This is a genomic window from Bradyrhizobium sp. S3.7.6, from assembly GCF_054061875.1.
In genome coordinates this window covers 230,686-333,517 of record NZ_JBSSEQ010000003.1, presented here as the reverse complement: position 1 = coordinate 333,517, position 102,832 = coordinate 230,686, and the positions used below count along the sequence as shown (strand labels likewise).

Below are 102,832 nucleotides of genomic sequence, written 5' to 3'. Positions count from 1 at the left end.
GATTGAAAGTGTCGGTGTCGCTGGCCCAGGTCTCGAACAGGGCATTGTTGCCGCCGGCGAGGGTGTTCACCTGAATGAAGAATTGCCAGGCAAGCTGATCCGGAGAATTCATCGCCGGGTTGGGCGTCGATTGGGCCGTTGCCGGAACAACAGGAAGCAGACACAAGCCGCAGCCGAGTGCGGCGTTGACCAGCCGTCTCATCATCGTCCTCCTCGAAAATCCCCGATGCGGGCTTGGGCTGCCAATGGCGGATTGGCCCGAACAAATTTTCGGCAAGACGTCGTCAATGTCCATCGGATCACCGATAAAGGCAATGTGGCCGTCGCGGTCGACGACGAACGATCTCGGAATCCCAAGAGAAGAGCTGGCATTCATCCAAAGCTTGTCCATTGCGCCGGTACTGTCGAACCCGATTCGATAGTTCAGATTTGAGAACTTTTCAGTCAACCATGCGTCCAACTTGGCGCGAGCCTCATCCGCCGTTGGTGCTTTTTCATTAGCTGCGACTCCGACGATCTCAAGCCCTTCGTCTTTGTATTTTGCTTGCAGCTCTATCAGATGGGGCATCGCCTCCTCACATGGGTCGCACCAACTTGCCCGAAATTCGACGATGTACAATTTCCTTAGCTTGCCACGCAGCCAGTTCTCGACTTTGAGCGAAGGAGCCAGGGACGCCGTGCCTAGCATCATGTGTTATTCTCTCCAAAGTTACTTGTTGCGCGACCTTGTCGGTTCACCTTAGTTAGCAATCACCGTGCCAGGCTGTCCGCGCGCACTAAGCACATGACAAAGCTTTGAAAAACATCCACACGCCCAGTAGGGTCCCCTGTATGTAACCTGACATGCTTTGCGTCGGCGTCGGATTTTGGACACGCATCGCGCCCTTCGTGCCGCCAGAAGATCGTCATGCGAATGACGCATCCGTGAGCCGCGCTGCGCCAGCCGCTACGGCCGCGCGAGCGAGAACGGTGAGGAAGCGCAGGCCATTCCGTTCCTCAAGCGCTTCACGGTCTTCAACAGCGATCAATGCGACGACTTGCCTCCAGAGATCGCAACAACGGCGCCGCCTCCGCCGCCAGGCCTGATCGAGCCGCAGGTCGAATATCTGATCAAGGCGACCGGCATCGACTTCCGCATCGGCGGCAACCGCGCCTTCTACCTGCCGACGGAAGATTATGTGCAGGTGCCGCCACCGCAAGCCTATTTTGAACCGATCAACTGGCATCGTACGGCCCTCCACGAGCTAGCACATGCCAGCGGCCATCTGGCGCGTCTCAACCGTGACCTTTCAGGCGGCTACGGGACCAAGAAGTATGCCTTCGAGGAGCTCATCGCGGAGATATCGTCTGCGTTCAGTTGCGCCTCGCTCGGTATCGTGCCGACAGTGCGGCACGCCGACTATATCGTCTCCTGGCTGGTGGTGCTGCGAGAGGATAATCGCGCGATCGTGCGAGCTGCTTCGCAGGCCAGCAAGGTCGCGGATTATCTCCTTGGCTTCCTGCCGGAAGTAACCTTCGACATGACGACCGAGAGAGTGGAGCAGGAGGCGGCGTGAGTTTCTCCCCGTTGCCACGAATAAGAGAGTGAGAGGTGAGCGGCGGTTTTCGCGACGGGTTGGAGGCCGAGAGAGAGACTCTCGGCTGCCCGTCGTGGAGAATCGATATGACGAAGGCTGTCCAAACGATCACGTTGTCGCCCTCGCGTGATATTCCGTTCAACAAGCTGGCCCTCAGCCAGTCCAACGTCCGGCGTGTGAAGGCGGGCATTTCCATCGAGCAGCTCGCCGAAAGCATCGCCCAGCGTACGCTCCTGCAAAGCCTCAACGTGCGGGCGGTTGTGGACGCCGAAGGCAATGAGACCGGCATCTTCGAGGTGCCGGCCGGCGGCCGGCGCTATCGCGCGCTGGAGCTTCTCGTAAAGCAGAAGCGCATGGCGAAGACGCAGGCGGTCCCTTGTGTCGTAATGACAATCCGCATCGGATTCTCATGAGCTTGCATCGCATGCCCCGTGTGGCGAGGCAGCGGCGCCGGCGACGCGCGGCAATGCTGCACTGGGCGCGCGCCGGGGGAAGGCCAGCGTGCGCCCACCTGAACGCGCGGGACGCGGCCGCGTGCCCGCGCTGCCGTTGCCCGCCAAGCGGCTTCAACCGGTGTGCCTCGTCACGTGCAAAGCGACCGATCGGCGTCTCGCCGGTCGTGCCGTGGATACGCAAGTTCGCCACCTCTCGCTCCCACTCGGCGCGATGCGCCTCGAATGCCACCCAATTCGCGAAGGAATGCCCCGCGATCGCGTTCTTATTGACGTAGTCGACGCCATTCTCCGTCTTGCTCTTCGTGCGTGCCCGAGACGGCGCGTAACGCGACGCAGTGGACGCGGCGGCGCCGCGTGTCATTGCTGCCGAGCAGCCGCAACGCGAGGTCGGTTAGCGTCAATATTGATGCTGGAGTGCGGGTAATCCTTAGGGCAGAGACATTGTTTAGAAGGAATGCCAAGCACCTACCTGGGTTGGCAGGTTCCAAATTGTCCTGCGGCGCTTAGACTGGCCGAGCGAATGCAACTCGCAAATTTGGCGAAACAATCGACGCCAATAAAACGAACCCTTCCTTCGGAAAGGGCGGGATCCAGATGACGCTCTCATGCCGAAAGCACAAGTACTAGCCAGATCCAGCTCCAAGGGTCAGGGGCCTCCCAGCGAGGAACCTTCGTGCGAAGCGGCCGTCGAAGGCGGCCTTCCGAGGCGGGATGAGAGCCGGAGAACGACACTAAAGGCCAGATGAATGTTCGGGGGTACATCCATTCCGCTCACGTCCAAAGGTACCCAACCTGCAACTCCGCGTTCGAAAAGCGGCATCATGACAACGGAGCCGGGCGTCATCTCGGCGAACGCAAGCATTCGGGCAAGAACCGTCTGGACAATTGTCCTCGGCTTTGCCGCCGATCCTTTGATGCGTTGGAGTTGGCCGGACCCCGGGGCAATATCTTGGCAGCATGACTCAGTTCATCAAGGCCTGTGGCGGACGAGCATTCGAGCATGGCACGGCATACGTCACGGGAGAGAGTCGCGCCGCGGCCCTGTGGCTGCCTCCCGGAGTGCAGCAGGATGAGGATGCGCTGGACGCCATCATGGCGCTGTCCCTGCGCCCGGAAATCAGCGAACATATGGCACACCTACGCCAGGGAATGGCCGAACATCATCCCTCCGAGCCACATTGGTATTTGCCCCTCATCGCTGTCGATCCGAACTGGGTCGGACAAGGGCTTGGCACATTGCTGATGAAGTACGCTCTTCAACGATGTGATGAGCAGGGCATCGCTGCCTACCTCGAAAGTTCGAATCCTGAAAACATTCCCTTTTACCAACGCCACGGGTTCAAGATTATTTGAGAGATACAGCACGGTTGCTCGCCGCCACTCACGCCGAAGTTGCGAAAGGCGTATTGAGCGGAATTCGGAGACGCTTCGCTTGCTGCGGCTCCCGGACGCCGAGCGTGAGGCCAGATTTCGCCGCCGATAAAGGTGCCAGCTTTGAGGCACTTCCCAAAGACGAGCCGCTCCACACGGCTGCGGCCTATAAGGCTGAGGACATGCTTGATGTCCTTCGCCTCGTCTCCGCACCGACCACGTTGCTCGGGGATGCGCGACCGAGGAGCGTCTTATGCTAGTCAGAATGATTGAGTTCGCCACCTGCCATAGCTTATACGCTCTTATTTGGCACTTGGTACCGGTCCGAGGACAGATGGCCTCCGTATCCGGTCGGACTCTTCAGCAGAGCAATCCGTTCGCGGAGATCTTGCTGAGGCAATTGCAGCCAAGCATCGGCCGATACCGCGCTGACGTGAGTAGGAGCGGATTGTCATTGACGGCGATTGCTTTGCCTGAGTTCGTCCCGGCTGTTGGGACTTGCGCGCTTGGGCGGTAGTACCGACGGGAGCTGGCGCGGAGCCCTCCAGAGCGCAGCGCCAGATCCTGGCGCCGATGGCAGGTGAAGGCGAACTCCGAGGGCGTCTTCCATCCGAGCCGCGAGTGTGGCCGTGCGGCAGTCCGCGGTCTGCTTCCAGTAGCTCGCCTGTGCGTGCCACGGAACGTCCTCTAAGGTCTTCCCCTGGCATAGTGATCTGGCTTTCTATGCTCTACGCTGCGGCTGCACCGGATGCGGTACGCGCCGGCCGCACTTGTTGTGCTTTGCGCGGCGATGCGTGGCAGGGCCGATGTTGTGGATCTACGATGCTGAGCTAGCGGTTCCGGCCGCGGAGCTGAAGGTGATCGTGGTCAGCACAAGTGCCATAGTCGTCGCTGGCCTGATCTGCACTCGCGTTCGGACCCTTTGCGCCGGCGTCAACAGCAAGCACCACAAAAGAGGCACTTTTTCAAAGCCTTGCTTCGCGAAAAGGCCACGGCGAGCGAAGATCGCGAGAGGCTCCAAGAAGTCAAGCGGTTGCGCAAGGGAGAACTGTCCCTTCATGACGAATTCCGAACGAGGTCGTTTATGATCCGTCCGCTTCCTCTGAAGGGGTCCCTTCTTTGTCCGGCTGTATTAGTTGGGTAGCTTGACCATCCGGCCGCTCGCCAACAACATGGAACATACTGGCCGTATATCGCGCGAGCCTCCCGACCAAACGAATGCGCTCAAACTCAGGTTTCGGACAACTCGAACGATGTCGCCCACGGGCAGGACCGACCTCGCCGAATTTGACGATTACAGGAAAGCGCTTGGCCGGTGAGCATGCCGTTGAACCATCTGGTTTTACCCGAGCCGAGATAGCCGGTTAAGTACCGTGGCGCGAATCTGCGTCGCAGCTTCAGCGTGGGCGAGTCCTTGGATTACTGACGGCCTCCTGGGACCTTGCCACTGTATGTAATATTAAACATGAAATCCGCGGTGCCGAAAGCGCAGCACCGTTTGGCGCGCAATGGAAGGCCGAGTTTCGTCAACTCCTGCAGCTACGTCAATCATGAGGCTGGCTCCTTTTGTGTCTCGATCGACGGCGGTGGCCCACCGTGGATCTTTGCCTCAAAGCTCCGCAGCCGCTGATAGATCGAGATCAGTTCGACGATCGCGCTCCACGAGTTGACGAGATACTGAAACGAGGTTCGCACTTGCGTGAACGCGTTCAGGATCTGGTTCATCGCGCCGAGGGTGATCTTGCCCGCGATGACGGTGGGCGCGAGCAGCAGGTAGGAAAATATGACGTCAGTCTGCAAATAGACGATCCGGCCGATATTGAAGTACATGAAGTTCAGATAGAGCCGGAAGTAATTCCTGCGGATGTCGCTAAACAGCACGCTTAATCTCGGCGCATTGGCGCGCGCCGCATCATCCTCGCCGAGCACGAGCTCCTTGCGATAGGCCGCTTCGACCCGCTGGTTGAAAAATTCGATTCCGGGCAGGCGGATGCCGATAAGCGCGAGAACGCCGGTGCCCAGGATCGACCAGATGACTGCGGCGAACACCAGCGGATAGGGAATCGAGCCGAACAGAGGCAGCGCCGTGACGTTACTGGACAGCCTCACCAGAACCGGCAGGAAGGCCAGGAGCGTCAGCACCGCGCTGAAGAGATTGACGCCTAGACCTTCCATGGTGCTGGCAAAGCGCATGGTGTCTTCCTGGACGCGCTGGGAGGCGCCCTCGATCGTGCGCAGTCGTGGCCAGTTGGCGACATAGAAATCGTTCATCGCCGTGCGCCAGCGGAAGATGTAGTGGCTGACGAAAAATCGCGTCATCACGCCGACTACACAGCCACGAGCGCGATGCCGGCAAAGGTCGACAATTCGCTGTAGAACTGCTCGACCGTGACCGGCGCCGACTTCGAAAGCGCAGCCTGGATCAGGTCGTAGAACGGTCCATACCAGCTGTTGATCGCGACTGAGACCTGGACCTGGAAGTAAGAGGTGAACAAGATCAGCGCCGAACCAAGAATGGACCACGTCGCCCAGGGATGCGGGGCAAGCAACATCCATGCGGCCGCGAAGACCGCAACAGCTATCGCAAAATAGAGATCGAACCACAGCGCCGGAGCCGACCAGAACGTCGCAAGCCCGACCGGCTTGTCCGGGGCTTGAAAGAAATTGCTGGCAAATCCATACCAAAACGCCATCGCCAACGCCGTCCAAAGGTTGACGACGCAAAGAACAACTTTGGTCGAGGGAAGAATGAAACAAACATGCTCGCTGTCCTTTATCGATTTATAACTTCTGCGCAGAAGATGAACTCACCGCGGTCATTGGCCACCTCATTCCTGACAAGAGGCTACTCGCACGCACACCCAAGCGCTCGCGCAAGGGTCATGGAGCATCCAATATCTGGCGGCAGACGCAGGAACGGTCGGCAAGCGTATCGGCGGTCTGGGCATTGGCAGTGTGGTAGGAAGCCTCTGGTGGAGAACGGCTCGCTGACCCAATAAGCAAAATCCTTCGGGCCGCATCCTTCATCCGCCGAGGGCGGAGGTTGTGATTCGTGTGCTCTGTCCACCGCGGGACACAGCGGCATCTGCGACGAACGGGTCAGCATCTGCAAGACATTGATTCAATCGAATAGACTTCATCTGATCTCTCGGGCCAGTAGGTGCAACACGAGCATGGTCGTAACGGGGTCTTTAGTGGCGGCACGGGACAAGAGCAAGAGTTTTGCAAACCGCTTCACTCTTCTCACTTGCGGTGTCACCATCTGACTTGCCGTGCGCTTACTCCGCGGAAATCAGCGGCCCGCTGTTCGCTTAGTCTTACGCAATCCACGCTCGCACGCGAAGGAGCATTGCCACGCTGTTCGAGATGATCTTCAACGCCGCAACCTGACGCAGCGTTCGGTTCACGCATTTCTTTCGGCGCAAATGTCGCGATGCAGTTAGAGCAATTCCCGCCGACGTTGTTAAGACCCACGAGGCTCGAGGACACTCAAGACATGAGAATAGAAATGAAGAACTTCTTGCTTACGACTGTGAGCATGGCGGCGCTTAACGCAGTTGCGCCCGCATTTGGTGCAGATCTGGGTGCGCAACCTCTCTATACCGAAGCTCCGCAGCGGCGTCGCGGCCGCAATTTACGACTGGAGCGGCCTCTACGTAGGTATCAACGGCGGCTTGCTCAAGGCCGCACGCCTGAGGGCTGTCATGATGCTGCCGGCATGACCGTAGGTGGCCAGATCGGCTATCGATGGCAGATCGGCCAGATCGTGCTGGGCGTTGAAGGCGAGGGGAACTGGGCTGATCTGAGCGGATCCGCCCGGTGGCGGATCCTGGCGGGCGATTTCGAACGCCCGCTCACGGGCGTGCGGATCTGCGCGGTCCTGCATCCAGCCGTGGTACTCACACTCGCGGATCGCGCCTGCCTCCTGCAGCACGGCTATCGCCCACCCCCGCACCGTGCGGATCGCCGTCCGCCTCTCCTTGGTCATCAGCATCAAGATCGCTCCTCCGCGCGGGACGAATCCTTACAACCCTCGATACGTTCCGGCCGCTAACACAGAGCAGGGATTCCAAATCGTCGGGACGGGTGCTTGTCCACGTGTTCCGCCGACCTGTGCAAAGCCAGGCACGCAGCAATCTTGTCTTCCTTGTCCGCGTCGCGCATGACGACTTTCAGCGCCTCGCCCGGTGCATGGCCAATCACCGAACTTGGCCAGGTGGCTCTGGCGCGGTTTGGGCGACTCACGCTACCCATCATTCCCAATCACCTCACTGCACAATGGGAATGAAATGGTTGCTGCCACCCGTGAATTGCCGGCCTCTGGTTACGCGCTTGAAGTGGACGGCCGGCTCAAAGCTGAATTTGCAACCAGAGACGGCGCTAGGGCGGTTGGCGAAGAACTAAGGAAGGGTTTTCCCCTGCTTCAGATCAGGATCTATGACGCGCAAACGACCATCAGTACACTACGGGCGCATGCCCGAGCCGATTACGCCTTATCAAAAGGCGGCACAGGTTTGGGACGAACGCATTGGATCTGCCCGCGTGCAGGCCAAGAACTGGCGGCTGATGGCGTTCGGCTGCCTCATGCTGTCAGCCGGTCTTGCTAGTGGGCTTGTTTGGCAATCGACCCAGGGATCGATCACGCCCTGGGTGGTCGAAGTCGATCATCTCGGCCAGGCCCAAAGGGTTGCGCCGGCGAACATCGACTATCAGCCAACAGACGCTCAGATCGTCTACCATCTAGCGCGCTTTATCGAAGATGTCAGAGGCCTACCCGCGGACGGCATTGTTCTGCGCCAGAACTGGCTCCGCGCCTATGATTTTACGACCGATCGCGGCGCCGCGGCGCTCAACGACTATGCGCGCAACAACGATCTCTTTGCGAGGTTGGGAAAGCTCCAGATCTCCGTCGACGTCTCAAGCGTCATTCGCGCGTCTTCAGAGAGCTTCCGGGTCGCGTGGACCGAGCGAACCTACGACAACGGCTCGTTGAGTTCGACCGAGCGTTGGACTGCCATTCTTACTATCGTGATCGAGACGCCGCGCGATGCCGAACGCCTGCGCAAGAATCCTCTTGGCGTTTACGTCCGCGCCATCAACTGGTCAAAGGAGTTGAGTCAGTGACCAAGACGCCGTCTGACGTTCGTTCGAAGGGTCGCATCCTGCACATCGCGCTCAATTCGCCGTGATCCGAATCCGTGACCTTGAGGCGAGCACTTCTGTCTTCGCTCTTACTTTGTTCGTCGGCGCTCGGTGGATGCGCGACCTACATACCGCCGGAGATCAGCTATGACACGGAAGTCCCGTCGCTGCCGACGCCTCCAGCGCCTCCGGACGACAGATCACGGCCGCTCCACGTTCCGCCGTTCTGGAAGCCGGCTCTCGGCGGCAAGTCGGGAGGCAAGGAAGACGCCGAACCCGTGAACCGGGTTGAGACGGCAAACAGCGCGGCCCGGGTCGAACCGCGTAAGCGGGGGTATTTCAACGCAGCGCAAATCTACGCCTACAGTCCTGGGGCTCTCTATCAGATTTACGCCGCACCCGGGCAAATCACGGATATCGCGCTCGAGGTCGGAGAGCAGTTGACGGGATCAGGACCGATTGCGGCCGGTGATATCGTACGCTGGGTTGTGGGCGGTACCGAGAGCGGGAGTGGCGACACGCGACGGGTCCATATCCTGGTCAAGCCAACCCGCGCATCGATCGAGACCAATCTTGTCGTCAATACTGACCGGCGCACCTACCTGGTTGAGCTCCGCTCCCGCAAGCGGCCATACATGCCATCCGTTGCCTGGTACTATCCCGAAACGGTACGCGAACGGTTGCGATCAGCTGCTCTGAAACCCGTTCTTCCGGATCCGGCGCAGCGTATCTCCCGCTATGCCATCGAAGGCGACAGTCCTCCTTGGCGTCCGCTCGCCGCATATGACGATGGCCGCAAGGTCTATGTCGAATTCCCCAAAGGTATCGTTCAAGGCGAGATGCCGCCGCTTTTTGTAATCGGCCCCGACGGCAAGACCGAACTCGTCAATTACCGCGCCTACGGCAACGTCTTGATCGTCGATCGGTTGTTTGCAGCCGCCGAACTGCGACTCGGCGGTGAGCACCAGCAGAAGGTCAGGAATGTCGACAGACAACGACTACAACAACGCCTTTTGCCTGCGCTGTGAGCGGTTGGATCGGAGCTGCTAAGCGATCCCGTGGCTTTGGGACGTCGTCCTAGCGCGGAGGCACTCTAGGTCATCGTTGTACTTGTGGGTCGCGCAGCGTGCGCGGCGAACGAGCACGGCCTTCTGAATGGTTTTTGAGCGTTGCGGCAAAGGCCGCGACATTAGGGAGGAGAAATACAATGCTGAAGCAGAGCTACGCAGTTGCTGTTGCAGGAATAGCCGCGCTGTCAACGACCCCTGCGCATTCTTACGAGGCAAGTTCAGCCGTGGCAATGCCCGGGCTGTTCATCGGAACGGCCGCAGCGGCGCCACCGCCGGGCATCTACGGCTTCGATCGCGTAAGTACGCTCCAATCGAACATCGCGGGCCCGGTGACCAAGGTCATTGGAAACGACACGGGCCTTCAGGTCGGCGCCATTACCCATGGCTTTCTGTTTGTCCCAGGCTGGACATTTCTCGGCGGTACCTATGATGCGGCGCTGGCCGTGCCAATCAGACGCAAAGTGTCGGAAGTCCGGTCAACACCCAGGCAAGCGGCATGTACAACACCTATATCGCGCCGATCGAACTGAGCTGGAAGTTGGGAGATACCGGATTCTTTACCAAGGTTGGTTTAGGCACGTATTTGCCGGACGGCACTCAAACAGGTCTCGCCAAATTGAGCAACGTCGGTGATCCGTACTGGACGTTCATCCCGCAATTGTCGTTCTCCTACCTGAAGAACGGATGGAATTTCACGGCAAATGTCTACAATGAGATGAATACGGCAAGTTCCGTGACCGACTGCACCACCGGCAACATCTTCCACGTCGACATCACGGCAACAAAGCAAATCGATCGGTGGACCATCGGTCCGGTGGGATCTATGTCGGGCAGATAACAGGCGACAAATCGAGCGCGTTCTAACCGGATCCAGAGCTCGAACCGCTATGATCGCGTCGCGATCGGCGCCCTAATAGGCTACGATTTTGGCCCTGCGCAAGTTCAGGTATGGGCCACGGAGCAAGTCTATACGGCGACATCCGGTGCGACCTCCAGAGGGCCGGTCAATCTCTCCTCCGTTCCAAATGGCTTCAGCCTGGCCGCGACTCTCCGTTATCGCATCTGGGCTCCAGATCAGGAGACTCCGCCGAATAACCGGCCCTTCTTCGTAAAGTAGAACCTGGTCAACGTCGCCAACTGTCCCCGGCGATGCCCCGCCGGGCATGCGGACGAAGCTCGATGCCGCGGTGCATCTTGAAGATCCAAAGATCAAGACTGGCAGGCCGGAACGTCTGCTATTCCTCCATAGACTGGCCAAGGCCGCCGCTGACCTGTGCGGCGGCCATTTTTCCGCGTTCTTCCCATCGCACCTTGGCTTGCTGTACGCTGGCGAAGTCAAGTGGCCGGGCCATGTTCATGGAGACCTCGTATTCAGCTCGAGCCGCACACCCGCTCGAGACCAATCGCAGGCCGCCCCGACTGCCTCGACAAATACATCTGCCGAAACGTACTTTGCATTCGCTGTAAACGGCCGAGATTCTTGACAACTAATGCACCTTGCGGAGGCGCGTATGTTTACGGAAGGTCAGATTCGACGCTCAACCGTTTCGGCGTTCGTATCGGCAGTGCTGAAATATACCGCGTGTTAGAGCAGATCCCGGAAATCGCCGATGCATTGGTCATCTGTTGTGAGATGTCCGGCGGCGAATTCTACATGCCGCCGTTCGTTGCTCTCAAAGCGGGACTGAGACCCGATGGAGGCTTGAAGGATCGAATCGCTGGCAAGCTGCGTACCGATGCCAGTCCTCGGCATGTCCCGGATGAGATCATCAGGCACCCGCCATTCCTTACACGTTGACGGGCAAGAAGATGGAGGTGCCGTGCGTAAGGTGGTCATGGGTGTACCGTTGGAGCGGGCCGCAAGCACCGACGCCATGCGGACCCGGCTTCACTGAATTGGTTTGTGGAGTTCGCTGCGCGGGGTAGAGCGATGCGCGGCTCTGTCTAGAGCGGCACTAGTAGCCTGTTATCCAGGTTGCTTTGTCAGGAGGGCGTTGTGAAGCTCGAAATCGTTCGCCGGCGCCAAGGCAGAGGCTGCGCGACGCAGCGCTGTCAATCCCACTACTTCGACCGCGGCTTCATGCCCTGTGCGAATATCCTTGCGACGAACTTGCCGTATTCTTTCGTCAATTCAGCATCGAAGCGCTCGCGGCCGAAGACTTGCTCAACGAACCCTCGTTCGCGAATCGGGAAAGCGCAGATGGCGATCACCATCATGCGAAAGAACTGAAGCTCCCTTAGCGTCATTCGAATGCTATCGGTACTGCGGATGGCTTGCTCAATTCGAGCGGTCGGGGAGTCGATAAACGCATCTCTGATCTTGGCGCCACCGGGAGCACCGAGTCGGCTGATTTCCCTCACCAGGAGATCGTGCATGTAGGGAACACTCTCGATGATCCTCATCATCACGGTCATGACCTGATCGATGAGATCCTGGATGTCCCCGCTAGGAGGAATCTCGTACTGGCTCCTCTTGAAATCGTCGATGAATGTCAGCGCGACCGTGCTTAGAACGTCGTCCTTGCTGCCAAAATAATACCGGACCAGCGCGGGATCGACCTTCGCCGCCCGGGCGATATCGATGCGGGATATCGCGTCGGGCGGACTCGTTCGGAGCAGTTCTCGCGTGGCCGCAATGATCTTCTCCCGCAATGCCTGCGAGTCATCCTTGGGCGGGCGCCCCTGCCGGCGCTGCGTCTTCGGCTGTTTGGTCGCCCTCTTACTCATTCAAATTGCGTCGGCGCGCACGGCGTATGGCCCTTGACACTCTTCTCTCCTTCATGGCAAGAAACTCATAATTCCTCTATAAAGGAATTAATTAGGCGGCGCTTCAGGCGGCAGATGACCCGGGGACGGGCCGGTCGACCCGGTTTCCGTGAAGATCGCACGATGCGCTGACAGAAACGGGGTGAGGGAGGGGATCGCCCATAGGTAACACGGCACTTTGGCGATAGCCCGAAACGAACATCCATCCGCCAGATGCCTGGCAAGCGCGCGTGGACGCGCCGCCCTGACGCGCGGCCGCTCATCGCAAAATTTGACTTTCTCCAGGAGAGAGACACGAATGAAGCTCCTCAGATACAAGCACCAGAACCGTGTTGGTGTCGGCGCGTTGGCCGAGCAGGCGGTCGTCGATTTGACTGACGTGGCCGGCGGTGCACGCGATCTGGCCCCTCTGATCGAGGGGTGGTGCGCTCTTAAAGATGTTGTGGTCAGACATCTCCGCGCGGCACCCCGGATTCGCCTATCCGACGTCAAGATTCTCGCACCCATAGCTCGCCCCGGCAAGGTGCTGGCGATCGGCTTGAATTACGCCGACCACATCCCGGAGACCGGCAGCAAAACACCCGAGCAGCAGCTATGGTTCGCGAAAGCGACCACCGGCATCAATGGTCCTTACGACCCAATCGATCTTCCGATAGCTTCGTCACGGCTCGACTATGAGGCCGAGCTGGTTGCCGTAATTGGCCGCCGCGCCAAGCACGTCGCCGCGGCCCACGCGCGCGGTTGCATATTCGGGTTCTGCGCCGGAAACGACGTCTCGGTCCGCGATTGGCAGCAGCATAGTTCCCAATGGTGCGTCAGCAAATCGTTCGACACGCACGCACCGATTGGGCCCTGGATCGTTACTTCCGAGGAGATCGGAGATCCTCATCATCTGGACGTAAAATGCCTGGTCAATGACGAGATCCGCCAGCACTCGAATACCCGCCACCTCGTTTTCAACGTATTCGATCAGGTCGAATACCTCAGCCGCGCAATGACGCTGGAGCCCGGCGATCTCATCTTCACCGGGACGCCTGGTGGCGTTGGTGCGGCGATGAAGCCGCCGGCCTTTCTGAAGGCAGGGGATCGCACGCGGGTCGAAATCGAAGGGATCGGGTTCATCGAAAACACAGTGGTGCCGCAGCGCATCGACTCCGGGAGCGCGAACTGATCGCGCTGACCGAATCTGCAGATGATGGAGAAGCGTAATGCCCAAGGTCTTCCGAATTGGCTACATCGAACTGGCTGTCTTGAGAAACCTGCATTGGACGATGCCGATCGCTTCGGCAGTTGCATTGGTCGGTCCCGGTCCGGTATCGGCTGCGGACCTCTCCTATAAGGCTCCGGCCCCGGTTCAAACGGTCGGCAGTTGGACCGGCTTCTACGCGGGTCTGAACGGCGGCGGTGGCTTCGGCTCGACCGGCGCCAACGAGTTCGGCATGAGATTTGGCGAACTCGGCTTTCCCGGTGCGATGGGCGTCTACGATCTTGGCCACACGATGAGCGGCGGCCTCGCCGGCGGCCAGGCTGGCGTCAACTGGCAGATCAACAATTGGGTCTGGGGTTTCGAGGCCGATCTCGACTGGGCCAACATCGGCGGTCGCCAGACAATTTCAGGTCCTGTGGTGGCCGCGAACAACGGGGGCAACAGCTTTCCGGGTAACTTCGTCACCGCGAGCCAGACCATCGACGCATTTGGAACGGTGCGTGCCCGGGCCGGCTTCCTGGCGAGGCCCGACCTCCTGCTCTATGGCACCGCCGGCCTCGCTTATGGTGACGTGGGCGCGCAAGGCGACTTCCATCTTCATAGACCGGACGCCTTCCGGGATTTCGGAGCGTCAGGCCACGCATTCCAGGTTGGCTGGACCGCCGGCGCGGGCGTCGAGTACAGGTTCGCCCCGCACTGGACGGTCAAGGGTGAATACCTCTACTACGATCTCGGCAACCACTCGCTGACATCGGACTACGGAACGCCGACCATGGTGCGTGGATTCCAGTCGCAGTATGATTTCGCGACGCATGGCAGCATCGCGCGCGTCGGCGTGAACTATCATTGGGACGCAGCTCCCGACGGGGTCGCGGTAGCGACGCCTGGCATGCCGGTGAAGGCGCTCAAGGCGCCGCCGCCGCTTGTGCTGTCGCCATGGATCATTGAAGTCGGCGCGCGCTACTTCTACAGCTCCGGGCGTACCCGTTACACGCTGGGCCATCCGTTCGTGCCCGGGCAGGTCAATTCGCAGTTGACGTACAAGAATCTCGGCAGCCACGCAGGGGAAGCCTTTGCCCGGCTGGATCATCTTTCCGGATTCTTCGCCAAGGGCTTCGTCGGCGCGGGCAACATCAACGGCAGCATCAACGACGAGGATTTCCCGCCGGCGATGCCGCTGTATTCCAACACCGTCAGCAACGTCAACAACGGCAGCCAGGCCTATGGCACCGTCGATGCCGGCTACAATTTCTGGAAAGGGTCGAGCTTCAAGGTCGGCGGCTTCCTCGGCTACAACCGGTTCTACGAGAACGTGAATGCCTATGGCTGCACGCAGGTTGCGGGCAATCCGTCTATTTGTACCCCGGCGGCTTCCGGGAGCGTGCTGGGTCTCAGCAAGACCGAAACCTGGGACTCGCTGCGTGTCGGCTTGAACGGTGTGATCAATCTGGCTCCGCAGTGGAAGCTCACATTGGACGGCGCCTATCTGCCCTTCGTCCACTTGAGTGGCTTTGATAACCACTGGATGCGGCCGGACATCAACCCGGAGCCGCAGTCGGGCGATGGCTGGGGCTACCAACTCGAGGGCATCGTCTCCTATGATGTGACGCAGAACTTCAGCGTCGGCGCGGGTGGCCGTTACTGGTACGCGAAGACGGACAACGGCACGAGCAAAGTCCATGGCGTGCTGGCGGTCCCGACGACCTTCACCTACGAACGCTTTGGCGGCTTCCTCCAGGCCTCCTACAAGTTCGGCGAGCCTCCCGCCGGGGCGTCCGGTACTGAGCCGAATAGCGCTTGTCATTCGGCCTGCAATATTGACCCCCTAAGCCGGGGGATCGGCGTCCAAAATTGACCCCCTACAGGTTGGTCTGTTGCGCTGCCTGCTTCGTAACAAAGCAGGTGGTGGGGGATGCTGGTCGTGGAGACGATTGCGCGGATTCGGCGCGAGCACTTCATCAAGGGCAAGACGATCAAGGAGATCGCACGTGACCTGAATGTGTCGCGGAACACGGTCCGGAAGGTTCTGAGGTCGGGAGAGACCTCCTTCGAGTATGAGCGGCAAGTGCAGCCGCGGCCAAAGCTCGGACGATGGGCAGTAGAACTTGACGGGCTGCTTGCGGCGAACGTGGCTAAATCCGCTCGTGAACAGCTGACGCTGATCCGGATCTTCGAAGAACTGCGCGGCCGCGGCTATGAGGGCGGCTACGATGCGGTGCGGCGTTACGCCAGGCGGTGGAGCAAAGAACGCGGGCAATCGACCGCGGCCGCTTATGTCCCGCTGAGTTTTGCGCCGGGCGAAGCCTACCAGTTCGACTGGAGCCACGAGGTGGTCTTGCTGAGCGGCACCACGGTGATGGTGAAGGCCGCCCATGTCCGGCTCTGTCACAGCCGCATGCTGTTCGTGCGGGCCTATCCGCGGGAGACGCAGGAGATGGTGTTCGATGCCCACGACCGGGCGTTCGCCCTGTTCAAAGGCACCTGCACCCGCGGCATCTACGACAACATGAAGACCGCCGTAGAGACGATCTTCGTCGGTAAAGGGCGTCTCTACAATCGCCGCTTCCTGCAGATGTGCAGCCACTATCTGGTCGATCCGGTCGCCTGCACGCCAGCGTCCGGCTGGGAGAAGGGGCAGGTCGAGAACCAGGTCGGGCTGGTCAGGGAACGCTTCTTCACGCCGCGGCTGCGGTTCAAAAATCTCGACGAGTTAAACGCCTGGCTGCTCGACAAATGCATCGCTTACGCCAAGGCTCATCGCCATCCGGAGCTGGTCGATCAGACGATCTGGGAAGTGTTCGAAGCCGAACGCCCCAAACTCGTTCCCTATGCTGGCCGCTTCGACGGCTTCCATGCAGTTACGGCGTCGGTCTCGAAGACCTGCCTGGTGCGCTTCGACAACAACAAGTACTCGGTCGCAGCCAGCGCAGTCGGACGACCCGTCGAGGTTCAAGCCTATGCTGATCGCGTCGTAATCCGTCAGGATGGACGCATTGTTGCCGAGCACCCGCGATCCTTTGGCCGCGGCGATACCGTCTACAACCCCTGGCATTATGTGCCGGTTCTCGCCCGCAAACCCGGCGCCTTGCGCAACGGTGCTCCCTTCAAGGACTGGGTGCTACCGGCCGCGATCGAGCGGATCCGGCGCAAACTCGCCAGCACTGATGACGGCAACCGGCAGATGGTCGATATCCTCAATGCGGTGCTGACCGACGGCCTTCCCGCGGTGGAAGCTGCCTGTGCCGAAGCACTCAGTCATAGCGTCCATTCCGCCGATGTCGTGCTCAATATCTTGGCCCGTCAACGTGAACCCGCCCCACCGGCCAACATCATGACGCCGGCCGCACTGACGCTCCGTCATGCACCGATCGCCGATTGTGCCCGCTACGACAACCTCCGGAGGACCATCTGATGGAACGAATCCAAATCTTCGACCTCATGGGCGAACTCAAGCTCTATGGCATGAAGGCTGCCTTCGACGAGATCATGGCAACTGCCATCAAGCGCCAGCACGAACCTCAGCGCATTGTCGGCGACCTGCTCAACGCCGAGATCAACGAGAAGCAAGCCAGGTCGATCAAATACCAGCTCACCATTGCCAAGCTTCCGCTTGCCAAGGACATCGCCGACTTCCAGTTCGACGGCACGCCGATCAATCAGACTCTCGTCAATGATCTTGCTGGCGGCGGCTTCATCGCCCAACAACGCAACGTCGTGCTGGTTGGCGGCACCGGCACAGGCAAAACCCACCTGGCCATTGCCATCGCCAGAAGCTGCATCCGATCCGGTGCCCGCGGCCGCTTCTTCAACGTAGTCGATCTCGTCAATCGCCTCGAGACCGAGACCCGCAACGGACGGCAAGGACGGCTCGCCGAGCATCTGACCCGGATGGACTTCATTGTGCTGGATGAACTCGGCTATTTGCCCTTCGCCCAGTCCGGTGGCCAGCTTCTCTTCCACCTCGTCAGCCGGCTCTATGAGCGCGCCTCCGTCATCGTGACCACCAATCTCGCCTTCGGCGAATGGCCGAGCGTGTTCGGCGACGCCAAAATGACCACCGCGCTGCTCGATCGGTTGACCCATCACTGTGACATCGTCGAGACCGGCAATGTCAGCTGGCGCTTCAAAAGCCGCGACGACGATCACGCCACCCGCGCTCGTCTCGTCTCCGCTATCCCGGCCAGCTCCAACGAGCCGAGCGCTACCGTCAAACCGCGGCGCACGAAGGGGTCAAAATTGGACGCCGATGTGGAGTGGGCCCCTCGGAGCAGACGGGGTCAGGCTGCTGGTTTGACCGTTCGCCGGGTGTGTTGATCCTCGAATTGCACAGGACTGAGAAACCGAGTGCCGAGTGAAGCCGTCGACGGTTGTAAACCTCCTCAAGGAAGCGCGGAAGGTTTTCGGCAACGTCGATGAAGGTTTCGAATGCCATCGGATAAACGGCTTCGACCTTGAGTGTCTTCATGAAGCTCTCCGCCGTGGCATTGTCGTATGGGTTGCCGCGCCGGCCCATGGAGCCGATCAAGCCGTGGGCGGCAAGATGATCGCGATAGGCAGCCGCAGCGTATTGGGCGGATTCAAACGGTCGTCGCAACACTCGGAGGTTGGAGGTTGCGATGAACGTTGTAAGGCGCCGATCGGCGCGGTCAGGACGAGCCCCATTGCCATCGCCAGGACGGCCGTCTGTTGCAGGACGCGATGAACAGAATAGATTTTGGCTGGCGATTGCCGCGGGGCTAAGCAGCGAGGATGCTGCGCTGGAAGCCGGATTGTCACAACCTGTCGGAAGCAGATTATTCCGAAAGGCGGGCGGCATGCCACCAGCGATGTTCAGATCTTCGGCAAAGGTACTCTCCGGGCGGTACCTCTCATTGGTAGAGCGCGAGGAGATCGCACTCCTCAAGGTGCAGGGCCATTCCAGGCAAGAGATTGGACGTCGCCTGGGGCGGGCTGCTTCGACAATATCCCGTGAACTGCGACGCAACGCGGCTACCCGCGGCGGCGGGTTGGAGTATCGGGCAACAACTGCCCAATGGCATGCGAATCGATCCGCCCGCCGACCCAAGCCGACCAAGCTTGCGCTCAATGCAACCTTGCGCACTTATGTGGAGGAGAGACTTGCTGGCGGCGTCGTAGCCCCGAGCGGCGCGCTCGTTCCTGGTCCCGCCGTTCTGTGGAAGGGCCGCCGGCATGGCCCACGCAAGGATCGGCGATGGGCCAAAGCCTGGAGTCCCGAGCAGATTGCCCGACGCTTGCCGATCGACTTCCCGGACGACAAGACGATGCGCATCAGCCACGAAGCTATCTATCAAGCTCTCTTCGTTCAGGGCCGTGGGGCACTGCGCCGCGAGCTGACGGCCTGCTTGCGAACCGGGCGTGTATTACGGATGCCCAGGGCGCGCGTACGCAGGCGAGGCAAGGGTTTTGTCTCGCCGGAGATCATGATCAGTGAGCGCCCTGCTGAAGCTGCCGATCGAGCAGTGCCGGGACATTGGGAGGGAGACCTCATCCTCGGTCTTGGCAGCTCGGCAATCGGCACGCTGGTCGAGCGCACGACGCGCTTCACGATGCTATTGCACCTTCCCCGGTTGGCGGGGCACGGCGAAGCTCCGCGCGCGAAGAACGGACCTGCGCTCGCGGGACACGGGGCCGAGGCCGTGCGCGACGCGATCACGCGCACCGTCATCACCTTGCCCGAAGAACTGCGTCGCTCGCTGACCTGGGATCAGGGAGCCGAAATGGCTCAGCACGATCGTCTCAAGATCGATGCGGGTATCCAGGTCTACTTCTGCGACCCGCAAAGCCCTTGGCAGCGCGGTACTAACGAGAACACCAACGGGTTGCTGCGACAGTACTTCCCGAAAGGCACAGACCTCAGCATCCATAGCGCCGACGAGATATCCGCTGTGGCAGCGGCCCTCAATGCCCGTCCGAGAAAGACACTAGGCTGGAAAACGCCGGCGGAGGCGCTTGACGAATTGCTGTTATGAGTGAAAACAACTGGTGTTGCGACGACCGTTTGAATCCGCCTTGTGATCCACGATCGGAATGATGCACGCAGCCGGGAGGTGGTTTGCGGCCTTCGATCGCGGCGGCCAGGGCCGCGAGCGTCAGCCGGGCGTCGATCGAGCGGCTGATGGCGTATCCGACCACTCGCCGTGACCAGGCATCCAAGATGACGGCGACATAGACAAAGCCGCCGGCGATGGCGACATATGTGATATCGGCCACCCAGAGTTGGTCGGTACCGGTGGGAGTGATGTCGGTGGCGAGATTCGGGAAGGTCGGCTGACCGTGATCGCTGTCTGTTGTCACCATGAAGCGGCGACGTAATCTCGGCTGAAGGTCATGCTCACGCATCAGGCGGCGGATCTTCTTGTGATTAACGATCAGGCCCTGCTGGCGAAGCGCAGCCTGGACGCGACGCCAGCCATAGTGCTCGAATTCGTCGCAGATAGTGGCGATCGCCTCAACGATCGCAGTATCATCGGCCGCCTTCTCAGAGCGGTCATAGTAAGTCGAGCGCGCAATCCCCATCAGCCGACATCCTTCCGTGACGGAGAGGCCGCGGGGCCGGTGATCGCGGATGTAGGCTCGCTTCTCCTCCGCGGTCGTGCATGCAGAGCCCCCTTTAGAAACTCGAGCTCCAGGGCCTGTTTCCCGACCAGCCTCTCGAGGGCGGCAATTCGCGCCTCATAATCCTGGAGAAGATCGGCCGCCGCCAAATCTTCATCGAGAGCGCCTGCCTGAAACTTCTCGACCCAGATCCGGATCAGATTGCGGGAGATGTCATGCCGCTTCGCGAGCCCGTGCAGCGTCTCGCCGCTCAGATACTCTTGCGACACCTGCCGTTTGAACTCGACGCTGTGGGTTCGGTGCTTTGCCATGGGCCTTCATCCTCTGAAAGCCCGGCCGTCCGGTCAATTACTGAAAGCCAACCTGTCCCCCCTGGAGGGCCCACTCCAATGAGGGGTCAAATTTACAGACGATGACGTAATTGCGGTCAGCGCTCGGGGCACGAAGCTCCCTTATCGTCGAGCTCTCGCAATCAAGCGATTCGGAGGAGCTGTCATGAGGCAATACGTCGGCCTGGATGTCTCGCAAAGGGAAACTTCAGTGTGCGTAGTCAACGAGACGGGTCAAGCGATTTTTGAAGGAAAGGCCAAGTCTGATCCCGGCGATCTGTCCAAGCTGCTTTGTAAACATGCGCCACTGGCGGAGCGTATCGGCTTTGAGACAGGCGCGATGGCGAGCTGGCTTTGGCACGAGCTTCGTAGGGTTGAACTCCCCGTCGTTTGCATCGATGCAAGGCATGCACACGCAGCACTGTCGGTCCGCATGAACAAGAGCGATCGGAATGATGCTCGGGGCATTGCCGAACTGGTGCGGGTTGGGTGGTATCGCGAAGTCAAAATCAAGAGCGAGGAGAGCCAGAAGGTTCGAGCGATTCTTGTCGCGCGATTCCGCCTTGTGTCCATGCGCCGGGATATCGAGAACCAGGTCCGCAGTCTGATCAAGGAATGTGGGTTGCTATTCCCTCGCGCCATTGGCCAACAGTTCCGTAACCAGGTCGGCGAGCTATTGGGCGAAGGTCATCAACTCCTCAACGTGATCGGGCCGCTCCTGTCGATTCATGAGCATATCTGCCAGCAGCAGCGCAAATTCGACGACGAGGTCCGCCGATTGGCAAAGTCTGACGAGACGACGCGTCGCCTGATGACGGTTCCTGGTGTCGGCGTGGTGACTGCCTTGACGTTCCGCCATACGATCGATGACCCGTCCCGCTTCCGATCGGCCTCGACAGTCGGCGCCTATCTCGGCCTCACACCTCGGCGCAACCAATCGGGTGAAACTGACACTAGTGGCAAGATCTCCCGATGGGGCGACAGGCTTCTCCGAACCTACCTGTTCGAGGCAGCGACCGTCCTTCTCCATCGGACCAAAAAATGGTCTTCCCTCAAGGCCTGGGGAATAAAGCTCGCGAAGCGGGTCGGTATGAAAAAGGCAAAGGTCGCCATTGCGCGCAAAATCGCTGTGATCCTCCACTGCATTTGGGTCGATGGTACGTCGTTCGACTGGGGCCACGCGCCGGCCTGACCTCATTTTGCAAGTTCCTGGCCCGGTCCGCCGGGCCCGGCGATGTCCCGCTGGGACGGTGGTCGTGGTGACCTCGGTCAATCGGCTGGTGGCGGGCCTCGCCCGCACGCCGTTGCAAACGATGAGGCACCCGATCCGGACATCATCATGAGGCGCTTGCGACCTCGGAAAGGACCATGACCCCAGCGACGGGCAGTTGATCGCATTGAGATTTAGGTAACGGCTAAGCGGCCCACGACTACCGAGCTGGCTATCGATCTACCAGCCGCGCTCGCCCCCGTCTCCGCAACCCCGACCCGCTCCGACGGGTCGAGCGCTACCGTTTTGCCGAATGGCTTTCAAAAAGAGAATTGACATCAATCCGCAATTAAAGGGCCGATTGACACCGTCAGTTCATTCATGACGCGTCCAACGCAACCTCGAATGGGCTGATCAGGCCCGAGGGCCGGCAAGAGCCTCGATCGCCTTCCCGCAACGGCTGCGCCTGCTTTTTTCCCCTGCCGCGAAGGGGCGGCATTCCTCGCGGAAGACAAAAAAGCAGGCTATCGCCGTCCTCCGCTGTCGCTGCGGGCCTGAAGGCTGCGGGCCGATCGCTCCCCGGGCCAAGGATCGCCATCGAGGCTGCGATGGGCGCGGCCCGAGCAACAAACGGAGACTACCATGGCTACCATCGGCACCTTCACCGCTTCGGACAATGGCTACATCGGTTCGATCAAGACGCTGACCCTGAACGTCAAGGCAAAGTTCGCGGCATCCGAGAAGGACAACGACAAGGCGCCCGACTACCGCATCTTCGCCGGTACGACCGAGCTCGGTGCCGCCTGGAAGAAGACCGCCCGCGAGACCGATCGCGAATACCTCTCGGTCAAGCTCGACGATCCGACCTTCCCGGCCCCGATCTACGCCTCGCTGGTGAAGGTCGAAAGCGACGAGGGCTTCGCCCTGATCTGGTCCCGCCGCAACGGCGACTGATCCCGCGGGATCTTCAGCCCCGCCTCCTCGGAGGCGGGGCTCTTTTGCATTTCTTGCGCCGCTTTGCAGGAAGAAAAGCATTTTTTCTTTGAGGAGATTGCTAAGGGCTCCGCCCTCGCGCGGCCAAGGGTGAAGCACGCTTCGCGTGCCGGCCGGAGCGGTATCCCCGGTCTTCCGCGCAAAGAATCTTCATGACGACGATGTCGTCAGGCGCGTGCAGACGCGCGCTTCCGCGCGCCCTTGTCAGGCGGGTGATCCCCCTCCACTCCGGCCGCCCTTGCCCTTGCTACCCAGGTCTCGCCGACGGGCAGGGTTGCAGCGCAGCGCTGCGCTTCAACCTCAGCCCATAGGAGAATGACCATGAACATGATGACTTTGTCAGAAGGCCAACAGTCTGCTTCCGGCGGTTTTCGCGTGGACGTATCGCGCGGCCAGCGGATCGGCCGCGTGTCGTCCGAGTGGTTTGCGCGACCGGATGACGAGCGGTATTTGAACCTGCCGGCCCTGTATGAGGCAGTGCGCGGACGAGCCGAACGCGCGCAGGCACGGACGGTGGAAAGCCGCACCATCCGAGTGGAGGCGAGCCGGGACAATGCCGAGCGGCTGGCCCTCACTGTGCCGGGACGTGATGAGCCGGTGGCGCCGACCCATTGGAGCTTTGGCCAGTTGTGTGCGCAGGTCGGTGCGCCGACCTCCTATCTGAGGCAGCTTCCCGCGGCCTTGTCCGCCATCAACCTGCAACACGGCTTGCTGTCGCATCGCGCCGAACTCGTGAAAACCTTGGAGACCAATAACGGACGCATCGAGCTTTGTGCGGTTACTGGGCCGGACTATGGCCGTATCTGGGATCATGAGTTGATCGCGGCCGTCATCAAGATCGCGGGCAACGGCACAAGTGACACGCGTTGGAAGGTCCCCGGCGTGATGGACTGGGCGACCATGACCCACAATCCCTTTGTGGACGTGACCAAGGAAACGACCACGCTCTACGCTAGTGACCGCGACGTGTTCCTGTTTCTGGTCGACGACACCAACCCAATCGAGGCGGGGCGCCTGCCGGATGGATCACCGGATTTGTATTTCCGGGGGTTCTATTGCTGGAACAGCGAGGTGGGGAGCAAGACGCTTGGGATTGCGAGTTTCTATCTTCGCGCCGTCTGCATGAATCGCAATTTGTGGGGTGTCGAGAATTTCGAGGAGATCACCATCCGGCATTCCAAATTTGCCGCACAACGCTTTGCGCACGAAGCCGCCCCTGCGTTGACGAACTTTGCCAACTCGTCACCCGCACCATTCGTCGCCGGCATTAAGGCGGCGCGGGAGCGGATCGTTGCCCGGACTGACGACGACCGAGAGACCTTCCTCCGCAAAGGCGGGTTTTCCAAAGCCGAGACAGCGAAAATCATCGAAACCGTTCTAGGCGAGGAAAATCGCAAGCCGGAAAGCATCTTTGATTTCGTGCAGGGCATCACTGCGTTTGCCCGCGGCAAGGCTCATCAGGATGCCCGGCTTGAGCTGGAAAGCAAAGCAAAGCGCTTGATGGAACGCGCGATCTGAAGGTATAGGCCGCGTGACCGTTTTTCGGTTGCGCAGCCCAGTTATCCAGGCCTGATGTGCCGCCGCCGATCTGGCAAGCCGGATCGGCGGCGGTGACGCGGATCCGCATCCGGCGCTCGCCGGGCCTTCGGCCCGGCTCGCGGACGATCTGACGATCGTTTTTTCAGCATTTCATGGAACTGATAAGCAAAAGTAGCGGCACGAGTCGCCGCTCTCTCCGCTAAGCCTATCTAAATCCGTTTCCGAGTTGATGGAAGAAACCTCCAACCGCCCCGACGGGGTTGGTCGCCAATATCGTAACGCTCTTGGCCAATTCACCAGCCGCATGTCCAACACCACTATCAGTTGGGAATGCTTTCTTGGCCAAATCGCCTACGTCGTTCGCGACCTTCTTAGTTGCTTCGTCGTACTTTCCGGCTTCGGCTTGAATGCGGCCAAGAAGTTTGACAACCTCATTATTCTTCCCGGGACCCTTGGTGATGTCGTTCCAGGCGTTCCTTATGAACTTCATGATCTCCCCGTTTGGTCCGATCTCCAGGTCGCCAACTTCGATCCGAATGCCGGGCAAGTCAGGGCAGGGTTGTCGCATAGTCGCATTCCAATGATCGGTTGCTGCCTTTCGCAAGCGATCCAGGAAATCACTCGGCGGCGACGGGAATGGCTGATTGGCCAGCGAGACGCTAAAGCTAGTCGAAATTCTATATCCCTCAGTGGTGAGTTCGGCAGCAAGATCATCCAACGATAGCGATGCGAAGAGACCCTCGACGATGCTCAACGGCGCCGTCGAGCGTTCTTCCTGTTTGGTTGGAGATACGAGCGGCATCACGATAGGCGCGCCAGCAATAAGGGACGGCGCAAGGGGCTTCTCGCCGATGAGCGCGCCCACTTTGGCTCCGATCTGGGGGACAGTGGCGACTCCGTCGCCGATCTTGAGCTTGCCATCGGTTCTGGCATCAATATCGAGCAGCCCGCAGCTCAGAACTGGTCCCGCAAGCGCAACCGAGTGCCCCTCAAATTCGAACTTCGTGGTTCCGAACCAGGCATGGAGCGTTGTGCTCGCCGAACCCTGCATTCCAATCGACGTCCCGATACCGCCACCAATTAATGGATCGAAGTGGACGTGAACGGGCGCGTTGAATGATGCACTGACAGGTAAGATCAGATAGGGTCCATGCTCTTTGTCGAGAGCGGCATTGGGCTTTGCAAAGCTGACATGGCCTTCGATTCTTCCGGCATCCTGGATCTCGGCGAAAAAGCCGCCTTCGCCAAGAATGTCGTCGCGCCACTTCTTATCAAATAGGCGGCCCGAGATTGATTTCCCCTGAATTGAGATGTTGAAGCTGGACAAAGCAGTGGCAAGTTCGTCGGTCAATTTCGCGAACGCTTGACGCCCGATAGTGACGGCCACGTCCCGCGCGAAAAGCTTGTCCAGCACGCTTGCCTTCGCAGCAACGTCCTGGCTCGCTCTGTCGAGATCGTCTGCCTTCATTTCGTCAGGCAGGGTAGCCGCAAGGACATTTGGCGTTTGGCGCGTGGGACCTGGCGTTGCGGTCAAGACTATCCCTTTGGAAGTGAACACCGGTGCAACTATGGTCAGCCATTGCTCAAAATGAAAGGGTGAAGGCGTGGCCGCGAAAACCACCGTACCGGCGTTGTTATCGCCAAAATGCTGCGTGATCGTCTGAGGTGAGCCAAGCGAAAACGCTACACGCGGACGGTAGGTCGCCTTCCATGCCAGCTTGTCGAACAGGAAGGATAGGATTCCGGCGGTAATGGTATCGCTGGCGAACTGGCGCCCTCGGAAATTCAGAAAGCCGTACTGGATCTGGGGAATAACCCTTACTGGAATAAATTTGAAATTCGCGGCATTCGTTGGACCATCCTCCGAGGTGGAGGCTTCCTCTGTCGCGCCGGCATAGTAGACAAATCCCTCTACATTGAGGCCCACCGAGATGCCGCGTTTGGAATCGGATGCGGTCAGATCGAGTTGTGCCATCATCCGACCAGGCTCTGTCCGAAGCACGGCGGATTTCACGGACAATCGGATCTCGCCATCCAGGCGCGTGGAATAGACCGTAATAGTTTGGCCCGAGAGCCCGGCGCTGATCTTGTCGAACATCGACTTGTGCAGCGCGATAAAGGCGCCGTCGCCCTCGAGCTGTTTGAAGCTATGGATGCCGTCCAAGCTTTGATGCAGGCCGACATATTCTGCTTTGGCCGTCTCAGTCAGCAAATATTCACGCTGATAGGTGGCATAAAGGCCCGCGCCGCCGGCAAGTACCAATCCGATCAAGGTCACGGCAATCCAAAGGTTTCGTCGCATTTTTGCTGTCCAGGAATCATGGTTTAATGAATGGAAATGGGTGAGATCATGGACCTTACTTAAGTTGAGTCCAGTAATTTTTTATCGTCCTGCGTGAATTATTGACCTTTACCTCTTTCTTAAGCGAGGGGCATTCTGTAAGGACAACCGATTGCGCGGTGGGGGCGTATGACACAGATTCAGCTCAGTAAAGTGTGGCTCGTCGTTAGCGCAGCGTTACTCTATTACGCCCTGAATTCATGGATCGTGGCGCAGGGCGGTAATGAGGTGTTTGGTGCCAAGCTTGTTCTCTCGCAACGAGTGCCAGCTGCAATGCTGGCAATTCTTGTTTGCTCCGTTCTCGCAATTGCCTCATCGGCAATTGGGCTTCTCTATGCACGCCGAGGCGGCGGCCGATGGCACGAACGCATTCCCGTTGTAGGCTTTGACGAGATCGACACGGCTTCAACTGAAGGGAAGGTGTATCAAGGATCGATGTTGGTTCTTCTCTCCTTCATTCCCTTTGTTGCCATGATCTACTTCTGGCACTCGTTTGTGACTGCAAAAATAATGCTGAACGATGGCAGCAAGAAACTCATCAGTCTCTGGAGTCTCCAATGGCTCTGGGATGGTTCCGTAAGTGATCCCGCGCGAATTTGTACCGACTTCAGCAAAGACGCTTCTGATCCTTGCACGGGAAGCGCAACGATTCTTCCAGGACTTGAGCCAAGTTTCTTCGCCGCCCTCACCCTCGCGGCTCTTGCGATCGCTATTCGACATTGGACAGTCGTTTTGCGACGTCACCGCTCGTAGTATCCGTTAGACACGCGCCTCACCAGGGAGCAGGGAGGCGTCTTCCCGAAGTATTTCTTCTCCGCAAGCTTGCTCTATATGCGTCTCGGAACGTCCCCGATGCACGCAGCTGTTGCCTGGTTTCAGCCAGGTGGACCCGGCGAGCAGCAAGCGGATCTGCGGCAGTGGCCCGCCCGGGCCTCTGGCCCGACTGAATCATGCCTGCTATCGTTCAGGATAGATTCCGAGCTCGATCATTTTCGCTTCGCAGGTGTTGACCGCTCGTTTCGCGCCTCCTCGTCCGGGACGACGAGATCAACGTGACTGACTCCCAACGTGCTGGCGAGCTCAAACAGAGTGACCACAGTTGGATTGCGGCGCCCCCGCTCTAAGTCGCTGATATATTGTTGGGTAAAGCCGGACATTTCGGCGAATTTCTCCTGCGTGAAGCGCTTCTGCTTCCGCAGTCTTGCGAAATTCCGACCGACCAACTTGCGCATGTCCATCGGCGCAAGTTGCGGCTTTACATACTATGAGGTTTATCTCCTATAATATGTATTCAACTATCACGTGCTGGCCCCCACCGGCGGAATGCGGCTAAATTTGGACGCGTTCACCACTCTGGCGGCCAAGCGTCTAGAATCGTTGTAAGTGGATTGGAAGCCATGATGAAGCCGCCGCTCGATCCCGACATTGCGGACGTTGCCCCCTCGGATCCGAAGCTAACGCCCTATGACGAGCAGCATGTCGTCACATACATTCGCATTCTGCAGGCGGAGGGTGAGGGGGCGGACTGGCGTGAGGTCGCTCGAATCGTCTTGCACATCGATCCGGAGCGAGAGCCGGATCATGCACGTACCGCATATCAGAGTCATCTTGCACGCGCCAAATGGGTGACCGAGCAGGGACGTCTTTTGCGTGGCGTCGGCTCAAAATAGAAAAATCGCCGACTAGAGGCGCGCAGCCGGAATGCTTTTCTTCCGCTTATCGGTGGTCATGCTCATGCACCACGTGGTGCCAAACTAGGGGCTTCCTACAACCGCGTCGTTTATAATTATTGCGCCGCAATCCTTGTTAGCTGCATGCAATGGGGCGGAAGCAATGCCTGAATTCGACTGGCGATCGCCGGATTCATTTAAGAGCCTAGAGAACGCTGAGATCACTGAAATCGCCTGGGTAGGCCTTCGTATGAACGTGGACTATCAGCGTGACTACGATGCGATCATCGCTAGCAGCTCAGATGGTGGGGTGACCGAGGAATTCAGGAGGAGGTGGGGCCTCTGCTTTCGCGCATGACCCGCAAAGGTCGTTGCGCGAGCAGACAATCTTTTGGGCGCCCGAGGTTCTGCCGACCGTCGTCCCGGTCGCTGTAAGCACTTCAACGCTTGGTCAAGGCCCAACGTCTCAGCCACCGTTTGATCTTGCAACTGGCCACGTGCGCCGTGCCGCTGACGGCTGGCACGCCGTGCTGCAAATTGGTTCGGTGGAGCATCGCATCTGGTCGAAACAGCCGCTGACCGCAGGCGCTCGCTATGCGGCTGAGCTGCCATTTGACGGCGATTTGGAGACGCGCGCGCATGCCGCCACGCGGCTGTGGCGCGTGATGAATGGACGCGCGCCAGGACCTCCGTTTCATCGCGTGCCCAAACAGCGGCGCGAACGACTGTGCGCAGCCCTTCGCGCGGCCGCCGCGTATCTCGCCGGCGCGACTTATCGCAGCATCGCAGAAGCTCTGTTTGGCAAGGCGCGCATATCGGATCGTGCCTGGAAAACACACGATCTGCGCAGCCGAACCCGTCGCCTTGTACAAAGCGGCCTCGCATTTGTGCGCGGCGGCTATCGCAAGCTGCTTCGGCCCAGGCGCAGGGACGAGTAGCGCTCTTTCTGAGGTGCCGAAAATCGACCCCTCGATATTCGGCATCCCCCTCCGACATCGCGCTTCTCCATGATGACCGCAAACGCGCCGGCGCCGCCATGCGCGGTGCGCTGTCACCTTGGAGTTCTCAAATGCCCGATTCGATGGCCGGTCTACCGCCGCGCTTCCTGCGTACACCGGAGGCCGCGCGCTATCTTAGTCTTTCCGGTCGCACGCTCGAGAAGCACCGCACGTACGGCACCGGGCCCACCTATCGGAAGATCGGCGGGCGCGTCGTCTACGCCCTGGATGACCTGAAAGCATGGGCTGATCTCGGCGCCAAAACGTCAACGTCAGATCCCGGTAAGGGTACTGTGCTGCCGGCCAAGAAGCACCCGGTCCTGCGTCCCTATGCAGGCCAGGAACGTCGCTGATCTGCCGCGCGAGAGCAGTGACCATGCGGCGCAAACACCATTCCGAACGTGACCAGCTTGAGCTCTTTCGGGCGCTCCCCGGCGATCTCGCGCCGCGCGACGCGCAGGATTTGATGGCTTATCCGTTCTTTTCCCTGGCAAAGACCAAACGCATTGTGCCGATCGATTTCCGTGCTGGTGCAATCGCAATTCGTGTCGAAGCCGTGCCGGAGCACGGCATGGCGACCATTTGGGATGCCGACGTTCTGATCTGGGCTGCGTCCCAGATCGTCGAAGCGCGTGACGCAGGTCTGAAGACGTCGCGTCTGATGACCGCAACGCCTTACGAGATTTTGACGTTTGTCGGCCGCGGCACCAGCGCGCGCGACTATGACCGGCTGAAGGCGGGTCTTGACAGATTGCAGTCAACGACCGTGCTGACCTCGATCCGCCAGCCGGCGGAACGGCGACGGCATCGCTTCTCCTGGATCAATGAGTGGAAGGAGACGGCCGATGCAAGTGGTCGTCCATTCGGGCTCGAGCTGATCCTACCTGACTGGTTCTATGCCGGCGTCGTCGATGACGCGCTCGTGCTCACGATCGACCGCGCCTACTTCGATCTGACGGGCGGGCTTGAGCGCTGGCTCTACCGGCTCGTGCGCAAGCATGGCGGGCGTCAGGACGGCGGCTGGAGCTTTGACCTTGTGCACCTCCACGCCAAGTCCGGCATCCTCTCACCGCTCAAGCATTTTGCTTACGACCTACGCCAAATCGTCCAGCGCCAGACATTGCCCGGCTATGAACTCGTGCTTACGCGCGATGCTGATGGCACCGAGCGGCTAAATTTTGCGCCAACGCCCGTCGATCCCTTAAGGGCACGCCTACGCCGGCGCGGTCTCATTCCAAAATCGGAGGATAACCTGTGAATCAGCTCGTGCTATCGGGGACCGCAACCCTCGTGCTATCGAGGACCCGATCCTCGTGCTATCGGGGACCGAAATCGAGATTAAGTATTTGTTTCCCGTCGCTTTCCAGCCGCTCTAACTTTACTAACCAGAAATCCTTCGGATTTCTTCTAACGGACCGCTCCAAAGCCCGTTGTCGGTGCGCGAGGTTTCGCGAACTGGTGCAAGGTTTCGCGAAACGGCTCCAGGATTCGCGAACTGGATTCACGAACCAGGAGCTGGATCATGAGTAGATCCTGCGACCTGCGTAGCTCTCTGCGGCTTGGGCTTCCATGGACGGTGACGCCGCCCCGGCCTGGCACGATGGACGCGAAGCAATCTGGACGCCTGGTCCGGGCTGAGAATGATGCCGAACTGGGTCAGCACTGCACTGATCACTGCGCCGCGACGTTGACGCGCGCGATCAGCAGCGATCCATGTTCCCAGCGCCTCGGCTTGCGCTCCGCTCAGTTGCGACCGGCGTCGAGGACGCTCCAGCGCAGCTTCCAGGCCGTGCGTTGCAGCGTGGTGCAGCCAACGACAGAGCGTTTGTCTGGTGACGCCGACGCTCTCCGCTGCAACCTCGACCGGCGTTCCGTCGCGGACCGCCGCGAAGGCGAACAAACGCTGACGACGCAATCTGTAGCGCTCGCGTTGAGCTCGGTCGCGCAATTCATTTCCAGTCTTCGGAAGAGTTATGATCCAACTGCGCCAGCTCCAGGGTCCTCTTGGCGAAGGAGCATTTGCCCGCGTCAGGATCACGCGCAGCCGGTCGCAGATCTCGGAGGACAGGTCGGGCACACGAGTGAGCAGGCGATCGAGCCGAGGGGCGTGCAGAATCGCGATAGTGGCCGGCAGGCGTGTCGGGAGGTCCTCGAGCAGCCAGGCAACGATCGCCAATCCGCCGTAGTTCGAGGCCCACACAATATTATTGTGTTTGCTAAGGCCGAAGTCGTTAGCGATGCGAGCAAACAGCCGGTCGCGGTACCTTCCCGGGATGTCGATCCAGACCATGCCGAGAAGCACATCGACCAGTGCCATCGTGGTCGACCAGTCGAGCGCGCCAACGCCGGGGAGCTCTGTTCGGTTCAATTGCTTGCCCGCGACAAGGAGTTCCTGAAGTCGCAGCGCCGCTTGATGCGCGCCGTCGCCCGCGACGCCTGCGAGCGTTGCGCCGCATCGCCGGCAGATGCTTGGGTCAACCGGTCTGCGAGCATTAAGACCAGAGGCGTGGAGTACGCAATAACAAGACGGACAACGTCCCGCCAGGACGGTCCGATGCTGCGGGCAGATGCCCGCCCATCCGTTCATCCAGAGCAGTCTCAAATAGCCTCGCCGGTCTTCAGCAAGGCATTGCGGACAAATATTCACCCGGCGGTCACTTGGATTGCGAGGCAAGGACAGGGCGGAGCCGTGCCTGCTGCAGAACCGCTGCGGGGCCTCGTCGTCGCGGGCGCTCGCCGAGCCGATGAACGTCATCGCTGTAAGTGCATGCGTGCTGATGCCGGTCCTTTTTGCAATCCGCGCCAGCGTTTCGGTGGACGGACGACGCCACCATTCCGGATCGACATCGGCGTCGATGCCAAAAGCCATGCGGTCCAGCGCCAGCGGCGACAGTCTCAGAGCAGCGCTCAGTCGCAAAATCCAGGATGCCAGGGCCTCACCGTTCTGCGGAGCAACGTGCACGGGCAAGAGTCCAGTCGTCGCCGGAGCTGGCGGCAACGCCGTGACGGCAAACAGATCAGATCGCAACACGTCTACGCTCGGAGGGCCGGATGAAGCCTGCACGCTTGATCATGCGCGGGGAGATCGTTTCCGCACCCGTCTCGACTGCCTTAACGGCGGCGCGAATGACGATCGCAATAATCTCGCCAAGTACACCTTCGGCAGCCGAGATGATGCGGGCTGCCATGGCCGGATCCGTCAGATGCGATGGCTTGCGCAGCGGGAGCACCGCCTCCAGCGTGGTCAACAGACGGCGATACTCTTCATTGTCGGTCCATAGCGGTAGCGGCCAAGGCTCGAAGCGATTGGCCAGTTGTTCGTCACTCCGGATCGCGCGCAGCGCTTCCGCCGTGCCGACCCCGACCAACGGGATCTGCAGTTCGTTGCCGAGCCAGCGAAGCACGTTGAGCAAGCGCCGCTGCTGCATCGCCGTGCCGGACAGCAGATTATGCAGTTCATCGATCACCAGCAGCTGTACTTTGGTGGCGCGCATGAGGCGGACGGCCGCGTCCTGCTTGGCCGCGATCCGATCGCGGGGGCCGAATGGCATTCCCAGCGCATCGAGGATCGCGCCGAAGAAGCGGCCTTCGTCTGGACTCGACGGCATTTGCACCTTCAACACGGGAATGAGTGCCGGGCCCTCGGCAGGTTCTCCGCCGGCCGCCAGATGTGTTCGCCGGAACTTCTCCACGATCATCGTCTTGCCGTTGTTGGTCGGACCGACCAACAGAAGATTGGGCATCCGCAATCGTTTCGGGAAGCTCAAGAGGTCTTCAAGCGCCGCCAGGACGGCTTCCGCCCGTGCGTAGCCGATCCATCGATCTGTGCGGATCCGCCGTATCCGCGAGGCAGCATCTTCGTCTGCAAATGGCCGCGTCGAGGGGCGGAGATGCGCATACTTCTCGCTCATTCCCATTCCTCCACAGGGAACATCCGCTCGTGCGGCTGCAGGTCTTCGCTGGCCGGTTGGAAGGCATCGGCCTCGTCGACGTCGATCGGCAGAAGATCGGAGCATCCGCCGGCTGGCACGATGCTCTTGCGTCGCTCGCGCTGCCGGCGTGCCGTCTTGCTGGCGAGGACCGCGTCGTTGGCAATCGTGCGCATAGCCTCGATTGTGCGGAAGATCGCGGTCTCGTCGACCAAAGCCCGGCCGCCCTCGCGCAGCCGCTTGAGTGCCAAGCGGTGCTCCCACAGGCTAATGGGCGGACGCCGCAGATCGCGGTAGCTCAAGTCATAATAGGTGCCGTCTGGGCCGAGCAGATAGATGCGACTGAGGTCGCGCGGATCATAGCGGATGACCATTGGCTCCGGATGTCCGATCCAGGTGCTGAGCACGTCGGCCCAGTAGGCGATCGAGTGCAGCGCCACGCCATCGCGCCGGATCATGCGGCGGGCAATCGGCAGGAAGTCGATCAGGAAGCGGCGAGGATCGGCCACCGCTGTTGGCTCGCCGCGGCCAAGCGTCGTGGCATCGCCGACGGTACCGCGCTTCCAGGCCGCCAGCGGCGTCATGCCGATGCTCCGATGCAGATCGCCGTGATAGACGCCAGCGATCGCATGGCCCAGCCAGCGCTCGACTTCGTCGAGCGTCATGGCAGCCGTCTTGTCGGGATTCAGATCGCCCTTTGCCTGCACATTGGAGAATGTCGCTCCCGGCAGCAGATGAACTTTACCCATCATGGTGCCGATCAGCCGCTCAATGTGCCCACCGTAATGCGGCGTCCGGACCGGCCTGTGATCAATGGCGATGCCATATTGTTCGCAGCCGCGCTTCAAGGCTTCGGATCGGAACTCCTTGGCGTTGTCGAGATGCAAGCGCTCGGGGATGCCGCGCACCGGCCAGACCGCGTCGATGCCGCGCTCAGCCAACCAGCTCTCCTTGGAGAGGGCTGCATGACTCAAGCACAGCGCGACCGACGTCGCAGACGGCGGCTCCAACGACAGATGGAATCCAGCAACACAGCGCGTGCAGACATCAATCGCAAGCGTCAGCCATGGGCGCTGGATCGGCATCCGGGTCACGCTGTCGACCACGATCACGTCGACCAGCGTGTGGTCGATCTGGATCAGCGACAGGGGCCAGTGGGCCTCAAGGGATCCCAATGCGGGAAGGTAGCGATCACGGGCAGCCTTGCGGCCCTCACGCTTTGCCACGACGTCTCGCGGACGACGCGTCTGCAGACGCGCGGTAATTGCCTTGCGGCTCGGTGGAACCAAGCCGGCCGCGATGCAGCGGCGTCTGACCTCATCAAAGAGGTCAGCGATCCGCGGTTGCTGACGCGTCAGATAGAAATTGTCGATCACCTCGCTGATCAGTGCATCGACCTTCTGATCAAGCAGGGATATGCCTCGCTCGGGGCCGCGGCGACGCGGCAACAGGCTGGTGAGCCGTGCATCGGCCAGGTAGCGCCGCAGCAGCGCGTATACGTGGGTCGGTCCATAGCCAAGTTCAGCCGCGGCCGCGACGATGTCGCTTCGTTTGCGAGCCGAATGCTCCGCCAGGCGACGGATGACGGGCAAACAACGACGGGCCTCGTCCCAAGCTGTCGCATCAACCATGGACAGCTCGGGCGCACTCATGGGACCGTGACCTGTGTCTCGGCCGTAATCGGCTTCGTGAGATCGACGACGAACGCGCCGCGCGCAATCAGTCGCCAAACCACTGCGAGGCAGGCCTCGCGCGGCGCCGGCAGCACGTCGACAAGCTGGCCGACATTGATCGAGCGGACGCGGGCATATCTCATCGCTTGCTCCGCAAGCACCGCGTCAACCGGCGCGCTCCTTAGCGGAAGCAAACGCTTTGCGGCTTCAAGGTGCGGACCGCGGATGCCGCGCTCGGTAGCGATCCTGAATCGCGCACCGTTGCTGTGCGCCCAACCCCGAGCAGCTGCAAAGGCTGGCCGGAGCCTGTGCCATCTCGCGCGCAAGTCAGCCCGATATTTGATCTCGACGATATCGGTGCGGCCGTCGCTCCAAATCACGCGGAAGTCCGGCGTATATCGGCGCTGCCGACCTTCATGCTCAAAACGGATTGTCACCGGCTGCGCCGTTATGACGGCGCCCGCATCCATGAAGCTCGCGAGCGTCACGAAGTCCCGCTCCAGCGCGCTCTCATGCTCCGTCACGCCAGTCGGCAACGACTGGAATCCGGTCACATGCGACCGCCGGCTCAGCGGAATGCGCCGCAAATCGCCCTCCATCTGGAAAACGACTCAGTACGCAATCCTCGCACATTTTGGGATCAGTTCACAAACATGGAACGGACTCTATGCACACAAGTCCTTGGTCGGACTCAGGTCCACTCGCCAGCCGATTCACGAAACCTCGCGCACCGACAAACAAGTCGCCCGCGCGTGCAACGAGGATGCCTCATGCATCCACACTCCCACGCGCAAAGCTTCGCTGCAATACGATTGTTATCTCCAATCTGCGCGCGCGAACGCGATCGCGCGCAAATCTTCGCGATCGTTGGCGTCGACATCATTGCCTGGTGCGCGTCACGTCCTTTTGCAGCCACTCGCTCGTCGAGGAGAACTCGCTAACATCCGTGGTTGGCACGATGGCCACCACAAGCCGGAATCTGAGGAAAGGGCGGTCAGGCTAACCAGCGCCGTGCTTGATGGCTTCAAACGTCGTCATGAAGCCGCCGGCAAGAAAAGTTGCGATCTCACCCAAATCCCCGTCTCCTCGGGAGACGCTGCTCCGCCGTGGCGGAAGGAAAAGGCGCGCGTGGAAGCGGCCGGGTCGCGGAGGCCGTTACGCCGCCGCAGCGACCCGGCCGCGCTTGCCGCCGGTGCCAAACCGGAAGGTGGTGCCATCGATCCAGATCTTGTGCAGCAGCACGGCGAGCGCGCGCGCCACCGCCGTCGCCGCGCGCTTCAGACCCTTCTTCCTGGCCAGCCGCAGGCCCCAGAGCCGCAGCTTGAAGTTCTTCGGAATGCGCGTCAGGATCGCGATGGCCGCCTCATACAACATCGCCCGCGTCAGCTCGTCGCCGCATTTGGAGATGCTGCCGATCCGGTCGGTCTGGCCGGATTGATAGCGCCGCGGCGTCAGCCCGAAATGGGCGCCGACATTGGTCGACTTCCTGAATCGCGCCGGATCGTCGACGGTGGCGCGGAATGTCAGCGCCACGAGCGCGCCGACGCCGGGCACGGTCATCATCCGCCGCACCGCGCTGTCGCCGCGCGCTGCCGACAGCGCCAGGCGGTGCAGTTTTGCCAGCTGCAGCCGCATGGCGTTGCGGGCGTCCAGCAGCGGCCCGACGATCGCTTCCAATTCCTTCTTCCCGGCCAGGAGATCGCGCACCCGCGCCTCAAAACGGCCGACCGAGATCTCGCCGACCTTGAGGCCGAACGGGCGCAACAGGCCGCGGATCATGTTCTCCATGTCCAGCACCTTGCCGAGCAAGGCCTTGCGCCCGACCAGCAGCGCCCGCACCGTCTGTGCGCTCTCCGACTTGACGTGAACCGCGCGGAACCAGCCGGTCCGCATCATCTGGGCAATGCCCTTGGCGTCGTTGCGGTCGGTCTTGTTCAGCATCGCGTTCAGCGCCGCCTTGGCGTGCCGGGTCTCGATGCAGATCACGGGCAGGCCCTTGTCGGAAAGCGCCGTGAACAGCCACGCACTGTACGAGAACGCTTCCAGCCCGACGCGCTTCAGCTGGATACCCCATTCCGCCAGGAACAGTTCGATCGCGTCCGGATCGGTCTCGAGTTTCGCCTCCCGGACCACCTTGCCGTCGCCGTCCACCACGCAAATGTTGGTCGCCTCGAGCGACACATCAAGCCCTGCATAGAAGTCCATCATGCGCCTCCACCACCGCCGACCGCCGGACCGCACCGCGCGTTCCGTTCGCGAATCGCTGTGCAGCATTTTCGCAGCCGCAGGGCCGGCGAGGGGGCACCGGTCAGTACCCCGGCTAACCAGAAATCCTTCGGATTTCTTCTAACGGACCGGACAGAACGCCGCATTGGACTGGATTGGCGAGCGCGGGCCGCGAGTCGTGCTTGCCTTCACCAGCCGCATACGTATTTCGCCGAGCGCAAAGCTCATGGCTCCCAGCTCCAGCATCAAGGAGCGGCGGCATGAGTGACCTCACCGAGGTGGAAGTGCTGTGGCTTGAGAAGCGCATCGAAAACCGCATTCGGTTCGGTCGCATCGTCAAGGAACGGAAGCTTGATCGTCACCGGCGTGTTCTGTCATTTGCACCCGGCAGCATCTTTGCCTTCGTCCGTTGGACCTCCAACGACTTCGGCACGATCATTTCGCGCATCGACATCTTGCGCGCGGTCGCCGCGGGACAGCGCTGCTCGACTGTACCGTATGTGACGCCCGGCGGCGAGAGTTTGCTGCGGCTCTCAGGTTGGCCGAAGGTCGAACGAGTGTTGCAAATGATCGACGCCGTCGAGGCACTCGGCATCGATCCGGCCGACGTTGCTCCCGATCACTGGCATCACATCCACAATCGTTTGTCCGTCAACGAAAACCCGCGGCCCTACACGAAAGGTCGCCACCAGGCATGGCTTCACCGGCAGAGGGTCATGCGATGACACCGCGGCTCAAGACGTTGACCACGATGCTCGGCGGTGCCGTCGCACTTATCGCGCCAATCGTTCTGGAGATCACGCCGGCCTACATCTGGAATGCATCCGAGAGTGTACCGATCGGACTCTACCGTGTGCAGCCGGCGGACACACTATTCGTTGCGGAACTCCTCGCCGTACAGCCACCGGAGCCGCTCGCGACCTTTCTCGATCTGAATGGCTATCTGCCAGCCGGATTGCCGATGCTCAAACGCGTGCTGGCGCTTCCCGGGCAGACCGTTTGCCGAAGCGGGCTCACTATTTCGGTTGACTCCATCCAAATGGGCGAAGCCCGGGAGCGTGACGGCCGTGGCCGTCCCCTCCCGAAATGGCAGGGCTGTCGCGTGGTCCGTGACGGCGAATTCTTTGTGATGAACTGGCAATCCACCGGCTCACTGGATGGCCGTTATTTCGGGCTCTTGCCGGCATCGGCCGTCATTGGGCGCGCGCTGCCGGTGTGGACCTGGGAGGATTGATGGTGCCCGTATTGAGTTTCCGATCAGCAATTCCTTTGTTCGGCCGAGTGCTGCACTATTCCTCCGTCCCGACCGACAATTGCGCGGCCGTTGCGCGCAGCGGCGGTCCAGGGCGGCCGAACGGCCGGCGCGAAGCGCCTTTACCCTGGACGGGCGCGAGCACGACGGCAGGCTTGTGCTTGTTCGAAGGGAGCCTGCGCGCTGTCGTGCCGTTGTTCATTGCGCTGACCGTGAGTAACGCCGCTGCTGTCGCCGAGACGCGACCCGCGGAGCCTTCAGCGAGTCATCGATCTGGCGATCCGTTTGCGGAGTTTCTCGAGCAGGCCTCGCGCCGCTTCGGCGTGCCGGTGCGCTGGATACGCGCAGTCCTGGACGTCGAAAGCGCCCAAGACGCGCGTGCCAGGTCACCGAAGGGTGCCATGGGGCTGATGCAGATAATGCCAGAGACGTGGGCAGAGCTACGTCTGCGGTACGACCTCGGCGACGATGCCTACGATCCCCACGACAATATTCTCGCGGGGACAGCGTACCTTCGCGACCTGCACGACCGGTACGGTTCACCGGGCTTCCTAGCGGCCTACAATGCAGGACCTGCTCGCTACGAAGAGCATCTCGCCGGCCGTCCATTGCCGGCTGAAACCCAGATCTATCTGCAGAAGCTTATGCCGATCATCGGCGGCGACATTGCAGGTTGCAGTGGAGTCGCGAGTCTGCGGCCATCGGGGCGAGCACTCTTCGTTGTGCCGTCTGAAAATTCAACGGCCGCGGCCCGACTGCAGCCTGGGCGCCTAACGAACCGAGCCCCGACGGCTGTCTCCGTCCACGACATTTCGGGCATTGCGCCACCGACAACAGGGTTGTTCGTCCTGAGATCTGATGCGGGAGGCTCGCGATGAGCGAATGCGCAAGTTCGCATGCAACGTGCTGATGGCATACGGGCGATGCCTTCGGCCCGCGCTCTACTCGTCGCTTCGCTCCTCACCGAGCCACCCTACGGGTGTCTCGGCCCTTCGGGTAACGATCCCTATCGCAAACGCCCCCAAACAGTGGGGGCTTCGCAAGTCAGCCGCCATGTGGCGGCGGCTCTTTCGCAATGAATCGGCCACCAGCCGACGGGTTCGGGCAGGCGCTATTGGAGGATCTACCGCAATGACCCGAACTGCATTTTGTCGCAAATCGCCGCGAGCACGGAGTTGGCTTGGAAGTTGGGCCGCGGGAATCAGCGGCCGGGAGACCACGACGTATGCGTCCGGATCCTGCACATGAACTCAGGCCTTGACAGGATGCTGAGCGTTCCAAGCCCACGGCAGCAGTTCGTCCAGACGGTTGATCGGATGTCCGTCGACCATTCGCTGCAGCACGTCACGCAGGTATGCGTACGGCTCGACGTCGTTGAGCTTGCACGTTTCGATCAGCGAACAGAGGATTGCCCATCGTTCCCCGCCGCCGTCGCTGCCGGCAAAGAGATGGTTCTTGCGGCCGAGTGCCACAGGTCGGATCGCTCGCTCGACAGGGTTCGTATCGAGTTCGATGCGGCCGTCGTGCAGGAAGCGGGTCAATCCACCCCAGCGCGACAGCGCATACCGGATCGCTTCGGCGAGATTGCCGCGGCCCGGCAGTTGCGGGAGCTGCACCTCGAGCCAAAGGCGAAGGCTGTCCACGATCGGCTTGGCGAGTGCGCGCCGCGTGGCCAGCCGATGCGCCGGCGATTGACCACGTACCTGCGCTTCGACGGCATAAAGGCTGGCGATGCGACGCAAGGCCTCGTGCGCGATGGGCGTGTCCTCGGCTTGCGCAACCTCATAGAACTTGCGCCTGGCGTGCGCCCAACATGCGGCGAGAGTGACGTTTCCGCCGTCGGTCAGCCGCTCGAATCCCGCGTAACCGTCGACCTGCAGGACGCCCTTGAAGTGCGTCAGATGCATCGCCGGGCGTTCCGCTTTCCGGTCGGGCGCGAACACATAAACCGCAGCCGGCGGTTCAGGCCCAGCCCAACTCCGTTGATCGCGGGCATACACCCACAGCCGTCCGGTCTTGGTGCGGCCTCGGCCCGGATCGAGCACAGGGATTGGAGTGTCGTCGGCAAACAGGTGATCCGACGCGAACATGTGCTTGCACAGCCGATCGTGCAGGGCCTCAAACCACCAGCAAGCGCCGCCGACCCATCCGGCCAGTGTCGAACGCTCAAGTTCGACGCCATGGCGTGCAAAAATCTGCGCCTGCCGATAGAGCGGTGTGTGGTCGCAATATTTGCTGACCAGCACCTGTGCGAGCAGAGCTGGCGTGGCCAAACCGCCGGCGATCGGTCGTTCGGGTGCCGGAGCCTGCGTGATAGTTCCGCAGGCGCGGCAGGCATATTTCGGGCGGCAGACGCGTACCACCCGCAGCTGTGCCGGCACCCAGTCCAGCATCTCGCTGACGCTCTCACCGATTGCATGCAGCGCGCCGCCGCAGCACACACATCTCTCACTATCAACGTTGAGCACCACCTCTTCGCGGGGCAGATGGTCCGGCAACGGTTTGCGCTTCGGCTGCAGCTTCTGCGTCGGCGCAGACGCCTCCACCGAGGCCTGATCTGCCTCGACAGCCGACAGATCGATGTCCAGGTCTTCAAGTCCAAGGGCAAGTTGATCGGCGTCAAGACGCTCGGAACGACGCCCAAATTGTGCGCGCTGAAGCTGTTTGATGATTGCTTGAAGACGGTGGATTTCGCTGTTCCGATGCGCGATGACCGAGGCAATGTCGCGCACCAGGCGATGCAGAAGCGTAGGGTCCGACGGCAGATTGTCGAGGTCGAGCTGCATGACCGATTCTACTCAGAAATGCTGATTCGACGAAGCGGATTCCCTATATTTTATGCGGGTTTTTGCAATTTCTCAGCCGGCGATTGCGGGCTGCCATCGACGCTCCGGCGTGCGCCAGTCGATGCCTTCGATCAGCATGGCAAGCTGCGCTGGAGACAGCGTCACCGTGCCGCCGGGATCACTCATTCTCGGCCAGATGAAGCCGCCTTGATCGAGCCTCTTGCTGAACAAGCAAAGCCCGTTGCCGTCCCAGAACAGGATCTTCAGCGTGCTCGCCTTCTTGCCTCGGAAGGCAAACAAGTGCCCGGAGAATGGATCCTTCTTGAGGTGTTCCTGAACGAGCGCGGCGAGGCCATCCAGGCCCTTCCGCATGTCGGTATATCCCAAAGCCAAATGCACTTTCACGCCGGCCGGCACGATCATCATCGGGCAGTCTCCTGCTCAATGACGTGGCGACGGACTGCATCCGGATCACTGCCGATCGGTGCGAAGACGCGACGCCCATCGTCCAATTCGACAACCGTCATGCCGTCAGGCGGCTGCAACAGATCGTTCAGGACGAGCGTTGCGGATTGTGCGCCGGCGACCCTCACAGCCGCCAATTGCGCCGGCACTCGCTTGCTGAACCCGAACTGTACCCGCCACCGGAACAGCATGCTGCTGACGATGCCGTGGCGCCGGCAAACCTCGGCGGCGATGTGTTCGGACTCGCGCACGATCGCCAGCTTTTCCTCGTCACTGAAGCGACGTCGGCTGGCAAGTCCATCGCTCGGCGGCTCAGCTGTCGGCGCATCTGTCAAGCGCGTTTCGGCGACCGACTCCTTAGCAGCGCTGCTAGCACTAGTGCTTATTAGCGGACGGGCACTCGGATGAAGGTGAGTGCGCCAGTCGATTTCCACCTCATTGGCATCGATCAGATCGCGCCACCGCCTCAGGCTGTGCTGCGAGATGCCATGTGCCCGGGAGTATGCTTGCATGTTCATTCCGCACCATCTCATCGCTTCGACGTGCATCGCCCAGAACGCTTGCACGGCTCCGCAACGCTGGTCCGTCGACACCGGACTCCGCTTCTTGCGGAGCCGCTCCCGACGTTCCTCTCGGCGCAATTCCGCACGTATTTTCCGAGTTTCGGCGTGAATCAGATGCCGCAGCCAGCGATCGAATATGCTGCCGCTGAGACGATGCTGACGACAATATTTGCGTTTGCTGAGACCGCTCCGTCGCCATGCTTCAACGTGTACCGACCAAAAAGAGCGACGCGCTTCGTTCTTGAAATATTCCGTACCCACCGGAGATCCTCCAATGCAGCAAGGAACCCGATATGGAACGACAACGCACTCTCGGAAAGTCGTGCAGGATTCGGACGCTTACACCACGACGGTAAGCGTCCGGCCGGTGCACGTGAGGTCAGGTCTTGACATGATCGACTGGTTTCCAGCTCCAGGGCAGCAGTTCGTCGAGGCGGTTGACGGGGTGTCCGTCGACCATTCGCTGCAGCACGTCACGCAGGTAGGCGTAGGGTTCGACGTCATTGAGCTTGCACGTCGTGATCAACGAGCAGGCGATTGCCCAACGATGCCCGCCGCCATCGCTACCGGCGAACAGATGGTTTTTCCTGCCAAGAGCAACGGGCCGGATCGCGCGTTCAACCGGGTTGGTGTCGAGCTCAATGCGGCCATCATGAAGGAAGCGCGTCAGTCCATGCCAGCGCGAGAGCATATAGCGGGTTGCTTCAGCAAGGGTGCTGCGGGCGGAGACGAGCGGAAGCTGCAACTCGAGCCACGCATGCAGAGCCTCAACAATCGGCTTCGAGAACGATCTGCGCTCAGCAAGCCGGTGAGCGGACGATTGTCCGCGAACACGCGCTTCGATCGCGTAGAGTTCGCCGATCAAACGCAAAGCTTCTATTGCCACAGGCGAACCGGTGGCCTCGGCAACCTCATAAAATTTGCGCCGCGAGTGGCTCCAGCAGGCAGCGAGAACAACGCCGTCTTTGTCGCCGAGCTGCTCAAAGCCGGCGTAGCCGTCGACGTGCAGGATGCCTTTGAAGTTCGCCAGATGCGTGGCTGGGCGCACGGCCTTGCGATCCGGCTCGAACAGATAGACTGCAGCCGGAGGCTCAGGTCCAGCCCACGGCCGCTGCTCACGGGCGTAGACCCAGAGCCGTCCAGTTTTGGTACGACCTCGACCGGGATCGAGCACGGGGACCGGCGTGTCATCTGCAAACAGATGGTCGGAGGCGAACACGTTTTTGCACAGCCGTCCGTGCAATGCTTCGAGCCACCAGCAGGCGCCGCCGACCCAGCTCGCGAGTGTCGAGCGGGAGAGATCGACATCGTGGCGAGCAAAGATCTGCGACTGCCGATAGAGCGGAGTGTGATCGCAGTATTTGCTGATCAGTACGTGCGCGAGCAGCGCCGGTGTTGCCAGGCCACCGGCTATCACTCGTTCCGGCGCGGCCACCTGCATCACCTTGTTGCAGGATCGGCAAGCGTATTTAGGACGGGTGGTTCGGACGACACGGAGCTGAGCTGGCACCCAGTCCAACATCTCACTGACGCTCTCGCCGACCAGGTGAAGAGCGCTTCCACAGCAGCTGCAAACGTCGCCTTCGACGTCGAGCAGAACGTCTTCACGCGGCAGGTGGTCTGGCAAAGCTCTGCGTCGCGGCTGCGTTGCCGCGGCCTCCGAGGAGCCAGTTGGGTGCTCTTCCTCGATGCGCGCAATGTCGCCGTCGACATCTTCCAATCCCAGCGCCAGCTGGTCGGGATCGATGCGCTCGGAGCGGCGTCCGAACTGCATTCGTTGCAGCTGTTTGATGATCGATTTGAGGCGCTCGATCTCACTGTCGCGGTGGTCGATAGTGGTAACGATGTCGCGCACCGGACACCGCAAAATCTCTGGATCGGCAGGCAGATTGTTGAGATCGAACCGCATGTCCGATGGTACTCGAACACGCTGATTCGAAGAAGAATCACAACTCAGTTCAGTACTGGTTTTTGCGGATCAGCCTGCAATTGCAGGCTTCCAGATACGCTCTGGAGCGCGCCAGTCGATGCCCTCGATCAGCATCGCGAGTTGAGCTGGTGTGAGTGTGATCGAACCGTCATAACCGGCCATCACCGGCCACACGAAGCCGCCCTGGTCGATGCGTTTGGTGAACAAGCAAAGCCCGTTGCCGTCCCAGAACAGGACCTTCAGCACCGCTGCCTTTTTGCCTCGGAAGGCAAAGAGATGACCGGAGAACGGGTCCTTCTTCAGCACGTCCTGAACCAGCATCGCGAGCCCGTCCATGCCTTTACGCATGTCAGTGTAACCGAGCGCCAGGTGCACTTTCACGCCCGCTGGAATCAACATCATGGCGCCATTTCTCCGCTTTCGATCTGTGCTCGCACGGCATCCGGATCGATGCCGGCCGGAGCGAAGATGCGACCTCCATCGGCGAGGCCAATGACCATCATGCCCTCCGGCGGACGCACGAGATCGCGTAGAACATGCGCTGCCGGAGAGTCGTCGGGGATCACCACTCGGGCGAGCTTCGAGCGCTTCTTTTGCGCGATGCCAAATTGCGAACGCCAGCGGAACAGCAGCCCGGTGACGATCCCGTGCTTGCGCGCAACGGCAGAGACCTTGGCGCCTGGCTGCTCGGTTTCCTTCGCGATCGCGAGCTTCTCCTCATCGCTGAAGAAGCGCCGAACGGGCGCTCGAGGCGCCGTCGGATCGCCGATTTCCGCGGCTGTCAAGCGACGTTCGGGGGCCGAGTTCCTAGCACTAGTGCTAACGGCCGGGCGAGCGGAGGGATGAAGATGCGCGCGCCAGTCGATTGCGAGTTCGCCGGCGTCCAGTCGGTCACGCCATTTGCGCAACGAATGCGGCGACAGCTGCATTGCGGCGGCGTAGGCGCGCAGGCCCATTCCGCTCCAATTCATCGCCTCCACATGCATTGCCCAGAACGCCTGAGAGGCCCGATTGCGGACGTCCGCGGTGACCATGAACCTGCGCTGCTTCTGCTTTCGCTGCGCCTTTTCGCGTTCGTCCCGGCAGCGCTCGCGACGCAATTCCGTCAGATATTTCTCGAGCTTAAGCGCAGTCGCGTCGCCGACGAGCCGCTTCAGCCAGCGCCGAAACGTGTTCTCGGTGAGGCGTTGCTGAAGGCAATAATTACGGATTCCGAGATCGCTTCGGCGCCATGCCTCGATGTGCAGCGACCACCATTCACGTCGCGCTTTGTTCTGGAAGTGTTTCGGTCCCACCGGAGAATCTCCACAGCAGCAGAGAACCCGAAATGGAACGACATCGCACGAGGAGGAAGATGTGCAGAAATCGGACGCTTACCCACGAGTTAGCGTCCGGCCGATGCACGCGAGGTCAGGTCTTGACATGATCGACTGGTTTCCAGCTCCAGGGCAGCAGTTCGTCGAGGCGGTTGACGGGGTGTCCGTCGACCATCCGCTGCAGCACGTCACGCAGGTAGGCGTAGGGTTCGACGTCATTGAGCTTGCACGTCGTGATCAGCGAGCAGACGACTGCCCAACGAGTCCCTCCGCCGTCGCTGCCGGCGAAGAGATGGTTCTTCCGGCCGAGCGCCACCGGGCGGATTGCCCGTTCGACTGGATTGGTGTCCAGTTCAACGCGGCCATCCAGCAAGAAGCGCGTCAGGCCTTCCCAACGGGAGAGCGCGTACCGGATCGCTTCCGCAATCGTGCTGCTGCCGGGCACGCGTGCAAGCTGCGCCTCAAACCAGGTTTGCAGGGCCTGCACGGCGGGTTTCGAGAAGGACCGCCGCTCAGCGAGCCGATGGGCAGACGACTGCCCACGGACGCGGGCTTCAATTGCATAGAGTTCACTTATCCGGCGCAAGGCTTCCGTCGCAATGGGCGAACCGGTGGCCTCGGCAACTTCGTAGAACTTGCGTCTTGTATGGGCCCAACATGCCGCGAGCATGACTTCGCCGTTGCCGGTCAGCTGCTCGAAGCCCGCATAACCATCGACATGCAGGACACCTTTGAAGCCCGCCAGGTGCGATACCGGACGTTCGGCCTTTCGGTCGGGTGCGAACAAATAGACCGCTGCCGGCGGTTCTGGTCCGCTCCACGGCCGCTGCTCGCGGACGTAGACCCACAGGCGTCCGGTCTTGGTGCGTCCTCTTCCGGGATCGAGCACCGGGATCGGCGTATCGTCGGCGAACAGATGGTCGGAGGCAAACACGTTCTTGCACAATCGCTCGTGCAGCGCCTCGAGCCACCAGCATGCGCCGCCGACCCATCCGGCCAGCGTCGAACGGCCGAGATCGACGCCGTGCCGGGCGAAGATTTGCGACTGCCGATAAAGCGGCGTGTGATCGCAATACTTGCTGACCAGCACGTGGGCGAGCAGGGTCGGAGTTGCCAATCCACCGGCGATCGGCCGCTCCGGCGCAGGTACCTGGGCAACCTTACCGCAGGCTCGACAGCCGTATTTAGGGCGCGTGATGCGTACCACGCGAAGCTGCGCCGGCACCCAGTCCAGCATCTCGCTGACACTCTCGCCGATCGCATGCAGCGCGCCACCGCAGCAGCTGCAAGCCTCACCGTCGACGTCAAGCAGAATGTCCTCGCGCGGCAGGTGGTCGGGCAGCGCCTTGCGCCGCGATGGTGCCTCGGGTGGCTCCGTTACAATGGCCGGCTGGCTTTCCTCAATGCGGCCGATATCGCTGTCGATATCTTCCAGAGTGAGCGCGAGCTGGTCGGGATCAAGGCGTTCGGAGCGACGCCCGAACTGCGCGCGCTGAAGCTGCTTGATGATTGCCTGAAGACGCTCGATCTCGCTGTCTCGATGCTCAATTGTCGCGGCGATGTCGCGCACCAAGCGATGCAGAAGTGTCGTATCGGACGGCAGATTGCTGAGATCAAGCTGCATGTCCGATTCTACTCGAACGCGCTGATTCGAAGAAGTAAGTTCGCTTTATTCTATGCGGGTTTCTGCGATTCAGCCCGCGACGGCGGGGCGCCACCGACGCTCGGGTGTGCGCCAATCGATGCCTTCGATCAGCATCGCAAGTTGCGCTGGAGACAGTGTCACGGTGCCACCTGGATCGCTCATCCTGGGCCAGATGAAGCCACCTTGATCGATGCGCTTGGTGAACAGGCAGAGTCCGTTGCCGTCCCAAAACAGGATCTTCAATCTGCTCGCATTCCTGCCGCGGAAGGCAAACAGATGGCCGGAGAACGGATCCTTCTTGAGGTGTTCCTGAACCAGCGTAGCGAGCCCGTCGAGGCCCTTGCGCATGTCGGTATATCCCAAGGCCAAATGCACCTTCACCCCGGCCGGCACGATCATCATCGTGCTATCTCCTGCTCGTTGACGTGTCGACGGACTGCATCCGGATCGCTGCCCATCGGTGCAAAGACACGTCGCCCGTCATCCAATTGGACAGCCGTCATGCCGTCGGGGGGCTGCAACAGATCGTTCAGGACGAGCGTTGCGGATTGCGTTCCGATGACCCTCACGGCCGCTAGCTTCGCCGGTAGGCGCTTGCTGAAGCCGTGTTGTACCCGCCATCGGAACAACATGCTGGTGACGATGCCATGGCGGCGACAGATCTCGGCAGCGGTCGCGCCGGGGAGTTCGGACTCGGCCACAATTGCGAGCTTTTCCTCCTCACTGAGGCGACGCCGGCTAGCGCGCGGTTCATTCGGCGGATCACCGATCGGATATGGTGTCAAGCGCTGCTTGCTCGCTGCGCCCTTAGCAGCGCTGCTTAAACCGCTGCTTATTTGTGGGAGGGCGCTCGGATGAACGTGCGTCCGCCAGTCGATTTCAACCTCATTTGCGTCGATCAGATCGCGCCATCGACGCAAGCTGTACCGCGAGATGCCGTGCGCCCAGGCATAGGCTTGCAAGCCCATGCCGCTCCAATTCATCGCCTCGACATGCATCGCCCAGTACGCCTGAACCGCCTTCGAGCGGATGCCGGTCGACAGCCGAATGCGTCGCTTGCGGTGACGCTGTCGTCGTTCCTCGCGCTCCAATTCCGCCTGTCCTTGCAAGGCTTTTGCATCGGCGAGCACATTCAACCAACGCCGGAACGTGTTCTCGCTGAGACGATGTTGGCGGCAATATTTTCGGATCCCGAGACCGCTTTTGCGCCACGCCTCAACGTGAATCGACCACCACTCACGCCTGGCTTTGTTCTCGAAGTGTTTCAGACCCACCGGAGAATCTCCAATGCAGCAGAGAACCCGATATGGAACGACATTGTACTTCTCGGAAGTGTGCAGGGACCGGACGCTTACACCCACGACGGCAGGACGGCGAGATAAAAGGGGCTCGCCGGTCGAACCACAAGCCATTGACATGGCTTGGGTCCTGGCGTGCCGGTCGGTCGGGGCGCGTGCCGCGCCTTGCATTTTGACGAATGCAATCAAAGACGTTTTCGGCACCGTATGCGATTTTGATCGCTGGGAGGCCCTGCCGTGAGCGTGGGCGACAGCGACCTGCGTATTCGGCCCGGGCGCATCCGTAGCACCCGCGCGCCGAAGCAAAAGAGCTTCATCAACCAGGTGCTGCGGGCGGCGAAGAAAGCAGGACACACTTCGAGTCTGTCTGCGGTTGGCAGGCGCTCTGCTGTCTACGGGCGCTCGACCTTTGGCCGCGGCAGACTCGGTTTCAGCCGCGCCAGATTGTTCAGCCCGACACGGCGCGTTGTGGTGAAGGCGCGCGTGGTTCGCCACAAAGGGCGAGCCTTCCGTTCAGCCCCACTGACCGCTCACCTGTCATACCTGAAGCGCGACGGCGTGACTCGAACCGGCGAGAGAGCCGAGATGTTCGATGAGGGCTGCGACCGCGCCGATGGCGCGGCTTTCGCGGGACGGTGCAAGGACGACCGGCATCATTTCAGGTTCATCGTCTCACCAGAGGATGCCGGCGACATGACGGACCTGAAGGCGTTCACCCGCGACCTCGCCAGGCAGATGGAGACCGATCTCGGCGCGCGGCTCGATTGGGTGGCTGTCGATCACTGGAATACCGACAATCCTCACGTCCATCTTCTCGTTCGGGGAGCTGACGAGAAAGGAGCGGATCTCGTGATCTCTCGCGACTACATCAGCCAGGGCCTGCGTTCGCGTGCCGAGGAACTGGTCGCGATCGAACTGGGCCCAAAACCCGAGCACGAGATCCGCAATTCACTGGAGAGGGAGGTTTCGGCTGAACGATGGACGCGGCTCGATCGGGAGATCCGGCTGGCGGCCGATGAGACCGGGTATGTGGATCTTCGCCCGGAGAATCCGGGCAAGTCCGATCCCGAGATCCGGCGCCTGATGGTCGGCCGCCTTCAACATCTGGAGAAGATGGGCCTTGCCGCATCCGCCGCACCGGGGGAATGGATGGTCGGGCTCGAGGCCGAGCGTAACTTGCGCGACCTTGGGATGCGCGGCGACATCATCAAGACCATGCACCGCGCCTTTACCGAGCGTGGATCAGCGCGTGGTGTCGCCGACTTCGTCATCGAAGGTGGACAGCCTTCGTCCCAGATCATCGGACGGCTGGTCGATCGGGGATTGCACGACGAACTGACTGGCGAGGCCTACGCGCTGATCGATGGAACTGACGGACGCGCGCACCACATCCGATTCCGCGGGATCGAAGCTTTCGACCATGCGCCGCCGATCGATGGAATCGTCGAGGTGCGACGCTTGGGCCAAGCTGACGACGCGCGACCGACTATGGTACTGGCGATCCGCTCCGATCTCGACCTTGCCGGGCAGGTCACCGCGAGAGGCGCGACCTGGCTCGACCACAGGCTGGTCGAACGCGATCCCATGCCGCTCGCCATGGCAGGATTCGGGCGCGAGACCCGCGGCGCGATGGAAGCCCGTACCGAGCATCTGGTTCAGGAAGGCCTGGCGCGACGGCAGGGCCAACGCATCATCTTGCAGCGGGACCTTCTAGATACGCTGCGCCGGCGCGAACTCGACGAGGTCGCCGCCAAGGTCTCGGCCGACACCGGCCTGCCTTACGTGAAGGCGGCCTCCGGGGAGCATGTGGCAGGTACATATCGCCAGCGCCTGACGCTCTCATCGGGGCGCTTCGCCATGATCGACAACGGTCTTGGGTTTCAGCTCGTGCCCTGGTCTCGCGAACTCGAAAAGAAACTCGGCCAACACGTTGCCGGCGTGGGGAAAGACGGCGGCGGTATCGAATGGGGCTTTGGTCGGAAGCGCGACCTCGGACTCTAGCTATCTCACCAGTATGGAAGGTTGGTCGATGTCCGGAACCAAGATTCTCTGGGGTCAGGTGATCGTTGTCGGCCTGATCGTTTTGCTCGCAATCTGGGGAGCAACCGAGTGGACGGCTTGGCGGCTCGCCTGGCAGCCCGAACTCGGGCGACCCTGGTTCGAGTTGCTGGGCTTTAAGGTCTATTACCCGCCGGTCTTCTTCTGGTGGTGGTTCGTCTACGACGCCTATGCGCCTCGGGTCTTTGTTGAGGGCGCCTTCATCGCGGCGTCGGGGACATTCATTTCGATCGCGGCGGCGATCGGCATTGTCCATCTGGCGGGCCCGCGAGGCCAAGAACGTTGAGACCTATGGCTCGGCGCGCTGGGCTGATGCAGAAGAGGTTCGAGCAGTCGGACTTCTTGGTCCGGATGGCGTGGTGCTGGGTAAGCTCGACCAGGACTACCTTCGGCACGACGGACCGGAGCATGTGCTGTGCTTTGCGCCCACCCGGTCCGGCAAAGGCGTCGGCCTCGTCGTTCCCTCGTTGCTGGCTTGGCCGGGTTCGGCCATCGTTCACGACATCAAGGGCGAGAACTGGCAACTGACCGCCGGCTTCCGCGCGCGGCATGGCCGCGTCCTTCTGTTCGATCCGACCAATCCAAAGTCGTCAGCCTACAATCCGCTTCTTGAGGTCCGTCGTGGGGAATGGGAGGTTCGCGACGACCAGAACGTCGCCGACGTCCTGGTCGACCCCGAAGGCTCCCTCGATAAGCGGAACCATTGGGAAAAGACCAGTCATTCGCTCCTGGTCGGCGCCATACTCCATGTCCTCTATGCGGAGGCCGACAAGACCTTGGCAGGCGTCGCGGCCTTCCTATCCGACCCGAAGCGGCCGATCGAGGCGACGCTGAAAGCGATGATGACCACCGCGCATCTTGGCGAGCAGGGTGCTCATCCCGTGGTCGCCTCGACCGCCCGCGAACTCCTCAACAAATCTGAGAACGAACGTTCAGGCGTCCTGTCCACCGCGAAGTCGTTCCTCGGGCTGTACCGCGATCCCGTGGTGGCCGAGGTGACCTGCCGGTGCGACTGGCGGATCGCCGATCTGATCGCGGATAGCCGGCCAACAACGCTGTACCTGGTGGTGCCCCCCTCGGATATCTCACGAACCAAACCACTGATCCGCCTGGTGCTGAATCAGATCGGTCGACGCCTGACCGAGGACCTGCACGCCCGCGACCGCCGGCATCGAGTCCTGATGATGCTCGACGAGTTCCCGGCACTTGGGCGGCTTGATTTCTTCGAATCCGCGCTCGCCTTCATGGCAGGCTACGGCATCAAGAGTTTCCTGATCGCGCAATCGCTCAATCAGATCGAGAAGGCCTACGGGCCCAACAACGCCATCCTCGACAACTGCCACGTCCGGGTCAGCTTCGCGACTAATGACGAGCGGACCGCAAAGCGGGTCTCCGATGCGCTCGGCACGGCGACCGAGATGCGCGCGATGAAGAACTATGCCGGTCATAGATTGAACCCGTGGCTGGGGCACCTGATGGTCTCGCGTCAGGAGACGGCAAGGCCGCTCTTGACCCCGGGCGAAATCATGCAGCTTCCGCCAATCGACGAGATCGTCATGGTGGCGGGCACGCCGCCGATCCGGGCGAAGAAGGCCCGCTACTACGAGGATCGGCGATTCACCGAGCGGGTTCTGCCGCCGCCTGATCCGGCGACGGGCGGCCGATCATCGAGAACGGACGGATGGTCAGCGCCCGGAATGCTCAAGCCGACGGGAAGCCCAACCGACAAACTCGCGGAGGCCGAGGAAGATACCGCGAACAGCGGCCTCCGTCGCGAGCCCGAACTCCCCGATCACGTTGCGATCGCCAAGGAGACGACCGAACCGACGCCGGCAGAGGAATTTCCTGCCGTTCTTGACGATGACGAGGATGCGATACGCCAGTCCCGGCTCTTACGCCAACAGATGCGCGGTGTTGCTCGTCAAGTCGCCATGGACCCGAATGACGGTATGGAGCTCTGAGGCAATATGCGCCAGCGGATGAACGTGTATTTCCCACCAGAGCTTCTGAAACAGATCTCGGACCTCGCTGATCGCAAGAAGCTCTCTCGGTCTGCGATCGTGGAAGCGGCTGTTGCTTCATTTCTATCGCCTGACGGAGAGGACAAGCGGGAAGCCGCATTTGCCCGTCGCCTGGACCGGCTATCGCGTCAGATGCAGCGGCTGGAGCGTGATGTCGGTCTGACGGCCGAGACTTTGGCCCTGTTCATTCGCTTCTGGCTGACGACCACGCCGCCGTTGCCCAACGATGCGCAGGCGGCCGCGCAGATCAAGGGCAGAGAGCGCTTTGAAGGATTCGTCGAGGTGCTTGGGCGCCGTCTGCAAAAGGGCCAGAGCTTTCTGCGCGAGATTCCAGATGATATTCGTCGTCAAAACGTAGCCGAGGAAAGCTAGGGCGCGGGCTCATAACATGCGATGAGCGGCAACTGCGTAGAGCGCAGGTGCCGTCAAGGCCGAGATATCGCTGAGCCTTCACGTACCCAGCGCTCTGTCTGTCCTACAAGCGCCTGAGGGGCAACAGCTCCCTGACGCAAACAGTTCACGGCCAAGTCGCCGCCGTTCGGCGCGCGAACCCGCTCACATGAACCGGTCCGCGCCGCCCGAAGCCTCGATCGTGTCGCCTGTCACGAAGCCGTTCCGCGCTGAACCCAAGAAGGCTGCAATGGCCGCGATTTCCTCGGGCTCGCCAGCTCTGCCGACGGGGGTGAGTTCTGCCGAGATCCGAGCGAGCACTTCGTCGTCACTGAGCGAGCTCATCTCAAGACGGTTCTTTCGAACCGCGGGGAGCATGTTGTTGGCCCAATTGTCGGTCGCGACGGCTCCTATTCCGATCGCGTTAACCAGAATTCCGTCTTTCGCCACCTCGAGCGCAAGCGATTTGGTCAGATTGTTGATGGCTGCGCTGAGGACGTGCGACACGAAGAGCTTCGGATTGGGATAGGTTCCTCCGATGGAGGACATGTTCACGATGCGGCCCCATCGTTTCTGCTGCATGTGCGGGATGGCCTCCTTGCAAAGCCGTCGCATCGAGGTAAGCTTGACCGCGGTCATATCGGTCCAATCGTCCTCACCTGAGTTCATCAGTCCGCCAGCGTGAGCTCGGCCGGCATTGTTGATAAGGATGTCGATCGAACCGAACGTCGTGAGGGCTTTGTTGACGAGTGTCCGTGCCGCGTCCGGCGCGGCGACGTCGACCTCGACGGACGCGACCTTGGCGCCAGGCGCGCGGAGCAGAGTTTCCTTGGCCTGCTCCAGTCGCGTCCGATCACGCGCTGCGATCACGACCGCTACGCCGTTCGAAATGAGTTCCTTCGCGACAGCAAACCCTATGCCGGTGCTCGCTCCGGTGACGATGGCGGCCTTGCCGTTAATTCCGAGGTCCATTTTATTCTCCGATGAAGCACGGTGATGATAAAGTCAGGTCGGCAGCAGCTTGCCTTTCGTTTCGGGAAGCAGATTCAGCATGACGATTGAAACGACGTAGAGCAGGGTCAGCATGAGCACGGTGGGTTGGTAGCTGTCCGTCTCACCATCCGCGACCATCTCGGGCGATGCCTTCCACCTGGCGAGACCGGTCAGGTGTTCGTGGCAAGTCCCTTCCTCTTCATGGAGTATGCCTGCGGAAGCGAAACGCTGCTGCCACGTCATGGCGACGCAGTGTCGGTCGGCGACATCGGCATGCTCGACGAGCGCGGCTTCTTGCGGCTCGCCGGCCGTGCCAGCCGGATGATCATCACAGCTGGCAAGAATGTGCATCCGGAGGAGATCGAGCGTGTGCTCGAGGGACATCCTGCCGTGGTCGCCGCAGGGGTTCTGGGTGCCCTCGACGAGCGTCGGGGCGAGCGGCTGGTCGCGCTGCTCAGGCTTGGCCCGGATGCGCGCATAGCGTCTTCCGATCTGATCAGCCGTGCCCGCCTGAGCCTGCCGCTCTATAAGATCCCGCGCCGTTTTGCCGTGCCATCGCGCTGGCCGGTGACCTCGTCCGGCAAGACCGATTTCCACGCGCTGCGCCAGCTCTGGGAATCCGGCGCCTGCGAGTTGCTGCGATGAGCGCCGCATATCTCGTCGCCGCACGCCGGACGGCGGTCGCCCCTCGGGGCGGCGCGTTCAAGGCAGTGGAGGTCGACGAACTTGGCGCGGCGCCAATTCGCGCCGTGCTGGCCGACACCGGCATCGCGCCGGAGGCGATCGACGACGTCATCTTCGGCAACGCGCTCTATGGCGGCGGAAACCCCGCGCGGCTTGCCGCGCTGCGGGCGGGTCTCCCCGATCACGTTCCGGCGCTGACCATCGACAGCCAGTGCTGCGGTGGCCTCGACGCGATTATGCTCGCCGCCGAGCGCATCGCGAGCGGAGGTGCGGACGCGGTCATCGCCGGCGGTCTTGAGAGTTTCAGCCGCGCGCCGCTGCGCGCGCGGCGGCCGCATCTCGCCGGCGAGGTGCCGCAACCCTATGACCGTCCTCCGTTCGCCCCGTGGCCAGAGCGGGACCCTGACATGATCGCTGCTGCCGTGACGTTGGCTGAGAGGCTTGGCATTTCGCGTGCACGGCAAGATGAATTTGCGATCGAAAGCCATCGCAAGGCGCTGCAAAATCCCTCCTTGGCGGCCGAGATCGTGCCGCTCGCCCACCTTTCGCATGATGCCTTTCCCCGGGCCCTGACGGGGGCGACCTGCGCACGCCTTCCGCCGCTTGCAGGCAATGCTGCGTTTGGCGTGACGCGCGCGACGGTGGCGGTCGAAGCCGACGCGGCGGCAGCCCTCCTCGTCGTGTCGGAGAGGTTGATCCGACGCCTCAACGCGAGGCGGCCTGTGCGGATAATATCGGCGGTGCGCCGCGGTGGGGATCCGGCTGTGCCGGGTGCGGCACCTATTGCAGCGGCCGAGAACCTCCTGGCAGCGGAACGGATCGCGCCGACACGGATAGCGGTTAGCGAGGTCATGGAGGCCTTCGCCGTTCAGGCGATCGCATGTGTCGACGGAATCGGGCTGCCGTTGTCGTCGCTTAATCGTAGGGGCGGTGGGCTAGCACGAGGGCATCCGATCGGCGCATCGGGCGCGATCCTGGCGGTACGCCTCTGGCATGAGATGCAATCAGAAACATCCGGAGCGGTCGGGCTGGCGGCTATTGCGGCTGCGGGCGGGCTCGGCAGCGCGCTACTTGCGACGATCTAAGAGAGGGACGGGCCGGGATGATCCAAATGCCAGGGGGCCCCGAACCGCTGACACAGGCGAAGGTGTTTCGTGTCGCGCGGGCAATCGATCTTGCTGCCTTCGTGGGCACGGAACTCGCTCCTGGGCGCTGGCGTTCGGTGACCCAGGAAGAGGTCGATCAGTTCGTCGTGCTGACGGGTGAGCGGAACTGGGTTCATACCGATGTTGACCGCGCCATGCACGAACTCGACGGAGGAACGACGATTGTGCCCGGCCAATTGCTCCTGGCGCTCGTACCAGCGCTCTTGCAGGAGGCGTATGTCGTCGTGGATGCAGCGCAAAGCCGTGCGGCGGCTCTCCGCGCAGTTCGATTCCGTTTCCCGGTACGTCCCGGCGATGTGTTCCGGCTACGGGCGCGATTTGACCCTCGTGGAGCAACGGCCGCGTTTCGTCCAGGTGGACGCATCGTGTGGCCTCGAACTGAAGTCCGGACAACGGGCACTGACGTCTCAACGTACGGACGTCTTTTTCGACTGAGGCAGGCGCCATCCCGCCCTACGGGCGGTCTCGTTCAGACCGTCGCAACGAATTGGGTGAAATGACCGTGAACAAAGCGTGACGGAAACGCCCGTCGTTATCAGTAAAATCAATAGTTTAGAAGGTGGTCACTGCGTTCGAGTGGCAGGGGCGCGCCTCGGTCAGATCGCAACCTGAACCGAATGTCGGTATCGGTGGTTGCGCCTCCCCGCAACCAACGATTCTTGCGAAAGCAAGGCAACCAAAACCCCGGCCTCCGAAAGGACGTCGGGGTTTTTCTTGTTTGCGGCGAACCGCAGGATCGAGGCCAGGTCGCCCCGCAGGACGATCGCCAGTTCAGCCTTGTCGGGCACAAGTGTCACCTGATCGACCAACGTGCGAAAGACTTCCGCCGCCTCGGTCTTCCCATCCTCGTTCTGCAGGCTCTCATAGAACGCCGCGATCCGCTGACGGTAGATCTCCGCCATGTTCGGATGTAGGAGGGGTGGCGGCTCTTCCGCATTCGCAAGCTGGTCCTTCAGTACCGCCTTTCGGGCCTCGAGCCGCTTCATGTCCTCGACGATGGCTTCGATCGGACCGCCAGCCTTAATAGCAGCCAGCAGCTTTCCCAGTTCGCGTTCGATGCGCGGGAGCTCGTCTCGCATGGCAGCGAGGCCCGCTCCACGCTCAATCCGCAACCGATTAACCTCGCGGGGGAACTCGTCGCAGAATTCCTTGAATAGATCGGGCTCCATCAAGTGCGTCCGGAGGCCACTGAGCACCGAGGCTTCGAGAGCGTCTCGCCTGATATTCAGGCGGTTGTCGCATGTGCCTTTGTTCCGCGACGTCGCGCAGCCGAGCAGATCCTTAGAGATCATCGTATAGCCGCCACAGCCGCGGATCAGGCTCAGCAAGAGCTCGCGCGTCCATACGCCCGGGCTCGTTCCGCGCATTCGCAGCAGAGCTTCGTCGCGCAATCGCGCGCGGCATTCGGTTCGTCGGCTCTGGGGCACCCGCAGTAGGGAGCCGAGGATGTCGTTAATCTCCAAGTCCAAGAGACGCTCGGTGAGAAAAGCCCCAGATGCCGATCCGCCCCTCCGGTCCATGGGGTAGGGTCCCTGATAGGCTGGCCGGGAAAATCCGCTCTTCCGGCCATTCCTCCAAGCCGCGGACCAGCAGGTCGCGGGCCACGCCGGTGGCGTCGGCATTGGTAATCAGCAGATAGCCGTGCCGGGATCGTCGAGGTGGTGTTTGGCCGGCCGACGGGCGGTACCTTGTTTGAGCAACGCGTCGAAGTCGGTGATTGACCAGGGACCGCTGTTGCGCAGCTTCACCTGCACGACGAGTTTGTAGCCGTCTGCGACGTTCGCGCTAGGTTGGACACGGCCAGGCGTCGTTGGTTCGAGCTCCGACTCCAGATCTTCCTCGTTGGCGGGTTCGAGCGTGATCCTCGTCGCCGATTTGGTGATCAACATCAACCGCAGAGCCGCCAACACTGAGACGGCGAGTTGGTACTCGTAGCCATCGAGTGCAGCCTTGGCCCCGCCTCCAGCAGATGGTGGAGGGAGCGCTGTCAAGCGTCGGCACTCATCGAAGGTCATCATCCAAGTATTGGAGCTGCTGGAGATGATTCATCATCGTTTCTTTCTTACAGGTGCTTATTGGCATCGGACATGCCAGAGGCATCGAGAGACTTCAGCAACGCCGAGACGTTCCGTTGTCGTTTTTGAGCCCGCCTAGGCGGGGCTCTATGAGACCTCGTCAGGTTGTCTTCAGTTTTAGGGTGCTTGTCGGATAACCGAAGGCGAGAAAAACGTGAGAAACTCGAATGGTGCAGTGCGTGGGAGCCAGCGACGGATCTCGTTCGTGCTCAGTGTCGAAATCTGCCGCCCTGAACATATTGGACGGCCTCGCTATCGGGTCGCCGCCGGAGGTAGGCTTAAGGCGCAATGCGGTTGCGAGGGCGGCGTCCTCCAGTGCTTCCCTGATCGGCGGGACCACATCAGCCTCCGGATCAAGAAGGACGCCCACCATGGCGGCGACCGCTTGTCGGTGGCTGTAGATGCCTGTGACGAAACGACCGAGGCCTTGTTCGAGCAGATATGGTTACGGTGCTTCTTTTGCCGTCCCATGCGCTTGAACTCGAAGACGAGACGCATGCCTTGAGTGGTGTCGTTCCAGCCATAGACAATGTCGGCCCGCCGCTCCTGAATGAGCGCTCCAGTGCTCAGATCGATTTCCCCGATCACGTCCTCGGCTGATCGAGACCGCGCGCTCGCGCTTGCCATGGAGCAGTGGACGCGCGCGCTGCGGCTGTCGGAGCCGTTCTGCGACAAATCGCGCGAGCTCCCCGACGGAAGCTATGTCGGGTTGGTCGAGGCCGCCCGCGGCAGTCTCGGGCACTGGATGGCAGTGCGCGACGGCAAGATAGAGCGCTACCAGATCATCGCGCCGACCCACCTGGAATTTCTCGCCGCGCGATTCCTTCGACGTCGGCGGCCCGCTGGAGCGGGCGCTGGTCGGCACTGATGTCGGCGACGCCGGTCCGCGTGCGGTTGCGATCCAGCACATCGTGCGCTCGTTCGATCCCTGCATGGTGTGCATCGCGCATTGACCGGAAACTTCGTTGCCGGCTGCAAATCGAATTGTTTCCTTTTCTCGTGTTGGCAGCGTCCTCGCGTACCGTTCATGAAAGTGGTTCAAATTCGCAACGTTATGGAATCTCTCCACTTTTGAATCTCTGCAGGCTGTTGGCCTGCTTCTTGCTGCCCTTTGCGTCATCGAAAAGTCAAAGCCGAAGGCGGGAGCATTCATGGGCGCGGCGACAGAAACGTTTTACAGCGTGATCAGGCGGCAAGGCATCACGCGTCGGTGCTTTCATAAATTCTGCAGCCTGACGGCGACGAGCCTCGGCCTCGGACCGCTGGCGGCGAGCCGCATCGCAAACGCGCTCGAGACTAAGCCGCGCGTGCCCGTGATCTGGATGCACGGCCTCGAATGCACCTGCTGTTCGGAGAGCTTCATCCGCTCCGCGCACCCGCTGGTCAAGGATGCGGTGCTGTCGATGATCTCGCTCGACTACGACGACACCATCATGGCGGCTGCGGGCCACCAGGCCGAAGCCATCCTCGAGGAGACCCGCGCCAAGCACAAAGGCCAGTATATCCTCGCGGTGGAAGGCAATCCGCCGCTGAACGAAGGCGGGATGTTCTGCATCGATGGCGGCAAGCCGTTCGTCGAGAAGCTGAAGATGATGGCCGACGACGCGATGGCAATCATCGCCTGGGGCGCCTGCGCCTCCTGGGGCTGCGTGCAGGCGGCAAAGCCCAATCCGACACAGGCAACTCCGATCGACAAGGTGATCACCAACAAGCCCATCATCAAGGTGCCGGGATGCCCCCCGATCGCCGAGGTGATGACCGGCGTCGTCACCTTCATCATCACCTTCGGCAAGCTGCCCGAGCTCGATCGCCAGGGCCGACCGAAGATGTTCTACTCGCAGCGCATTCATGACAAGTGCTACCGGCGCCCGCATTTCGACGCGGGGCAGTTCGTCGAGGAGTGGGACGACGAGGCCGCGCGCAAGGGCTATTGCCTCTACAAGATGGGCTGCAAGGGGCCGACCACCTACAACGCCTGCTCGACCGTGCGCTGGAACGGCGGCGTCTCCTTCCCGATCCAGTCGGGTCATGGCTGCATCGGATGCTCAGAGGACGGCTTCTGGGACAAGGGCTCATTCTACGACCGCCTCACCAACATCAAGCAGTTCGGCATCGAGAAGAACGCCGATCAGATCGGCATGGCGGCAGCCGGCGCCGTCGGCGCGGCGGTCGCGGCGCATGCCGCGGTGACGGCGGCGAAGCGCCTCGCCAACAAGCGCGACGATGCGAACCAAGATCACTAATCGAGTTCAGGGGAGATAGCGATGGGCATCCAGACACCCAACGGGTTCAAGCTCGACAATTCCGGCAAGCGCATCGTCGTCGATCCGGTCACCCGCATCGAAGGTCACATGCGGGTCGAGGTCAACGTCGATTCCGACAACATCATCCGTAACGCCGTATCGACCGGCACGATGTGGCGCGGCATCGAGGTGATCCTCAAGAACCGCGATCCGCGCGACGCCTGGGCGTTTACCGAACGGATTTGCGGCGTCTGCACCGGCACGCATGCCCTGACTTCGGTCCGCGCGGTCGAGAATGCACTTGGGATCACAATTCCGGAGAATGCCAACTCGATCCGCAATCTGATGCAGCTCGCGCTGCAGGTGCACGACCATGTCGTTCACTTCTATCACCTGCACGCGCTGGATTGGGTCGACGTGGTCTCCGCGCTCTCGGCCGATCCGCGGGCGACCTCGACGCTGGCGCAGTCGATCTCGAGCTGGCCGCTGTCGTCACCCGGCTATTTCAAGGATCTGCAGACCCGTCTCAAGAAGTTCGTCGAGTCGGGACAGCTCGGTCCGTTCAAGAACGGGTATTGGGGCAGCAAAGCCTACAGGCTACCGCCCGAGGCCAATCTGATGGCGGTGGCGCATTATCTGGAGGCGCTCGATTTCCAGAAGGAGATCGTCAAGATTCACACCATCTTCGGCGGCAAGAACCCGCATCCTAACTGGCTCGTCGGCGGCGTGCCCTGTCCGATCAATGTCGACGGCACCGGCGCTGTCGGCGCCATCAACATGGAACGGCTGAACCTGATCTCCTCGATCATCGACCGTCTGATCGAGTTCAACGAAATGGTCTATCTCCCCGATGTGGCGGCGATCGGCTCATTCTACAAGGATTGGCTCTATGGCGGCGGCCTTTCGAGCCAGAGCGTGCTCTCGTATGGTGATGTGCCAGAACATGCCAACGACTATTCCGCCAAGAGCCTGAAGCTGCCGCGCGGCGCCATTATCAACGGCAACCTGTCCGAGGTGCTTCCGGTCGACCACGCCAATCCCGACGAGATCCAGGAGTTCGTGGTGCACTCCTGGTACAAATATCCCGACGAGACCAAGGGACTTCATCCCTGGGACGGCGTCACCGAGCCGAATTACGTGCTGGGACCCAACGCGAAGGGCACCAAGACGGCGATCGAGCAGCTCGACGAAGGCGGCAAGTACTCCTGGATCAAGGCGCCGCGCTGGCGCGGTCACGCCATGGAGGTCGGCCCGCTGGCGCGCTGGGTCGTCGGCTACGCGCTGAACAAGGCGGAGTTCAAGGATCCCGTCGACAAGTTCCTTCGGGATCTGAACCTGCCGATGTCGGCGCTGTTCTCGACGCTCGGCCGCACGGCGGCGCGTGCGCTCGAATCCGTCTGGGCCGGACGCCAGATGCGCTACTTCCAGGACAAGCTCGTCGCCAACATCAAGGCCGGCGACAGCTCGACCGCCAATGTCGACAAGTGGAAGCCGGAGAGCTGGCCGAAGGAGGCCAAGGGAGTCGGCTTCACCGAGGCGCCGCGCGGCGCGCTCGCGCACTGGGTCAAGATCAAGGACACCAAGATCGAAAACTACCAGTGCGTGGTGCCGACGACTTGGAACGGCTCGCCGCGCGACCCCAAGGGAAATATTGGCGCCTTCGAGGCGTCGCTGATGAACACGCCGATGGTCAATCCCGAGCAGCCGCTGGAGATCCTGCGCACCATCCATTCCTTCGATCCGTGCCTCGCCTGTTCGACGCACGTCATGAGCCCGGACGGCCAGGAGCTCGCCAAGGTCAAGGTCAGGTAGGAGAGGATCATGATGGATGCAGTTGCTCCCGCCTCGGACGCCAGGCCCGACCGCGCGGCGATCGCAGCCGATGCTTCCGGAGAACGTGCGGTGGGTCGTCCTAGCGTCTATGTCTACGAAGCGCCGGTACGGATCTGTCACTGGGTGAACGCGTTCTCGATTATCGTGCTTATGGTGACCGGCTATCTGATCGGAACGCCGTTGCCGACGGTCGCGGGCGAGGCGTCCGACAACTTCGTGATGGGCTACATCCGGTTTACCCATTTCGCGGCGGGGCAAGTGCTGGCGGTGTTCTTCCTCGCCCGCATTCTCTGGGCCTTCGTCGGCAACTACCACTCCCGGCAGATTTTCTATCTGCCCGTGCATCGCAGGCAGTTCTGGAAAGAAGTGCTGCATGAAATCCGCTGGTACGCGTTCCTGGAGCGCGAGCCCAAGATGTATGTCGGCCATAATCCTCTGGCGCAGATTGCGATGTTCACGGGATTCACGCTGTTCGTGGCCTTCATGATCATCACCGGGTTTGCGCTCTATTCGGAAGGCACCGGCATCGATAGCTGGCAGCATAAGCTGTTCGGCTGGGTGTTTGCGATCTGGCCGAACAGCCAGGACGTGCACACCTGGCATCATCTCGGCATGTGGGCGCTGGTGGTGTTCGTGATGGTGCACATCTACACCGCGATCCGCGAAGACATCATGTCGCGCCAGAGCATCATCTCCTCGATGATCTCGGGCGAACGGCAATTCCGCGACTGAAACGGGAACGCCAAGTGAAGCCGACATACTCGCAAGACGATCGCATCCTGGTGCTCGGCATCGGCAATATCCTGTGGGCCGATGAAGGGTTCGGCGTCCGGGCGGTGGAGGAATTCCACCGCCGCTACGCCGTACGCGACAATGTCACCATTCTCGATGGCGGCACGCAGGGGCTCTATCTCGTCAACTATCTGGAAGAGGCGGACCGCCTGATCGTGTTCGACGCGATCGACTATGGCCTCGAGCCCGGCCAGTTGAAGCTTGTGCGTGACGACGAGGTGCCGCGGTTCACTGGCGCCAAGAAGATGAGCCTGCACCAGACCGGCTTCCAGGAAGTCATCAGCGCGGCCGACCTGCTCGGCCGCTGCCCGAAACATCTGGTGCTGATCGGCTGCCAGCCGCTCGATCTCGATGACTGGGGCGGGCCGCTGACGCCGCCGGTGCGCGACCAGATCGCGCCGGCGATCAATCTCGCTTGCGCCATCCTGGCCGAATGGGGCCTCACGGTGAGCCAACGCGCCGAGCCATTGGCAGATATCGAGCGGCTGCTCGCCAATGACATCGATCATCTCCATTACGAGACGCGGCCGGCCTGATCGGCCATACTGCCGGAGACTTGCCCATGTGCCTCGGCCTGCCCATGACGATTGTCGAGACCGACGGGATCTCGGCGCTGTGCGCGTATCGCGGCGAGCAGCGCCCCGTCTCTGTGCTGCTGCTCTCGAATCCTCCGGTCGGCGCCAAGGTGCTGGTCTATATCGACACCGCGATCCGGCTGCTGGACGAGGACGAGGCACGCCTGATCGCGAATGCGATCGAAGGTCTCAGCGCGGTGCTCGACGGCGAGGATTGCGACCGCTTCTTCGCCGACCTCATCGACCGCGAGCCGCAACTACCCGAGCACCTGCGGTCCGACTAGGATCGCCGCTGCTTCTCCCGTTTGATGCGTTGACGACATCAGTGACCGGCCGGCCTCGGCGGCCGCTGTGCGCCTGGAAGATCGATTTCTACCTGCAAAGACAGCTCTCACCAGATATGGCAAGTATCTTTCCATTGAAGCCTGGCTTACAATCGGCGCCGAGAAATACATGATCCGGATCAATGGGATAAATCCGGACATGTGATAACCGATCCTGGCACGTGACTTGCTAACCTCTAGTTCGGCAAAAACACAAGCTTGTCAGGAGAGGTTCGATGGAATTCCAGGTAGGAAAGCATGATCTGGCGCGCAGTGGTCTGCCCGAGGTCGATGCTGCGACAGTCGATCATTTTCTTGGCGGAGCGGACGAGGCCGGTGCGGTCGCGGTGCTGCTGTCGGCGGGCGATCCCAACCGCTTTCCGGAGGCAATCGATGTCGCAGTGGTGCTGCCCGAGCTTATCGCAGCGTTCGGCAATCGGCTGCGCGGTGCGATCATCGCGCGCGACGCTGAGCGTGTGCTCGGCGAGCGCTTCGAGGTGCGGGTGCAGCCGACGCTGATCGTCGTCGCCAACGGCAAGACGCTGGGGTTGATCGCCAAGATCCAGGACTGGTCGGTCTATGCCGACCGCATCACCAAGCTGATCGACCGGCCGCGCGGGCAAGGCGCCGCAGTCGCCGTCACCATCGTTCCCCAGCATCGCGCACAAGAGGTCGGGCTATGAAGGCCGGCTTCTGGGATGCGCCCGAAGGCGCCGGGCAACCAGTCAACGTGTTTCCGATCGGCGACGAGAGCCTCAATGCAGCGAAGGGCAGCCTGACGGCGGCCGGCGCGCTCGCAAAGCTTGCAACGCTCGACAGTGCGGAGCTTGCAAAGAGCTGCCCGAACGCGGTCGCGCTGCTCTCGAGGATCGCGGATGCCATCGCGGATCAAAAGGCGAACGCGCCGACAAGACTGTTTCGGCTGGCCAATCTCAACGATCTCGAGAGCAAGCTGGTGGCCGACGTGCTCGGCGAAGGCGAGGTCGCCGGCGTCGTCGCGCTGCCGGACGGATCGCTGGCGCAGATCCAGGAATCAGTGCTGGCGGGAATTTGGCGTGTGCGGCTCGAGACCGACGCCACTTCCGAATATCTCGAGATCGGCGCGGTTCCCGAGATCGTCAAGCGTGCGGCTGCCGACCTGACATCCGCCGATTTCGAGATCGGGCAGGTGCCGGAGGGCGCCATGAACGTGCTGCCGGTGCTCGCCGAAATCCGCGAGTGGGCACAGGCCTGGCGGCCCGGCATTCGCTCGCAGATCATCAATTTCACGCTGCTGCCGATGAGCCCGGTCGACATGAGCTTCCTGCAGGACACGATCCGGAACGGACCGATCCAGCTGGCGTCGCGCGGCTACGGCACCTGCCGGGTGCTCTCCACCGGCATCCGCAATGTCTGGTCGGTGCAGTTCTTCAACGCCATGGACACTATCATTCTCGATACGCTCGAAGTCGGCGGCGTGCCGACGGTTGCGCTGGCAGCGGACGAGGATTTCGAGGATTCCGCCGAGCGGCTGCAGGAAATCATCGAGGCCTACTTCAAATGAGCGCCTTCGAGAATACTGGCGTGCGCCAGGACGTCGCCGACGTCACACGGCTGGAATGCGGCATCTGCTGGACCGTCTACGATCCGGCGGATGGCGATGAGGTAGCGCAGATCGCGCCGGGCACGCCGTTCGCGGCGCTGCCGGAGGAGTGGCACTGCCCGAATTGCGACGCGCCAAAGTCCAAATTCATGGCGATCGAAACATGACAGGCAGCGCGCCAGCGAGTTCGTCAGGTCCTGCCGGCGACGCCGACGCCGCGGCGTGGGGCGAGCTTCTGGCCGCAAGCTACCGGGAGATCGGCGAGCGCGCGATGCGCGATCTACCCATCTACAACGATGCGCTCGGCATCGAGGCGGTCGGTTTCCGTCCCTTCAACGGCACGATCGTCGGCATCATGGTCACGCCGTGGTTCATGAACGTGGCGATGCCGGCGGGCGCGGTGACGCCAGCCACCTCGGACGCGACCGTGCGAATGCGTTTTCCCGCGGGCGATATCGAATTCACCCTCAGCGAGATCGCCCGGATCGGCCGGAACGCGAGCTGCTCGCTGTTCTCGCCGATGTTCCAATTCGCCGACATGGATGCCGCGCGAGCGACGGCCGAAGCCGCGCTCGCCGAATTGATGCTGCCGGCGGACAGCGAGGAGGCGGTTCGCCGCCGCGAGCCCGAGACAAGCCCGATCGATCGGCGTAACTTCCTGCGGGGTGTCTTGATGGAGCGGCATGGATGAGTCTGTCGTTCCGCAACGAGATCGATATTACGGTGCTGTTGTCCGGCGCCACGATCGCCGACGTCGCGATCAAGCCGCGCAACCGGCCGCCGCTGACGCGGCTGTTTGCGGGAAAGCCCGCGGCTTCGCTGCTTCAGGTGCTGCCGCGTCTGTTCTCGCTGTGCTCGATCGCCCATCACGTGGCGTTCCAGTCGGCGGTGGAAGCCGCGCAAGGGCGGGAGGCGGCTCCCGCAACGGTGCGGCGCCGCGTCACCGCTGTCGTCGTCGAGCGGCTGACCGAACTGCTGCGCGGCCTGTTCGTCGGACGGCTCGCGCTCGACGGCACAAACGCTCCGGCGGTGCGCGCCGTAATGCAGGCAAGCGCGCTGCTTTGGGGCGCGGACGAGGCCGTCCCGCCGGCCTTGCATCGCAACGCCGTGGTGCAGATCAAGGCCGCGCTCGGCGCGATGGGGATCGCCGGCGAAGAAGACGAGACGCTCGCGCCGGGCAGCCCGCTCGCCGCGTCCGTCGAGGGATGCCACGGCAAGCTGGTGTCAGAGCCGGAGGCCGATCCATCCTTCCTGACGGTGGCGGACGATTTGGACATCGTCACGCGTCTGCTGGCGGACGGTGCGGCCTATTCCGATGCGCCGGACCTCTGCGGCCGGATTCCGGAAACCGGCGTCTGGGCGCGCAGGGCACGCCGTGAAGCGGTCTCGGCGGCGGAAGCGGGCTCCGCCGCGCGTCTGAAGGCGCGGATTGCCGAGGTCGCGCGGCTCTGCGCCTGGCTCGATCGTGGCGATGCGGATCTTGATGAAGGCGTCGTCGCGAGCTACCGGCTCGGCGCGGGCAAGGGGGCAGCCGCGGTCGAATGCGCACGCGGGCGCCTTCATCACGCCGTCGCACTGGACGACGAGGATCGCGTCGTCAACTTCGAGTTCCTGGCACCGACCGAGTGGAATTTTCACGCCCGCGGACCGCTGGTCAGGAGCCTCAAGGGCGCGACGCTCGCGACCGGCCGGCAGGGACAGGACGCGGTTCGCGCGCTGGTCGGCTCCTTCGATCCCTGCGTCGGCTTCAGCCTGCAATTTCGCGAGGCCGGCCATGCATGAGATGGCGCTGTGCGAAGGCATCGTCGGTATCGTCGAGGAGGAAGCGCGCAAGCGCGCTTTCACCAAGGTGAACGTCGTCTGTCTGGAGATCGGTGCGCTGAGCCATGTCGTGCCGGAGGCGCTGAAATTCTGCTTCGAGGCCGTGGCCGCGCGGACCATCGCGCAAGGCGCGCGGCTCGAGATCGTCGAGACGCCCGGCACGGCTTGGTGCATGGCCTGTTCCAAAACCGTTGAGATCGGGCAGCGTTACGAGCCGTGCCCGTCCTGCGGCGGCTACCAATTGCAGGTGACGGGCGGCGAAGAATTGCGCGTAAGGGAATTGGAGGTCGACTGATGTGTACGGTCTGCGGCTGCAGCGACGGCAAGGCATCGATCGAAGATACGCATGGTCATCATCATGATCACGGCGATGGCCATGAGCCCGGAGGGCACCATCATCATGACCGCGGTCATGGCCACGACCACGGTCGCCACCATCACCACGGTGGTGCCCACGACCACGCCCCCCATGAGGCCGGGCTGCTCGACTGCGGCGCCAATCCCGCGGGCCAGAAGATCGCCGGCATGAGCAGCGACCGCATCATCCAGGTCGAGCGCGACATCCTCGGCAAGAACGACCGGCTTGCGGCCGACAACCGCGCCCGCTTCGCGGCCGACGGCGTGCTCGCCTTCAACCTGGTCTCGAGCCCCGGCGCTGGCAAGACCTCGCTGCTGGTCCGCGCCCTGTCCGAGCTGAAGGCAAGCTTTGCGATCGGCGTGATCGAGGGCGACCAGCAGACCTCCAACGATGCCGAGCGCATTCGCGCGACCGGCGTGCCGGCGATCCAGGTCAATACCGGCAAGGGCTGTCACCTCGACGCCGCCATGGTCGGCGAGGCCTATGACCGGCTGCCCTGGCTGAACGGCGGCCTGCTCTTCATCGAGAATGTCGGCAACCTGGTTTGCCCGGCGGCGTTCGATCTCGGCGAGGCCTGCAAGATCGTGGTGTTCTCGACCACCGAGGGCGAGGACAAGCCGCTGAAATACCCCGACATGTTCGCAGCCTCGTCGCTGATGCTGATCAACAAGATCGATCTCGCGCCCGTGCTCGATTTCGATCTGGCGAAGACCATCGACTATGCGCACCGGGTCAATCCGAAGATCGAGGTGCTGACGGTGTCGGCGCGCACCGGCGAAGGCTTTGCGGCGTTCTTTGCCTGGATCCGCAAGCGGATGGCGGCGACGACGCCCGCCGCGATGACGGCGGCGGAGTGACGATGGGCGGCGAGGCCACGGCGTGGGACGGACGGCGGCTGCGCTTGCACGTGCGCGGCGCGGTACAGGGCGTCGGCTTTCGCCCCTATGTCTACGGCCTCGCCACGCGCTACCGCCTCGGCGGCTTCGTCGCCAACGATTCCCATGGCGTCGTCATCGAGGTCGAGGGCGAGCGCGCGTCGGACTTCGTCAGGGCACTGCCGCTGGAAAAGCCGCCGCTCGCCCGGATCGACGAGATCTCGGTGCAGCCGGTCGGGGCGGTGGCGAGCGAAGGGTTTTATATCCGCGCGAGCGACCAGGGCAGGGTGTCGACACGCATCGTCGCCGATGCCGCGACCTGTCCAAAATGCCTGAGCGAGCTGTTCGATCCAGCCAGCCGGTTCTATCGCTACCCCTTCGTCAACTGCACCCATTGCGGTCCGCGCTATACCATTGCCGAGCGGCTTCCTTACGACCGCGCGACCACGGCCATGAAGCGCTTTGCGATGTGCAAGGCCTGTGCGGGCGACTATGCCGATCCCGACAGCCGCCGCTTCCATGCTGAAGCGATCGCCTGCCCGCAATGCGGCCCGCGGCTCAGCCACGGTATCGAGGACATCGCTGCCGCGATCGCCGCAGGCAAGATCGTCGCAGTCAAGGGGCTCGGCGGTTATCAGCTTGTCTGCGATGCCCGGGACGAGGCGGCCGTGCAGCGCCTGCGCCAGCGCAAGCAGCGCGACCAGAAGCCGTTTGCCGTCATGGTCGGCTCGGTGGACGCGGTCGCCGGCATAGCCGACGCCGATGCTGCCGAGCTCGCCTTGCTCGAGACGTCGCCGCGGCCGATCGTGCTGATGACATCGCGCCATCGGCTCTCGCCGGCGATCGCGCCGGAGCTGGCGCGGATCGGCATCGCGCTGCCGGTCACTCCGCTCCATCATTTGATCTTCGAGGCGCTGGATGCGGCGCATCCGCTCGCCGGCGAGAGCTGGGCGATCGTCGCCACCAGCGCCAATCCCGGTGGCGAGCCGCTTCTGATCGACAATCGCGAGGCCGAGCTGCGGCTTGCCGGCATCGCCGACCTCATCGTCAGCCATGATCGCGACATCGTCACCCGCGCCGACGATTCCGTGGCGGCCGTCGTCGCCGGGCGGACGCAGTTCAGCCGCCGTGCCCGCGGCTACGTGCCGGAGCCGGTTCGGCTGGCGCGACCGGTGCCGCCGATCCTTGCGGTCGGCGGCGCGTTGAAGTCGACCGTGACGGTCACGCGCGGCAGCGAGGCCTTCGTTTCCCAGCACGTCGGCGACCTCGACACCGCCGAAGGCGTCCGTGTCTTCGAGGAAACCATCGGCCACCTGCTGTCGACGCTGGACGTCGAGCCGGCGGTTATCGCCCATGATCTGCACCCGAACATAGCCTCGACCCGCTTCGCCGAAGCGAGCGGGCGGCGGCTGATCGCAGTCCAGCACCATCATGCCCATGCCGCCTCCGTGATGGCGGAGCATGGCCTCGCGGGATCTGCGTTGGCACTGGTGCTCGACGGCTTCGGCCAGGGCAGCGACGGCGGCAATTGGGGGGGCGAGCTCCTGCTGTGCGAGCGCGCGCAGTTCCGGCGGCTCGGCCATCTGGCGCCGATGAAGTTGGCGGGCGGCGATCGCGCCGCGCGCGAGCCGTGGCGCATGGCTGCAAGCGCATTGCATGGACTGGCCCGCGGCAACGTGATCGCGACACGGTTTGCGGCGCAGCCGCAGGCTGCGCGTCTCCATGCCTTGCTCGACCAGCCGGGCGTACCGGTGACGACCAGCGCCGGCCGGCTGTTCGACGCGGCGGCGGGGCTGCTCGGTCTCTGCCAGGTGCAGAGCTATGAGGGCGAAGCCGCGATGAAACTGGAGGCGCGGGTTCGCGCGCCGCGCTCCATGAAAGACGGCTGGACGATCGAGGATGGGGTGCTGTCCCTGTTTCCGTTGCTTGCGCGCCTTGCGGCCGAGGGCATCGATCCGGTCGAGGGGGCCGGGCTGTTCCATGGCACGCTCGCCGCTGCCTGCGTCGACTGGATCGCCCGTGCGGCGCGCGAGACCGGCGTCACGACCGTCGCCCTGAGCGGCGGCTGCTTTCTCAACGCGATCCTCAGTTGCGAGATCGAGCGCGGCTGTATCGCCGCCGGTCTCTTGCCGCTGCTGCCGCGGCAAGTGCCGCCCAATGACGGCGGTCTCAGCCTCGGCCAGGCCTGGATCGCCACGCTCCAACTCGAACAGTACGGCCTGGAAGGAACCGCCTGATGTGTCTCGCGATACCTGCTGAGGTCACGCGGCTCCTGCCCGACGAAATGGCGATCGTCTCGATCGACGGCGTCAGCAAGGAGATATCGGTCGCCTTGATCGAGAATCTCGCCGTCGGCGACTATGTGATCATCCATGTCGGCTATGCCCTGACGAAGATCGATCCGGAGGAGGCAATGCGGACGCTCAAGCTGATGCGCGAGCTTAGCGCCGAGGGGCAGGGAGCCGCGTCATGAAATATGCCGACGAGTTTCGCGACAAGGAGATCGCGCTCGGGCTTGCGAAAGCGATCCGCGCGGAAGCCGATCCGCAAAAGCTCTATCGCTTCATGGAATTCTGCGGCGGCCATACCCACGCGATCTCGCGTTACGGCCTCGAGGACATGCTGCCGAAGACCGTGCGGATGATCCACGGCCCCGGCTGTCCGGTGTGCGTGCTGCCGGGCGGACGCATCGACATGGCGATCCGGCTCGCCGAGCGGCCGGACGTCATCCTGTGCGTCTATGGCGACCTGATGCGCGTTCCCGGCTCGCAGGGCGCATCGCTGTTGAAGGCGAAGGCGCGCGGAGCCGACATCCGCATGGTCTATTCCACCATCGACGCGATCCGGATCGCCGAGGACAATCCCGGACGCGAGGTCGTGTTCTTCGCCATCGGCTTCGAGACCACGACGCCGCCGACTGCAGTCACGATCCGGCTGGCGGAGAAGAAGCAGCTCGAAAACTTCACCGTGTTCTGCAACCACGTGCTGACGCCGCCGGCGATGCAGAACATCCTGGAAAGTCCCGACATCCGCAACATCGGCCGGGTCGAGATCGACGGTTTCGTCGGGCCGGCCCATGTCTCGACAATCATCGGCACGGCCCCTTACGAGTTCTTTGCCGAGGAGTTCGGCAAGCCCGTGGTGATCGCGGGCTTCGAGCCGCTCGACATGATGCAGGCAATCCTGATGCTGGTGCGGCAGGTCAACGAGGATAGGCACGAGGTCGAGAACCAGTACAGCCGCGCGGTGAACCGCGACGGCAATCTGCGCGCCAAGGGGGAGGTCTCCGACATCTTCGAGCTGCGCGATCAGTTCGAATGGCGGGGGCTCGGTCAGGTTCCCTATAGCGGGCTGAAGCTGAAGCGCACTTACGCCATATACGACGCCGAGGTGCGCTTCGACATGCACGAGCTGCCCGTCGACGACAATCCCGCCTGCGAATGCGGCGCCATCCTGCGCGGCGTGAAGAAGCCGGTCGACTGCAAGCTGTTCGGCGCCGTCTGCACGCCGGAGACGCCCATGGGCTCCTGCATGGTCTCCTCCGAAGGCGCCTGCGCCGCACACTGGACCTATGGCCGCTTCCGCGACCACCAGCAAAGGCGCGTGTCATGAAGGCCTACCAGCGCAAGCTCGACATCAGGAACGGCTGCGTCGACCTGTCCCACGGCTCGGGCGGCCGGGCCATGGCGCAGTTGATCTCGGGTCTGTTCCACGAGGCCTTCGGCAATGAATGGCTGGCGCGCGGCAACGACCAGTCGGCATTCGACGTTAGTGCCGGGCGCATGGTGATGACGACCGACGGCTATGTGGTCTCGCCGCTGTTCTTCCCCGGCGGCAATATCGGCTCGCTTGCAGTGCACGGCACCGTCAACGATATCGCCATGGCCGGTGCACACCCGCTCTACCTCTCTGCAAGCTTTATCATCGAGGAAGGCTTCCGCTTCGCGGACCTCAAGATGATCGCGGAATCGATGGGCGAGGCTGCGCGCACGGCCGGCGTTCACATCGTCACCGGCGACACCAAGGTGGTCGAGCGCGGCAAGGCCGACGGCCTGTTCATCTCGACCGCCGGCGTTGGGGTCGTGCCCCACGGGCTCGATCTCTCGGCGGAGAATGCCCGCGTCGGCGATCGCGTTCTGATCTCGGGCACGCTCGGCGATCACGGCGTGGCGATCATGTCGAAGCGGCAGAATCTCGCCTTCGAGACCGAGATCGTCTCGGATTCGGCGGCGCTGAACGATCTCGTCGCGAAGATGGTCGAAGCCGGCGGCCGCGGCATCCGCCTGATGCGCGATCCCACCCGCGGCGGGCTTGCCGCCACGCTGAACGAGATCGCCCAGCAGTCCGACCTCGGCTTCCATCTTCGCGAGGAGGCGATCCCGGTCAAGCCGGGCGTCGCCGCAGCGTGCGAGCTGCTCGGGCTCGATCCGCTCCATGTCGCCAATGAGGGCAAGCTGGTCGCGATCGTGGCGCCCGAAAATGCTGCTCCAGTGCTGGCCGCGATGCGGGCGCATCCGCTTGGCCGCGACGCCGCCGACATCGGCGAGGCCGTGGCCGACGATCATCATTTCGTGCAGATGGCCACGAGCTTCGGCGGCGGGCGGATCGTCGACTGGCCGTCGGGCGAGCAATTGCCGAGAATCTGTTGAGGCAAATCATGCGCATCCTGCTCCTGTCGCATTCCTTCAACAGCCTGACGCAGCGGCTGCATGTCGAGCTCAGGGATCGAGGCCACGATGTCGCGGTCGAGCTCGACATCCATGCCGAGGTCAAGCGCGAGAGCTTGGCGCTGCATCGGCCGGATCTTGTGATCGCGCCGTTCCTGAAGCAGGCGATTTCCCAACGACGTCTGGCGCAGCCTGCGGTGCCTGGTCGTCCATCCCGGTCCGCCCGGCGATCGCGGTCCGGCGGCGCTCGACTGGGCGATTCTGGACGGTGCAAGCGAGTGGGGCGTCACGGTCTTGCAGGCGGATGGCGAGTTCGACGGCGGTTCGGTCTGGGCGTTCCGCAGCTTCCCGATGCGGCGCGCGCCTAAGTCCAGCATCTACCGCAATGAGGTGACGTCCTGCGCGGTTGCGGCGGTGCTCGAAGCCGTCGCGGCGATCGAATCCGGACGGTCTGCCCCGCAGCCGATGGACACACCCGCATTGCTGCGCGCGGACAAGCTCGGCGATGAGCTCGACCCGGTGTCATTCGGCTTGCAATATTTGAACACGATGACGTAATTGCGGTCGGCGCTCGTGGCAGACAACCTCCGTTATCGTTGAGCCCTCGCAATCAAATGATTCGAAGGAGCTCCCATGAAGCAGTATGTCGGGCTGGACGTCTCACAGAGAGAAACCGCTGTGTGCGTTGTCAACGAGACCGGTCAAGTAATATTCGAAGGGAAAGCCAGGTCTAATCCTGGTGCCTTGACTGACCTGCTTAACAAACATGCGCCTCATGCCGAGCGTATCGGCTTCGAGACCGGTGCGATGGCAAGTTGGCTATGGCATGAACTCCGCAGGGTTGAACTTCCGGTGGTCTGCATCGACGCTCGGCATGCGCACGCAGCTTTGTCGGTCCGAATGAACAAGAGCGATCAGAATGATGCGCGAGGGCTTGCCGAACTGGTGCGGGTTGGATGGTATCGAGAGGTAAAAGTCAAAAGTGAGGAAAGCCAGAAGATCCGAGCGATCCTTGTCGCCAGATCTCGGCTAGTGTCCATGCGCCGAGACATTGAGAACCAAGTTCGCAGCTTGATCAAGGAATGTGGATTGCTGTTCCCTCGCGCGATCGGCCAACAATTCCGCAACCAGGTCAGCGAACTCTTGGGCGTCGATCATTTGCTTCTCAGCGTGATATCGCCGCTGCTCTCGATCCATGAGAACGTTTGTCAACAACAAGGTAAGTTCGACAACGAGGTCCGCCGGTTGGCAAAGCTGGACGACACGACGCGTCGCCTGATGACGGTCCCGGGGGTCGGTGTCGTGACGGCCCTAACGTTCCGCCACACGATCGATGACCCCTCGCGCTTCCGATCGGCTTCGACGGTCGGCGCCTACCTAGGCCTTACGCCGAGGCGCAGCCAATCCGGCGAAACCGACACCAACGGAAAGATATCTCGATGGGGCGACCGGCTTCTCCGAACTTACTTGTTCGAGGCCGCCACTGTCCTTCTTTATCGAACCAAAAAGTGGTCTTCCCTAAAGGCCTGGGGCATGAAGCTCGCCAAGCGGATCGGCATGAAGAAGGCAAAGGTCGCCATCGCCCGAAAGATCGCCGTGATTCTCCACTGCATCTGGGTCGATGGCACGTCGTTCGACTGGGGCCAGCCGAAGCCAATCTGATATTTGCTCGCAAGTTCCTGGTCCGGTCCGCCGGACTGGCGATGTCCCGCTGGGACGGTGGTCGTGGTGACCTCGGTCAACCGGCTGGTGGCGGTTCGCCCGCACTCCGCTGCAAACGTTGAGGCGCCCGATCCGGACATCATCATGAGGCGCTCGCGACCTCGGAAAGGACCATGACCCCAGCTACGACATCAACCCAACCCGACGAAGCCGCCAACGACGTGGATTGCCAAGCCCGCTAGGCAATCGTCTCGCCATCCGCGATCGCTCCGTCTCCGCAACCTGACCAGCTCCGACTGAGCAATCGCTACCGGCGTGTCACTGGAGAGAGGAAGAATGGTAGCTTGACAACAAACCGCAATTAAAGGACCGATTGACATGCATCGGGCTTTCCGTCGAATGCACGATGCGGTCGAAATCGTAGAGCTGCTTGGCCACTCCGCGCTTGACCGAGACGACCTTCTTGATGTGCCCCGAGGTCGCCTTGACGTCGACGTCGGCGGTCTCGGTCTCCTTCTGCAGCCGATAGAGCTAAACCGCCTCCTTGACGGTTTCGACCAGTTGGTCCGGCTGCCAGGGCTTGGTGATTAGGACAATCTCCTTCGGGGATCCCGTCAAAGGGTCGTCAAAGGGGGAGGGAGGCGGCAGGGAGTTCGTCCGCCAATGCGCCCCTTACTGATCCCAATGACCTCGGAGTCATCTGCAACGCCCTGTGAGGTGCGCACCCCGTTCATGTCCCCCCTTTTGGCCCCTCGCGGGGGAGGCGTTAGGGATAGGGATAAACCGCAACGGAGGTGCGCCTAGGAACGTCAGTTCGACTTCGGGGTCGCCGCTGTCGGCTGGGCGGCCGCCTGCGGGTCGCGGCCGACAATTACGGTGAGCAGGCCGTCGCCCCAGAGCTTCTTTGCGACCCGCCTGGTGTCGTCAAGCGTCACCGCGTCGACGATGGTGTTGCGCTTCTCGATATAGTCGATCGGCAGCTTGTCGAGCTGATACTGCAACAACGTCTGCGCTAGATTGGAGGAGGTGTCCAGCGCCAGCACCTGCGAGCCCTTGAGGTAAGACTTGGCCTCGTCGAGCTCCTTTTGCGTCGGGCCCTCCTCGGCGATGCGGCGGATTTCCGTCTCGACCGCATCGACGGTCTCGCCGGCGCGATCGGCGCGGGTGCCGGTGTTGCCGATGAACAGCGCGGAGTGATCCATCCAGAGCAGCGCTTCAGAAATCGAATAGGCCAGCCCACGCTTTTTGCGCACTTCGTTGAAGAGACGCGACGACATGCCGCCGGCGAGAATGTGGTTCACCACATCGGCCGCCATGAAATCCGGGTCGTGCCTGTTGATGCCGGGTCCGCCGAAGGTGACGACGGTCTGCGGCACGTCGAGCGGGATGAAGGCGCGCTGCGGCGGCTTGGCCGCCACAACATCGGGGATCGGCGTCAGTTCAGCCTTGGCCGGCAGGGTGCCGAAGGTCTTGTCGAGCAGCTTGCCGAGCGTGTCGGGATCGACGTCGCCGACCACGACGATGCGTAGCGTATCCTTGGCGAGGATCCGGCGCCCATAATCCTTCAGGTCGGCGATCTCGATTTTCGGTACGCTGTCCAGCGTGCCGGTGTCCGGCCTGCCATAGGGATGATCGCCAAACGCGACTTCGAGGAACTTGCGGTAGGCCAGCGAGGACGGATTGGTCGATTCTCGGCGCAGGGTGGAGATCACGTGGGCGCGGATGCGTTCGACATCGGCCGGCTCGAACCGCGCGGAGGTCAGCGCCATCCGCAACAGGTCGTACGCTTCGTCCTTGTTGTCCTTGAGCATGCGAAGCGAGCCGCGGAAGTGATCGCGCGTCGCGGAGAAGCCCAACTTGATGGCCCGGCGGTCGAGCCGCTCATGGTAGGTCTTAGAATCGAGATTGCCTGAGCCTTCGTCAAGCAGGTCGGCGACCAGATTGCCGACGCCGGGCTTGCCGGCCGGATCCTGGCTCGCGCCGCCGCTGAAGGCATATTTGATCGCGATCAGGGGCACGGTCGCGTCCTGCACGAACCACGCTTCGATGCCGCCGGGCGACACCAGCCGCTGGATTTTGGCCGCAGCCTGCGCGGGCGCGGATGACACCGTCGGCATCGCGGCGCAGGCGCCGCCGATCAGCGCCGCGCGGCGGGTGAGGGAATAGGTCACGAGCGCTTCTCCTTATGTTTCGGCGCAGTATCCTTGATCAGATGGCCGGTCACCGATCGCTTCTTGTCGAGCCATTTGGCCACGGCAGCGCGCACCTGTTCGCCGGTGACGGCACGGATACGGTCCGGCCGGCTCCTGATATCGTCGATGCTGAGACCGGTGGTCAGGGCTTCGCCATACCACCACGCCAGCCTCCCCTGATCGTCCTGGGCGTAGATCGCTTCAGCAATGAGCTGGGTCTTGACCCGCTCGAGGTCCTCGGCCCGTGCGGTATTCTGCGCGAGGTCGGCGATCACCTTGTCGATCGCCTCCTCGATCGGCGCGAACTCGACGCCTTGCTTTGGGGTCACCGAGATTGAGAACTGCGAGGGGTCGATCGCCGTGCGCCGGTAGCCAGCGCCGGCGCTGATCGCGAGACCCCTGTCGATCACCAGCGCGCGGTAGAGATAGGAGTTGTTGCCGCTGCCCATCAACTGCGCCAGCACGTCGAGCGCGGCACTCTCGCCGGCCGCAGCCGTGGTCGCCGAGGGCACCAGGTAAAGGCGGCGAAGGCTCGGCTGTTCGACGCGCGGGTCGGACAGCGTGACGGTGCGCGGTGCCGCCAGCTCAGGCTCCTGCGGGCGGATGCGCCGCGCGGGGATCGCGGGCTGGGCCGGGATCGGGCCGAAATTGCGTTCGACCAGCGGGCGCACGTCGGCGGCCTCGACATCGCCGGCGATCACCAGGATCGCGTTGTTCGGCGCGTAGAAGCGCTTGTAGAACGCGAGCGCATCCTCGCGGTCGAGCTTTTCGATCTCCTGGTGCCAGCCGATCACCGGGCGGCCGTAGGGATGGTTGAGATAAAGCGCGGCCATGATCTGCTCGGCCAGCCGTCCGTCCGGATCGTTGGCGACGCTCATGTTGTATTCTTCCAGCACGACGTCACGCTCGGGCATCACGTCCTCGTCCTTGAGGATGAGGCCAGTCATGCGATCGGCCTCGAACTCCATCATGGCAAAAAGCTGCTCGCGCGGCACGCGCTGGTAGTAGCCAGTGTAGTCGACCGAGGTGAAGGCGTTCTGGTCGCCGCCGACCCGCTGCACGGTCTGCAAGAACTCGCCGGCCGGGTGCTTGACGGTGCCCTTGAACATCAGATGCTCGAGGAAATGCGCGAGCCCGGATTTGCCCGGCGTCTCGTCGGCGGAGCCGACCTTGTACCAGATCATCTGCGTCACGACAGGCGAGCGGTGATCGGGGATCACCACAACCTGCAGGCCGTTGTCGAGCGTGAAGCTGGCGGGGCCCTCGGAGGTAACCGTAGTCTGGGCGCGGAGGCCGCTGCTTGACAGCGAGGTCGTGCAAACAAGTGCGGCAACAAAAAGGGCGGTCGCTCGCTTCGAGAGCATCATGATGATCCTTATGGAAGCCCGAACATGCGGTCGGGGCGTATTTGAGCTCGATTTCTATGCGCACGGCCACCACTCTCCAGTTCTCACCCAAGGGGCGGAGCGGAGAGCGAGGCGCGAAGCTCTGCGGGCGTTGCCTAAACTAATTGGGTTTGGCCGGCATTTTGGCGATGGCGGGACGCTTAGCTGCTCGGCGCCCGGTGAGGAAGTCGCGGCCGATGGCACAGTGGTCGACCTGGCTGCGCCCATTGGAGAGCGGCCGACGACAATGGTGAGCAGACCCTGGCCCCACAGCCGCTGTGCGGCCCTCTTGGCGTCCTCCGACGTCACTGCATCGACGACGGCGTTATGCTGTTTAACATAGTCGATCGGCAGCTTATCAAGCTGATGCTGCAGCAGCGTTCGCGCAAACTTCGAGGAAGTGTTGAGGGCCAGCATCTGTGAGCCGCTCAGGTAAGACTTTGCATCGTCGAGTTCCTGCTGGGTCGGTCCTTCCTCCGCGATTCGGCGGGCTTGATTCTCGATCTGTTCGACCATCTCGTCAGCGCGATCGGCGCGGGTGCCGCTATGGCCGACAAACATGGCGGAATGATCCATCCAGACCAAGCGCTCATGGACCGAATAGGCCAGCCCGCGCTTCTCGCGGACTTCGCGGAACAGCCGCGACGTCAGACCGGGGCCGCCGAGGATGTGGTTGACGACATAGGCCGCCATGAAATCGGGCTCGCTGCGGCGGACGCCGGGACCGCCGAAGGTCACAACGGTCTGGGGCACATCGAGCGGAATGAAGACGCGCTTCGGCGGTGTTGCTGCGACCACGTCGGGCACCGGCGTCAACTCCGCCATGGCCGGCAGGCCGCCAAAAGTCCTGTCGAGCAATTTGCACAGGGCCTCTGGATCGACGTCGCCAACCACCGCGATCTTGAGCGTGTCTTTTGCTATCACGCGTCGGACGTAGCCCTTGAGATCCGCGACCTCGATCTTTGGCACGCTCTCGATCGTGCCTCTGGCCTCCCGAGCATAAGGATGATCGTTAAAGGCGACTTCGAGGAATTTGCGCTTGGCGAGGGACGAGGGATCGGTCGGGTCTTGCCGAAGGCTCGCAAGCATGCTGGCACGAATCCGTTCGACATCGGCCGCGTCGAGATCCGTAGCAGGTCGAAGGCCTCGTCCCTGGTGTGTTCGAGCGTGCACAAGGCACCGCGGAAATGATCGCGGGTCGATTCAAAGTTCAGCTCAATCGCGCGACGGTCGAGCCGCTCATGAAAGGTCTGGAAATCCAGATCGCCGCAGCCTTCACTGAGTAGGCCAGAAACCATGTAGCCGACGCCGGGTTTATCGGTGGAGTCTTGGGTCGCGCCGCCGCCGAATGCGTATTCCATCGCAATCAACGGGACAGTGGCGTCCTGCACGAACCAGGCTACTATACCGCAAGATGACACCAGGCGCTGGATCTTGGTCGCGCCACGCGTTCCGGCCGCGGAAAGTGAACGTGGCGAGGCGTGCATCGCAGTCGAGAGCGAGGCTCCGCCGGCGAAGCCCGCACGACGTGTGAAGGAATAGGTCATGATCGCTTTTCCTGGTGGTTCCGCGTTGATTCTCTCATGAGATAGCCGGTCACGGAGCGTTTCTTGTCGAGCCATTTCCCAGCGGCCGCGCGCACCTGGTCGGCGGTGACGGCGCGGATGCCGTCCTGCCAGCCTCGGATTTCGTCGATGCTGAGTCCGGTCGTGAGCCTAGCACCGTAGCAGGTCGCAAGCACTTCTTGGCTGTGGGCGTAGGTTGCTCGCGCAATCAGCTGCGTCTTGACCCGCTCGAGATCCTCGGCGCGCGCGCACATGTGCGCCATATCGGCTATCACATCGTCGATGGCGCACTCAATCTCCCCGAACCCAACGCCGGGCTTCGGGATCGCAGAAATCTTGAAGCACGAAGGGTCGAGCGAGATACTGTTGTAGAACGTCCCCGCCCTGATCGCCATCTGCTTGTCGATCACCAGCGCGCGATAAAGATGTGAGTTGGCGCCGCTACCCATCAATCCCGCGAGAACATCAAGCACTGGACTGTCGCCGGCGGCCGCGGGGTGAGCCGACGGCACGAGATAATAACGGCGCAAGGCTGGCTGCTCGACGCGGGGATCGGTCAGCGTCACGGTACGCGGCGCGGCCGGCGTCGGCTCCTGCGGTCGCAGGCGTTCCGCGGGAATTGATGGTTGCGGGGGGATGTGGCCCTAACGCTTCTCCACCATCGGGCGGATATCATTTGCGTCGACGTCACCGGTGATCATCAGGATGGCGTTGTTCGGCGCATAAAAACGCTTGTAGAAGGCGAGCACGTCCTCGCGGTCGAGCTTTTCGATTTCCTGACGCCAGCCGATCACAGGGCGGCCGTAGGGATGGTTGAGGTAAAGCGCCGCCATCATCTGCTGGGTGAGCTGCGGATTCGGCCTGTTGGCGATGAAATCGCATTCCTCCAGCATCACGTCGCGCTCCGACAGCACGTTCTCCTCTTTGAGGATGAGACCGGTCATGCGGTCGGCTTCAAATTCCATCATCTTACCGAGCTGCTCGCGCGGCACCTGCTGGAAATAGCTGGTATGGTCGGTCCCGGTGAAGCTGCCCTGCAGCACGGTCTTGGAGAGATGTTTGGATGTGCCCTTGAACATCAAGTGTTCGAGGAAATGCGCAAGCCCCGATTTGCCGGGTGGCTCGTCGGCGGAGCCGACCTTATACCAGATCATCTGAGTCGCAACGGGGGTCCGATGATCCGCAATCACCACGACCTGCAGGCCGTTCTGAAGCGTGAAGCTGGCTGGTCGATCCGACCTGACTGTGTCCCGGGCAACGACGCTCCCTTGATTAATGTCATCCGCGCTATCATACGTTTCGACAGCCAGTGCGGTGCGCGTCATCAAATCGAAGGCACCAGCCGCGGTGCTTCCCACCTTGGCGGTTACCGATTTCCTGTTCTTCATCGCATCGCCTTTTCGTTCCACAGAGAGCCACGTTCTGTGACAGCAAATCCCTACAAAAGCGGGAGGCCGCACACCGTTTGGCAAGCAACTGAGCAAAGACCGGGCCAACTGCCTGGCGGCCCGCGCACGGCCACGCTACGCGCCAACTGGACGCAGAACAAAACGTGGGGCGCACGTACTGGCCAACGGTCAACCGCCGGCATGTCGTGAACACGACATTGCGCACGAAAGCGCACCATAACTTGGCGCCGACTGGCAGAATGGCAACTTGCAGCACACGACAGACCGAGCGGCGATTACACCGCCGACTCCAATTTCGCCTGTCTCGCTGTTACACGCATAAGGACGCTCATCCATCGAAACGTCTGACGCACGGCGTCGTACCGACGGTCCAACTCGGGCGGGCGGTGAACGATTGCCTGTTCGCTGGAGCGCAACTTTCTGCGCAGCGGATGCCACGGCATTGCACTCAACTCGGCTAATGGCTCACTGTCCCTCTGCGCCGTGAGTGGCTTCGCAATATTTCTCATGATCGCGAGACGGAAGTTGGCAAGCAGCTGCTTGGAGTGCACTCCGCCGAAATAGTGTAGGACAAGGTGCCAGAATAACGTAGATTTCTCGGTAACGCCAATTAGGTTGTCGAGAATGGGCCGACTTCGCCAATGTGGTCGCGGATAACGTTGATAGCGTTCAGCCGGCGAACCGCCTCGTCGGCAATCACCTCTAGCAATCAACAAACGCGTTGTTCCCTAGGGCGTCGTAGAATGGCGTTTCTGCAGCATACGCGCAGCAAGTGCACATCTTGTCAACTGCGATCATAACCATCAGGGAGAATTGGTCCTTGAGATGTCAGCCATGGACCAAAATCACGTGATCGAATGTTTAATCTCTCTCGAAGGTCCGTTTCGGATCCGTTAGCGACAGCTCTGTGGTGCGGATGACCCCATCGGCGTGGCGCTCTTCGTCGGCTGTCCATAATTAAACAATGCCCCGGCGTCATCCGCAGCGATCAGTCCTACTGCGTCATAATTTGCACCGACTCCGACGTCAGATTGGTCTGATGAAATAAGGGTATCGAAATAGTGTGGACACGAGAGCCGCGTTCTTCTCCGGACGGTGGCGATCGAATTTGGGAGTGTTGCTCAGGCCGCAATGGCGGACCCCCTCGGTCGATAAGTTTCGGGAATTGCAGCTTCCTTGAACAGCTTGGTGGAGGCTGTTTCTGAGGAGGGAATCGTTTCTCGCTCGGAGACCAGAATCCGTAGGCGGCAGTGCACGGTGTTGCGTGATGGTGGAAGCCACGCCAGCTTCGCCCCTCGAAGTGGCCAAGGCCAACTTCCTGTTTGAGCTCGTGGTAGTCGCGCTCAATGCGCCAGCGCAAGCTTGACGGCATCGACGAGCTGACGGAAGCCAATGTTCGCCGGAAGCGTTGACAACTAATATTTGGTCGGCGCCTCTTCGCCTGCCGTCCCCTCGATCGGCAGCCATTTCCTCCGGCCGGCTTTCGGCGCGCCACCGATCTCGATGTGCCGGACGGACGCGCACACGGGCGAAGCGCGAGGACAACCGTTCTGCCGTACCCTCACGCGACGTGATCTTGTGCCAAGCATGTGATGGCAGGCCGAGCGCAAGCTTCTTGGCCGAAATCGCTCGGTGCGTAACCCTGTGGTGAAGCGATCATCCGGTAGCCCCGGGAGGAGCGAACCCCAATGACCACGCGCACGCTGTTCGTGACCCATCGGGCGCCAAACCGCCCGTACAAGGACAGCCAGGTCGTCAACGCTAAATTGAAGGAGGCGTCGCGGCGACGAGCAGCACCGTCTTCTCGTGTGCAGGGCTGTTGGTGATGGCGTTGGCGATAGTCTGACTCTTGCCCCTGCCCGGCGGGCCGAACAGTACATAGCCCGCGCCGCGCTGGGCGACGACGGCAGCGATCTGCGAGGACTCGGCTGAGAGCGGCGCGAACAGTTCGATGCGGTCGATGATGTCGTCGATGGTCCGCGCATCGATGAAGCTAGCCCGGGACCCATCGTAGCTGTGGGTCGGGGTATCGATCGGTGACGCTCGACGGGATTGCTCTTGAGCAAATCTGCGCGGTCGACGAGATCCTTCCATATCAGTTACTTGGTGAATGACACCGTCGCGAGCGTGACCGGCTCGGTGACTTCCCAGCCCTGGATGCTCTTGATGTGACGGCGGACACCTTCGAGCTGGGCAGGCGGATCGACTCATTCTGAATGAGGGGGTTGAGTTGCGCCGGCGCTCTCCGACTTGTCGGCCGGACTTAATTCGCAGGTTGCTGAAATACGAGCTGAAGACATCGGAGGAAGCTGATCTGGATGATCGGCTTCCAACGATGCTCATGGGCTTATTCGCCCTACTGTTGGGTTGCCGCCTCGACAAAACAGTCGCGTCGATGACGGCAGCCATGCGCCAGCTCGACGACGGCCGGTTCGATGTGGTTCTGCCGGGTAGCGGATCCAAGAAATAGCCTCCACGTTAGACCGTACCGAGTCTGACGTCCTTCGAATGCGGGAGCTGCTTCTTCAACTGCACGATTCAACATGTTGCCTCAGGCAGGTTTAAGCGTGTCGCCGCCGATCTCGCGGTTGCAAGGGCAGAGCTCACCAGTTTGTATCGCATCCAAAACGCGTAGCGTGTCCTTTGGGCTGCGGCCGACATTGAGGCTTGTCGCATAGACATGCTGGATCGTATTCTCAGGATCGACGATGAAGGTGTAGCGATGCGCGATGCCATCACACGAGCGCACTCCAAGGCCATCGACCAGTGCGCCATCGGTGTCGGCAAACTGCCAGATCGATAGACGGTGCAGGTCCCTGTGCTCACGCCGCCAGGCGAGCTTGCAGAACTCGTTATCGGTCGAGCCACCAAGTACGACTGCATCGCGATCGGCAAACTCCTTGGATAGGCGGGCAAACTCAGCGATTTCGGTTGGGCAGACGAATGTGAAATCCTTCGGGTAGAAGAAGATGACTTTCCATTTGCCGGGAAAGCTCGTCTCAGTCAGCGTCTCGAAGGCGCTCTGCCCGTTCTCCTCTTGCAGGTGAAAGCCGGGCTTCACGCCTGTGATTTCGAACGGCGGCAACTTACTTCCAATTCCAGACATATTGTCCTCACTACAACATCGCGTCGCGCGGAAACTGCGTTCCGAGCTTCGCAAAGCAAGCGATATGCCACCCGCTCTGACGGCAAGTACCCATCGTGCCGGTCATGAAACATTCGCCTTTGATGATGGCGGTGTCCTCGAACCCGATCTGCACCGTATGATCTCCTCAATCGCCTCGGGCTAAGGCCCGGCATTCCCCGTTCCGCGCCCTTTCGCCGGGCGCTCGTAATGGAGTCAATGCGCCAGGGCTTTGTCCGGTTTCTGTCAAAGCCTTGCCGCTGTCGCGTCCGCCACGGCATCCGGTCTCGGACGCCGCGCGATTAGTCCAGCATGCTCAGGCGCTTGACGCACCTGCGAACGAAATGGCACGCCAGTTGCTAAATGGATGCAGCAACAACGAGTGAGGGCTGAGGGCATGCCGACGCCGATGGCGAGCGATGGCCTCCTTCCCGAAACCCGTGTGCCCACGTTTCTGAGAGAGAAACAGTCTCGCGCGTTCGGCGCGAAAAAAGTTGGCAATCGGTTGATGGAGAGCAACATGTCTTCGCTGAGACAAATCGCGTTTTATGGCAAGGGTGGCATCGGTAAATCGACGACGTCGCAAAATACGCTGGCGGCCCTTGCTGAGCTGGGCCAAAAGATTCTGATCGTCGGCTGTGATCCCAAAGCAGACTCGACCCGCCTCATCCTGCACGCCAAAGCGCAGGACACCATTCTGAGCCTGGCGGCGAATGCCGGCAGCGTCGAGGACCTCGAAATCGAGGACGTCATCAAGCTCGGCTACAAGGACATTCGATGCGTCGAGTCCGGCGGTCCGGAGCCAGGGGTCGGGTGCGCCGGAAGAGGCGTGATCACTTCCATTAACTTTCTGGAGGAGAATGGCGCCTATGAGGGCATCGACTACGTCTCTTACGACGTGCTCGGCGACGTCGTCTGCGGCGGCTTCGCGATGCCTATCCGCGAGAACAAGGCGCAGGAAATCTACATCGTGATGTCCGGCGAGATGATGGCGATGTATGCCGCCAACAACATCTCCAAGGGTATTCTGAAGTATGCGAATTCCGGCGGCGTGCGCCTCGGCGGCCTGATCTGCAACGAGCGGCAGACCGACAAGGAGCTGGAGCTTGCAGATGCCCTTGCCAAGAAGCTCGGCAGCCGGCTGATCTACTTCGTGCCGCGCGACAATGTCGTTCAGCACGCGGAGCTGCGCCGCATGACGGTGCTGGAATACGCGCCAGATTCCAAGCAGGCGGATCACTATCGCAATCTCGCGACCAAGATCCACAATAATGCTGGACAAGGCGCTATCCCGACGCCGATCAGCATGGACGAGCTCGAGGACATGCTCATGGAGCACGGCATCCTCAAGCCCGTCGACGAGAGCTTGGTCGGCAAGACCGCCGCCGAGCTCGCCGCGGCTTCGGCATAGTTCATGATGTCGGCCTTCTCGACCCGGGAAGGCCGACATCGTCCACTCAGATGCTGGGGGGACCTTCATGATTGGTACACAAAGACAATTGGCCGATACGGTGTCACCTCCTGTATCGGCGGCTCACGTCGCCGAGCAGCGCGATGCAAGTAAGCTCTACGGCCTTCTGACTGGACGCCATCCAACAGAAGTCGATATCAGCGATAATTACGATTTCGATCGCCATGTGCTCGCCTGCGTTCTCGCCGCATCCGCTATGGATGGCGGCCAACTTCCCGAACGGGCTGGCTTGACTAACCAGGAGCTCAATGCGCTCCTAGTGCAATACTTCCCGTCCAGCCCGGTCAGAAGGTGTACCTGGCGCGAACAGTCCGCGTTATCGTCTCCTGACGAGACAATTATGTTGCGCGACCTCATGCTAGCGCATCGTTCTACTCATAGCGAGGTCGGCGGCTGGTTGGCGACAATGATCGCGCGGCGCGCCATGGAGCCCAATCACTTGTGGGAAGATCTCGGTCTGCGGAAGCGCGACGAATTGTCCCGCCTCCTGACGCGCCATTTCGGGCCGTTAGCGGCTCGCAACTCCAAGAAGATGCGTTGGAAGCGCTTCTTCTATCGCATGCTATGCGAAGATGACGGTCTGGTGATGTGTACTACGCCGGTCTGCACGGTTTGCAATGATTTTGATCTTTGCTTCGGCGAGGAGAGCGGGGAGAGCCGGATGGCCGGACGACGGCGGGATCATCTGCGTCGTCTCGATGATTCCGTTTAAAAGACCGCGCCCTACCAAGCGCTGGACCCGCGATTGCTTGGCGGCCGCTCCCACCGCATTGTGATCGCCAAGCATTCAGGATTTGCCGCAATCACTTCGCTGTTGTCCGAGTTGCAGCTGTCGGTCACCGCCGGGCAAACCGAAACCATCCTCGCGCGCGTCCGCAAGCATGCCATCGAGCACAGGAGCCGGTTGCCCGGAACAGTGGTAGCAATCTGGCACGACATTCACGAGGGCTCCCTCGTCAAGGGCGCGTGATCGGTTGGTCAGCCAGGGCCGCGCGATCAAGTTGAAACATTCGGCTCGGATGGTTTCTGGGCGCGGATCTAGATGGAGGTTGAGAATGATGACGGACGGCATCCTTTCGCAATTGAAGAAGGCCTCGGCGGCAGAGGAGTTTTTTGCACTGCTCGGCGTCGAGTACGACGAGAAAATCATCAACGTGGCGCGGCTTCACATCCTGCGTCGCATGGGTCAGTATCTTGCGGGTGAGGAGTTGACCGGTGCATCCGATCCTGACATCGCCTTGCGTTGTAAGGCTACGCTTGAGCGCGCCTATGCCGACTTCGTCACGTCCTCCCCGATCGAACAGCGCGTGTTCAAGGTTCTCAAGGATGCGGCAGCGCCACAACCGAACAAGCATCCAGCCTTGGTCCAGCTCGGTTCCTTGGAGTGAATCGAGTTTACATCTCGTACTCTGGACCGCGAAGGTTCGGAGCTGACAGTTGCAATTCAAACGGAAGTTGCAGTGGCCTCATGGATCCGCAGCTTTAACACTTACTCCGCTCTCCTTAAGTGCCAATCACGACTGGGCGCTGGTTGGTCCATCCTTTCAAGCTGGTGCCCATGGCGCACCTATCTCCTGCAATGGTACGCCGGCAGCGGGAAGCGCACATTTGGCGAGGAAAGCGCACCAGATTCGGATGACTGTCTTCTGTCGCATTCCGGACACGCCTCGACTCGGTTCTCGAATGTTCCGATCGTCGTGAGAGGCTGCCAACCAATTTCCCTCCGTAAGAGTCTGTATTGGCGCCCAATTTTAATCGCCTACGCAATTGGTACGACAATTGCTGACATATGCTCAGCCAGTCTGGAGAAGCGCATGCACATCTTGGTCCGCATCGATTGTGTTTTTGACGCCGCGCAGGTTCGCGCGCGCTGCCTGTCGGCACCATGATGCGTCGCGACGCCAAAGCGATGGTCGCATATTCCGACCTGGCTGAGCTGAACGCTGGGCGTGATCCGCGCCAAAGGTTCGTCGACGAAATCACCCCCGTTGGCCGAGCTATGGCCGAGGTTTCGCGGGGGCAGTCCTTGCCCTCCAGCGCCGGTCGCGCGGCGCCGTTGACGGGCGGCTTGACCCCGGCGCTCGTGCTCTCGGCAAGAGTTGCGGGCTTGTCGCTGCAATCGGCGAGATCTCGAGGGCATTCGGATCAATGGATCGCGTTTTCACCGAAAAGCACGTGGCGGATAATGATATCAGCCGAGCCTCTGCCACATCCTCGATCCGTTCCAGCTCGGTTGCATCTCGAAGATGAAGGGACCAATCGATCGGCTCGCGTGACCGGCGCGGAGAACCCGAAACGCGTGATTCCGTGGTCGTCGACACTTCGAGCAATGTCTGTCTCGGCCCCGCGCAGCTGCCAGGCGGTGCTGACTGAATGGCGGCGGGCACCCGGCCGAACTTTTGACTGAAGCAATCCTCAAGCGCGGATTCAAAGCTGGGGGCGGAGCGCGCTCCGCTGGCGAGCCGCTACTGAACAACGGATGGGAGTACAGATGATGAGCACCGGACCCAAAGGCGCAGCGCCGGCCGCGGGAGGTGGTCGCGCAGCGACCAAGAGGGAGCTGCCCGAACGATTTAAGGCGTATAAGCACGTCTGGGTCTTCATCGAGCAGGAACGCGGGGTTGTGCACCCCGTCTCCTGGGAGCTGATGGGTGCCGGCCGCCGGCTCGCCGACAAGCTCAACGTCGACCTCGCCGCGGTTGTCATCGGCCCGGTCGGGGAGACAACGGAGCAGGCAGTCGCCGAATCCTTCTGCTACGGCGCCGACCTCGCCTATATCGTCGCCGACCATCTCTTGGCCGACTATCGCAATGAGTCCTATACCAAGGCCCTGTCAGAGCTGGTCAATACGTACAAGCCGGAAATCCTACTCCTAGGGGCAACTACACTCGGCCGGGATCTCGCCGGCTCAGTGGCCACCACACTGCTCACCGGCCTAACTGCCGACTGCACCGAGCTCGATGTCGATCCCGACGGCTCGCTTGCAGCGACGCGGCCGACGTTTGGCGGTTCACTGTTGTGCACGATCTACACACTCAACTATCGTCCACAGATGGCAACCGTCCGCCCGCGCGTGATGCCGACGCCCGAGCGCGTGACGGGCGCCGTCTGGCGCGTCATCTCGCATCCGCTCGGGCTTGTAGAAGAAGATATCGTCACAAAAGTCCTCTCGTTCCTGCCGGACCGGGATTCTAAAAAGTCCAACCTTGCCTATGCGGACGTGGTCGTCGCTGGAGGGCTCGGTCTGGGATCGCCTGAGAACTTCCAACTGGTACAGCAGCTCGCCGACGTGCTTGGCGCCGAATATGGCTGTTCGCGGCCGCTCGTCCAGAAGGGCTGGGTCACCTCGGACCGACAAATAGGCCAGACTGGGAAAACCATTAGGCCAAAGCTTTATATCGCGGCCGGTATTTCCGGGGCGATCCAGCATCGCGTCGGAGTGGAGGGTGGTGACCTCATCGTTGCCATCAATACCGACAAGAACGCCCCGATCTTCGACTTCGCCCATATCGGTATCGTCACCGACGCCATTCGACTGTTGCCGGCATTGACCTCTGCATTCCGCGCGCGGCTGTCGCCGCACTCGCACGACCGCATCGCCGGCTAGGGAGCTTGTTATGATCGAGGAAAAATTCGACGCGATCGTCGTCGGTGCTGGCATGGGCGGGAATGCGGCGGCGCTTACCATGGCCGAGCGTGGCCTGAAAGTGCTGCAGCTGGAGCGCGGCGAGTATTCGGGGTCGAAGAACGTGCAAGGGGCCATCCTCTATGCCGATATGCTGGAGAAGCTGATCCCGGATTTCCGCGAGGATGCACCGCTTGAGCGGCATCTGGTCGAGCAGCGCTTCTGGATCATGGACGAGCGTTCGCACACGGGGCTTCAATATCGCTCCGATGATTTCAATGAGGAGAAGCCGAACCGCTACACCATCATCCGCGCTCAGTTCGATAAATGGTTCTCGCAGAAGGTCCGCGAGGCCGGCGCCACGGTCCTGTGCGAGACCACAGTGACCGAGCTCCTCCAGGATTCACATGGGCGGGTGGTCGGGGTGCGCACAGACCGCGATGGCAGTGAAATCCATGCAGATGTCGTCGTGCTGGCCGAGGGGGTGAACGGAGTGCTCGGGACGGGTGCGGGGTTAAGAGAGCGACTGAAACCGGATAAGGCGGCACTCGCGGTCAAGGAGATGCATTTCCTGTCGCGCGAGACAATCGATGCTCGGTTCAGTCTCAAAGGCGACGAGGGGCTCGTCATCGAAGCTGCCGGAACCATCTCCCGCGGCATGACCGGCATGGGCTTCATCTATTCCAACAAGGAATGTATCTCGCTCGGTATTGGCTGTCTTGTTGCCGACTTCCAGCGTACCGGCGAGACGCCCTACGGCTTGCTTGAGGGTTTCAAGCGTCACCCTTCCGTCGCACCGCTGATCGAGGGTTCGGAAGTAAAGGAATATTCCGCGCACTTGATCCCCGAAGGTGGGTACAAGGCGATCCCGCAGCTTTGTGGTGAGGGCTGGGTCGTCGTCGGGGACGCCGCCCAGCTTAACAACGCCATCCATCGCGAGGGATCCAATCTGGCGATGACGTCGGGCCGTATCGCGGCGGAAGCGATCTGTCTTATCAGATCGCGAAATGATCCGATGACGGCGAAACATCTTTCGCTTTACAAAAAGATGCTGAATGACTCCTTCGTAATCAAGGACCTGAAGAAGTACAAGGATATGCCGACACTGTTGCATACCCACTCGCAGAACTTCTTTCTCACATATCCGCAGCTCTTCTCGAAGGCGATGCAGGATTACCTGCGCGTCGACGGTACACCAAAGCTCGAGAAAGAGAAGCTGATGCTGAACTCGTTCATCAAGGCGCGATCGTGGAGTGGACTGTTCAGCGATGCCCTCCGCATTGCCCGGGCCTGGCGCTGATCACCAAGCAAAGACAACGACGATTGACGGAGCCAGAATCAATGCCGAGCGAGCCATCCCAACGCGTCGAGGACAAACTATTCTACAACCGTTATCTTGTTGATTCCGGCCGCGCCCATATCAAGGTGCGGCCGCACACCACGCCATCGTCGCAGCTGCTATCGATGCTGAAGGCTTGCCCAGCACGGTGCTACGAACTCAACGATAAAGGTCATGTTGAGGTTACAGTCGACGGGTGTCTCGAGTGCGGCACCTGCCGGGTGATCTGCGAAGAAAGCGGTGATATCAAGTGGAGCTACCCACGGGGCGGTTACGGTGTGCTATTCAAGTTTGGTTGAAGCTTCAGGGGAGGGCCTGGCTTTGGCAGGATGCGGCGTTGTCGCGATGCAACGAGATGCGCGGGACTCGAGATTTCACCCGGGCGCATTCAATCGGGGCCACGGGCAGGCCCTTGCATGGTGGGCAACCGCAGCTTCCCAGCTTCCCCCCATAATATTCCCGACGATAGCCAAAGCGAGCGGATCCAAAACAAGGGCGCGACGCATTGTATCGCGGGGATATATCGTCGGCCGGAGAGCATTATGATAATTCGCGTACAAAAGAGCAGGGCAGCCGCTAACGCGCGGATGCTGCTCGACAGCTTGCGAGTAGAGGTAGGCCGTGAGAGTTCGGTTGGCGACATCCAGGCATGCATAGCCGAACTGAGAAGCTTGCCGCGCGAGAAGCTCGCGGATGCGGTGTTCATACTCTCGATGAATGCAAGACGGCAGGGCGAGTTGATCCGACAGGCGATCGAGAAGCGCGCCGAGGTCGACTTGGACTTTGATCCGCCGGCGAATGCCGATTTGGCGACCTATCTCGCCAATGATGCGGTCTCGACCTTACGCTACCACGTTGTCGACCTTCCGGACTTGCTGGACTTCTTGGTTCCGCAAGCGCCTGACGTCTGCTTCACCGTCCATCGGGAGGAGGCCGTTTTGCTGCTCGCCGCAATCATTCGCGAACAGCGGCTCGAAGGAGTCCGTGAAGGCCTCAGGCTCGCCGGGCTCTTGATGAGCCAGCGAAGGATCGTCATGCCGGAATCGGTTCGGAAGCGGACTCGAGGGGAGATGCCGACTGCGTGTGAGTGTCCAGGGCGCTTTGAGGACGGACCCTGCAGAGAGGTCAAAACCGCGTCGAAAGTCGCGGCGTAGTTCCTTTGTCCTCCGTTTAACGGTTATCGCCGACGCGGAGCCGCTATGCACGCCCGGTCGCAGTCCCCGGCCGCGTCAAGCTCGGGTCTTTATAGTGAGCACAACATCCGCAGTTCTGAGCTTTCGTGCTCAGTTGCAGCACGCGCGGTGCGCTGGGCTGGCGGATCACGGAACCGTTCGTTAACAGCCTAGCAAGGGAAATCACGGCAGGACACGTCGGCCAAGCAGCGGCGAGGCGGACGCCGCTTTTCCGCAGATGGCAGGCTTGCCGGGCGCAAGTTGATCCATATTCACTTTAGCGTCCGGTTTGGCGCCACGTCCTCCCGACCATGCTCAAAGGAGTAAGATGGTCTCAAACTCTCGTCAGCGCGAACGGCGCAAGACACAAAGTCACGCGCTCGGCAGGAACGATGCCATCTCGGCCCTGATTCTTGGGAACCTTGGACTCGCGGCTATGCCGCCAAGCCGCCGCCTTTTGAGTTCGAGAGAAAGCGGCATTCGCCTCAGAAGAATGATGGGGTTCTCCAGGGCCTGACAAGACAAGGGCGTGGCACGGAAACAACAATCAGATTCCGCCGGGTAGCCCAGGCGACCTCCAGCAGACCGGCGACCAACAAAATGCTACTCCAGTCCGTGACGACCCTCCGTTCATCGGAGGGTCGTCCCCGCGGCTGATGTAATGATGAGCTGCAGGGCCGAGCTTCGCCAGGACTCGCGATTCGCTTCGATCAGGCAGCGGCCAAACTGCTCTCAAAGATCAGCTCTCGGACGTTATTGGTTCAGCGAATTCACACGATCGACAAAGCAGAAAGCCGTCCGTTCCGTTCATGCGATCGGCAATGTTGCGAAACGTCGCCCCTTCGAAGAGATCCTCGTACCTGTCGCGGAGGAGATTGCCCAAGACGTGTCGTCGCTCAACATCCATGCAGCAGAAAGTAACATCGCCGTTTGGGAGAAGAACATTACGATATTGCCGTTCGTCGGGACATGTTAGCGTTCCAACGATCGGCTGTCGTGCTTCAGCCATCTCGAGCTCGCCGCTGCCAGCTCTCCTGCGCGGCGGACGCAAGCGGACCAGCGCTTCGTCAGGAATGATGCCGACAAGTTCGGGATGAACCTCGCCCATGACGATGAAGAGCAGTGATGAAATGTCGGCATCGACAAGTTGGCGCATCAAATCGACATAGTTGCGCGTGACGAGACCACTATCCATGGACGTGCCGTCATCAACAACCTGCACCAGGAAAACGCGGAACTGCAGCGCACGTAAGCGTCTTAGATCCTGCCCATTCATTCCGGCCAGGGTTGTGAAAATCCGGATTCCATGGCCACATGCGTAGGCATGCTTAACCATTTCGGTGCAAGCCGGATTGAGCCAAGGCTGCGAAAACCCGGAAAAGCTAATGTCGACAGCTACTGGTACGTGCGCCAGGCATCGCTTGAAATCTTGCAGAGAAGGATGCTTCACGTCGGATATCGCTCTTTGCCGTTGGGCAAACCTGTCCTGCGAGCAATAAGAACATCCGACGACACAGCCCGTTGTCGTAGTTATCTCCAAGACCCTGCCGCCAGTGACTGCAGAGCGCAGCTCCTGTAGAGTCATCGATTTGATATTATCCACTTCCGCGCTTTCCCGTTTGGAATAAGTAATCTTGAGGGTGACCGTCGAGTTGTATCCCTCATGCCAGTTCGCTCATGCATCATTTTCGTTCGTCGCCCCATCAGCGCGACACGGCACCGTTGCAAGCGCGACCGCGAAAGATGAAGAAAGCGCCATGGCCCTCTCCTGCCTGGTCGAGCAGGACCGGACGGCTGCCGAGTGCGCTTGCATCGATGGGTTTGGTCTAACGTCTCGTTTACTTCAACAAGTATCACTCATGCCAGGCGGTACTGTGTCCATAAGTCGACACGTTCGCGATGAATGTCGTCCCAATTTGCGGCAACCGAGGCGCAGCTCTACGCGATCGACAGAATACAATATGGGACCTTACGTACGATTCAAGTTCTTTCGAAGATGAGTTGAATTGCGGGTTTCTATGAAATGTGTCGGCGTTGCCGGCGCCACGAGCGCCTCGTCATCATGATCGTAGTGCATGATCGAACGCGATTGGTGTCCGCGGACCAGGGAGGCGATATCTTCGTGGCGCGCGCTGATATGATCCGGGATCGGTCTTTGCGTCTCGCGGTCGTGGTCGCCGACGAAACCAGCGTCGGTACGGACGCCGAGCTTCACGAAGCGATCATCGCCGATCGCGATGCGCTGCACGCGTAGAACCTCTGCCTCATCGAGCGGCCCCGTCCCACCTTCCCGATGACCATTCCCCATCGCTGGATACGGTCCTGGGGTGGTCTCTCGCCTTCTATTGACGTAGCTCGACTTTGAGTCTTTGAGGAGAAGAACGGCAGCGGTTCGCGCGAGCAGATCTTTTGGAATCTGACTCACTACGGCGCGGGCGCGTTCCTTGATATCATGCGCAACAGACCCACCGGTACTGGCGTCTTGAGAACGAGCGGGCAGAAGTCCGGTGTACCCCGAAGTCCGGTGTACCCCGCAGATTATTGCGGACACGATGCCGTGCCGAATTCTGCCCGGAACTGGCGTACTGGAGCTCGGTGTCAACGGAGATTTAAGTCCGCGCTCCAACAGCCCTTCATGCAGAAACCAGATGCGACGCGTGTAGAGTTCTTGAAGGAGATGCCCTCTCGGGCGTGATTATCCGAAAGGTACCGCGTTTACCGTAAGGAAACTTCGGCAGGTAAATGGTTTGCCACGAGAGGCGCTGGCGCACCGCGCGGAGACGATCAAATCTAAACGTCAATCAGCGATACTTATGGTTTTACAATCTCATCCTCGCGGCCGGGCCTCGCATGAGCAAAGCTTAATGCGGGGGCGGCGCGTCTCTCTCCGTTTCGTGATGACCGGCACGGACAGTGCCGTGTAGGGTGCACGTGCTTTCGCGCCCGACCGCATGTTCGGGCTTCCCAAGGATCATGATGCCCTCACACCGAGTGACCGCCCTTTTCGTTGCCGCACTTGTTTGCACGACCTCGCTGTCAAGCAGCGGCCTCCGCGCCCAGACCGCGGTTACCTCCGAACGCCCCGCCAGCTTCACGCTCGGCAACGGCCTCCAGGTCGTGGTGATCCCTGATCACCGCACGCCCGTGGTCACGGAGATGATCTGGTACAAGGTCGGCTCGGCCGACGAGACGCCGGGCAAATCCGGCCTCGCCCACTTCCTCGAGCATCTGATGTTCAAGGGCACGGAGAAGCACCCGGTCGGCGAGTTCTCGCAGACCGTGCTCCGCGTCGGCGGCAACGAGAACGCCTCGACCTCGGTCGACTACACCAACTACTACCAGCGTGTGCCGCGCGAGCAATTGCCGACCATGATGGAATTCGAGGCCGATCGCATGACCGGCCTGATCCTCAAGGACGAGAATGTGCTGCCCGAGCGCGACGTCGTGCTCGAAGAGTACAACATGCGCGTCGCCAACAGCCCGGACGCGCGGCTCAACGAACAGGTCATGGCCGCGCTCTATCTCAACCATCCCTATGGCCGGCCGGTGATCGGCTGGCACCAGGAGATCGAGAAGCTCAATCGGGAGGACGCGCTCGCCTTCTACCGCCGCTTCTACGCGCCGAACAACGCGATCCTGGTGATCGCCGGCGATGTCGAGGCCGCCGACGTGCGCCCGCTGGTCGAACGCAATTTCGGCCCGATCCCGGCCCAGCCCGCGATCCCCGCGCAGCGCATCCGCCCGCAGGAGCCTGAGCCGGCGGCACCGCGCACCGTCACGCTGTCCGACCCGCGCGTCGAACAGCCGAGCCTTCGCCGCCTTTACCTGGTGCCCTCGGCGACCACGGCTGCGGCCGGCGAGAGTGCCGCGCTCGACGTGCTGGCGCAGTTGATGGGCAGCGGCAACAACTCCTATCTCTACCGCGCGCTCGTCGTCGACAAGCCGCTCGCGGTGTCGGCCGGCGCCAGCTATTCGAGCACCTCGCTCGACCCGTCCCAGTTCATGATCTCGGCTTCGCCGAAATCCGGTGTCACCTTCGCAGACATCGAGCAGGTCATCGACGGCGTCATCGCGGACATCGTTGCGAACCCGATCCGCGCCGAGGATCTCGAGCGGGTCAAGACCCAGCTCGTCGCGGAGGCGATCTACGCTCAGGACAATCAGGCGGTGCTGGCGCGCTGGTATGGCGGCGCTCTGACCACCGGCCTGTCGATCGAGGACATCCGAAGCTGGCCGGACCGCATTCGCGCCGTCACCGCCGAGCAGGTCCGTCAAGCTGCACAGAAATGGCTCGACAAGAAGCGCTCGGTGACCGGCTATCTGATCAAGGACACCGCTACCGCCAAGCGCGAGGAGAAGCGTTCGTGACCCATCCCTTCCTTCGCGCACGTCATTTCGCGCTGACCGTCGCCACCGGTGCGACACTCGCGCTTGCCTCGGTCTCGCCCTCGCAGGCGGCAGCAAAAATCCAGCACCTGGTCTCGCCGGGCGGCATCGAGGCCTGGTTCGTCCAGGACGCGACCGTGCCGCTGATCGCCATGGAATATTCCTTTGCCGGCGGCTCGGCGCAGGATCCCAAGGACAAGCCCGGCGTCGCCAATCTGGTCGGCGACCTCCTCGACGAGGGCTCCGGCGATCTCGATTCCAAGACGTTCCATGAGCGGCTCGACCGCCGCGCCATCGAACTTTCCTTCAGCGCGACCCGCGACACCTTCCGCGGCAGCCTGCGCATGCTGCGTGACAACAAGGACGAGGCCTTCGACCTGTTGCGCTCGGCGCTGACCTCGCCGCATTTCGACACGGCCGACGTCGAGCGCATCCGCTCGCAGGTCATCTCGAGCCTGCGCCGCGACACCACCAACCCGACCTCGCTCGCAAGCCGCAAATTCCTGGAGATGACGTTCGGCGATCACCCTTACGGGCAGCAGACCACCGGCACGCTGGAGAGCGTGCCGACCATCACGGTCGCCGACATGAAGGATTATGCCGGCCGCATCCTCGCCAGGGACACGCTGAAGATCGCCGTCGTCGGCGACGTCGATCCGGCGACCCTCGGCAAGCTGCTCGACCACACGTTTGGGAGCCTGCCTGCCAAGGCCACTCTGACGCCGGTCCCCGATGTCGAGGCCGCCAAGCCGCCGCAGCGCGCCTTCGTGCCGCTCGACGTGCCGCAGACCGTGATCACCTTCGGCGGTCCCGGCGTGAAGCGCAGCGATCCGAACTTCATGGCCGCCTATGTCGTCAACCATATCCTCGGCGGCGGCGGCCTGTCCTCGCGGCTTTATCGTGAGGTCCGCGAGAAGCGCGGGCTGGCTTATTCCGTGTTCGAATCGCTGCTCTGGATGGAGCATTCGGCAATCTTCATCGGTAACACCGGCACCCGCGCCGACCGTGCCGGCGACACCATGGACGCGATCGAGAAGGAAGTGCGCCGCATCGCCGACGAGGGCCCGACGCAAAAGGAGCTCGACGAGGCCAAGTCCTACCTCAAGGGCTCGCAGATGCTGGCGCTCGACACCTCCTCCAAGCTCGCGCAGGCGCTGCTGCAATATCAGCAGGACAAGCTGCCGATCGACTATATCGAGAAGCGCAACGGCATTGTCGACGCGGTGACGCTGGACGACGCCAAGGCCGCCGCCAAGCGGCTGTGGGGCCAGGGGCTTTTGACCGTCATCGTCGGCCGCGCCCCGCAGGCTGCCGCGCAACCGGCCGCCGCACCGGCGACCAAGTCGAACTGACGTTTTCCTACGCGCACCTCCGTTGCGGCTTACCCTCTCCCTACCCCCTCCCCCGCAAGGGGCCGCAAGGGGGGAGGGAGCCTGAACGGGGCTCTCACCTCACAGCGAGTTGTGCGCCGCAGCTCGCCGAGTGGATGAAGCTTCATCCGGCAGAACGCCCGGCGGGCTGGCGCTGCGTGATCAGCTTGACATGCGGTGGCAGAAAAAATTGCGGTTCTGGCGCTGCTGCTCGAGAAGTGCTCCCAGTTTCGTCAGAGAGTTCGCCCCAGGTACAGCAGCCCTCATGTCGAGAACGAAGCGCTCTGGCTTCGGCACAAACTACCAGTGGGCTGCCAATCCGCCTTCAAATCGTTGGCCGCTTTCGCGATGAGGCCAACGCTGGTCCGTATCGCACGCATCTGAAGGAAGCCAGACCTTGGGCCACCAGCGGCCAAGTGTTAGAGCAAGAGCGGTCTGAAACTGTCGATTGTGGGTACCCAGGGCTTGCGCACCGTCTGATCGATACCGGTCTCGACAGGCGACATGCCGCTCATCCAGGTCTGCGTCATGATCTTCTGCTCGGTCTATCTCTTCCTTGGGTTGCTGGTCTATATCGCCGGGATCCCATCTGACCCGAGGCGCGGTCATCATTGAAACTGATCAGACCATTGCTGCAGTCGAAGCGCTCGCCCCGGTCGCACCTGGGGCGGTCCGCTCGCAGGCACGAATCGGCGCTAGCATCGTTGCCGCCTGACATCGCCCCTCACAACATCGGCGCGCCGGTCGACAATGACTGTTCGCGCGCTTGTGCTCGGCGCTGCCGCTCGGCAGCAATTACCTCGGCCGCGCGTCCTCAGCCGCATCGTTGTCGGCGCGCACTCTCAATCGGGATCCTGCGGCGGCAGCTTTCCTTGCCATCCTGATGGGCGGCACACTCGGCATGCTGAACGCTTTTGGTGCCGTCGAACGAACGCGGCGGCGTCGCTCTACTCAAATCGAAGAGATCAACTGCTCGGAGCGGGATTCTGAGCAGGCCGGGAGCCCATGCGTGTGACGCAACTTCAGCTCCTCACCCCCTGGAAGACTATATGAGTCGCAAGAAGTTGAGCAGCAGCACGTGCCCTTGTTGGGTAAGTATCGATTCAGGGTGGAACTGCACACCAATAGTTGGGTGATATCGATGTGCGAGGGCCATGACCTCGCCTTCCTCCGAACGCGCTGTCACCGTGAGATGCGACGCGCATGACTCATCGACCTCGACAACGAGAGAATGGTAGCGCCCGACGCGAAGTGGGGACGGGAGTTCCGTGAATAGCCCTCGGCTATCATGAGTTACGTAGGAGGATCGACCATGCATAGGGCGACGTGCACGCGCCACTTGAGCGCCGAAAACGCTCCCAATGCACTGGTGACCGAGGCAGATGCCTAAAATGGGGACTTGACCCGAAAGTTCGCGGACGACGGCGGTGGATATTCCGGCCTCAGCTGGACCGCAGGGACCGGGCGAGATAACTACTGCGCGCGGCTTGAGGCCAACAAGATCGCTAACGCCGACCACGTCGTTCCGGATCACTTCCGTTGCTTCACCAAGCTTGCGGAAATAGCGGGCAATGTTGAAGACGAAGGAGTCGTAGTTGTCGATGATGACAATCAAGATGCACCGAATGTTTCAGCACGAAACGCGTCAAAGAGTCGCTGCGCCTTGGCGAGCGTCTCTTCGTATTCGGCCTCTGGATCCGACATCGCCGTCACGCCGCCACCCGCATGAAACACGGCCAGATCGTCGTCGATCGTGACAGTGCGGATCGCGATATTCGTGTCCATGTGCCCGTTGAAGCTGATAAAGCCAATCGCCCCGCAATAGACGTATCGCGCCGCCCGCTCGATTTCCGCAATGATTTCCATCGATCGCACCTTTGGCGCCCCTGTAATGGAGCCTCCGGGAAAGCAAGCTCGAAGCAGGGTAATAGCGTCTTTGCATGCTCGCTGTAACAGTATCGCCGTGCTCATGCATCTTGCGCGGATAGGGCTGCACGGTCGGTGCAATATGCAGCGCCATCATCAACAGCCAGTCGCGCTTCCTGACCCCCCGAGCGTATTTCGGAACCATTGGGTATCTGTGAGCGGTCTTCCGTTCAACTCGAGGCGCTGGAGCGGCGCATTACGCGATGGAAGGCCGGTCACGAAATAAAGGGGGCCTATCGGGCGACTCCGATGCAACGACGTTGTCGCGATTTGCAACCTAACGCTCAACAAAACCGCAACCGTCGGATCGCCGCGCTTTGTTTAGGAAGCAGGGACATTGAGTAGGAGGCGCATTCAGACGGCGGAACGAGCGAGGCTCATACCAATAGCTATTAGCCGGTTCCGCACGCCGGCGGTTGCGGTAGCGACCATCGTCATGATGGGCGGGGCACAACGCCCGCGGCCCGAAGCGCACGACCCGCGTCCGATGTCTGACATCGAACGAGACGGTTAGCTCCAAAGAGCCCGCCATGTTGAACCGACGAGGCTATCTTAGGTCGAATCGGGTGTGAATGTGCGTTGGTACTGCTGGCACGGTCGTTGCTAGTCACACAGCAACGCAGTCTCAGGCGGAGTGCATGCAGACGCGCTCTCTCGTTCATAGAACTCGTGCCACGTTTCTTAGGGACACTCGCGCTTGCGCAAACAATCGCGCGAAGGTGTGGGAATAGCTTTGGAGAACAACATGATTGTTCATATGGATTCACCAGCTCCCCCGATCAGGGTGGAAAGCCGGGTGCGTGGCGAGCCCCACACCAACTTTAAGCTGGGTACGCCGTATATTGTCGCGTTTTGGCCGACTTGGTGCGGCGGATGTGGGGCGGAGATTTCCAATCTCGCGCAGCTACAAGAGAAACACGACCATAACGCAGTTGAGGTCATTGTAGTTGCAGCTTCCGAGCGAGGCTAACGGCCGAGGAGGCGCGAACAAAATTGGACGCGTGGTTGACCACGAAACGCTCCAAGCTGAACTTTTGGATCGCGTTCGATTACGCGGGAACAATGAAGACGTGTTGGATGGCGCCCAGTTTTTCTAGCACTATCACCACCTCATTCGTCATCGACCGTGACGGTCACGTCACCTTTCGCACGATGCAACTGCATGACGTGTTTCCACAACTCGTAAATGGCACCTGGCGCACGAGCGATGAAGCCAAAGCAGCGGATGCTGAGCGAATCGCTGAAGCAGACTCTGAACTCCGCGAGAAAGCCCCGATGCAAGCATTCTGGGGCACACTTGGACCGGCGCTGAAGGCGCAGGATTCGTCGACGGCGTTTTCGGCCGCTAAAGAGGGCGTCGCAGTGATGCCGGACGATATCAACGTTCACCTAGATCATGAGGATCCGGCCCTGCACACAATCTATGACATGCAGACGGAGTTACGCGTTATGCGTCGATTCGTTCGCGATGCGATCGAAAACGAATCCGAGTTGTACGACACTTCGATCCATGAATGACACGGATACGGAATTCGTTGTCGAGAGCGATTGCAATATGATGCCCAAGAAGAAGCAGAAGATCGATTTATCGGACCCCAATCTCTCGAGCCTTATCCTCCGGCTCGCCATTCCGGCTGTTGTTGGCCTGTCGATCGTCGCGTTACATCAGGCCGTTAACGCGATCTTTGTTGGCGCGCTTGGCGTGCAGGCGATCGCAGCTGTCAGTATGACCTTGCCGATCGTGCTCCTGCTAGCGGCGGTCGGAGAGGGGATCGGCGTTGGGACGGCGTCGTTCATATCTCGTCATCTGGGCGCTAGTGAGTACCTGGAGGCGAGTCGAGGCGCAAGTACTGCACTCGCGCTCGCCGCTCCGATCGGTCTCGTCGTTACGGCCGCTCTGCTTCCAAGCCTACGAGTGATCTTCGCAACGCTCGGGGCAACTCCAACCATCATGCCCGTGGCGCTCGACTACGCGGTGATACTTTTGTTCGGGTACACTGTGATGCTTCTAAACATCGTCAGCGGCTTCATCGTCAGAGCCGAAGGCAACACTCGATTCAGCATGTGGGCGATGATTGCCGCATTCGTCCTAAATGCCGTACTCGATCCGATCTTCATATTTTCGATGGACTTCGGTGTGCGAGGCGCAGCCCTGGCGACACTGGTATCTCAGATCGCTGCTATTTGCCTTTACATCGCATATTTTACGAAGCCTGGCGGGATAGTCCTCGTCAGGATATCTCACATCTCGTTGGGAGCAGGTCGCATCAGACAGCTCGCGTTGGTAGGGGCACCGGCGACCATGACCAGTGTTTTATCTGCGATTGCCGTTATGCTCTTGTACGGAGCTGCCGCGCCGTTCGGAGACGAGTCCATCGCGGCCGTGGGAATAGCTGCGCGCATCTTGATGATCGGCGCACTGCCTATCACCGGCTTCTGTATAGGCGCTCAAGCTGTCCTGGGTTTCGGTTGGGGCGCACGTGACTTTGCTCGTATACTGAAGGCTGCGAAGTTCATGCTCTTGATGACTGTCGCTCTTTCCGTTACGTATTCTGCAGCCGTTGTGGTTTTTGCCCGGCCTTTGGTCAGGCTGTTCAGCGATAGCGATAAGGTCACAGAACTCGCCGTATCGACCTGCATCGTCTTTCATCTGTTTTTTGGACTTTTTGGTGTTCAGAGTTTCGTGACGACGATGCTTCAGTCGCTCGGGAGAGCACGCCTCAGTGCGGTTGTCTCCTTGGCGAGGCAAGGCTATCTCTTCATACCTGCCGTACTGCTATTTCCCGTCGTATCGGGTTTCAACGGACTGCTGGCCAGTCAGGCAATCGCTGAGTTGGGCGCCGGAATGATTGCACTGTTTGTCTTGTTCCATCAGTTCGCTGAGCTCAGACGAGCGCTCCGGCACCTTCCGTCAAGAACGATCGAGGTCGCGGGTTGACCTGACTAGTGATATCATCGGAGCCGAGGCCATTAGGCCTACAAGAAGATGGATCATTCTGGGTGCACTGGGCGCAGTGACGGCAACCGCACCAGCCGAGGCATTGCTTAACTGGATAGGCTGGCGCGGTCCATTCGAGTTGCTTGCCGCATCCAGCGCCACCGCGGCGGCTGTAATCTATTCTTTGGTTCTAGAGCAGAAGGTAAGTACAAAGATCCGCTCTACGGACAGTCGGTCAGAAGACCGTCGATACGGATGGGCGGCTCTGGAGAATTGCGCCGAATTCTTCAAGGTATCGGATCCGCAAGGGTCCTGCAGTCCTTGTCGGTAGCGTCTTGTCTCAGCGATGTGGAAGGGTTGGATCGAACAAGCCTTACCATACAATTGCTCATCATGGCGACAGCCCTAAGCATTGGCGCATTGCTGCTCGGTGCGGTCGCCGATTCGCTGCGCCCGCCTGGCAAGAGCATTGAAAACGTTGCGCG

The 102,832-nt window shown here is 61.4% G+C and carries 96 protein-coding genes and 14 pseudogenes; 65 read left to right on the top strand and 45 right to left on the bottom strand.

What is annotated here, in order from left to right:
• On the bottom strand, positions 1–691 hold a 691-nt coding region (locus tag ACVJ5M_RS45140; RefSeq protein WP_456679759.1), incomplete at its 3' end, for a TlpA disulfide reductase family protein.
• Positions 692–953: 262 nt separating this feature from the next.
• Here ACVJ5M_RS45140 and ACVJ5M_RS45135 point away from each other — a divergent pair.
• The 3 genes and pseudogenes from ACVJ5M_RS45135 to ACVJ5M_RS45125 all read left to right on the top strand — a co-directional run.
• Positions 954–1,556: pseudogene (locus ACVJ5M_RS45135) on the top strand (ArdC family protein); the annotation flags it as partial.
• Positions 1,557–1,663: 107 nt separating this feature from the next.
• Positions 1,664–1,963 (top strand): annotated as a pseudogene (locus ACVJ5M_RS45130) (ParB/Srx family N-terminal domain-containing protein); the annotation flags it as partial.
• 1,026 nt (positions 1,964–2,989) lie between these two features.
• Positions 2,990–3,385 carry a GNAT family N-acetyltransferase gene (locus ACVJ5M_RS45125; RefSeq protein WP_354081192.1) on the top strand — a complete coding sequence of 132 codons (396 nt, stop codon included), beginning with the start codon at positions 2,990–2,992 and terminating at the stop codon, positions 3,383–3,385.
• A 503-nt stretch (positions 3,386–3,888) separates the two neighbouring features.
• Here ACVJ5M_RS45125 and ACVJ5M_RS45120 read toward each other — a convergent pair.
• From ACVJ5M_RS45120 to ACVJ5M_RS45110, 3 genes and pseudogenes are all read right to left on the bottom strand, one after another.
• A pseudogene (locus ACVJ5M_RS45120) lies at positions 3,889–4,036 on the bottom strand (IS3 family transposase); the annotation flags it as partial.
• 915 nt (positions 4,037–4,951) lie between these two features.
• Positions 4,952–6,164: pseudogene (gene sbmA, locus ACVJ5M_RS45115) on the bottom strand (peptide antibiotic transporter SbmA).
• A gap of 891 nt (positions 6,165–7,055) precedes the next feature.
• Positions 7,056–7,397 (bottom strand): hypothetical protein, encoded by a 342-nt coding sequence (locus ACVJ5M_RS45110; RefSeq protein WP_456679758.1) that lies wholly within the window; start codon positions 7,395–7,397, stop codon positions 7,056–7,058.
• 443 nt (positions 7,398–7,840) lie between these two features.
• Between ACVJ5M_RS45110 and trbF the strand changes: the two genes are divergently transcribed.
• From trbF to ACVJ5M_RS45090, 4 genes are all read left to right on the top strand, one after another.
• Positions 7,841–8,527, top strand: a complete 687-nt coding sequence (gene trbF, locus ACVJ5M_RS45105) for a conjugal transfer protein TrbF (protein WP_354081190.1) — start codon at positions 7,841–7,843, stop codon at positions 8,525–8,527.
• Between the two features lie 74 nt (positions 8,528–8,601).
• Positions 8,602–9,573: a P-type conjugative transfer protein TrbG gene (gene trbG, locus ACVJ5M_RS45100; protein WP_354081188.1), complete on the top strand. Its 972-nt coding sequence runs from the start codon at positions 8,602–8,604 to the stop codon at positions 9,571–9,573.
• Positions 9,574–9,752: 179 nt separating this feature from the next.
• The gene (locus ACVJ5M_RS45095) at positions 9,753–10,145 is read left to right on the top strand and encodes a transporter family protein (protein ID WP_354081186.1); all 393 of its coding nucleotides are present in this window, start codon (positions 9,753–9,755) and stop codon (positions 10,143–10,145) included.
• The gene (locus ACVJ5M_RS45090) at positions 10,112–10,453 is read left to right on the top strand and encodes a transporter (protein WP_354081184.1); all 342 of its coding nucleotides are present in this window, start codon (positions 10,112–10,114) and stop codon (positions 10,451–10,453) included. Before ACVJ5M_RS45095 ends, ACVJ5M_RS45090 begins: the two co-directional genes overlap by 34 nt.
• Before the next feature lie 397 nt (positions 10,454–10,850).
• On the opposite strand, the gene ACVJ5M_RS45085 is transcribed toward ACVJ5M_RS45090, so the two are convergent.
• The 3 genes from ACVJ5M_RS45085 to ACVJ5M_RS45075 form a co-directional block, all read right to left on the bottom strand.
• Positions 10,851–10,973: a hypothetical protein gene (locus tag ACVJ5M_RS45085; protein WP_354081182.1), complete on the bottom strand. Its 123-nt coding sequence runs from the start codon at positions 10,971–10,973 to the stop codon at positions 10,851–10,853.
• Positions 10,974–11,200: 227 nt separating this feature from the next.
• Complete coding sequence (locus tag ACVJ5M_RS45080; RefSeq protein ID WP_354081180.1) at positions 11,201–11,392, bottom strand: hypothetical protein; 192 nt, start codon at positions 11,390–11,392, stop codon at positions 11,201–11,203.
• A gap of 284 nt (positions 11,393–11,676) precedes the next feature.
• On the bottom strand, positions 11,677–12,342 hold the full coding sequence (locus tag ACVJ5M_RS45075; protein WP_354081178.1) for a TetR/AcrR family transcriptional regulator: 666 nt from the start codon (positions 12,340–12,342) through the stop codon (positions 11,677–11,679).
• Between the two features lie 337 nt (positions 12,343–12,679).
• Here ACVJ5M_RS45075 and ACVJ5M_RS45070 point away from each other — a divergent pair, with 337 nt between their 5' ends.
• The 4 genes and pseudogenes from ACVJ5M_RS45070 to istB all read left to right on the top strand — a co-directional run bounded on the left by ACVJ5M_RS45070 (position 12,680) and on the right by istB (position 17,902).
• Positions 12,680–13,552, top strand: a complete 873-nt coding sequence (locus tag ACVJ5M_RS45070; protein ID WP_354081175.1) for a fumarylacetoacetate hydrolase family protein — start codon at positions 12,680–12,682, stop codon at positions 13,550–13,552.
• 37 nt (positions 13,553–13,589) lie between these two features.
• A complete protein-coding gene (locus tag ACVJ5M_RS45065; RefSeq protein ID WP_354081173.1) occupies positions 13,590–15,443 on the top strand; it encodes an outer membrane beta-barrel protein in 1,854 nt (617 codons plus the stop codon).
• A 57-nt stretch (positions 15,444–15,500) separates the two neighbouring features.
• Positions 15,501–16,991, top strand: a pseudogene (gene istA, locus ACVJ5M_RS45060) (IS21 family transposase); the annotation flags it as partial.
• An 8-nt stretch (positions 16,992–16,999) separates the two neighbouring features.
• Positions 17,000–17,902: an IS21-like element helper ATPase IstB gene (gene istB, locus ACVJ5M_RS45055; RefSeq protein WP_456679757.1), complete on the top strand. Its 903-nt coding sequence runs from the start codon at positions 17,000–17,002 to the stop codon at positions 17,900–17,902.
• Here the strand turns inward: istB and ACVJ5M_RS45050 are convergent.
• On the bottom strand, positions 17,796–18,101 hold the full coding sequence (locus tag ACVJ5M_RS45050) for an integrase core domain-containing protein (protein WP_456679763.1): 306 nt from the start codon (positions 18,099–18,101) through the stop codon (positions 17,796–17,798). The two genes, istB and ACVJ5M_RS45050, sit on opposite strands and share 107 nt — an antisense overlap.
• 103 nt (positions 18,102–18,204) lie before the next feature.
• Between ACVJ5M_RS45050 and ACVJ5M_RS45045 the strand changes: the two genes are divergently transcribed.
• A complete protein-coding gene (locus tag ACVJ5M_RS45045; RefSeq protein ID WP_210168703.1) occupies positions 18,205–19,578 on the top strand; it encodes an IS30 family transposase in 1,374 nt (457 codons plus the stop codon).
• On the opposite strand, the gene ACVJ5M_RS45040 is transcribed toward ACVJ5M_RS45045, so the two are convergent.
• Both ACVJ5M_RS45040 and ACVJ5M_RS45035 read right to left on the bottom strand, forming a co-directional pair.
• Positions 19,508–20,176 (bottom strand): IS3 family transposase, encoded by a 669-nt coding sequence (locus ACVJ5M_RS45040; RefSeq protein WP_162479148.1) that lies wholly within the window; start codon positions 20,174–20,176, stop codon positions 19,508–19,510. The genes ACVJ5M_RS45045 and ACVJ5M_RS45040 overlap by 71 nt on opposite strands.
• Complete coding sequence (locus ACVJ5M_RS45035; protein WP_063981905.1) at positions 20,125–20,475, bottom strand: transposase; 351 nt, start codon at positions 20,473–20,475, stop codon at positions 20,125–20,127. Before ACVJ5M_RS45035 ends, ACVJ5M_RS45040 begins: the two co-directional genes overlap by 52 nt.
• Positions 20,476–20,659: 184 nt before the next feature.
• On the opposite strand from ACVJ5M_RS45035, the gene ACVJ5M_RS45030 reads away from it, so the two are divergent.
• The 3 genes from ACVJ5M_RS45030 to ACVJ5M_RS45020 all read left to right on the top strand — a co-directional run bounded on the left by ACVJ5M_RS45030 (position 20,660) and on the right by ACVJ5M_RS45020 (position 24,214).
• Positions 20,660–21,685 carry an IS110 family RNA-guided transposase gene (locus tag ACVJ5M_RS45030; protein WP_354079412.1) on the top strand — a complete coding sequence of 342 codons (1,026 nt, stop codon included), beginning with the start codon at positions 20,660–20,662 and terminating at the stop codon, positions 21,683–21,685.
• 660 nt (positions 21,686–22,345) lie between these two features.
• Positions 22,346–22,657, top strand: a complete 312-nt coding sequence (locus tag ACVJ5M_RS45025) for a DUF736 domain-containing protein (protein WP_354079414.1) — start codon at positions 22,346–22,348, stop codon at positions 22,655–22,657.
• 366 nt (positions 22,658–23,023) lie between these two features.
• Positions 23,024–24,214, top strand: coding sequence for a DUF932 domain-containing protein (locus ACVJ5M_RS45020; RefSeq protein ID WP_354079608.1), 1,191 nt, complete (start codon positions 23,024–23,026; stop codon positions 24,212–24,214).
• 226 nt (positions 24,215–24,440) lie between these two features.
• Here the strand turns inward: ACVJ5M_RS45020 and ACVJ5M_RS45015 are convergent, their stop codons facing one another.
• Positions 24,441–26,537 carry a hypothetical protein gene (locus ACVJ5M_RS45015; RefSeq protein WP_354079416.1) on the bottom strand — a complete coding sequence of 699 codons (2,097 nt, stop codon included), beginning with the start codon at positions 26,535–26,537 and terminating at the stop codon, positions 24,441–24,443.
• 168 nt (positions 26,538–26,705) lie between these two features.
• On the opposite strand from ACVJ5M_RS45015, the gene ACVJ5M_RS45010 reads away from it, so the two are divergent.
• Positions 26,706–27,329: a hypothetical protein gene (locus ACVJ5M_RS45010; RefSeq protein WP_354079418.1), complete on the top strand. Its 624-nt coding sequence runs from the start codon at positions 26,706–26,708 to the stop codon at positions 27,327–27,329.
• A gap of 233 nt (positions 27,330–27,562) precedes the next feature.
• Here the strand turns inward: ACVJ5M_RS45010 and ACVJ5M_RS45005 are convergent, their stop codons facing one another.
• Complete coding sequence (locus tag ACVJ5M_RS45005) at positions 27,563–27,814, bottom strand: helix-turn-helix domain-containing protein (protein WP_354079420.1); 252 nt, start codon at positions 27,812–27,814, stop codon at positions 27,563–27,565.
• 159 nt (positions 27,815–27,973) lie between these two features.
• On the opposite strand from ACVJ5M_RS45005, the gene ACVJ5M_RS45000 reads away from it, so the two are divergent.
• The 5 genes from ACVJ5M_RS45000 (at position 27,974) to ACVJ5M_RS44980 (ending at position 30,502) form a co-directional block, all read left to right on the top strand.
• Positions 27,974–28,246, top strand: coding sequence for a DUF2285 domain-containing protein (locus ACVJ5M_RS45000; protein WP_354079422.1), 273 nt, complete (start codon positions 27,974–27,976; stop codon positions 28,244–28,246).
• A 163-nt stretch (positions 28,247–28,409) separates the two neighbouring features.
• Positions 28,410–28,604: a transcriptional regulator domain-containing protein gene (locus ACVJ5M_RS44995; RefSeq protein ID WP_247447574.1), complete on the top strand. Its 195-nt coding sequence runs from the start codon at positions 28,410–28,412 to the stop codon at positions 28,602–28,604.
• A 13-nt stretch (positions 28,605–28,617) separates the two neighbouring features.
• Positions 28,618–29,184, top strand: coding sequence for a DUF2285 domain-containing protein (locus ACVJ5M_RS44990; protein ID WP_354079424.1), 567 nt, complete (start codon positions 28,618–28,620; stop codon positions 29,182–29,184).
• A gap of 131 nt (positions 29,185–29,315) precedes the next feature.
• The gene (locus ACVJ5M_RS44985; protein WP_354079426.1) at positions 29,316–29,597 is read left to right on the top strand and encodes a helix-turn-helix transcriptional regulator; all 282 of its coding nucleotides are present in this window, start codon (positions 29,316–29,318) and stop codon (positions 29,595–29,597) included.
• Positions 29,598–29,620: 23 nt separating this feature from the next.
• Positions 29,621–30,502 (top strand): replication initiator protein A, encoded by an 882-nt coding sequence (locus tag ACVJ5M_RS44980; protein ID WP_354079610.1) that lies wholly within the window; start codon positions 29,621–29,623, stop codon positions 30,500–30,502.
• Positions 30,503–30,745: 243 nt separating this feature from the next.
• On the opposite strand, the gene ACVJ5M_RS44975 is transcribed toward ACVJ5M_RS44980, so the two are convergent.
• The 6 genes and pseudogenes from ACVJ5M_RS44975 to ACVJ5M_RS44950 form a co-directional block, all read right to left on the bottom strand.
• A complete protein-coding gene (locus tag ACVJ5M_RS44975) occupies positions 30,746–32,275 on the bottom strand; it encodes a TniQ family protein (RefSeq protein ID WP_354079428.1) in 1,530 nt (509 codons plus the stop codon).
• Entirely contained in the window at positions 32,262–33,161 is a 900-nt protein-coding gene (locus ACVJ5M_RS44970) for a TniB family NTP-binding protein (protein ID WP_456679756.1), read from the bottom strand. Before ACVJ5M_RS44970 ends, ACVJ5M_RS44975 begins: the two co-directional genes overlap by 14 nt.
• On the bottom strand, positions 33,152–34,825 hold the full coding sequence (locus ACVJ5M_RS44965) for a Mu transposase C-terminal domain-containing protein (protein WP_354100735.1): 1,674 nt from the start codon (positions 34,823–34,825) through the stop codon (positions 33,152–33,154). Before ACVJ5M_RS44965 ends, ACVJ5M_RS44970 begins: the two co-directional genes overlap by 10 nt.
• Positions 34,822–34,989, bottom strand: a complete 168-nt coding sequence (locus tag ACVJ5M_RS44960) for a hypothetical protein (protein WP_354100736.1) — start codon at positions 34,987–34,989, stop codon at positions 34,822–34,824. The genes ACVJ5M_RS44965 and ACVJ5M_RS44960 overlap by 4 nt, the downstream gene beginning before the upstream one ends.
• Positions 34,990–35,091: 102 nt before the next feature.
• Positions 35,092–35,316, bottom strand: a pseudogene (locus ACVJ5M_RS44955) (Tn7 transposase TnsA N-terminal domain-containing protein); the annotation flags it as partial.
• Positions 35,317–36,001: 685 nt separating this feature from the next.
• A complete protein-coding gene (locus ACVJ5M_RS44950) occupies positions 36,002–37,051 on the bottom strand; it encodes an IS110 family RNA-guided transposase (RefSeq protein WP_354079612.1) in 1,050 nt (349 codons plus the stop codon).
• Positions 37,052–37,332: 281 nt separating this feature from the next.
• Here ACVJ5M_RS44950 and ACVJ5M_RS44945 point away from each other — a divergent pair, with 281 nt between their 5' ends.
• Genes ACVJ5M_RS44945 through ACVJ5M_RS44935 form a run of 3 tightly spaced genes read left to right on the top strand, consistent with a single transcriptional unit; the run spans position 37,333 to position 39,202 of the window.
• Entirely contained in the window at positions 37,333–37,797 is a 465-nt protein-coding gene (locus ACVJ5M_RS44945; protein WP_354079436.1) for a DUF2840 domain-containing protein, read from the top strand.
• The gene (locus tag ACVJ5M_RS44940; protein ID WP_456679755.1) at positions 37,794–38,306 is read left to right on the top strand and encodes a S26 family signal peptidase; all 513 of its coding nucleotides are present in this window, start codon (positions 37,794–37,796) and stop codon (positions 38,304–38,306) included. The genes ACVJ5M_RS44945 and ACVJ5M_RS44940 overlap by 4 nt, the downstream gene beginning before the upstream one ends.
• Positions 38,306–39,202: a lytic transglycosylase domain-containing protein gene (locus ACVJ5M_RS44935; protein WP_354079440.1), complete on the top strand. Its 897-nt coding sequence runs from the start codon at positions 38,306–38,308 to the stop codon at positions 39,200–39,202. The genes ACVJ5M_RS44940 and ACVJ5M_RS44935 overlap by 1 nt, the downstream gene beginning before the upstream one ends.
• Before the next feature lie 372 nt (positions 39,203–39,574).
• Here the strand turns inward: ACVJ5M_RS44935 and tnpC (ACVJ5M_RS44930) are convergent, their stop codons facing one another.
• The 10 genes and pseudogenes from tnpC (ACVJ5M_RS44930) to tnpA (ACVJ5M_RS44885) all read right to left on the bottom strand — a co-directional run bounded on the left by tnpC (ACVJ5M_RS44930) (position 39,575) and on the right by tnpA (ACVJ5M_RS44885) (position 48,303).
• A complete protein-coding gene (gene tnpC, locus ACVJ5M_RS44930; RefSeq protein WP_354079442.1) occupies positions 39,575–41,110 on the bottom strand; it encodes an IS66 family transposase in 1,536 nt (511 codons plus the stop codon).
• Positions 41,111–41,182: 72 nt separating this feature from the next.
• Positions 41,183–41,536, bottom strand: coding sequence for an IS66 family insertion sequence element accessory protein TnpB (gene tnpB, locus ACVJ5M_RS44925; protein ID WP_354079444.1), 354 nt, complete (start codon positions 41,534–41,536; stop codon positions 41,183–41,185).
• Complete coding sequence (gene tnpA, locus ACVJ5M_RS44920; RefSeq protein WP_354079446.1) at positions 41,533–42,399, bottom strand: IS66 family insertion sequence element accessory protein TnpA; 867 nt, start codon at positions 42,397–42,399, stop codon at positions 41,533–41,535. The genes tnpB (ACVJ5M_RS44925) and tnpA (ACVJ5M_RS44920) overlap by 4 nt, the downstream gene beginning before the upstream one ends.
• A 118-nt stretch (positions 42,400–42,517) precedes the next feature.
• A complete protein-coding gene (tnpC, locus tag ACVJ5M_RS44915) occupies positions 42,518–44,047 on the bottom strand; it encodes an IS66 family transposase (protein WP_354079448.1) in 1,530 nt (509 codons plus the stop codon).
• A gap of 69 nt (positions 44,048–44,116) precedes the next feature.
• The gene (tnpB, locus tag ACVJ5M_RS44910; protein WP_354079450.1) at positions 44,117–44,470 is read right to left on the bottom strand and encodes an IS66 family insertion sequence element accessory protein TnpB; all 354 of its coding nucleotides are present in this window, start codon (positions 44,468–44,470) and stop codon (positions 44,117–44,119) included.
• A complete protein-coding gene (tnpA, locus tag ACVJ5M_RS44905; protein ID WP_354079452.1) occupies positions 44,467–45,102 on the bottom strand; it encodes an IS66-like element accessory protein TnpA in 636 nt (211 codons plus the stop codon). The genes tnpB (ACVJ5M_RS44910) and tnpA (ACVJ5M_RS44905) overlap by 4 nt, the downstream gene beginning before the upstream one ends.
• Positions 45,103–45,207: 105 nt before the next feature.
• Positions 45,208–45,363: pseudogene (tnpA, locus tag ACVJ5M_RS44900) on the bottom strand (IS66 family insertion sequence element accessory protein TnpA); the annotation flags it as partial.
• A 115-nt stretch (positions 45,364–45,478) separates the two neighbouring features.
• Positions 45,479–47,008 carry an IS66 family transposase gene (gene tnpC / locus ACVJ5M_RS44895; protein WP_354079454.1) on the bottom strand — a complete coding sequence of 510 codons (1,530 nt, stop codon included), beginning with the start codon at positions 47,006–47,008 and terminating at the stop codon, positions 45,479–45,481.
• A 69-nt stretch (positions 47,009–47,077) separates the two neighbouring features.
• Positions 47,078–47,431 carry an IS66 family insertion sequence element accessory protein TnpB gene (tnpB, locus tag ACVJ5M_RS44890; protein ID WP_247506416.1) on the bottom strand — a complete coding sequence of 118 codons (354 nt, stop codon included), beginning with the start codon at positions 47,429–47,431 and terminating at the stop codon, positions 47,078–47,080.
• Positions 47,428–48,303, bottom strand: coding sequence for an IS66 family insertion sequence element accessory protein TnpA (gene tnpA, locus ACVJ5M_RS44885; RefSeq protein WP_354079456.1), 876 nt, complete (start codon positions 48,301–48,303; stop codon positions 47,428–47,430). The genes tnpB (ACVJ5M_RS44890) and tnpA (ACVJ5M_RS44885) overlap by 4 nt, the downstream gene beginning before the upstream one ends.
• Positions 48,304–48,564: 261 nt before the next feature.
• Here tnpA (ACVJ5M_RS44885) and ACVJ5M_RS44880 point away from each other — a divergent pair, with 261 nt between their 5' ends.
• The 3 genes and pseudogenes from ACVJ5M_RS44880 (at position 48,565) to ACVJ5M_RS44870 (ending at position 52,778) form a co-directional block, all read left to right on the top strand.
• Complete coding sequence (locus tag ACVJ5M_RS44880; protein ID WP_456679754.1) at positions 48,565–50,328, top strand: relaxase/mobilization nuclease domain-containing protein; 1,764 nt, start codon at positions 48,565–48,567, stop codon at positions 50,326–50,328.
• Between the two features lie 28 nt (positions 50,329–50,356).
• A pseudogene (locus ACVJ5M_RS44875) lies at positions 50,357–52,346 on the top strand (conjugal transfer protein TraG).
• 6 nt (positions 52,347–52,352) lie between these two features.
• A complete protein-coding gene (locus ACVJ5M_RS44870) occupies positions 52,353–52,778 on the top strand; it encodes a CopG family transcriptional regulator (RefSeq protein WP_354079460.1) in 426 nt (141 codons plus the stop codon).
• Positions 52,779–52,961: 183 nt separating this feature from the next.
• Here ACVJ5M_RS44870 and ACVJ5M_RS44865 read toward each other — a convergent pair whose 3' ends face one another.
• Together ACVJ5M_RS44865 and ACVJ5M_RS44860 are read right to left on the bottom strand one after the other, a co-directional pair.
• The gene (locus ACVJ5M_RS44865; protein WP_354079462.1) at positions 52,962–53,768 is read right to left on the bottom strand and encodes an SDR family oxidoreductase; all 807 of its coding nucleotides are present in this window, start codon (positions 53,766–53,768) and stop codon (positions 52,962–52,964) included.
• Between the two features lie 33 nt (positions 53,769–53,801).
• Complete coding sequence (locus ACVJ5M_RS44860; protein WP_354079464.1) at positions 53,802–54,032, bottom strand: hypothetical protein; 231 nt, start codon at positions 54,030–54,032, stop codon at positions 53,802–53,804.
• A gap of 30 nt (positions 54,033–54,062) precedes the next feature.
• Here ACVJ5M_RS44860 and ACVJ5M_RS44855 point away from each other — a divergent pair, with 30 nt between their 5' ends.
• From ACVJ5M_RS44855 to ACVJ5M_RS44845, 3 genes are read left to right on the top strand one after another with little or no spacing between them, the layout of a single operon-like run.
• Positions 54,063–54,434 (top strand): AMP-binding enzyme, encoded by a 372-nt coding sequence (locus tag ACVJ5M_RS44855; RefSeq protein ID WP_354079466.1) that lies wholly within the window; start codon positions 54,063–54,065, stop codon positions 54,432–54,434.
• Complete coding sequence (locus tag ACVJ5M_RS44850) at positions 54,431–55,558, top strand: thiolase family protein (protein WP_354079468.1); 1,128 nt, start codon at positions 54,431–54,433, stop codon at positions 55,556–55,558. Before ACVJ5M_RS44855 ends, ACVJ5M_RS44850 begins: the two co-directional genes overlap by 4 nt.
• 17 nt (positions 55,559–55,575) lie before the next feature.
• Positions 55,576–56,139 carry a MaoC/PaaZ C-terminal domain-containing protein gene (locus ACVJ5M_RS44845; RefSeq protein ID WP_456679753.1) on the top strand — a complete coding sequence of 188 codons (564 nt, stop codon included), beginning with the start codon at positions 55,576–55,578 and terminating at the stop codon, positions 56,137–56,139.
• A gap of 96 nt (positions 56,140–56,235) precedes the next feature.
• Here the strand turns inward: ACVJ5M_RS44845 and ACVJ5M_RS44840 are convergent, their stop codons facing one another.
• Together ACVJ5M_RS44840 and ACVJ5M_RS44835 are read right to left on the bottom strand one after the other, a co-directional pair.
• Positions 56,236–57,108 (bottom strand): hypothetical protein, encoded by an 873-nt coding sequence (locus ACVJ5M_RS44840; protein WP_354079470.1) that lies wholly within the window; start codon positions 57,106–57,108, stop codon positions 56,236–56,238.
• Between the two features lie 159 nt (positions 57,109–57,267).
• Positions 57,268–57,657, bottom strand: coding sequence for a hypothetical protein (locus ACVJ5M_RS44835; protein WP_245343927.1), 390 nt, complete (start codon positions 57,655–57,657; stop codon positions 57,268–57,270).
• Positions 57,658–58,155: 498 nt separating this feature from the next.
• Here ACVJ5M_RS44835 and ACVJ5M_RS44830 point away from each other — a divergent pair, with 498 nt between their 5' ends.
• The 21 genes and pseudogenes from ACVJ5M_RS44830 to ACVJ5M_RS44730 all read left to right on the top strand — a co-directional run bounded on the left by ACVJ5M_RS44830 (position 58,156) and on the right by ACVJ5M_RS44730 (position 74,445).
• A complete protein-coding gene (locus tag ACVJ5M_RS44830) occupies positions 58,156–58,314 on the top strand; it encodes a hypothetical protein (RefSeq protein WP_354079633.1) in 159 nt (52 codons plus the stop codon).
• A pseudogene (locus ACVJ5M_RS44825) lies at positions 58,308–58,667 on the top strand (nickel-dependent hydrogenase large subunit); the annotation flags it as partial. The gene ACVJ5M_RS44830 and the pseudogene ACVJ5M_RS44825, both read left to right, overlap by 7 nt.
• A 198-nt stretch (positions 58,668–58,865) precedes the next feature.
• A complete protein-coding gene (locus ACVJ5M_RS44820; protein WP_085398650.1) occupies positions 58,866–59,957 on the top strand; it encodes a hydrogenase small subunit in 1,092 nt (363 codons plus the stop codon).
• Between the two features lie 21 nt (positions 59,958–59,978).
• The gene (locus ACVJ5M_RS44815) at positions 59,979–61,769 is read left to right on the top strand and encodes a nickel-dependent hydrogenase large subunit (protein WP_085398649.1); all 1,791 of its coding nucleotides are present in this window, start codon (positions 59,979–59,981) and stop codon (positions 61,767–61,769) included.
• Between the two features lie 9 nt (positions 61,770–61,778).
• Positions 61,779–62,522 carry a Ni/Fe-hydrogenase, b-type cytochrome subunit gene (gene cybH, locus ACVJ5M_RS44810; RefSeq protein WP_354079473.1) on the top strand — a complete coding sequence of 248 codons (744 nt, stop codon included), beginning with the start codon at positions 61,779–61,781 and terminating at the stop codon, positions 62,520–62,522.
• A gap of 14 nt (positions 62,523–62,536) precedes the next feature.
• Positions 62,537–63,118 (top strand): HyaD/HybD family hydrogenase maturation endopeptidase, encoded by a 582-nt coding sequence (locus ACVJ5M_RS44805; protein ID WP_354079475.1) that lies wholly within the window; start codon positions 62,537–62,539, stop codon positions 63,116–63,118.
• A 26-nt stretch (positions 63,119–63,144) separates the two neighbouring features.
• Positions 63,145–63,441 carry a HypC/HybG/HupF family hydrogenase formation chaperone gene (locus ACVJ5M_RS44800; protein ID WP_085398646.1) on the top strand — a complete coding sequence of 99 codons (297 nt, stop codon included), beginning with the start codon at positions 63,145–63,147 and terminating at the stop codon, positions 63,439–63,441.
• 275 nt (positions 63,442–63,716) lie between these two features.
• Entirely contained in the window at positions 63,717–64,163 is a 447-nt protein-coding gene (locus ACVJ5M_RS44795) for a thioredoxin domain-containing protein (RefSeq protein ID WP_085398645.1), read from the top strand.
• A complete protein-coding gene (locus ACVJ5M_RS44790; protein WP_085398644.1) occupies positions 64,160–65,023 on the top strand; it encodes a hydrogenase expression/formation protein in 864 nt (287 codons plus the stop codon). Before ACVJ5M_RS44795 ends, ACVJ5M_RS44790 begins: the two co-directional genes overlap by 4 nt.
• Positions 65,020–65,229, top strand: a complete 210-nt coding sequence (locus ACVJ5M_RS44785) for a rubredoxin (RefSeq protein ID WP_354079478.1) — start codon at positions 65,020–65,022, stop codon at positions 65,227–65,229. The genes ACVJ5M_RS44790 and ACVJ5M_RS44785 overlap by 4 nt, the downstream gene beginning before the upstream one ends.
• Complete coding sequence (gene hybE / locus ACVJ5M_RS44780; RefSeq protein WP_354079616.1) at positions 65,226–65,753, top strand: [NiFe]-hydrogenase assembly chaperone HybE; 528 nt, start codon at positions 65,226–65,228, stop codon at positions 65,751–65,753. Before ACVJ5M_RS44785 ends, hybE begins: the two co-directional genes overlap by 4 nt.
• The gene (locus tag ACVJ5M_RS44775; RefSeq protein ID WP_354079480.1) at positions 65,750–66,844 is read left to right on the top strand and encodes a nickel-dependent hydrogenase large subunit; all 1,095 of its coding nucleotides are present in this window, start codon (positions 65,750–65,752) and stop codon (positions 66,842–66,844) included. Before hybE ends, ACVJ5M_RS44775 begins: the two co-directional genes overlap by 4 nt.
• Positions 66,837–67,178, top strand: coding sequence for a hydrogenase maturation nickel metallochaperone HypA (gene hypA / locus ACVJ5M_RS44770; RefSeq protein WP_354062281.1), 342 nt, complete (start codon positions 66,837–66,839; stop codon positions 67,176–67,178). Before ACVJ5M_RS44775 ends, hypA begins: the two co-directional genes overlap by 8 nt.
• Positions 67,178–68,098: a hydrogenase nickel incorporation protein HypB gene (gene hypB, locus ACVJ5M_RS44765; RefSeq protein WP_354079482.1), complete on the top strand. Its 921-nt coding sequence runs from the start codon at positions 67,178–67,180 to the stop codon at positions 68,096–68,098. Before hypA ends, hypB begins: the two co-directional genes overlap by 1 nt.
• A gap of 2 nt (positions 68,099–68,100) precedes the next feature.
• Positions 68,101–70,353 carry a carbamoyltransferase HypF gene (hypF, locus tag ACVJ5M_RS44760; protein WP_354079483.1) on the top strand — a complete coding sequence of 751 codons (2,253 nt, stop codon included), beginning with the start codon at positions 68,101–68,103 and terminating at the stop codon, positions 70,351–70,353.
• Positions 70,353–70,589, top strand: a complete 237-nt coding sequence (locus ACVJ5M_RS44755; protein WP_283018165.1) for a HypC/HybG/HupF family hydrogenase formation chaperone — start codon at positions 70,353–70,355, stop codon at positions 70,587–70,589. Before hypF ends, ACVJ5M_RS44755 begins: the two co-directional genes overlap by 1 nt.
• A complete protein-coding gene (gene hypD, locus ACVJ5M_RS44750; RefSeq protein WP_354079485.1) occupies positions 70,586–71,728 on the top strand; it encodes a hydrogenase formation protein HypD in 1,143 nt (380 codons plus the stop codon). The genes ACVJ5M_RS44755 and hypD overlap by 4 nt, the downstream gene beginning before the upstream one ends.
• The gene (gene hypE, locus ACVJ5M_RS44745) at positions 71,725–72,765 is read left to right on the top strand and encodes a hydrogenase expression/formation protein HypE (RefSeq protein WP_354079487.1); all 1,041 of its coding nucleotides are present in this window, start codon (positions 71,725–71,727) and stop codon (positions 72,763–72,765) included. The genes hypD and hypE overlap by 4 nt, the downstream gene beginning before the upstream one ends.
• A gap of 8 nt (positions 72,766–72,773) precedes the next feature.
• Positions 72,774–73,151, top strand: a complete 378-nt coding sequence (locus ACVJ5M_RS44740) for a hypothetical protein (protein WP_245343926.1) — start codon at positions 72,774–72,776, stop codon at positions 73,149–73,151.
• Entirely contained in the window at positions 73,135–73,341 is a 207-nt protein-coding gene (locus ACVJ5M_RS44735; protein ID WP_354079489.1) for a hypothetical protein, read from the top strand. The genes ACVJ5M_RS44740 and ACVJ5M_RS44735 overlap by 17 nt, the downstream gene beginning before the upstream one ends.
• A gap of 75 nt (positions 73,342–73,416) precedes the next feature.
• The gene (locus ACVJ5M_RS44730) at positions 73,417–74,445 is read left to right on the top strand and encodes an IS110 family RNA-guided transposase (protein WP_007596425.1); all 1,029 of its coding nucleotides are present in this window, start codon (positions 73,417–73,419) and stop codon (positions 74,443–74,445) included.
• Between the two features lie 381 nt (positions 74,446–74,826).
• Here the strand turns inward: ACVJ5M_RS44730 and ACVJ5M_RS44725 are convergent.
• The 7 genes and pseudogenes from ACVJ5M_RS44725 to ACVJ5M_RS44695 form a co-directional block, all read right to left on the bottom strand.
• Positions 74,827–75,033: pseudogene (locus tag ACVJ5M_RS44725) on the bottom strand (sigma-54-dependent Fis family transcriptional regulator); the annotation flags it as partial.
• A gap of 221 nt (positions 75,034–75,254) precedes the next feature.
• The gene (locus tag ACVJ5M_RS44720) at positions 75,255–76,616 is read right to left on the bottom strand and encodes a M16 family metallopeptidase (protein WP_456679752.1); all 1,362 of its coding nucleotides are present in this window, start codon (positions 76,614–76,616) and stop codon (positions 75,255–75,257) included.
• A complete protein-coding gene (locus ACVJ5M_RS44715) occupies positions 76,613–78,004 on the bottom strand; it encodes a M16 family metallopeptidase (RefSeq protein ID WP_354079491.1) in 1,392 nt (463 codons plus the stop codon). The genes ACVJ5M_RS44720 and ACVJ5M_RS44715 overlap by 4 nt, the downstream gene beginning before the upstream one ends.
• Before the next feature lie 201 nt (positions 78,005–78,205).
• Positions 78,206–79,569, bottom strand: a pseudogene (locus ACVJ5M_RS44710) (M16 family metallopeptidase); the annotation flags it as partial.
• A pseudogene (locus tag ACVJ5M_RS44705) lies at positions 79,566–80,912 on the bottom strand (M16 family metallopeptidase). The pseudogenes ACVJ5M_RS44705 and ACVJ5M_RS44710, both read right to left, overlap by 4 nt.
• Positions 80,913–82,022: 1,110 nt before the next feature.
• Positions 82,023–82,631, bottom strand: a pseudogene (locus tag ACVJ5M_RS44700) (transposase); the annotation flags it as partial.
• A gap of 126 nt (positions 82,632–82,757) precedes the next feature.
• Positions 82,758–83,090 carry a DEAD/DEAH box helicase family protein gene (locus ACVJ5M_RS44695; RefSeq protein WP_354079493.1) on the bottom strand — a complete coding sequence of 111 codons (333 nt, stop codon included), beginning with the start codon at positions 83,088–83,090 and terminating at the stop codon, positions 82,758–82,760.
• Between the two features lie 181 nt (positions 83,091–83,271).
• Here ACVJ5M_RS44695 and ACVJ5M_RS44690 point away from each other — a divergent pair, with 181 nt between their 5' ends.
• Positions 83,272–83,466, top strand: a complete 195-nt coding sequence (locus tag ACVJ5M_RS44690) for a hypothetical protein (protein ID WP_085398580.1) — start codon at positions 83,272–83,274, stop codon at positions 83,464–83,466.
• Positions 83,467–83,547: 81 nt separating this feature from the next.
• Here the strand turns inward: ACVJ5M_RS44690 and ACVJ5M_RS44685 are convergent, their stop codons facing one another.
• Positions 83,548–84,102, bottom strand: a complete 555-nt coding sequence (locus ACVJ5M_RS44685) for a peroxiredoxin (protein ID WP_354079495.1) — start codon at positions 84,100–84,102, stop codon at positions 83,548–83,550.
• A 10-nt stretch (positions 84,103–84,112) separates the two neighbouring features.
• Entirely contained in the window at positions 84,113–84,256 is a 144-nt protein-coding gene (locus ACVJ5M_RS44680) for a hypothetical protein (RefSeq protein WP_354079497.1), read from the bottom strand.
• Positions 84,257–84,640: 384 nt separating this feature from the next.
• Here ACVJ5M_RS44680 and nifH point away from each other — a divergent pair, with 384 nt between their 5' ends.
• The 8 genes from nifH to ACVJ5M_RS44640 all read left to right on the top strand — a co-directional run bounded on the left by nifH (position 84,641) and on the right by ACVJ5M_RS44640 (position 91,709).
• Positions 84,641–85,531, top strand: coding sequence for a nitrogenase iron protein (gene nifH / locus ACVJ5M_RS44675; RefSeq protein WP_354079499.1), 891 nt, complete (start codon positions 84,641–84,643; stop codon positions 85,529–85,531).
• Between the two features lie 67 nt (positions 85,532–85,598).
• Positions 85,599–86,303, top strand: a complete 705-nt coding sequence (locus ACVJ5M_RS44670) for a nitrogen fixation protein NifQ (RefSeq protein WP_354079501.1) — start codon at positions 85,599–85,601, stop codon at positions 86,301–86,303.
• 21 nt (positions 86,304–86,324) lie between these two features.
• The gene (locus ACVJ5M_RS44665; protein ID WP_456679762.1) at positions 86,325–86,561 is read left to right on the top strand and encodes a homocitrate synthase/isopropylmalate synthase family protein; all 237 of its coding nucleotides are present in this window, start codon (positions 86,325–86,327) and stop codon (positions 86,559–86,561) included.
• An 85-nt stretch (positions 86,562–86,646) separates the two neighbouring features.
• Positions 86,647–86,979, top strand: a complete 333-nt coding sequence (nifW, locus tag ACVJ5M_RS44660) for a nitrogenase stabilizing/protective protein NifW (protein ID WP_085398577.1) — start codon at positions 86,647–86,649, stop codon at positions 86,977–86,979.
• Between the two features lie 1,103 nt (positions 86,980–88,082).
• Positions 88,083–89,198: an electron transfer flavoprotein subunit alpha/FixB family protein gene (locus ACVJ5M_RS44655; protein WP_354037355.1), complete on the top strand. Its 1,116-nt coding sequence runs from the start codon at positions 88,083–88,085 to the stop codon at positions 89,196–89,198.
• Positions 89,199–89,208: 10 nt separating this feature from the next.
• The gene (locus ACVJ5M_RS44650) at positions 89,209–90,516 is read left to right on the top strand and encodes an FAD-binding protein (RefSeq protein ID WP_354079505.1); all 1,308 of its coding nucleotides are present in this window, start codon (positions 89,209–89,211) and stop codon (positions 90,514–90,516) included.
• A 41-nt stretch (positions 90,517–90,557) separates the two neighbouring features.
• The gene (locus tag ACVJ5M_RS44645; RefSeq protein ID WP_085398575.1) at positions 90,558–90,854 is read left to right on the top strand and encodes a ferredoxin family protein; all 297 of its coding nucleotides are present in this window, start codon (positions 90,558–90,560) and stop codon (positions 90,852–90,854) included.
• Between the two features lie 288 nt (positions 90,855–91,142).
• The gene (locus tag ACVJ5M_RS44640; protein WP_354079507.1) at positions 91,143–91,709 is read left to right on the top strand and encodes a hypothetical protein; all 567 of its coding nucleotides are present in this window, start codon (positions 91,143–91,145) and stop codon (positions 91,707–91,709) included.
• Positions 91,710–92,466: 757 nt separating this feature from the next.
• Here the strand turns inward: ACVJ5M_RS44640 and ACVJ5M_RS44635 are convergent.
• Positions 92,467–93,330: an SPASM domain-containing protein gene (locus ACVJ5M_RS44635; protein ID WP_354079509.1), complete on the bottom strand. Its 864-nt coding sequence runs from the start codon at positions 93,328–93,330 to the stop codon at positions 92,467–92,469.
• A gap of 366 nt (positions 93,331–93,696) precedes the next feature.
• Positions 93,697–93,975, bottom strand: coding sequence for a hypothetical protein (locus ACVJ5M_RS44630; RefSeq protein WP_354079511.1), 279 nt, complete (start codon positions 93,973–93,975; stop codon positions 93,697–93,699).
• 728 nt (positions 93,976–94,703) lie between these two features.
• Here ACVJ5M_RS44630 and ACVJ5M_RS44625 point away from each other — a divergent pair.
• The gene (locus ACVJ5M_RS44625) at positions 94,704–96,095 is read left to right on the top strand and encodes a M16 family metallopeptidase (RefSeq protein ID WP_456679751.1); all 1,392 of its coding nucleotides are present in this window, start codon (positions 94,704–94,706) and stop codon (positions 96,093–96,095) included.
• On the top strand, positions 96,092–97,465 hold the full coding sequence (locus tag ACVJ5M_RS44620; RefSeq protein WP_354079515.1) for a M16 family metallopeptidase: 1,374 nt from the start codon (positions 96,092–96,094) through the stop codon (positions 97,463–97,465). The genes ACVJ5M_RS44625 and ACVJ5M_RS44620 overlap by 4 nt, the downstream gene beginning before the upstream one ends.
• A 1,063-nt stretch (positions 97,466–98,528) precedes the next feature.
• Here the strand turns inward: ACVJ5M_RS44620 and ACVJ5M_RS44615 are convergent.
• A complete protein-coding gene (locus ACVJ5M_RS44615; protein WP_354079517.1) occupies positions 98,529–99,098 on the bottom strand; it encodes an anthranilate synthase component II in 570 nt (189 codons plus the stop codon).
• A pseudogene (locus tag ACVJ5M_RS44610) lies at positions 99,095–99,421 on the bottom strand (chorismate-binding protein); the annotation flags it as partial. The gene ACVJ5M_RS44615 and the pseudogene ACVJ5M_RS44610, both read right to left, overlap by 4 nt.
• A 733-nt stretch (positions 99,422–100,154) precedes the next feature.
• Here ACVJ5M_RS44610 and ACVJ5M_RS44605 point away from each other — a divergent pair.
• The 3 genes from ACVJ5M_RS44605 to ACVJ5M_RS44595 are packed head-to-tail and all read left to right on the top strand — an operon-like array spanning position 100,155 to position 102,347.
• Positions 100,155–100,379 carry a redoxin domain-containing protein gene (locus tag ACVJ5M_RS44605; protein ID WP_354096667.1) on the top strand — a complete coding sequence of 75 codons (225 nt, stop codon included), beginning with the start codon at positions 100,155–100,157 and terminating at the stop codon, positions 100,377–100,379.
• Positions 100,380–100,414: 35 nt separating this feature from the next.
• The gene (locus tag ACVJ5M_RS44600) at positions 100,415–100,927 is read left to right on the top strand and encodes a hypothetical protein (RefSeq protein ID WP_354079519.1); all 513 of its coding nucleotides are present in this window, start codon (positions 100,415–100,417) and stop codon (positions 100,925–100,927) included.
• The gene (locus tag ACVJ5M_RS44595; RefSeq protein WP_354079521.1) at positions 100,920–102,347 is read left to right on the top strand and encodes an MATE family efflux transporter; all 1,428 of its coding nucleotides are present in this window, start codon (positions 100,920–100,922) and stop codon (positions 102,345–102,347) included. The genes ACVJ5M_RS44600 and ACVJ5M_RS44595 overlap by 8 nt, the downstream gene beginning before the upstream one ends.
• Positions 102,348–102,832 lie beyond the last annotated feature (485 nt).

Bases quoted from the DNA above. Each gene is read 5' to 3' on its own strand.
- ACVJ5M_RS45125 (WP_354081192.1), top strand. From the start codon at position 2,990: ATGACTCAGTTCATCAAGGCCTGTGGCGGACGAGCATTCGAGCATGGC.
- ACVJ5M_RS45110 (WP_456679758.1), bottom strand. From the start codon at position 7,397: ATGCTGATGACCAAGGAGAGGCGGACGGCGATCCGCACGGTGCGGGGG.
- trbF (WP_354081190.1), top strand. From the start codon at position 7,841: ATGACGCGCAAACGACCATCAGTACACTACGGGCGCATGCCCGAGCCG.
- ACVJ5M_RS45095 (WP_354081186.1), top strand. From the start codon at position 9,753: ATGCTGAAGCAGAGCTACGCAGTTGCTGTTGCAGGAATAGCCGCGCTG.
- ACVJ5M_RS45090 (WP_354081184.1), top strand. From the start codon at position 10,112: ATGTACAACACCTATATCGCGCCGATCGAACTGAGCTGGAAGTTGGGA.
- ACVJ5M_RS45085 (WP_354081182.1), bottom strand. From the start codon at position 10,973: ATGAACATGGCCCGGCCACTTGACTTCGCCAGCGTACAGCAAGCCAAG.
- ACVJ5M_RS45075 (WP_354081178.1), bottom strand. From the start codon at position 12,342: ATGAGTAAGAGGGCGACCAAACAGCCGAAGACGCAGCGCCGGCAGGGG.
- ACVJ5M_RS45070 (WP_354081175.1), top strand. From the start codon at position 12,680: ATGAAGCTCCTCAGATACAAGCACCAGAACCGTGTTGGTGTCGGCGCG.
- ACVJ5M_RS45065 (WP_354081173.1), top strand. From the start codon at position 13,590: ATGCCCAAGGTCTTCCGAATTGGCTACATCGAACTGGCTGTCTTGAGA.
- istB (WP_456679757.1), top strand. From the start codon at position 17,000: ATGGAACGAATCCAAATCTTCGACCTCATGGGCGAACTCAAGCTCTAT.
- ACVJ5M_RS45050 (WP_456679763.1), bottom strand. From the start codon at position 18,101: ATGGGCCGGCGCGGCAACCCATACGACAATGCCACGGCGGAGAGCTTC.
- ACVJ5M_RS45045 (WP_210168703.1), top strand. From the start codon at position 18,205: ATGAACGTTGTAAGGCGCCGATCGGCGCGGTCAGGACGAGCCCCATTG.
- ACVJ5M_RS45035 (WP_063981905.1), bottom strand. From the start codon at position 20,475: ATGGCAAAGCACCGAACCCACAGCGTCGAGTTCAAACGGCAGGTGTCG.
- ACVJ5M_RS45030 (WP_354079412.1), top strand. From the start codon at position 20,660: ATGAGGCAATACGTCGGCCTGGATGTCTCGCAAAGGGAAACTTCAGTG.
- ACVJ5M_RS45025 (WP_354079414.1), top strand. From the start codon at position 22,346: ATGGCTACCATCGGCACCTTCACCGCTTCGGACAATGGCTACATCGGT.
- ACVJ5M_RS45020 (WP_354079608.1), top strand. From the start codon at position 23,024: ATGATGACTTTGTCAGAAGGCCAACAGTCTGCTTCCGGCGGTTTTCGC.
- ACVJ5M_RS45015 (WP_354079416.1), bottom strand. From the start codon at position 26,537: ATGCGACGAAACCTTTGGATTGCCGTGACCTTGATCGGATTGGTACTT.
- ACVJ5M_RS45010 (WP_354079418.1), top strand. From the start codon at position 26,706: ATGACACAGATTCAGCTCAGTAAAGTGTGGCTCGTCGTTAGCGCAGCG.
- ACVJ5M_RS45005 (WP_354079420.1), bottom strand. From the start codon at position 27,814: ATGGACATGCGCAAGTTGGTCGGTCGGAATTTCGCAAGACTGCGGAAG.
- ACVJ5M_RS45000 (WP_354079422.1), top strand. From the start codon at position 27,974: ATGATGAAGCCGCCGCTCGATCCCGACATTGCGGACGTTGCCCCCTCG.
- ACVJ5M_RS44995 (WP_247447574.1), top strand. From the start codon at position 28,410: ATGCCTGAATTCGACTGGCGATCGCCGGATTCATTTAAGAGCCTAGAG.
- ACVJ5M_RS44985 (WP_354079426.1), top strand. From the start codon at position 29,316: ATGCCCGATTCGATGGCCGGTCTACCGCCGCGCTTCCTGCGTACACCG.
- ACVJ5M_RS44980 (WP_354079610.1), top strand. From the start codon at position 29,621: ATGCGGCGCAAACACCATTCCGAACGTGACCAGCTTGAGCTCTTTCGG.
- ACVJ5M_RS44970 (WP_456679756.1), bottom strand. From the start codon at position 33,161: ATGGGAATGAGCGAGAAGTATGCGCATCTCCGCCCCTCGACGCGGCCA.
- ACVJ5M_RS44965 (WP_354100735.1), bottom strand. From the start codon at position 34,825: ATGAGTGCGCCCGAGCTGTCCATGGTTGATGCGACAGCTTGGGACGAG.
- ACVJ5M_RS44960 (WP_354100736.1), bottom strand. From the start codon at position 34,989: ATGAGATATGCCCGCGTCCGCTCGATCAATGTCGGCCAGCTTGTCGAC.
- ACVJ5M_RS44950 (WP_354079612.1), bottom strand. From the start codon at position 37,051: ATGGACTTCTATGCAGGGCTTGATGTGTCGCTCGAGGCGACCAACATT.
- ACVJ5M_RS44945 (WP_354079436.1), top strand. From the start codon at position 37,333: ATGAGTGACCTCACCGAGGTGGAAGTGCTGTGGCTTGAGAAGCGCATC.
- ACVJ5M_RS44940 (WP_456679755.1), top strand. From the start codon at position 37,794: ATGACACCGCGGCTCAAGACGTTGACCACGATGCTCGGCGGTGCCGTC.
- ACVJ5M_RS44935 (WP_354079440.1), top strand. From the start codon at position 38,306: ATGGTGCCCGTATTGAGTTTCCGATCAGCAATTCCTTTGTTCGGCCGA.
- tnpC (WP_354079442.1), bottom strand. From the start codon at position 41,110: ATGCAGCTCGACCTCGACAATCTGCCGTCGGACCCTACGCTTCTGCAT.
- tnpB (WP_354079444.1), bottom strand. From the start codon at position 41,536: ATGATGATCGTGCCGGCCGGCGTGAAAGTGCATTTGGCTTTGGGATAT.
- tnpC (WP_354079448.1), bottom strand. From the start codon at position 44,047: ATGCGGTTCGATCTCAACAATCTGCCTGCCGATCCAGAGATTTTGCGG.
- tnpB (WP_354079450.1), bottom strand. From the start codon at position 44,470: ATGATGTTGATTCCAGCGGGCGTGAAAGTGCACCTGGCGCTCGGTTAC.
- tnpA (WP_354079452.1), bottom strand. From the start codon at position 45,102: ATGGTCACCGCGGACGTCCGCAATCGGGCCTCTCAGGCGTTCTGGGCA.
- tnpC (WP_354079454.1), bottom strand. From the start codon at position 47,008: ATGCAGCTTGATCTCAGCAATCTGCCGTCCGATACGACACTTCTGCAT.
- tnpB (WP_247506416.1), bottom strand. From the start codon at position 47,431: ATGATGATCGTGCCGGCCGGGGTGAAGGTGCATTTGGCCTTGGGATAT.
- ACVJ5M_RS44870 (WP_354079460.1), top strand. From the start codon at position 52,353: ATGCGCCAGCGGATGAACGTGTATTTCCCACCAGAGCTTCTGAAACAG.
- ACVJ5M_RS44865 (WP_354079462.1), bottom strand. From the start codon at position 53,768: ATGGACCTCGGAATTAACGGCAAGGCCGCCATCGTCACCGGAGCGAGC.
- ACVJ5M_RS44860 (WP_354079464.1), bottom strand. From the start codon at position 54,032: ATGACGTGGCAGCAGCGTTTCGCTTCCGCAGGCATACTCCATGAAGAG.
- ACVJ5M_RS44855 (WP_354079466.1), top strand. From the start codon at position 54,063: ATGCTCGACGAGCGCGGCTTCTTGCGGCTCGCCGGCCGTGCCAGCCGG.
- ACVJ5M_RS44850 (WP_354079468.1), top strand. From the start codon at position 54,431: ATGAGCGCCGCATATCTCGTCGCCGCACGCCGGACGGCGGTCGCCCCT.
- ACVJ5M_RS44845 (WP_456679753.1), top strand. From the start codon at position 55,576: ATGATCCAAATGCCAGGGGGCCCCGAACCGCTGACACAGGCGAAGGTG.
- ACVJ5M_RS44835 (WP_245343927.1), bottom strand. From the start codon at position 57,657: ATGATGACCTTCGATGAGTGCCGACGCTTGACAGCGCTCCCTCCACCA.
- ACVJ5M_RS44830 (WP_354079633.1), top strand. From the start codon at position 58,156: ATGGTTACGGTGCTTCTTTTGCCGTCCCATGCGCTTGAACTCGAAGAC.
- ACVJ5M_RS44820 (WP_085398650.1), top strand. From the start codon at position 58,866: ATGGGCGCGGCGACAGAAACGTTTTACAGCGTGATCAGGCGGCAAGGC.
- ACVJ5M_RS44815 (WP_085398649.1), top strand. From the start codon at position 59,979: ATGGGCATCCAGACACCCAACGGGTTCAAGCTCGACAATTCCGGCAAG.
- cybH (WP_354079473.1), top strand. From the start codon at position 61,779: ATGATGGATGCAGTTGCTCCCGCCTCGGACGCCAGGCCCGACCGCGCG.
- ACVJ5M_RS44800 (WP_085398646.1), top strand. From the start codon at position 63,145: ATGTGCCTCGGCCTGCCCATGACGATTGTCGAGACCGACGGGATCTCG.
- ACVJ5M_RS44795 (WP_085398645.1), top strand. From the start codon at position 63,717: ATGGAATTCCAGGTAGGAAAGCATGATCTGGCGCGCAGTGGTCTGCCC.
- ACVJ5M_RS44790 (WP_085398644.1), top strand. From the start codon at position 64,160: ATGAAGGCCGGCTTCTGGGATGCGCCCGAAGGCGCCGGGCAACCAGTC.
- ACVJ5M_RS44785 (WP_354079478.1), top strand. From the start codon at position 65,020: ATGAGCGCCTTCGAGAATACTGGCGTGCGCCAGGACGTCGCCGACGTC.
- hybE (WP_354079616.1), top strand. From the start codon at position 65,226: ATGACAGGCAGCGCGCCAGCGAGTTCGTCAGGTCCTGCCGGCGACGCC.
- ACVJ5M_RS44775 (WP_354079480.1), top strand. From the start codon at position 65,750: ATGAGTCTGTCGTTCCGCAACGAGATCGATATTACGGTGCTGTTGTCC.
- hypA (WP_354062281.1), top strand. From the start codon at position 66,837: ATGCATGAGATGGCGCTGTGCGAAGGCATCGTCGGTATCGTCGAGGAG.
- hypB (WP_354079482.1), top strand. From the start codon at position 67,178: ATGTGTACGGTCTGCGGCTGCAGCGACGGCAAGGCATCGATCGAAGAT.
- hypF (WP_354079483.1), top strand. From the start codon at position 68,101: ATGGGCGGCGAGGCCACGGCGTGGGACGGACGGCGGCTGCGCTTGCAC.
- ACVJ5M_RS44755 (WP_283018165.1), top strand. From the start codon at position 70,353: ATGTGTCTCGCGATACCTGCTGAGGTCACGCGGCTCCTGCCCGACGAA.
- hypD (WP_354079485.1), top strand. From the start codon at position 70,586: ATGAAATATGCCGACGAGTTTCGCGACAAGGAGATCGCGCTCGGGCTT.
- hypE (WP_354079487.1), top strand. From the start codon at position 71,725: ATGAAGGCCTACCAGCGCAAGCTCGACATCAGGAACGGCTGCGTCGAC.
- ACVJ5M_RS44740 (WP_245343926.1), top strand. From the start codon at position 72,774: ATGCGCATCCTGCTCCTGTCGCATTCCTTCAACAGCCTGACGCAGCGG.
- ACVJ5M_RS44735 (WP_354079489.1), top strand. From the start codon at position 73,135: ATGCGGCGCGCGCCTAAGTCCAGCATCTACCGCAATGAGGTGACGTCC.
- ACVJ5M_RS44730 (WP_007596425.1), top strand. From the start codon at position 73,417: ATGAAGCAGTATGTCGGGCTGGACGTCTCACAGAGAGAAACCGCTGTG.
- ACVJ5M_RS44715 (WP_354079491.1), bottom strand. From the start codon at position 78,004: ATGATGCTCTCGAAGCGAGCGACCGCCCTTTTTGTTGCCGCACTTGTT.
- ACVJ5M_RS44695 (WP_354079493.1), bottom strand. From the start codon at position 83,090: ATGGAAGGATCTCGTCGACCGCGCAGATTTGCTCAAGAGCAATCCCGT.
- ACVJ5M_RS44685 (WP_354079495.1), bottom strand. From the start codon at position 84,102: ATGTCTGGAATTGGAAGTAAGTTGCCGCCGTTCGAAATCACAGGCGTG.
- nifH (WP_354079499.1), top strand. From the start codon at position 84,641: ATGTCTTCGCTGAGACAAATCGCGTTTTATGGCAAGGGTGGCATCGGT.
- ACVJ5M_RS44670 (WP_354079501.1), top strand. From the start codon at position 85,599: ATGATTGGTACACAAAGACAATTGGCCGATACGGTGTCACCTCCTGTA.
- nifW (WP_085398577.1), top strand. From the start codon at position 86,647: ATGATGACGGACGGCATCCTTTCGCAATTGAAGAAGGCCTCGGCGGCA.
- ACVJ5M_RS44655 (WP_354037355.1), top strand. From the start codon at position 88,083: ATGATGAGCACCGGACCCAAAGGCGCAGCGCCGGCCGCGGGAGGTGGT.
- ACVJ5M_RS44650 (WP_354079505.1), top strand. From the start codon at position 89,209: ATGATCGAGGAAAAATTCGACGCGATCGTCGTCGGTGCTGGCATGGGC.
- ACVJ5M_RS44645 (WP_085398575.1), top strand. From the start codon at position 90,558: ATGCCGAGCGAGCCATCCCAACGCGTCGAGGACAAACTATTCTACAAC.
- ACVJ5M_RS44640 (WP_354079507.1), top strand. From the start codon at position 91,143: ATGCTGCTCGACAGCTTGCGAGTAGAGGTAGGCCGTGAGAGTTCGGTT.
- ACVJ5M_RS44625 (WP_456679751.1), top strand. From the start codon at position 94,704: ATGCCCTCACACCGAGTGACCGCCCTTTTCGTTGCCGCACTTGTTTGC.
- ACVJ5M_RS44605 (WP_354096667.1), top strand. From the start codon at position 100,155: ATGATTGTTCATATGGATTCACCAGCTCCCCCGATCAGGGTGGAAAGC.
- ACVJ5M_RS44595 (WP_354079521.1), top strand. From the start codon at position 100,920: ATGAATGACACGGATACGGAATTCGTTGTCGAGAGCGATTGCAATATG.